The 115343-nt window shown below is 31.5% G+C and carries 111 protein-coding genes, 1 other RNA gene and 1 riboswitch (1 of these 113 running past the window's edge); of the genes, 50 read left to right on the forward strand and 62 right to left on the reverse strand.

What is annotated here, in order from left to right; all coding sequences use genetic code 11:
• Positions 1-247: 247 nt before the first annotated feature.
• The 4 genes from Q1B05_RS12900 to Q1B05_RS12915 all read right to left on the reverse strand — a co-directional run bounded on the left by Q1B05_RS12900 (position 248) and on the right by Q1B05_RS12915 (position 4409).
• Positions 248-937, reverse strand: a complete 690-nt coding sequence (locus tag Q1B05_RS12900; protein WP_299781318.1) for a 2,3-bisphosphoglycerate-dependent phosphoglycerate mutase — start codon at positions 935-937, stop codon at positions 248-250.
• A gap of 201 nt (positions 938-1138) precedes the next feature.
• On the reverse strand, positions 1139-1507 hold the full coding sequence (locus Q1B05_RS12905) for a DUF6567 family protein (protein WP_299781320.1): 369 nt from the start codon (positions 1505-1507) through the stop codon (positions 1139-1141).
• Positions 1508-1716: 209 nt separating this feature from the next.
• A complete protein-coding gene (locus Q1B05_RS12910) occupies positions 1717-3561 on the reverse strand; it encodes a hypothetical protein (RefSeq protein ID WP_299781322.1) in 1845 nt (614 codons plus the stop codon).
• A gap of 74 nt (positions 3562-3635) precedes the next feature.
• The gene (locus tag Q1B05_RS12915; protein WP_299781324.1) at positions 3636-4409 is read right to left on the reverse strand and encodes a hypothetical protein; all 774 of its coding nucleotides are present in this window, start codon (positions 4407-4409) and stop codon (positions 3636-3638) included.
• A 361-nt stretch (positions 4410-4770) separates the two neighbouring features.
• Here Q1B05_RS12915 and Q1B05_RS12920 point away from each other — a divergent pair, with 361 nt between their 5' ends.
• Positions 4771-4944 (forward strand): hypothetical protein, encoded by a 174-nt coding sequence (locus Q1B05_RS12920; RefSeq protein WP_299781326.1) that lies wholly within the window; start codon positions 4771-4773, stop codon positions 4942-4944.
• A 70-nt stretch (positions 4945-5014) separates the two neighbouring features.
• Here the strand turns inward: Q1B05_RS12920 and Q1B05_RS12925 are convergent, their stop codons facing one another.
• The 3 genes from Q1B05_RS12925 to Q1B05_RS12935 form a co-directional block, all read right to left on the reverse strand.
• The gene (locus Q1B05_RS12925; RefSeq protein WP_299781328.1) at positions 5015-5920 is read right to left on the reverse strand and encodes an endonuclease/exonuclease/phosphatase family protein; all 906 of its coding nucleotides are present in this window, start codon (positions 5918-5920) and stop codon (positions 5015-5017) included.
• 255 nt (positions 5921-6175) lie between these two features.
• Positions 6176-6970, reverse strand: coding sequence for a gluconate 5-dehydrogenase (locus Q1B05_RS12930; RefSeq protein WP_299781330.1), 795 nt, complete (start codon positions 6968-6970; stop codon positions 6176-6178).
• A gap of 238 nt (positions 6971-7208) precedes the next feature.
• The gene (locus Q1B05_RS12935) at positions 7209-7916 is read right to left on the reverse strand and encodes a hypothetical protein (protein WP_299781332.1); all 708 of its coding nucleotides are present in this window, start codon (positions 7914-7916) and stop codon (positions 7209-7211) included.
• Between the two features lie 256 nt (positions 7917-8172).
• Here Q1B05_RS12935 and Q1B05_RS12940 point away from each other — a divergent pair, with 256 nt between their 5' ends.
• Entirely contained in the window at positions 8173-8916 is a 744-nt protein-coding gene (locus tag Q1B05_RS12940; protein WP_299781334.1) for a porin family protein, read from the forward strand.
• A 63-nt stretch (positions 8917-8979) separates the two neighbouring features.
• On the opposite strand, the gene Q1B05_RS12945 is transcribed toward Q1B05_RS12940, so the two are convergent.
• Genes Q1B05_RS12945 through recF form a run of 3 tightly spaced genes read right to left on the reverse strand, consistent with a single transcriptional unit; the run spans position 8980 to position 10793 of the window.
• Entirely contained in the window at positions 8980-9276 is a 297-nt protein-coding gene (locus tag Q1B05_RS12945; RefSeq protein ID WP_299781336.1) for a DUF721 domain-containing protein, read from the reverse strand.
• 2 nt (positions 9277-9278) lie between these two features.
• A complete protein-coding gene (locus Q1B05_RS12950; protein WP_299781338.1) occupies positions 9279-9692 on the reverse strand; it encodes a lipocalin family protein in 414 nt (137 codons plus the stop codon).
• 15 nt (positions 9693-9707) lie between these two features.
• Positions 9708-10793, reverse strand: coding sequence for a DNA replication/repair protein RecF (gene recF, locus Q1B05_RS12955; protein ID WP_299781340.1), 1086 nt, complete (start codon positions 10791-10793; stop codon positions 9708-9710).
• A 129-nt stretch (positions 10794-10922) separates the two neighbouring features.
• On the opposite strand from recF, the gene Q1B05_RS12960 reads away from it, so the two are divergent.
• Both Q1B05_RS12960 and ribH read left to right on the forward strand, forming a co-directional pair.
• Positions 10923-11711 carry a tetratricopeptide repeat protein gene (locus tag Q1B05_RS12960; protein ID WP_299781342.1) on the forward strand — a complete coding sequence of 263 codons (789 nt, stop codon included), beginning with the start codon at positions 10923-10925 and terminating at the stop codon, positions 11709-11711.
• A 2-nt stretch (positions 11712-11713) separates the two neighbouring features.
• A complete protein-coding gene (gene ribH / locus Q1B05_RS12965; protein ID WP_299781344.1) occupies positions 11714-12199 on the forward strand; it encodes a 6,7-dimethyl-8-ribityllumazine synthase in 486 nt (161 codons plus the stop codon).
• A gap of 52 nt (positions 12200-12251) precedes the next feature.
• Here the strand turns inward: ribH and Q1B05_RS12970 are convergent, their stop codons facing one another.
• Positions 12252-13595, reverse strand: coding sequence for a serine hydrolase (locus tag Q1B05_RS12970; RefSeq protein WP_299781346.1), 1344 nt, complete (start codon positions 13593-13595; stop codon positions 12252-12254).
• Between the two features lie 194 nt (positions 13596-13789).
• On the opposite strand from Q1B05_RS12970, the gene Q1B05_RS12975 reads away from it, so the two are divergent.
• The 3 genes from Q1B05_RS12975 (at position 13790) to Q1B05_RS12985 (ending at position 15164) form a co-directional block, all read left to right on the forward strand.
• Entirely contained in the window at positions 13790-14344 is a 555-nt protein-coding gene (locus Q1B05_RS12975; RefSeq protein ID WP_299781348.1) for a YeeE/YedE thiosulfate transporter family protein, read from the forward strand.
• A gap of 3 nt (positions 14345-14347) precedes the next feature.
• Positions 14348-14761 carry a DUF6691 family protein gene (locus tag Q1B05_RS12980; RefSeq protein ID WP_299781350.1) on the forward strand — a complete coding sequence of 138 codons (414 nt, stop codon included), beginning with the start codon at positions 14348-14350 and terminating at the stop codon, positions 14759-14761.
• Positions 14762-14825: 64 nt separating this feature from the next.
• On the forward strand, positions 14826-15164 hold the full coding sequence (locus tag Q1B05_RS12985; RefSeq protein ID WP_299781352.1) for a DUF4870 domain-containing protein: 339 nt from the start codon (positions 14826-14828) through the stop codon (positions 15162-15164).
• Positions 15165-15234: 70 nt separating this feature from the next.
• On the opposite strand, the gene Q1B05_RS12990 is transcribed toward Q1B05_RS12985, so the two are convergent.
• A complete protein-coding gene (locus Q1B05_RS12990; RefSeq protein WP_299781354.1) occupies positions 15235-16368 on the reverse strand; it encodes a histidine decarboxylase in 1134 nt (377 codons plus the stop codon).
• Between the two features lie 153 nt (positions 16369-16521).
• On the opposite strand from Q1B05_RS12990, the gene Q1B05_RS12995 reads away from it, so the two are divergent.
• The gene (locus Q1B05_RS12995; RefSeq protein ID WP_299781356.1) at positions 16522-16980 is read left to right on the forward strand and encodes an Lrp/AsnC family transcriptional regulator; all 459 of its coding nucleotides are present in this window, start codon (positions 16522-16524) and stop codon (positions 16978-16980) included.
• Positions 16981-17031: 51 nt separating this feature from the next.
• Here Q1B05_RS12995 and dnaN read toward each other — a convergent pair whose 3' ends face one another.
• The 6 genes from dnaN to Q1B05_RS13025 form a co-directional block, all read right to left on the reverse strand.
• Entirely contained in the window at positions 17032-18150 is a 1119-nt protein-coding gene (gene dnaN / locus Q1B05_RS13000) for a DNA polymerase III subunit beta (RefSeq protein WP_299781359.1), read from the reverse strand.
• A 77-nt stretch (positions 18151-18227) separates the two neighbouring features.
• The gene (gene gldG, locus Q1B05_RS13005; protein WP_299781361.1) at positions 18228-19895 is read right to left on the reverse strand and encodes a gliding motility-associated ABC transporter substrate-binding protein GldG; all 1668 of its coding nucleotides are present in this window, start codon (positions 19893-19895) and stop codon (positions 18228-18230) included.
• Positions 19888-20376 (reverse strand): hypothetical protein, encoded by a 489-nt coding sequence (locus Q1B05_RS13010; protein ID WP_299781363.1) that lies wholly within the window; start codon positions 20374-20376, stop codon positions 19888-19890. The genes gldG and Q1B05_RS13010 overlap by 8 nt, the downstream gene beginning before the upstream one ends.
• Before the next feature lies 1 nt (position 20377).
• Positions 20378-21091 carry a gliding motility-associated ABC transporter permease subunit GldF gene (gene gldF, locus Q1B05_RS13015; RefSeq protein ID WP_299781365.1) on the reverse strand — a complete coding sequence of 238 codons (714 nt, stop codon included), beginning with the start codon at positions 21089-21091 and terminating at the stop codon, positions 20378-20380.
• Between the two features lie 38 nt (positions 21092-21129).
• Complete coding sequence (locus Q1B05_RS13020) at positions 21130-21426, reverse strand: antibiotic biosynthesis monooxygenase family protein (protein ID WP_299781367.1); 297 nt, start codon at positions 21424-21426, stop codon at positions 21130-21132.
• Positions 21427-21429: 3 nt separating this feature from the next.
• Positions 21430-22266: an SAM-dependent chlorinase/fluorinase gene (locus Q1B05_RS13025; protein ID WP_299781369.1), complete on the reverse strand. Its 837-nt coding sequence runs from the start codon at positions 22264-22266 to the stop codon at positions 21430-21432.
• 111 nt (positions 22267-22377) lie between these two features.
• On the opposite strand from Q1B05_RS13025, the gene Q1B05_RS13030 reads away from it, so the two are divergent.
• From Q1B05_RS13030 to Q1B05_RS13040, 3 genes are all read left to right on the forward strand, one after another.
• Complete coding sequence (locus Q1B05_RS13030) at positions 22378-23331, forward strand: PhoH family protein (RefSeq protein WP_299781371.1); 954 nt, start codon at positions 22378-22380, stop codon at positions 23329-23331.
• 304 nt (positions 23332-23635) lie between these two features.
• Positions 23636-24148, forward strand: coding sequence for a cytochrome c (locus tag Q1B05_RS13035; RefSeq protein WP_299781373.1), 513 nt, complete (start codon positions 23636-23638; stop codon positions 24146-24148).
• A gap of 169 nt (positions 24149-24317) precedes the next feature.
• Positions 24318-25265: a phosphoribosylaminoimidazolesuccinocarboxamide synthase gene (locus tag Q1B05_RS13040; RefSeq protein ID WP_299781375.1), complete on the forward strand. Its 948-nt coding sequence runs from the start codon at positions 24318-24320 to the stop codon at positions 25263-25265.
• Here the strand turns inward: Q1B05_RS13040 and Q1B05_RS13045 are convergent.
• Positions 25251-26372, reverse strand: coding sequence for a heparan-alpha-glucosaminide N-acetyltransferase domain-containing protein (locus Q1B05_RS13045; protein ID WP_299781377.1), 1122 nt, complete (start codon positions 26370-26372; stop codon positions 25251-25253). The two genes, Q1B05_RS13040 and Q1B05_RS13045, sit on opposite strands and share 15 nt — an antisense overlap.
• Positions 26373-26568: 196 nt before the next feature.
• On the opposite strand from Q1B05_RS13045, the gene Q1B05_RS13050 reads away from it, so the two are divergent.
• Positions 26569-27942 carry a sodium:alanine symporter family protein gene (locus Q1B05_RS13050; protein WP_299781379.1) on the forward strand — a complete coding sequence of 458 codons (1374 nt, stop codon included), beginning with the start codon at positions 26569-26571 and terminating at the stop codon, positions 27940-27942.
• Between the two features lie 50 nt (positions 27943-27992).
• Here the strand turns inward: Q1B05_RS13050 and Q1B05_RS13055 are convergent, their stop codons facing one another.
• Positions 27993-28457, reverse strand: a complete 465-nt coding sequence (locus Q1B05_RS13055; protein ID WP_299781381.1) for a hypothetical protein — start codon at positions 28455-28457, stop codon at positions 27993-27995.
• Positions 28458-28537: 80 nt separating this feature from the next.
• Positions 28538-29014, reverse strand: a complete 477-nt coding sequence (locus Q1B05_RS13060; protein ID WP_299781383.1) for an Hsp20/alpha crystallin family protein — start codon at positions 29012-29014, stop codon at positions 28538-28540.
• 401 nt (positions 29015-29415) lie between these two features.
• Between Q1B05_RS13060 and acs the strand changes: the two genes are divergently transcribed.
• Entirely contained in the window at positions 29416-31323 is a 1908-nt protein-coding gene (gene acs / locus Q1B05_RS13065) for an acetate--CoA ligase (RefSeq protein WP_299781385.1), read from the forward strand.
• 59 nt (positions 31324-31382) lie between these two features.
• Here acs and fahA read toward each other — a convergent pair whose 3' ends face one another.
• The gene (gene fahA / locus Q1B05_RS13070; RefSeq protein ID WP_299781387.1) at positions 31383-32672 is read right to left on the reverse strand and encodes a fumarylacetoacetase; all 1290 of its coding nucleotides are present in this window, start codon (positions 32670-32672) and stop codon (positions 31383-31385) included.
• Positions 32673-32783: 111 nt separating this feature from the next.
• On the opposite strand from fahA, the gene glyA reads away from it, so the two are divergent.
• Positions 32784-34058, forward strand: a complete 1275-nt coding sequence (glyA, locus tag Q1B05_RS13075) for a serine hydroxymethyltransferase (RefSeq protein ID WP_299781543.1) — start codon at positions 32784-32786, stop codon at positions 34056-34058.
• A 69-nt stretch (positions 34059-34127) separates the two neighbouring features.
• Here glyA and Q1B05_RS13080 read toward each other — a convergent pair whose 3' ends face one another.
• Complete coding sequence (locus tag Q1B05_RS13080) at positions 34128-35192, reverse strand: hypothetical protein (protein WP_299781389.1); 1065 nt, start codon at positions 35190-35192, stop codon at positions 34128-34130.
• Between the two features lie 10 nt (positions 35193-35202).
• Positions 35203-37035, reverse strand: a complete 1833-nt coding sequence (locus Q1B05_RS13085; RefSeq protein WP_299781391.1) for a TonB-dependent siderophore receptor — start codon at positions 37033-37035, stop codon at positions 35203-35205.
• A 29-nt stretch (positions 37036-37064) separates the two neighbouring features.
• Positions 37065-37278, reverse strand: a riboswitch (cobalamin riboswitch).
• A gap of 203 nt (positions 37279-37481) precedes the next feature.
• On the opposite strand from Q1B05_RS13085, the gene Q1B05_RS13090 reads away from it, so the two are divergent.
• The 4 genes from Q1B05_RS13090 to rmuC all read left to right on the forward strand — a co-directional run bounded on the left by Q1B05_RS13090 (position 37482) and on the right by rmuC (position 42182).
• Entirely contained in the window at positions 37482-38636 is a 1155-nt protein-coding gene (locus Q1B05_RS13090; RefSeq protein WP_299781393.1) for an ABC transporter substrate-binding protein, read from the forward strand.
• On the forward strand, positions 38637-39665 hold the full coding sequence (locus tag Q1B05_RS13095) for an iron ABC transporter permease (RefSeq protein WP_299781395.1): 1029 nt from the start codon (positions 38637-38639) through the stop codon (positions 39663-39665).
• Between the two features lies 1 nt (position 39666).
• Positions 39667-40461, forward strand: coding sequence for an ABC transporter ATP-binding protein (locus tag Q1B05_RS13100; RefSeq protein WP_299781397.1), 795 nt, complete (start codon positions 39667-39669; stop codon positions 40459-40461).
• A 329-nt stretch (positions 40462-40790) separates the two neighbouring features.
• Positions 40791-42182, forward strand: coding sequence for a DNA recombination protein RmuC (gene rmuC / locus Q1B05_RS13105; RefSeq protein WP_299781399.1), 1392 nt, complete (start codon positions 40791-40793; stop codon positions 42180-42182).
• Positions 42183-42237: 55 nt separating this feature from the next.
• Here rmuC and Q1B05_RS13110 read toward each other — a convergent pair whose 3' ends face one another.
• The 3 genes from Q1B05_RS13110 to Q1B05_RS13120 form a co-directional block, all read right to left on the reverse strand.
• On the reverse strand, positions 42238-42453 hold the full coding sequence (locus Q1B05_RS13110; RefSeq protein WP_299781401.1) for a hypothetical protein: 216 nt from the start codon (positions 42451-42453) through the stop codon (positions 42238-42240).
• Between the two features lie 13 nt (positions 42454-42466).
• Positions 42467-43810, reverse strand: coding sequence for an adenylosuccinate lyase (gene purB / locus Q1B05_RS13115; protein WP_299781403.1), 1344 nt, complete (start codon positions 43808-43810; stop codon positions 42467-42469).
• Positions 43811-43911: 101 nt separating this feature from the next.
• On the reverse strand, positions 43912-44493 hold the full coding sequence (locus Q1B05_RS13120; RefSeq protein ID WP_299781405.1) for an adenylosuccinate lyase: 582 nt from the start codon (positions 44491-44493) through the stop codon (positions 43912-43914).
• A 35-nt stretch (positions 44494-44528) separates the two neighbouring features.
• On the opposite strand from Q1B05_RS13120, the gene Q1B05_RS13125 reads away from it, so the two are divergent.
• The 3 genes from Q1B05_RS13125 to cls are packed head-to-tail and all read left to right on the forward strand — an operon-like array spanning position 44529 to position 47710.
• Positions 44529-45002, forward strand: coding sequence for a heme-binding domain-containing protein (locus Q1B05_RS13125; protein WP_299781406.1), 474 nt, complete (start codon positions 44529-44531; stop codon positions 45000-45002).
• A 3-nt stretch (positions 45003-45005) separates the two neighbouring features.
• Entirely contained in the window at positions 45006-46250 is a 1245-nt protein-coding gene (locus Q1B05_RS13130; protein ID WP_299781407.1) for a glycosyltransferase, read from the forward strand.
• Between the two features lie 2 nt (positions 46251-46252).
• The gene (cls, locus tag Q1B05_RS13135) at positions 46253-47710 is read left to right on the forward strand and encodes a cardiolipin synthase (protein ID WP_299781408.1); all 1458 of its coding nucleotides are present in this window, start codon (positions 46253-46255) and stop codon (positions 47708-47710) included.
• A gap of 10 nt (positions 47711-47720) precedes the next feature.
• Here cls and Q1B05_RS13140 read toward each other — a convergent pair whose 3' ends face one another.
• Together Q1B05_RS13140 and Q1B05_RS13145 are read right to left on the reverse strand one after the other, a co-directional pair.
• Positions 47721-48956 carry a M48 family metallopeptidase gene (locus Q1B05_RS13140; RefSeq protein ID WP_299781409.1) on the reverse strand — a complete coding sequence of 412 codons (1236 nt, stop codon included), beginning with the start codon at positions 48954-48956 and terminating at the stop codon, positions 47721-47723.
• 26 nt (positions 48957-48982) lie between these two features.
• Positions 48983-49777 carry an RNA methyltransferase gene (locus Q1B05_RS13145; protein ID WP_299781410.1) on the reverse strand — a complete coding sequence of 265 codons (795 nt, stop codon included), beginning with the start codon at positions 49775-49777 and terminating at the stop codon, positions 48983-48985.
• A gap of 84 nt (positions 49778-49861) precedes the next feature.
• Here Q1B05_RS13145 and Q1B05_RS13150 point away from each other — a divergent pair, with 84 nt between their 5' ends.
• Positions 49862-50665 (forward strand): DUF6503 family protein, encoded by an 804-nt coding sequence (locus Q1B05_RS13150; RefSeq protein ID WP_299781411.1) that lies wholly within the window; start codon positions 49862-49864, stop codon positions 50663-50665.
• A 107-nt stretch (positions 50666-50772) separates the two neighbouring features.
• Here Q1B05_RS13150 and Q1B05_RS13155 read toward each other — a convergent pair whose 3' ends face one another.
• Positions 50773-51831, reverse strand: a complete 1059-nt coding sequence (locus Q1B05_RS13155; RefSeq protein ID WP_299781412.1) for a DUF3810 domain-containing protein — start codon at positions 51829-51831, stop codon at positions 50773-50775.
• 75 nt (positions 51832-51906) lie between these two features.
• On the opposite strand from Q1B05_RS13155, the gene Q1B05_RS13160 reads away from it, so the two are divergent.
• Complete coding sequence (locus Q1B05_RS13160) at positions 51907-53367, forward strand: aminoacyl-histidine dipeptidase (RefSeq protein ID WP_299781413.1); 1461 nt, start codon at positions 51907-51909, stop codon at positions 53365-53367.
• Between the two features lie 72 nt (positions 53368-53439).
• Here the strand turns inward: Q1B05_RS13160 and Q1B05_RS13165 are convergent, their stop codons facing one another.
• Genes Q1B05_RS13165 through Q1B05_RS13175 form a run of 3 tightly spaced genes read right to left on the reverse strand, consistent with a single transcriptional unit; the run spans position 53440 to position 56131 of the window.
• Complete coding sequence (locus tag Q1B05_RS13165; protein ID WP_299781414.1) at positions 53440-54570, reverse strand: peptidylprolyl isomerase; 1131 nt, start codon at positions 54568-54570, stop codon at positions 53440-53442.
• A gap of 8 nt (positions 54571-54578) precedes the next feature.
• Positions 54579-55118, reverse strand: a complete 540-nt coding sequence (gene gldI / locus Q1B05_RS13170) for a gliding motility-associated peptidyl-prolyl isomerase GldI (RefSeq protein ID WP_299781415.1) — start codon at positions 55116-55118, stop codon at positions 54579-54581.
• Positions 55115-56131, reverse strand: coding sequence for a bifunctional oligoribonuclease/PAP phosphatase NrnA (locus Q1B05_RS13175; RefSeq protein ID WP_299781416.1), 1017 nt, complete (start codon positions 56129-56131; stop codon positions 55115-55117). Before Q1B05_RS13175 ends, gldI begins: the two co-directional genes overlap by 4 nt.
• 86 nt (positions 56132-56217) lie before the next feature.
• Here Q1B05_RS13175 and Q1B05_RS13180 point away from each other — a divergent pair, with 86 nt between their 5' ends.
• Positions 56218-56637 carry a nucleoside-diphosphate kinase gene (locus Q1B05_RS13180; RefSeq protein WP_299781417.1) on the forward strand — a complete coding sequence of 140 codons (420 nt, stop codon included), beginning with the start codon at positions 56218-56220 and terminating at the stop codon, positions 56635-56637.
• A 55-nt stretch (positions 56638-56692) separates the two neighbouring features.
• On the opposite strand, the gene Q1B05_RS13185 is transcribed toward Q1B05_RS13180, so the two are convergent.
• The 5 genes from Q1B05_RS13185 to Q1B05_RS13205 all read right to left on the reverse strand — a co-directional run bounded on the left by Q1B05_RS13185 (position 56693) and on the right by Q1B05_RS13205 (position 59951).
• Complete coding sequence (locus tag Q1B05_RS13185; protein ID WP_299781418.1) at positions 56693-57163, reverse strand: hypothetical protein; 471 nt, start codon at positions 57161-57163, stop codon at positions 56693-56695.
• Positions 57164-57442 (reverse strand): DUF202 domain-containing protein, encoded by a 279-nt coding sequence (locus Q1B05_RS13190; protein WP_299781419.1) that lies wholly within the window; start codon positions 57440-57442, stop codon positions 57164-57166.
• A gap of 133 nt (positions 57443-57575) precedes the next feature.
• Positions 57576-58421: a flagellar motor protein MotB gene (locus Q1B05_RS13195; RefSeq protein ID WP_299781420.1), complete on the reverse strand. Its 846-nt coding sequence runs from the start codon at positions 58419-58421 to the stop codon at positions 57576-57578.
• 87 nt (positions 58422-58508) lie between these two features.
• On the reverse strand, positions 58509-59498 hold the full coding sequence (locus tag Q1B05_RS13200) for a glycosyltransferase family 2 protein (RefSeq protein WP_299781421.1): 990 nt from the start codon (positions 59496-59498) through the stop codon (positions 58509-58511).
• Between the two features lie 6 nt (positions 59499-59504).
• Positions 59505-59951, reverse strand: coding sequence for a type I restriction enzyme HsdR N-terminal domain-containing protein (locus tag Q1B05_RS13205; protein WP_299781422.1), 447 nt, complete (start codon positions 59949-59951; stop codon positions 59505-59507).
• 93 nt (positions 59952-60044) lie between these two features.
• Here Q1B05_RS13205 and holA point away from each other — a divergent pair, with 93 nt between their 5' ends.
• A complete protein-coding gene (gene holA, locus Q1B05_RS13210; RefSeq protein ID WP_299781423.1) occupies positions 60045-61049 on the forward strand; it encodes a DNA polymerase III subunit delta in 1005 nt (334 codons plus the stop codon).
• Between the two features lie 31 nt (positions 61050-61080).
• Here the strand turns inward: holA and lnt are convergent, their stop codons facing one another.
• Both lnt and Q1B05_RS13220 read right to left on the reverse strand, forming a co-directional pair.
• On the reverse strand, positions 61081-62676 hold the full coding sequence (gene lnt, locus Q1B05_RS13215; protein WP_299781424.1) for an apolipoprotein N-acyltransferase: 1596 nt from the start codon (positions 62674-62676) through the stop codon (positions 61081-61083).
• A 42-nt stretch (positions 62677-62718) separates the two neighbouring features.
• Positions 62719-63792, reverse strand: a complete 1074-nt coding sequence (locus Q1B05_RS13220) for a PorV/PorQ family protein (protein WP_299781425.1) — start codon at positions 63790-63792, stop codon at positions 62719-62721.
• 217 nt (positions 63793-64009) lie between these two features.
• On the opposite strand from Q1B05_RS13220, the gene Q1B05_RS13225 reads away from it, so the two are divergent.
• Together Q1B05_RS13225 and Q1B05_RS13230 are read left to right on the forward strand one after the other, a co-directional pair.
• Complete coding sequence (locus tag Q1B05_RS13225) at positions 64010-64768, forward strand: CDP-alcohol phosphatidyltransferase family protein (protein ID WP_299781544.1); 759 nt, start codon at positions 64010-64012, stop codon at positions 64766-64768.
• 26 nt (positions 64769-64794) lie between these two features.
• Positions 64795-65343: a hypothetical protein gene (locus Q1B05_RS13230; RefSeq protein ID WP_299781426.1), complete on the forward strand. Its 549-nt coding sequence runs from the start codon at positions 64795-64797 to the stop codon at positions 65341-65343.
• Here Q1B05_RS13230 and lptB read toward each other — a convergent pair.
• The 4 genes from lptB to Q1B05_RS13250 all read right to left on the reverse strand — a co-directional run bounded on the left by lptB (position 65340) and on the right by Q1B05_RS13250 (position 68313).
• Entirely contained in the window at positions 65340-66080 is a 741-nt protein-coding gene (lptB, locus tag Q1B05_RS13235; RefSeq protein ID WP_299781427.1) for an LPS export ABC transporter ATP-binding protein, read from the reverse strand. The genes Q1B05_RS13230 and lptB overlap by 4 nt on opposite strands.
• An 88-nt stretch (positions 66081-66168) precedes the next feature.
• Entirely contained in the window at positions 66169-66519 is a 351-nt protein-coding gene (locus tag Q1B05_RS13240) for a carboxymuconolactone decarboxylase family protein (RefSeq protein WP_299781428.1), read from the reverse strand.
• On the reverse strand, positions 66509-67345 hold the full coding sequence (gene tatC, locus Q1B05_RS13245) for a twin-arginine translocase subunit TatC (protein WP_299781429.1): 837 nt from the start codon (positions 67343-67345) through the stop codon (positions 66509-66511). The genes Q1B05_RS13240 and tatC overlap by 11 nt, the downstream gene beginning before the upstream one ends.
• On the reverse strand, positions 67345-68313 hold the full coding sequence (locus tag Q1B05_RS13250; protein ID WP_299781430.1) for a KpsF/GutQ family sugar-phosphate isomerase: 969 nt from the start codon (positions 68311-68313) through the stop codon (positions 67345-67347). The genes tatC and Q1B05_RS13250 overlap by 1 nt, the downstream gene beginning before the upstream one ends.
• Positions 68314-68517: 204 nt before the next feature.
• Here Q1B05_RS13250 and Q1B05_RS13255 point away from each other — a divergent pair, with 204 nt between their 5' ends.
• Positions 68518-70719, forward strand: coding sequence for an ATP-dependent DNA helicase RecQ (locus Q1B05_RS13255; RefSeq protein WP_299781431.1), 2202 nt, complete (start codon positions 68518-68520; stop codon positions 70717-70719).
• Positions 70720-70942: 223 nt separating this feature from the next.
• On the opposite strand, the gene Q1B05_RS13260 is transcribed toward Q1B05_RS13255, so the two are convergent.
• Together Q1B05_RS13260 and pta are read right to left on the reverse strand one after the other, a co-directional pair.
• A complete protein-coding gene (locus Q1B05_RS13260) occupies positions 70943-72130 on the reverse strand; it encodes an acetate kinase (protein WP_299781432.1) in 1188 nt (395 codons plus the stop codon).
• 44 nt (positions 72131-72174) lie between these two features.
• Positions 72175-74268, reverse strand: a complete 2094-nt coding sequence (pta, locus tag Q1B05_RS13265; RefSeq protein WP_299781433.1) for a phosphate acetyltransferase — start codon at positions 74266-74268, stop codon at positions 72175-72177.
• 255 nt (positions 74269-74523) lie between these two features.
• On the opposite strand from pta, the gene Q1B05_RS13270 reads away from it, so the two are divergent.
• Both Q1B05_RS13270 and Q1B05_RS13275 read left to right on the forward strand, forming a co-directional pair.
• Positions 74524-75459 (forward strand): peptidylprolyl isomerase, encoded by a 936-nt coding sequence (locus Q1B05_RS13270; protein ID WP_299781434.1) that lies wholly within the window; start codon positions 74524-74526, stop codon positions 75457-75459.
• A 294-nt stretch (positions 75460-75753) separates the two neighbouring features.
• Positions 75754-76299 carry a YfiT family bacillithiol transferase gene (locus tag Q1B05_RS13275; protein WP_299781435.1) on the forward strand — a complete coding sequence of 182 codons (546 nt, stop codon included), beginning with the start codon at positions 75754-75756 and terminating at the stop codon, positions 76297-76299.
• Here the strand turns inward: Q1B05_RS13275 and Q1B05_RS13280 are convergent.
• Positions 76289-76849, reverse strand: a complete 561-nt coding sequence (locus Q1B05_RS13280) for a thioredoxin family protein (protein ID WP_299781436.1) — start codon at positions 76847-76849, stop codon at positions 76289-76291. The genes Q1B05_RS13275 and Q1B05_RS13280 overlap by 11 nt on opposite strands.
• Before the next feature lie 45 nt (positions 76850-76894).
• Between Q1B05_RS13280 and Q1B05_RS13285 the strand changes: the two genes are divergently transcribed.
• Positions 76895-77230 (forward strand): tRNA-binding protein, encoded by a 336-nt coding sequence (locus Q1B05_RS13285; protein WP_299781437.1) that lies wholly within the window; start codon positions 76895-76897, stop codon positions 77228-77230.
• A 97-nt stretch (positions 77231-77327) separates the two neighbouring features.
• Positions 77328-78365, forward strand: a complete 1038-nt coding sequence (locus Q1B05_RS13290) for a lysophospholipid acyltransferase family protein (RefSeq protein WP_299781438.1) — start codon at positions 77328-77330, stop codon at positions 78363-78365.
• A 66-nt stretch (positions 78366-78431) separates the two neighbouring features.
• Here the strand turns inward: Q1B05_RS13290 and Q1B05_RS13295 are convergent, their stop codons facing one another.
• Entirely contained in the window at positions 78432-78818 is a 387-nt protein-coding gene (locus Q1B05_RS13295) for a PUR family DNA/RNA-binding protein (RefSeq protein WP_299781545.1), read from the reverse strand.
• Between the two features lie 267 nt (positions 78819-79085).
• Positions 79086-80846 carry an ABC transporter ATP-binding protein gene (locus tag Q1B05_RS13300; protein WP_299781439.1) on the reverse strand — a complete coding sequence of 587 codons (1761 nt, stop codon included), beginning with the start codon at positions 80844-80846 and terminating at the stop codon, positions 79086-79088.
• Positions 80847-80985: 139 nt separating this feature from the next.
• Between Q1B05_RS13300 and Q1B05_RS13305 the strand changes: the two genes are divergently transcribed.
• From Q1B05_RS13305 to yajC, 4 genes are all read left to right on the forward strand, one after another.
• Complete coding sequence (locus tag Q1B05_RS13305) at positions 80986-82089, forward strand: Glu/Leu/Phe/Val dehydrogenase (RefSeq protein WP_299781440.1); 1104 nt, start codon at positions 80986-80988, stop codon at positions 82087-82089.
• Between the two features lie 127 nt (positions 82090-82216).
• Positions 82217-83161, forward strand: coding sequence for a transcription antitermination factor NusB (gene nusB, locus Q1B05_RS13310; RefSeq protein WP_299781441.1), 945 nt, complete (start codon positions 82217-82219; stop codon positions 83159-83161).
• 45 nt (positions 83162-83206) lie between these two features.
• Positions 83207-83701: a DUF1573 domain-containing protein gene (locus Q1B05_RS13315; RefSeq protein WP_299781442.1), complete on the forward strand. Its 495-nt coding sequence runs from the start codon at positions 83207-83209 to the stop codon at positions 83699-83701.
• A 4-nt stretch (positions 83702-83705) separates the two neighbouring features.
• A complete protein-coding gene (gene yajC, locus Q1B05_RS13320) occupies positions 83706-83999 on the forward strand; it encodes a preprotein translocase subunit YajC (RefSeq protein WP_299781443.1) in 294 nt (97 codons plus the stop codon).
• A 183-nt stretch (positions 84000-84182) separates the two neighbouring features.
• Here yajC and Q1B05_RS13325 read toward each other — a convergent pair whose 3' ends face one another.
• From Q1B05_RS13325 to Q1B05_RS13340, 4 genes are all read right to left on the reverse strand, one after another.
• Entirely contained in the window at positions 84183-84731 is a 549-nt protein-coding gene (locus Q1B05_RS13325; RefSeq protein ID WP_299781444.1) for a DUF4252 domain-containing protein, read from the reverse strand.
• A gap of 71 nt (positions 84732-84802) precedes the next feature.
• Positions 84803-85393 carry a DUF4252 domain-containing protein gene (locus Q1B05_RS13330; RefSeq protein WP_299781445.1) on the reverse strand — a complete coding sequence of 197 codons (591 nt, stop codon included), beginning with the start codon at positions 85391-85393 and terminating at the stop codon, positions 84803-84805.
• Positions 85394-85409: 16 nt separating this feature from the next.
• Positions 85410-85892: a hypothetical protein gene (locus Q1B05_RS13335; RefSeq protein WP_299781446.1), complete on the reverse strand. Its 483-nt coding sequence runs from the start codon at positions 85890-85892 to the stop codon at positions 85410-85412.
• Positions 85879-86388: an RNA polymerase sigma factor gene (locus Q1B05_RS13340; protein WP_299781447.1), complete on the reverse strand. Its 510-nt coding sequence runs from the start codon at positions 86386-86388 to the stop codon at positions 85879-85881. Before Q1B05_RS13340 ends, Q1B05_RS13335 begins: the two co-directional genes overlap by 14 nt.
• Before the next feature lie 129 nt (positions 86389-86517).
• Here Q1B05_RS13340 and Q1B05_RS13345 point away from each other — a divergent pair, with 129 nt between their 5' ends.
• Entirely contained in the window at positions 86518-87999 is a 1482-nt protein-coding gene (locus tag Q1B05_RS13345) for a S41 family peptidase (RefSeq protein WP_299781448.1), read from the forward strand.
• A 9-nt stretch (positions 88000-88008) separates the two neighbouring features.
• A complete protein-coding gene (locus tag Q1B05_RS13350; protein ID WP_299781449.1) occupies positions 88009-88707 on the forward strand; it encodes a diphthine--ammonia ligase in 699 nt (232 codons plus the stop codon).
• 8 nt (positions 88708-88715) lie between these two features.
• On the opposite strand, the gene Q1B05_RS13355 is transcribed toward Q1B05_RS13350, so the two are convergent.
• From Q1B05_RS13355 to Q1B05_RS13365, 3 genes are all read right to left on the reverse strand, one after another.
• The gene (locus tag Q1B05_RS13355; RefSeq protein ID WP_299781450.1) at positions 88716-90272 is read right to left on the reverse strand and encodes a hypothetical protein; all 1557 of its coding nucleotides are present in this window, start codon (positions 90270-90272) and stop codon (positions 88716-88718) included.
• A 175-nt stretch (positions 90273-90447) separates the two neighbouring features.
• Positions 90448-90837, reverse strand: a complete 390-nt coding sequence (locus Q1B05_RS13360; protein ID WP_299781451.1) for a thioesterase family protein — start codon at positions 90835-90837, stop codon at positions 90448-90450.
• A 3-nt stretch (positions 90838-90840) separates the two neighbouring features.
• Positions 90841-91878 (reverse strand): glutaminyl-peptide cyclotransferase, encoded by a 1038-nt coding sequence (locus tag Q1B05_RS13365; protein ID WP_299781452.1) that lies wholly within the window; start codon positions 91876-91878, stop codon positions 90841-90843.
• Positions 91879-91965: 87 nt separating this feature from the next.
• On the opposite strand from Q1B05_RS13365, the gene ffs reads away from it, so the two are divergent.
• From ffs to Q1B05_RS13385, 4 genes are all read left to right on the forward strand, one after another.
• Positions 91966-92064: signal recognition particle sRNA small type (gene ffs / locus Q1B05_RS13370), an RNA gene on the forward strand.
• An 86-nt stretch (positions 92065-92150) separates the two neighbouring features.
• A complete protein-coding gene (locus Q1B05_RS13375) occupies positions 92151-92954 on the forward strand; it encodes an SDR family oxidoreductase (protein ID WP_299781453.1) in 804 nt (267 codons plus the stop codon).
• A gap of 115 nt (positions 92955-93069) precedes the next feature.
• On the forward strand, positions 93070-93723 hold the full coding sequence (fsa, locus tag Q1B05_RS13380) for a fructose-6-phosphate aldolase (RefSeq protein ID WP_299781454.1): 654 nt from the start codon (positions 93070-93072) through the stop codon (positions 93721-93723).
• A 507-nt stretch (positions 93724-94230) separates the two neighbouring features.
• On the forward strand, positions 94231-95538 hold the full coding sequence (locus Q1B05_RS13385) for an alginate export family protein (protein ID WP_299781455.1): 1308 nt from the start codon (positions 94231-94233) through the stop codon (positions 95536-95538).
• A gap of 66 nt (positions 95539-95604) precedes the next feature.
• Here the strand turns inward: Q1B05_RS13385 and Q1B05_RS13390 are convergent, their stop codons facing one another.
• Entirely contained in the window at positions 95605-97023 is a 1419-nt protein-coding gene (locus Q1B05_RS13390; protein WP_299781456.1) for a thioredoxin-like domain-containing protein, read from the reverse strand.
• Positions 97024-97186: 163 nt separating this feature from the next.
• Here Q1B05_RS13390 and Q1B05_RS13395 point away from each other — a divergent pair, with 163 nt between their 5' ends.
• Positions 97187-98806 (forward strand): ABC-F family ATP-binding cassette domain-containing protein, encoded by a 1620-nt coding sequence (locus tag Q1B05_RS13395; RefSeq protein WP_299781457.1) that lies wholly within the window; start codon positions 97187-97189, stop codon positions 98804-98806.
• A gap of 51 nt (positions 98807-98857) precedes the next feature.
• Here the strand turns inward: Q1B05_RS13395 and Q1B05_RS13400 are convergent, their stop codons facing one another.
• Positions 98858-99094 (reverse strand): DUF2007 domain-containing protein, encoded by a 237-nt coding sequence (locus Q1B05_RS13400; RefSeq protein ID WP_299781458.1) that lies wholly within the window; start codon positions 99092-99094, stop codon positions 98858-98860.
• A gap of 166 nt (positions 99095-99260) precedes the next feature.
• Here Q1B05_RS13400 and Q1B05_RS13405 point away from each other — a divergent pair, with 166 nt between their 5' ends.
• The 3 genes from Q1B05_RS13405 (at position 99261) to Q1B05_RS13415 (ending at position 102236) form a co-directional block, all read left to right on the forward strand.
• Entirely contained in the window at positions 99261-99452 is a 192-nt protein-coding gene (locus Q1B05_RS13405) for a cold-shock protein (RefSeq protein WP_038528380.1), read from the forward strand.
• Between the two features lie 192 nt (positions 99453-99644).
• Positions 99645-99836 carry a cold-shock protein gene (locus tag Q1B05_RS13410; protein WP_159024346.1) on the forward strand — a complete coding sequence of 64 codons (192 nt, stop codon included), beginning with the start codon at positions 99645-99647 and terminating at the stop codon, positions 99834-99836.
• A gap of 252 nt (positions 99837-100088) precedes the next feature.
• Entirely contained in the window at positions 100089-102236 is a 2148-nt protein-coding gene (locus Q1B05_RS13415) for a S46 family peptidase (protein ID WP_299781459.1), read from the forward strand.
• Between the two features lie 190 nt (positions 102237-102426).
• Here the strand turns inward: Q1B05_RS13415 and pheT are convergent, their stop codons facing one another.
• Positions 102427-104853 (reverse strand): phenylalanine--tRNA ligase subunit beta, encoded by a 2427-nt coding sequence (gene pheT / locus Q1B05_RS13420; RefSeq protein ID WP_299781460.1) that lies wholly within the window; start codon positions 104851-104853, stop codon positions 102427-102429.
• Positions 104854-104973: 120 nt separating this feature from the next.
• Between pheT and Q1B05_RS13425 the strand changes: the two genes are divergently transcribed.
• Entirely contained in the window at positions 104974-106188 is a 1215-nt protein-coding gene (locus Q1B05_RS13425; RefSeq protein WP_299781461.1) for a peroxiredoxin, read from the forward strand.
• Here Q1B05_RS13425 and recG read toward each other — a convergent pair whose 3' ends face one another.
• Entirely contained in the window at positions 106189-108291 is a 2103-nt protein-coding gene (gene recG, locus Q1B05_RS13430) for an ATP-dependent DNA helicase RecG (RefSeq protein WP_299781462.1), read from the reverse strand.
• A gap of 82 nt (positions 108292-108373) precedes the next feature.
• Here recG and Q1B05_RS13435 point away from each other — a divergent pair, with 82 nt between their 5' ends.
• Together Q1B05_RS13435 and Q1B05_RS13440 are read left to right on the forward strand one after the other, a co-directional pair.
• Positions 108374-110389, forward strand: a complete 2016-nt coding sequence (locus Q1B05_RS13435; protein WP_299781463.1) for a M1 family metallopeptidase — start codon at positions 108374-108376, stop codon at positions 110387-110389.
• Positions 110386-111303 carry a patatin-like phospholipase family protein gene (locus Q1B05_RS13440; RefSeq protein ID WP_299781464.1) on the forward strand — a complete coding sequence of 306 codons (918 nt, stop codon included), beginning with the start codon at positions 110386-110388 and terminating at the stop codon, positions 111301-111303. Before Q1B05_RS13435 ends, Q1B05_RS13440 begins: the two co-directional genes overlap by 4 nt.
• 318 nt (positions 111304-111621) lie before the next feature.
• Here the strand turns inward: Q1B05_RS13440 and Q1B05_RS13445 are convergent, their stop codons facing one another.
• Both Q1B05_RS13445 and Q1B05_RS13450 read right to left on the reverse strand, forming a co-directional pair.
• Positions 111622-112143 carry a hypothetical protein gene (locus tag Q1B05_RS13445; RefSeq protein WP_299781465.1) on the reverse strand — a complete coding sequence of 174 codons (522 nt, stop codon included), beginning with the start codon at positions 112141-112143 and terminating at the stop codon, positions 111622-111624.
• 108 nt (positions 112144-112251) lie between these two features.
• Positions 112252-113790 carry an FMN-binding glutamate synthase family protein gene (locus Q1B05_RS13450; RefSeq protein ID WP_299781466.1) on the reverse strand — a complete coding sequence of 513 codons (1539 nt, stop codon included), beginning with the start codon at positions 113788-113790 and terminating at the stop codon, positions 112252-112254.
• A 123-nt stretch (positions 113791-113913) separates the two neighbouring features.
• Between Q1B05_RS13450 and Q1B05_RS13455 the strand changes: the two genes are divergently transcribed.
• Positions 113914-115343, forward strand: the 5' portion of a protein-coding gene (locus Q1B05_RS13455) for a hypothetical protein (protein ID WP_299781467.1). The gene runs 151 nt beyond the window's last position; only the first 1430 of its 1581 coding nucleotides appear in the window; it begins with the start codon at positions 113914-113916; its stop codon lies off the right edge, out of view.

Consider the following 115343-nt stretch of genomic DNA (forward strand, 5'->3'; position numbering starts at 1 on the left):
AATAAAGAAACCGCAGAGGTGTATCATCAATTAGGACTGTCTCATTACGCTGCTATGGAAGCCTTTGTAAGATGGCACTTTTAAAGATTTAAACAGTTTTATTATCACAAACTACGTTGTGAAAAAGAAAACAGTTTTAATTAACCTCTATAGATTTTAAACAAAAAAAGCTTTGCAAATACTGCAAAGCTTTTTTGTTGTAATACGATCTAAAAGATATATTTTACCAATAAATAGAAATCAATTCTTATTTTAATTGATAATGGTTGGTGACATTCAATTTGTCATCAAACTCATATAAATGAGGTACTCCAGTTTTAACTTCAACTTTATCAATATCTTCTATAGCGATGTGTTCTATATATTCTATTAATGCTCGAAGAGAATTACCATGTGCAGAAACAAGAACTGTTTTTCCTTTTGCTAATTCTGGAGCTATGGCTTCAAAGAAATAATTTATAACACGTTTAGAGGTGTCTTTTAAAGATTCACCTAAAGGCAAAAGAGATGGATTTATAAGTTTATAATCTGCATCAAATTTAGGATTTCGTTTGTCTTCTGGATTTAAACTTGGAGGCGGTGTATCATAACCTCGTCTTACTTTTAAAAATAAGTCTTCGCCAACGTCTTTAAGTACTTCGTCTTTGTTTTTACCTTGCCAGTCTCCGTAATGTCTTTCATTTAATTTCCAACTATAATGGCAGTCTGTATGCATCAAATCTGCAGTTTCTAAAATAAGCCATTGTGTACGAATAGCCCTTTTTAGATAAGATGAAAAACATACATCAATATCTAAATAATTGGATTTAATGAGTTCACCTGCTTTTTTAGCTTCTTCAATACCTTCAGGAGCTAAGTCTACATTTGTCCATCCTGTAAAAACATTTTTTACATTCCATAAACTTTTTCCGTGTCTTACTAATATCAATTTTCCCATTTTGGTCTTATATTTTAGTACTATCAAATTTACTTAAAAGGATATGGTTCTGTGCATAGTTTAACGTTAGTTTATAGTATAAAATGGGGGTGATATTTCGTGTAAAATTCGGAAGTTTTAATTAAGACATTTGGTTCTTTGTGTTATAAAAAAAATCAGAGAATATGAACTTACATATTCCCTGATTTATATTTATTTGTCTTATTCTGTGAATTCTACAATATAAGCAGATACAATTACTTTCACTTTAGTTACAAAAGGAAGTAAAGATTGTTTTACTTCTACAGTTTCGTTTATTACAGCTTTAGAACTTCCAATAATATTTGCGTTTTCTAACATATTAGATTTTGCTTCTGCTATTAATCCGTTTCTATTAAGACCTCCAAAACCTAAAACATATCGGGCTTCAGATTCTCCTTGTACTTTTTCAATAATTTTGTAGTTGTTTTTTGTTAGTACAACTTCTGTTGTATTGTTATTTAAATTAGAAGTTAATCCGTTATGTACAGCACAACTAGATAAAGAAGTCATACTTAATACAATAATTGCTACTTTAATAAATTTATTCATTTTACTTAATTTTAGTCTTGCCTTACCTTGTTTTATGGATTTGTCAGGTCGAATTTTTATCCAAGCAAAATTAAATTTAAGTAGAAGATTTTTATTACGGTATTCCGTACTTTGAGTAAAAAAAACTATAAAAGGAGAAAGTGTGATTTAGTAGAATTATTTGTTAGATATTAGTTTTTCAAGATAATAAGATAAGAATTACAATTTTATTATTTACTTAGAGCTTTTAAGATCCGTTCTTCATTAATTATAATATCTCTAAACAACACATGAGGAAATGCAGTATATTTTGAGGTTTTAAAAGATTCAAAAATATTAGATAATGTAGATGCTGTTATTAGCGAAAGATTCATCTCTATATCCATTTCGCAATCTGTTATAAAGTCGTCACTATATTCTGGAGCTATTAATAAAATTTTTACGATTCTTAAATTATTTTTAAGGGCTAAATTCTGATATGATTTTAATTGTCTAGAAACCGTACTAAATTTATTATAACCTCGTTCTTTACTGGTCTTACATTCAACAATAATAACTTCATCATTACCTAAGTTTATAAGAATATCTATCATATCTTTCTTTGTGTTTAATTCATTCTTAAACACATTGTCAACATTGAAACCTAATCCTTTAAAAATAACTTCGGTTAGTTCTTCAAACTTTAATCCCAATTCACTTTCTTTAATTGTAATTCCATTTTCTTTTAATAGATTAATATTTCTGTAAGCAACGTTTTCATAATTTTCTAAATATAAATTTTCAACATCTTTATAATGTTCTAGAATATTTAAAATATCATCGCCGCGTTGTTTTACACCATTGTCTTTAATAAACTTAGTTAGGTCTTCCTTTGTTATTAAATCTAAAACATCTCTTGGTTTAATATTATAATCGAGTAAGAAATCGGCTTTTAAAACAAATTCATCTTGTAATTCAAACTGGTCTTTTAGCTGTTTATTAAGCATAGGAAGAGATAAATTTAACTCGCTTAGTAATTTATCGTACCCATCTATTGAAATGCCAACTTTTTCATCTTTTTCAACATTTTCAAAATGTTCTATTAAGCTAGAGATTTTATCTTCTAGAATGCTTCCTTTAAGATTATTTAAGTTTAATCCTTTTTCGCAAAGCTCATTTAGCGTCTTTTTTTTATCGGTTAAAGTGCTACCAGGTTTATAAATATGATCTAAGAGTAAATTTGTAAATGGCACGCCTTCTTTTATAATTCCTTCAACTTTTTGTGAATACGTAAGTTTTCTGTCAATATTATGATCTCTACATATTTGATTTATTATAGGTTCTCGAAGTAATTTAAGAGTTCTTCTATAAAATTTTTCGGCAACTTCCTTTTCTCTTATTTTTCTTAATAATCTAACTATTTCATCTGCAACATAAATGGTGTTTTCTTTATTAGAATAAAAAATGACTCCAATGTTTTTTAACCCTTTTATAACTTCTAGTATGTCAAGTTTTTTGATGGGTAAGATGGAGTAATTAATTAGTTTAACTTCTTCTTGAGATAGACCAAGTTGTTTTTCTAATGTTAAAATTATAGATAACTCATCAGACGTTATTTTAGCGTCTCTATTATTACTTATGTCATTATTATAAGCAGTACTTAAGCAAGATTTGTAAATAGTATAATCACGTTTTCTAGAAGGACTTAATTCAGATTTTTCATTCACAAAATCTAAATTCAGCATTTTTATTCTGTTTTTTAGTTGTTTAATTTCGGTTTCGTATAATCTAGAAAACCAGTCTTGTTTCATTATACAGTTTCCATCTCTAATTATTATATCGATTAAAATATCTAATTGAGACGTGATTTCTTGAAATTCACCTTTTATGTAGTGTTTAAATTCGTCTTCTATTAAATTAAATATCTTGGATATATTTTGATTATCAACAGACTTTAATCCTTTTTCTGTAGAACTTAAAATTGTATCTATTTCCTTATTGTGCTTAGGTGTTTTAGATATAATATTATCGATTATTTTGATAAATGAGTTTTTTTCAATAGAACCTAATTTGTCTAATATCTTTTCTAATTTCATTTGGTGAGTTTATTATCGATTAATAGAATCGTTATGATTATAATCTAAAACTACCACCTATATCTATAATATTGTTACGGTTTGCCGTAAATGTCTGATTGTTTTATGTTTAATTGCTTTTTGCAAGCGTATTTATTAATCATATACTTGGTAATTGGATCTAATGTTTTTCCTGTTTCTGGATGCAATCCATACGAAGTGAAATACTCTAATTCTTTATTTAGATTTTTACCATACCAGATTTTTACTTTCCCATTTTTATTAAAAAATATGGTTTCACAATTTACTTCTACTTTACGAAAAGTATGGATTCTATCTTTATTGTATAATTTTAATTGTCCTAAGTTAAACCGTTCAGTATCAAATTCCGATTCTATATAGTGATCTCCTTGCCAAACCATCCAATGCTCTTTGTTTGTGATATGAAAAGAAATAAATCCAATACATAACATCGTAGCAATAAGGAAAGTCCACTTATGAGTTTTTAGAATATTAAGAGGCTTGTTTGTTTTAGGAGTTGTGTTTTTTATAATATTATCTTTCTTAGAATCTTCAACGAGAATTTCTTTTTCAATATTCAAATCATGTTTAGAAACATAGTCTTCATAGCTGTTGTAATGTAAATATTTAGAAATGGTATTTAATAACTCTGTATTTGGGTTGTTGGTAATAGATTCAGATCCCTCAATATACTTTTCAAAATATCTTACAAAAGTGATTTTATTCACTGGAAACTTTAAATCGTCTATAAAAATATTTTCAAGGTGACTAGATAACCCATGCTTAGTGTTTTTGCCAGATTGTTTTTCTGCTTTAGTAAATAAATCTTGAAATAACTTTTTTTTCATGTCTAGACCTTAGGTGTATAAATGTATTAAAACCATTAAAATATACAAACACAAAGCGAACATATAATAAACATAGTGCTCAAACATTTTTGATGCTAAGTTGTGTGCTTTGTGTGTGCTAGTTTTTATGGTTTAATCTGGTTATTTGCGACATAATTATTAATCATATTAATTGATTTATAAAGGAGTAGCAAAATAGAGTAGTGTAAAACATGGGAAGTAATTGCCCTGCTTTATTTCGTGATCTTCATACTTCCCGCAGGGGTTTATCTCCACATGTTTTGAGGTGTTTTTACACCATAAATAAGCATCCGAATATCTCGGACAGCCAAACTATTGTCAAATTTTAAAATCTATACACATGAAGAAATTACACTTTATTTTATTTTTAGCTTGTCTTAATTTATGCGCTTACTCATGTTCACCAGATGCAATTGTGTCTGATGAAAATACAAGTTCTGAAGTTCTTACTAACTGTTGCGGTGATGACGGGGAAATTGAAATTCCTTTGCCCGATGATAAAGATTCTGAATAAGTTTTAAGAATTTAATTACAAAAAAAGTCTCGTAAGTTTACTACGAGACTTTTTAAATATAGAGTATAAACTAGTTTAATGAATATTCTAAATAGACTGGTAAATGATCTGATAAACCTCTAGCGACTTCTAAATTTCTACAAGAGTTAACAAAGTTTATTACACCAGAATGTATTGGTATAATGTTTTTAGAATAATAGATATTATCAATAGTATGGTTTAAATAATTGCCGTTTTTGCATTTTGTTTTTAAAGTTGTTTTAGTGTTTTTTAAAGCCGATTTAAACCCCTTATTATATAAGTTGTCCCATACCTTATGAGTTTCGTTTAAATTAAAATCTCCAAGAATAAATACCGAATCCGATTTTAATCTATGAGAATAATCTTTAAAAAAAATAATTTCTTGTTCTGGATGTTCATCAAATTTTCTGGAGTGGAAGTTTATTACATAAAAAGGTGCTGTTCCCTGTTTTAACTGAAATTTTCCTATAAAAGGTTCTCTAAAACATTTCTCTTCCAATTCAGTATCTAGATAAGCACGACTACTTAGTTTTACTTTAGATGTTTTCCAAATAAAAGCATACCGCTCGCTAATATATACTGAAGGACTTTTTGTAGGATCACTTATACGATAATCCCATTTAGATCCCATTCTATTTAGTTCGTCAGCAATTTTAGCGATAGCTTTTGCTCCAGCAGGATCTTTTGCAACAACTTCTTGAATGGCTACAATGTCAAAATCTTTAATAATTCTAGCAATTTGAAGTATTTCATCATCATCTTTTGTGCGTCCAAGATCTCTAATATTCCATGAGGCAATTTTTAAGGTTTTAGATTTTATTTTAGCAAGTGAATCATTTATGTTTATTATATTTTGATTACTTTCTAACCGAGTTAAGTGCTCGCTTTTAGATGTAAAAGAAGCTGTTAATACAAATAAAAATAAGATTAAAATATTGACTGTATTCTTTTTCATTAAACCTCAGAAATAAATGTTTTTAATACTTGTAAAATACTTTTTTAGAGTTTGAATTGTCTAGTAAATTGTAATATTCTTCTTTCAATTTTATGCTAAATTAGACTAAAAGAAAGTCGTGGTTTTAAAGGTAATAGGAGTAGACTATTAGACAAGTTAGCCAAACTGAAGTTTATAAAAAAGTCTGGAAAAAGATACTATACCTGACCTTCTTTCAGACTTCTTAATTTTATTGATAATTAATCTTTTATAATTTTATCCTTCGTTAGCAGGTTTTCCAATTGTAGCTAAGATTCCTCCATCTACATATAGTACATGTCCGTTAACAAAATCACTAGCTCTTGAACTTAAAAAGATAGTTGCTCCTTGTAAATCTTCTGGGTTTCCCCATCTAGCAGCAGGCGTTCTACTAATAATAAAGTCATTAAAAGGATGTCCTTCTACACGAATGGGAGCCGTTTGAGACGTTGCAAAATAACCAGGGCCAATACCGTTAACCTGAACGTTATATTTAGCCCATTCTGTAGCCATGTTTTTGGTTAACATTTTTAAACCGCCTTTAGCTGCTGCGTATGCACCTACATTAGATCTTCCTAATTCACTCATCATAGAACAAATATTAATTACTTTTCCTTGTTCGCGTTTAATCATGTTTTTTACGACATGTTTAGAGACAATAAACGGACTTACTAAATCAATATCCACGACCGCTTTAAAGTCACTAACTTCCATATCTATAAGTGGTGTACGTTTAATAATACCGGCATTGTTAATTAAGATATCTATAGGGCCAACTTCTGCTTCTATTTTAGAAATGGCTTCCATAACTTCAGTTTCTTCAGTGACATTAAATTTATAGCCAAGAGCATTTATACCTTCTGCTTTACATTCAGAAACAGCTTTATTAATCTTGTCTTGCGAAGAATTTCCGTTTATAATAATAGTAGCGCCAGCAAGGCCTAAACCTTTTGCCATTGATAAGCCTAAACCATGTGTACTTCCTGTAATTAAGGCTATTTTGTCTTTTATATTAAATAAATCTAAACTCATTGGAAAATTATTTTTTAATTATTTCTTTTTAAGTGTTTTTGTAATTATTAAAGGTCTTTCGTAAAAAAAATTACTGAGTTATATGTAAGAATTTTAGTAAAAAAATAGACTTAGTAAACTTACAACGCCCTTTGTTAAAGTTTAAAAATAGCGATTTTTCATAAACTTTGTTAGCTAGTGTTTTTTTATTCAGGATTAAATTTAAGTATTATTTATTGCATAATCTTAATGGATGTGTTTATGATACCCAAAGTATATTTCTATCCATAATTTTCCATTTTCCACACTCTTTAATACAGAATATTATTTCTCCAGATCCACATAAATTTCCACATGTAAAATTCAAATAGAAAATAGCACTATCGTTTTTTTTGTTTATTTTAAAATCAGAAAACCTTATTGACGCAATATATCTGTATTCGGTACTATTCCAATATTCTTTATTTTGTTTTTCAAGTTGCGCTAAGTCCTTAATAATATACTTTCCTGTTTGTGTTAGTTTACTTAACTCTAATTTACCTGTATTAAATGAAATGCTATCAGTTAATTCGGTTAAGAGTTGGTCAAATTCTTTTAAATAAAGAGAGTCTGAATAATGTATTCTAAGGCATGATGATTGTTTAATATCCCAGTTTTTAAATTCTTTTTTCGGATTATTAAAATAGGAATCAATTCCCAATACCAATGCTGATTTATCTATTTTCGGGTTGTTAATAGCCTCATCAAATTTTTGCTTTTGAATTTGGTAGTTTATAGAATCGTGTTTGTTTTCGGCATATTCTAGAGGCATTGGCGGAATAGGAGGTTTCTTATAATAATATTCAGTTCCGATTATGTCTAGGAAAATGTCATTAAGTATTTCTATTTCAGAAATGGTATTATTGTGTTTAGGTAAACAACTTACCAAAACAGATAATAAACTTGTGTAGAGAATTACTCTTTTCATAATACCGTTAACTCTTGTAAACATATTATAAAATATTGAATTGGTTAATACTTATTAGCTTATAAATAAGCTTAAATATGCCTTTAACTTTTTGAAAGTGATTAAAAAAGCACATTGTGAAATAATTTAAGTGATTGTTTAATGGTATTTCAGGTATATTCTAAGTTTTATGCTTTTTTTTAACAGTTTGTTAAGATATCCTTTAATTGTATTATCTTTAAAGCGCTAAACAAATAATCAATAACTCACCAACCAAATGAAAAAACATTCACTTTTTGTATTTTATTTACTTTTTGCGATTCCCCAATTTACAAGTGCACAAGCTGCAATTGTAGCCATGATTTTTGGGGATAAAGTAGCTTCAGAAAAATTTAATTTAAGTATGGAGATTGGAGTGCCTTTTAATACTTTTTCTAATGTTAATGATTTAAAAACACAAAACGGTGTGAATTTTGGAATTGCGGGAAACCTTAAATTATCAGAGCATTGGTATGTAAGTCCAACGGTTTACTTTCTTTCTAAAAGAACGGTATTATTAAAGCATACAAATTTAATTTCTGAAGATGCCTATTTAAATGGATTGTACTCAGACACCTCTGCTAAAATGAGAGTGAATTATACAGATCTTCATGTTTTAGTGGCTTATCAGCTTAGTGATTCTAATTTTAGATTTGGATTAAGTCCTCAAGTTTCATTTTTAGGTAAATCCAAATCAACGTATTCTGGAACCGAAGGCGAACTAGAGCAGAATACAACTAAGTTTGTTAATAAAACAGATTATGGTTTAATAGCGAATGTAGGTTACTTTTTTAGATCTGCTCACGAAGGAAAAGGAGTTATTTTTAACCTAAGATACTATCAAGGATTTACAGATGTTTTAAAAGATAATTTTGCTAGTGGAACGAATAAAAGTAGTTATGTTGCTTTACATGTGAGTTTACCTTTTCTTACAGATGAATTAGCAGCTAAAAATAAAAAACAAGAGACACTTAAAGATTAATTAAATTAGACATGAGATTATATAAAATGGTGCTTTTTTATTGCCTTACTAGTAAAGTTTATTCTACCTTAAAACTATCTTTTTAATAAGATCTTTTCCAAGTTCTTCATTAAGCATGGTAATAATTTTAGATTTTCCGTAACTTAATTCTTCTCGTAATACACTAGAACTTAATTGTACAAAAAGTGTATCGCGTTCTAAACTTATGGCTGTAGTGTAATTGTTAACACCGTTTCCCATGAGTTTAGTCCAAGCATCTCGTACGTTTACTTTGTCTAAACCACGTTCTAATTTATTAGTTTCTACAAATTCTTTTAAGACGTCTGATATGCTTAAATTTTCATTGTTACGTTTCGCCATAATTATAAGTTTAAAGGAATATATCGTTTGTAAATATATACGTTTTGATGTTGATTTACGACTTTTAATCGGTTGTTATTTAATTCTAGAATAGTTTCTTTCCAGTCAGAAAAAGGAGTGTGGTAATGTACTTTTAAACTGTCGTTTTCTGTAATTACCTTAATATGTTCCTGCTCTGTAACAGGTGTGTAATTATTATCTGCATCCGTTTTCATTTTTTGTCGGTAGCCCGAAAGACTATCATTTACTTCAAAGAAATCTACGGTTTCATTTATTTTATAAACATGAGATGTGCCATCGGATTTTATAACTTCTTCAATTTCCCAATAACCATTTAAGTTTGAAATCTCAATATCTGAAGATTTTGAGCAGCTGCTTAAAATAATTAAGCTAAGAATTACAATTATATGTTTCATAATAATAATGAGGTTTTATGCGCCAATATTAAAAATCTGATAGGACTGGCGTACTTGTTTTATAGCATTCTCTGTCCGGTCTGCGTGAGTATCGCTTATAAATAACTGACCAAAATCGGAGTTGTCTACTAATTTAATAATTTGTCCCACACGTTGTTCGTCTAATTTATCAAAAATATCATCTAATAACAAAATAGGATTCACACCACTTTGTGCTTTTATAAAGTCGAATTGTGCTAATTTTAAAGCAATCAAGAATGATTTTTGTTGCCCTTGACTCCCGAATTTTTTAATCGGGTGTCCATCAATTTCAAATAATAAATCGTCTTTATGTATACCTGTCGAGGTGTATTGTACCGCTCGATCTTTGTTTAAACTTTGTTCTAACAGGTGTTTTAAATCGCCATCAAATAAATCGCTTTTGTAATTTAAATCTACAGGCTCCTGATTATTACTAATTACTTTATGTCTAGACTTAAAAATTGGAATAAAAACATCTAAAAAGGCTTTTCTTTTTTCAAAAATGTTTGCCCCAAAATCGTTTAATTGTTGGTTGTAAACATCTAGGGTGTCTCTGTTAAAAGTATGATTTAAAGCAAAATATTTTAATAGCGCATTACGCTGCGATATGGTTTTATTATAATTAATAAGGTCGTTTAAATAGGTTTTATCACTTTGCGATATTACACTATCCATAAATTTTCGGCGTGTTTCGCTACCCTCTATAATTAAATCACGATCGGCTGGAGAAATTATAACCAGCGGAATAAATCCAATATGGTCACTAAATTTATCGTAAGCTTTTGCATTCCGTTTAATTACTTTTTTCTGCCCATTTTTTAAACTCACTACAATTTTCTCTGGCGTATCATGTTTTATAAAGTCACCTTGAACCACAAAAAAGTCTTCATTATGCCTAATATTTTGAGAAGCAATAGGGTTAAAGTAGCTTTTTCCGAAGGATAAATGGTAAATAGCGTCTAAAATGTTCGTTTTTCCCACTCCATTTTGCCCAACAAAACAATTAATTTTATCGTCGAACTCAAAAGATTCACTTTCAAAATTTTTGTAATTTATTAGAGATAAGGATTTTAAGATCATAAAAAGAATTATATGCGTGTATTTGAAAGCAACGATTATAAAGTCTCGCAAATTATTGAAAAATAACAAATAAATAACCTTTTATTTCTGCGGAAATATTTTATTTTTGCCCCGAATAATATAGAATATATGGCAACTTATAAAAAGAGAGGTTACAAACCTACTGCGAAACCCGAAGTAGAAAACGATGTTGAAAATTTTGAGAACGTTGAAGAGAACTCAACAACGGCAGAAGTTTTTAATACGTTAGACGAAACCGCTTCTAAAACAGAAGACTGGGTAGCTAGTAATCAAAAATATATTTTTGTAATTATAGGAGTTGTTGCAGTACTAGTATTGGGGTATTTAGGTTACAATGAATTTGTAGCTCAGCCACAAGAAAATGAAGCAATGAACGATATGTCTCAAGCTAAAGTTTATTTTAACGAAGCTGTAAATGGGACAGAAAAAGATTCGCTTTATACTTTAGCATTAAATGGAGGTGAAGGTAAATATGGTATGTTAGATATCATTGAAAACCATAGTGGTACTCCTGCAGCAAATTTAGCCGAGTATTATGCTGGTATGGCTTACTTAAATTTGAAAGATTATAAAAATGCAATAGAATATTTAAGTGATTTTTCTAGCGAAGATGAAGCATTAGCACCTTTAGCAAAAGGGGCAATTGGAGATGCTTTTGTTCAGTTAAATCAATTAGATGATGCTTTAGATTATTATAAGCAAGCGGCAAAAATTAGAACTAATGAATTCACTACGCCAATGTACTTAAATAAATCTGGGTTAATTGCTTTAGAATTAGGTAAAGCTGATGAAGCTTTAGGTTATTTTGAAACTATTAAAAAAGATTATCCAACTTCTACCGAGGCAACAACTGTAGATGTATTTATTGGTAAGGCGCAAGTGTTAGCAAATAAATAAAGATGGCAACAGCTAATAAAAATTTATCCGATTACGATAAGACAACAATCCCAGACGCGAGTAATTTTCGGTTTGGGATTGTTGTTTCTGAATGGAATGATACCATTACAGAAGGGCTTTACAAAGGCGCTTACGATACTTTAATTGAAAATGGAGTAGATCCTTCTAACCTTAAACGTTGGAATGTTCCAGGAAGTTTTGAATTGATTTACGGTTGTAAAAAAATGCAAGAACAAATGGTAGATGCTGTAATTGCAATAGGAAGTGTAATTCAGGGGGAAACTAAACATTTCGATTTTGTTTGTGAAGGTGTTACTCAAGGTTTAAAAGACTTAAATGTAATTCACGATGTTCCTGTTATTTTTTGTGTCTTAACAGATAATAATATACAACAATCTATAGACCGTTCTGGTGGTGTTCATGGAAATAAAGGAACAGAAGCAGCTATAGCGGCTATAAAAATGGCAGAATTACGTAACAATTCCTAGTCTAATCAGACTTTAAAATATTTAAAACTCTCAACTTTAGTTGAGAGTTTTTTTAGTTTATAGCGGCAAGGATTTTAGAAAGAAAATCATTGTAACTAAATAACGGATCTTCTACTAGTCCAAATCTAACGATTACCACATCTTTTGAAGGAATAATACTAACTTGCTGACCTTGATAACCGTTGCAAGAAAATAAATCTTTAGGTACGTCAGGATAGCGTTTGCCGGCATTTAACCAAAATTGTGCGCCATAAATTCCGTCTGATGTTGGAGTAGGGCTTTTGCTATAATCTATCCAGTCTTTAGTTAGTATTTGCTCACCGTTCCACTGTCCGTTATGCAAGTATAAGAGTCCAAATTTACTCCAATCTCTTGCTGTTGCCCAACCGTAAGACGATCCTACAAAATGTCCTTTAAAATCGGTTTCTATAGTCATAGAATGCATGCCTATTTTATCAATTAATTCAGTATACCAAAAATCTAAATAATCTTGCTCTGTTTTAAATTGATTTCTAATAAATCCAGAAATTAAGTTTGTGGTTCCAGAAGAATAACTCCAACTCTTATTAGGTGTTCCTACAATTGGTTTTTCTCTAGGTATTTTAGGCATGTCTTCTTTTAAGAATAGCATTTTGGTCACGTCAGAAATGTTATTATAATCTTCTTCCCATTCTAAACCACTATTCATTTGCAAAAGGTTATTCAGTGTAATATGTGCGCGTTTGTCGTTTTCCCATTCTGTAAATAAATGTGACTGATTTTTGTTTACGCGCCCTTGTTTTTCTAATATTCCAACAATAGCACTCGTAATACTTTTAGTCATAGACCAACCTAAAATCTTAGTATCTTTATTAAATCCATCAGCATATTTTTCTGCAATAATTTGGTCTTTGTATACAACCAATACAGCTCTAGAACGTTTTAGTTTTTCATTATTAACATCAAATGCATTTTCTACAGCTTTGTTTAAAACGGTATAATCAATATTAGAGAATACGGTATCTTTTTGCTGTAAATCTCCATAAGGGAAAATTAGGTTTTTAGATGTTTTAGTTCGGTTTGGTTTTACTGTTAAAGTTGTGTGGTCGGAACCTTCAGGAATCAAAATACACCCTAAACCTTCTTTGTAAACAGCTGTTCTGGCTTTTAGACCAAATACTGTAGAGGTTACAGATTTGTTTTTTAAATCGACGGTATTTGTAGCTAAATTAATCGGAGAAAAATCGTTGTCCTGACTTTCTATAGATTCTAAAGTTCTGCCATCTAAAAAGGTACAAGAACATACGCTTTTTGATGCAAATCCGGTAATGAAATCTAATTTCGGATAGTTTACGTAGATAATAACGACTACACTTAGTATTATAAGTAAACCGCTAAGTTTTAAAACTTTTTTCATGTGAATTAATTTGAATACAAGTTAATAATTTTACAGAATTATAAGTTTTTTACTGTATAGGAATTTAGATTAATAAGATAGATATTAAAATGGTGTAACTTATGTTACATTTGAAACGGTATCTTCTCCTATATTTGCCTACTTGTAATCGGATAATTTTATCCGCGTTACTTATTAATTATTAAACAATATATATGGATTTTATTTTGCAGCCTTGGTCTTGGTTTGTTTCGGGGTTTTTAATAGCACTACTTATGTTTGTGCTTTTGCTTTTAGGAAAACGTTTTGGTATGTCTTCTAATTTACGTGCCTTTTGCAGTATTTGTGGCGGAGGAAAAGTGAATTCTTTTTTTAATTACAATTGGAAAAAAGATAGCTGGAATTTATTTATTGTAGTTGGTGCTATGTTGGGAGGCTTTATAGCATCTCATTTTCTGTCTAACGGAAGTATGCCAGACATTAGTGAATCTACTAAATTGGCCCTTCAAGATTTAAATATCTCAACTAATAATGGGTATTTGCCAAACGAATTATTTGCTATTGCAGCTTTATCTGAAGTTAAAACATGGTTGATTTTAATATCAGGCGGATTCTTAATAGGTTTTGGAGCTCGTTATGCAGGTGGATGTACTTCAGGTCATGCTATTTCTGGTTTAAGTAATTTACAATTACCATCTTTAATTGCTGTAATAGGTTTCTTTATTGGAGGTTTATTTATGGTTCATGTGTTATTCCCTTTTATATTTTAAATGATGAAAAAAGTATTATATATCGTATTAGGTTTAGTTTTTGGAGTAATTATGTATAAATCTGAAGCTGCCTCTTGGTTTCGTATTTATGAGATGTTTAGATTTGAATCTTTCCACATGTATGGCATTATAGGAACTGCTTTAGTGTTTGGGATTATATTTATTCAGCTTATAAAGCGTTTTAATATTAAGACGTTCGATGGAGAACCCATAGTTATTGAAGATAAAGAAAAGTCTATCGCTAGATATCTTATTGGCGGTATTATATTTGGATTAGGTTGGGCGCTTGCAGGTGCTTGTCCTGGGCCAATATTTGTACTTGTAGGCGCCGGATTTGTACCTATAATTATAGTATTAATTTCTGCTGTATTAGGAACTTTTGTTTACGGTTTATTAAAAGATAAGTTGCCTCATTAGTTTGTAGTTGTAACAAAATAGCGCATCTCTCGTCTTATTAATATCAATCAAATTAAAATCAATCATGAGAGAAGATAAACAACTTTTAATACTTACACATCTAAGCCAATTAACAACGCTTGCTTTAGGCTTTGGGAGTTTGTTAATTCCGTTAATTATATGGATTACACAAAAAGATAAAGTTATTGGCATGGACGCGGAAGGGAAGAAGGTCCTGAATTTTCAAATCAGTTTAGTAATTTACTGTATTATATGTGTGCCGTTAATTTTGCTTTTTGGATTAGGACTTTTAGGTTTTTTAGTATTAGGTATAATAAGTATAGTGTTTCCTATTATAAACGCAATAAAAGTTAGTAATGGCGAATCGCCTACATATCCTTTATCTTTCAATTTTATTAGTTAAAAATTTCAGAGATAAAACAAAAAACGCCCATTTTCATGGGCGTTTTTTTATGTTTTGAAGTGTGCTTAGATTAAGCGTGTAGTGCTTCTGATTTTGAAGATTTTTGGACTAATTCAATTTTTAAATCTTCAAGAAAAGCATCTACTTTGCTAAAGGTCACTCCAGGAACACATATAATGTGTGCAATGGTTTCTTCAGAAGCCATTTGGTATTTTCTACACAGGGCATCACTTGGTTTTTGAAAGACAACAGTTAAACCATCGTTATTTCTCCAAGCTTTCATGCCTAGTAAATTTAATTTATGTTCGGTATAAGCTGCAACTTCTTGAGAAGCTACAACGCGGTCTTTTAAACCTTGGTGATCATGTTTCTGAATGAAATCCCAAATAAACAAAGGTGTTAATCCATTTCTAGATCCTGTAATTGTAGTATCCATAGTTCCAACATAAGATACAGAATTTGCAATTCTATCTCTGTGTTTACGCTTTACTAAAACAGCACCGCATGGAATTGGACTGCCAATAAATTTGTGTCCAGAAATTGAAATACTGTCTATACCTTCAGCAAAATCAAATTTTGGTTTCGGGTCTATATAAGGAGCTATTGTTCCTAAAAATGCTGCATCACAATGGATGTAATAATCTTTAATTGCGTATTTTTTTATAATCTTTTTAATTTCATCTATTTTATCAATAGCTTCTGTCATTGTAGTACCAATATTCAAAAAGAAAATAGCCGGTTTATCACGACGGTATGAAATGGTTTGATCTAAATCTTCATAATCCATCTCTCCATTTTCTTGAGAACGAATTACGATATTAGAAATATTCAATAAATGTAAATTCTTTTTAACACTGTAATGTGTGCTTTCGCTATAGTAAACCATCGCGTTTGGGAAACTCTCTCTAGCCACGTATAAAGCGTATAAGTTACCTTCAGTGCCACCATTAGTAATATACCCCCAAACATCTTTAGTGGTGCTAGAAAGCATATCTGCAAAGAAGGCAATACATTTTTGTTCGATGTCTTTGGTGTCGATAGCAAATGTTGATGGATTTTCTGGGTCACCAACATTATTAATACAAATATCTAGGAAAGGAGCGTATTCACTATAAGAAAAATCTTTAGCAACTGGATAGCCTAAAAAAGATTCAGAATGTGCTTTAATTCTATCGTAAACGGCTTGTATTTCTGGGGTGTTCATATCTTAAATATTTCTTTAACAAAGATACTATTTAATTGAAATATGATGTTTGATATTAGTTTTTTGAAAAATTATACTATTAATGTGTGTTAATGTAGAAATTATTACTTTTGTAGTCGTAAATGTGATACCTTTTTAGAAATTCTTACCAATATGAAGTTAGATGCCATCGATTTTCAGCTTATAGAAGCCTTACAAAAAGACAGTAAACAGTCTATAAAACAACTAGCCGAGGGCGTGAATTTATCTATTACACCCGTACACGAACGTATAAAAAAATTAGAATCTTCCGGAATTATAAACGGATATACGGCAATTATAGATTATAGTAAATTAGGAAAAACGCTAATTGTGTATTGCCAAGTTACACTTACTACGCACCAAGATGAACCTTTTCGAAAATTTGAAGCCTATATAAATACATTAGAAGATGTTATTGAAGCAAATTACATTGCAGGGACTTACGATGTACTGCTAAAAATATTACTAAACGATATGAATGAATATCAAGAATTTATTTTGAAACGATTTTCTAAAATGACAATTGTGTCCCATATACAAAGTTCGTTTGTGATTAAGAATATAAAGGACGGAAAAAACAAAGTCATGTAAATATTAAATATCTACATGACTTTTTATAAGGTATAAATTAAATAGTAGGTGTTAGCTGTTTAGCATTACTGGCATAACAAGCATAGTTACTTGTTCTCCTTCGTCTAAGCCATCTATAGGAGTTAAAATTCCAGCACGATTTGGTAAACTCATTTCAAGTTGTACATCGTCAGAATTTAAGTTGTTAAGCATTTCTGTTAAAAAGCGAGAGTTAAATCCGATTTGCATATCGTCTCCTTGGTAATCACATGTTAAACGCTCTTCAGCTTTGTTACTATAGTCTATATCTTCTGCTGAAATGTTTAATTCTGCACCAGCTATTTTTAATCTAATTTGGTGAGTTGTTTTGTTTGAGAAAATACTAACACGTTTTACCGAGCTTAAAAACTGATTTCTAGCAATAGTTAATTTATTAGGATTCTCTTTAGGAATTACAGCATCGTAGTTTGGATATTTTCCGTCAATTAAACGACAAATTAATTCTACGTTATCAAACGTAAATTTAGCGTTCGAATCGTTGTAATCTACAATCACTTCATCTTCACTTCCTGCTAAAATTCCTTTTAATAAGTTTAAAGGTTTTTTAGGCATAATAAATTCTGCAACTTCAGAGGCGGCAACATCTTCTCTTGTATACTTTACAAGTTTATGAGCGTCTGTGGCAACAAAAGTTAAGCTTTCTGTAGTAAATTGAAAAAATACACCACTCATTACTGGGCGTAAATCATCGTTTCCTGCAGCAAAAATAGTTTTGCTAATTGCCGTTGCTAAAATGTCTCCTACTATTGTTGTTGTGCTTGGGTTGTCTAAAGATACAGCTTTAGGAAATTCATTCCCGTTAGCATAAGCAAGCGCATATTTACCATGATTAGAACTAATTTCAATAGTATTATTGTCTTCAATAATAAACGTTAAAGGTTGTTCTGGAAATGTCTTTAAAGTATCTAAAAGTAAACGTGCAGGAATAGCTACACTTCCTTCACTTTCGCTTTCTACTTCTAAAGTCGCAGACATAGTTGTTTCTAAATCACTAGCAGACACCGTAAGTTTAGAACTACTTAATTCAAAAAGAAAGTTGTCTAAAATAGGTAAAGTGTTTGAACTATTAATTACGCCTCCTAGAACTTGTAATTGCTTTAACAAATAGGTACTTGATACTATAAATTTCATCTGTATCTAATAAGATTATTTTAATAATTACAAATATATCTTTAATAGCCTTAATTAAGAAACAAACTTATTAACATTTAAGAGGTATACTTCTTTTTTCTTAAGTAATTAAAGATAAATCCAAACAGGCCTAATAATGCTATGGGAGCCAAGGTGTTAAGTAGTTGCCAGTTTAATTTAGATGCGGCTATTTTTTCATGATCTAAAAAAGCAACCTTAATTTCTTTAGAACGAATGTTTATAAGTCCATTATCCTCTAGCAGGTAATTTACTGAATTTAATAAGAATTCTTTATTTCCAAATAATTGCCCTGTCCAACGGTCGAACCCTAATTCTTGTGGAACCCCTTTAATAACATCGTTTTTAATAAGGTCTCCATCTGCAATAACAATCATTTTAGTTGGAGTACTAATATCTTTATTTGAAGCAGTTTTAAATGGTTTAATTCTATTCTTGTAAGCAGATGTGAAATCACCCTCTATTAAGACCGCTAATGGCTGACTTCCTTTGTTAAACTCTTGCGGATTGGGTTCTTGTGTTACAATATCTAAACTAATTTCTCTTGGCGTCCCTTCTAACTTAGTCAGTTTAGCACTTTCTAAAAGAATGGTTTTTTTTAGATTATTTTTTAAGGTATCTATTGGATTTGCAAAATCGAATTTTAAAATATTTACATTGTTTACAATTGGGTGTGTATTGGTTGTATTTACTAAAGGAGAATATGGCCAACGTACATTCTGAAATTGAGAATTACTGCCTTCTCCCATGGCCAATGTAATAGGAGCAGAGTATGGTGTTGCTACCAAATACGGATTTATACGTACACCATATTTAAAGAATAAATCAGTCATATTTAAGTCTCTTGCCAAAGCAATAGAGCGACCAGATTCGTTATATAAACTATCTTTTTCCATCGCTACCGCATCTATAAGCCAAAGACTTTTACCTCCGTTCATGGTGTATTGGTCTAATACTAATTTTTCTTCTTCAGTAAAGGCTTCTGTAGGTTTTGCAGCAATAATTAAATCGTAGGTTTGTAACTTTTTTAACGTGTTTTCAGGTTGGCTAGCTACGCTGTCTAATGTAAATGGAGCTATAAAATAGTAGTCTTTAATAGTTGTTAAAAAATCGGCTAAATATTGATCTTCTAATTCACCGTTTCCTTTTAAAATAGCGATTTTTTTACTTTTTCCGTGTACTAACTTGCCAATACCATCTGCAAAAGCATATTCTAAGTGTTGTACAGAATTAGTTACTAATTCTTGTTGTGTAGAACCCAACTTGTTTTTTACTAACGGAATTTTAACCGTAACATCGTTATAACTTGCCAAGGCCCAAGGAAAAATAATTTCCTGACTGCTTTTTCCATTTTCCTGAACGGTAAGCTGCATAGGCGTTAGTCCACGATTATTTAATTGCTGAATGATTTGATCGCGGTTAGCTTCATCTTCTAACGGGTTTATGAAATTGAATTTTATGTTACTATTTTGTGCATAAAACTCTTCTAAAAGTTGTTTAGTCTCGGTTTGAAGTCGTCTAAATTCTGAAGGAAAGCCTTCTCCTTCCAAAAACACATCAATAACAACAGGAGAGTTTACATCTGCAACTATATATTTTGTAGCCTGACTTAATGTATAACGGTGATCTTGGGTTAAATCGAAACGTTTGTATATTTTGTTTCCTATAATATTTAACGCTAAAATACCAAGTACTATTAGTGTAATATGTTTTAGATTCTTACTCATTAAATTTTAGTTCTAATTGATAGTGTTCTAAACTTTGTGCAATATTATCTTTGAAAGTAATCTTAAAGCATTCTTGATTTTTATTAAACGCACCAGGTTTAATTCCTAAACTATAATTCCAGAAATTAGAATCGTTTGCTTTAATAGCATCGTTCCAGCTAAACCATTCTGGCTCGCCTAATATAGCCGAGACTTCCGATTTACTTTTTCCTGTTATTGTATTTGATTGTTCTAAATCGTAAGCCATTTCGTAACGAAAGGCAGGTGACGATTTCCAAGCATCTGCATCAAAATATTTCTCATGATGGTAGTCACTAAATATATTTATTAGCGGATATAAAACATAGAAATATACTAAAGGAGTAAGAACCATACTAATTATAAAAGCAACCCAAATGCGTTTATCTATAGTTCTAGAAAAAATAAAAAGTACAATAAATAGGAGTACGAGTATAGTTATAAAAGGAACGGTATATATCATACTATTTTTTGTTAATGTTGAAACGTGTTAAGGCAATAAATAAAGCCGATATACTTAAAAAGTAGATAATATCTCTAGTGTCTAAAACACCGCGACTCATACTTTTAAAATGAAAACTCATACCTAAACTATCTATAAAATTGTTTGATAATGCATCTGCAATGCCTTCAAAACCGATGTAGAAGAAGAAGCACAAAAATACTGAAATTATAAAAGTAACAATTTGATTGTCTGATAATGTTGATCCAAAAATCCCCATGGCTGTGTATGCAGCTACTAAAAATAATAATCCGAAATACGATCCTAAGGTACTTCCTATGTCTAAATTCCCTTCTGGACTCCCCAATTTATAAACGGTATATACGTATAGTAAGGTAGGTAGCAATGCAATGAGGATTAAAATAAAAGCACCAAAATATTTCCCTAAAACAATTTGAAGTTTAGAAACGGGTTTTGTTAAAAGTAATTCTAGTGTACCTTGTTTTTTTTCGTCTGCAAAACTACGCATAGTTATTGCTGGAATAAGGAAAATTAGAATCCAAGGTGCTAATAAAAAGAAGGTCGATAAATCTGCAAAACCGTTATCTATAATATTAAAATCACCTTTAAAAAACCATAGAAACAATCCATTTAACAGTAAAAATAAAGCAATAACCAAATAACCAATTGGCGAGGCGAAAAACGAATTAATTTCTTTTTTTAATATGGCAAACATGTGTGTTTAATATAATTTGAAGTTAAAAAAGTGACGCTTTATGGTAAACTTACCAATTTATCTACACTCCAAGCTTCAGGTTTATTGTTAAATAATTGTTTTGTATCTGTCCAAACCGATGCAAATAAATCGGAATGTCTGTAATTATGCAAATCTTGTTCATCTGCCCAATAACTGTATGTAAAAAATATATTGTCGTGTTCTTTATCACGATATAATTCTAAAAACTCACAACCTTTAAAATTACGAATTTTTGATTTGTTTAAATTAAAGATATTTAAGAATTTATCTACTTTAGATGGCTCAAAACTTAATTTTACTATACGTACAAACATAACTTAATCCTTTAAAAAGTTAACGGTTATCGTATCCATTAATTTTAATCCCATTAATGTAGATGCACCTCCAACCGTAGAAGTGTTACTTTTATAAATAGCAATTTCTAAAAAATTTGAAGAGTTAAAAACGACCAAACCTTTGCCTTCAGATTGTCTGTCGGAAACAGGTTTCGTGAAATCTACAACTTCGCTATACTTATTATATATAGTAGAAAATCTGTGATTGCGAGCAGATATTGTATATGGACGTCCTTTTTGTGTGTTTTCAAAAAATTTGCGTTTAATATTAGAAATTACATTTCCATAATTGTCTACATATATTATACTCCCAATAATTTGCGTTTTGTCGTCGTTAACGTAAGGTCTTAAGTTCTGGATAGGTTTAATATCCTCTATACGTTTTCCAACGACATCTAAAGTTCCACCACGGGCAATATGGCAAGCTACTTTTACAAATACATCTAATACAGGAAAACTACTTACTATGTTTTCATGAATATTAATCTGTACAATGCGTTCTGGATTAATTTCTGTACAAATCATACTCATAATTCCATTATTTGCACAAATAAAATAATGTCCATCTAGCAGCACTGCAATGTGTTTGTTTTCTGGATTTAATTCGGCATCAATACCTATAATATGAATGGTTCCTTTAGGGAAACTAGTATACGCGTTTTGGATAATATAAGCTGCCTCAGAGATGCTAAAAGGTGATACAGAATGAGAGATATCAACAATTCTAACATCATTTAATTCACTATATATAGCGCCTTTAATCGCCCCAGCGAAGTGATCTTTTTCTCCAAAATCAGTTGTTAAAGTTATTATAGCCATACGAGAATTGTTGATATGTTTTTTACATATCTGAAGTAAAATTTATTAGATTTGTTAGAAGCACAAAACTAATAAAACTTAACTTATAAATTTAATTAAATCGACTAGCTTTTGAACGAAATAATTATTGAACTTGAAGAGATAACTCCAAAAGAGTTTTTTGGAGCGCAAAACGTAAATATTGAACTTCTTAAAAAATATTTTCCCAAATTAAAAATTGTTGCGCGCGGAAATAAAATCAAAGCTTTTGGAGATGAAGATCTTTTAGAAGAGTTTGATCGCCGTTTAACTATGTTGTTAAATCATTTTGCTAAGTACAATAAATTAGACGAAAACATTATAGAGCGTGTATTAACTAGTCAGAGTAGCGACGATTATAAAACCTCTAAACAAAGTGGGGAAGTTATTGTGCATGGGGCAAGCGGAAAATTAATTCGTGCCCAAACAGCAAATCAACGTAAGTTGGTAGAAAGTATGCGTAACAACGATATGGTTTTTGCCATTGGTCCTGCGGGAACAGGGAAGACATATACAGGAGTTGCTTTAGCTGTACAAGCCTTAAAAAACAAAGAAGTTAAACGTATTATTTTAACACGTCCTGCGGTAGAAGCAGGTGAAAATTTAGGATTTCTTCCTGGAGATTTAAAAGAAAAATTAGATCCGTATATGCAACCGCTTTACGATGCATTACGAGATATGATTGCTCCCGAAAAATTAAATATGTATATAGAAAATGGAACTATACAAATTGCTCCATTGGCTTTTATGCGTGGTCGTACATTAGATAATGCTTTTGTTATTTTAGATGAAGGACAAAATACAACACATGCCCAAATGAAGATGTTTTTAACACGTATGGGTAAAAATGCTAAGTTTCTGCTTACCGGAGATCCGGGGCAAGTCGATTTACCAAGGCGAACTACTTCCGGTTTAAAAGAAGCCTTATTGGTGCTTAAAAACGTGGAAGGTGTAGGCATGGTTTACCTCGATGAAAAAGATGTAATCCGACACAAATTAGTGAAGAAAGTTATTGAAGCATATAAAAGTATTGAAAATAGAGAGTAGGCGTTAGTCTACTCTTTTTTTTTGTTTTAAGTTTCTATTCATAATTCGCATCAAATCTTCTCAATTATTACTTTGTAAACCTCATACCAAGTATGTGGTCTAATGGCCTATATTAATTATAATTGGACTTAATTATAATTTATGTTTCAACTTTTTTAGCAGAAAGGGTTGTAGGTCGGAATTTTCTGTCTTATTGTCGGATAGTTACTTTTGTCTTCTCCAAGGGGGTGTGAAAACACTATCTTTATATTCATACATATATTAGATAAATGCTACCTTCTAGGTACAGTAAGATATAGATTTCATGAGAACTACACGTGTTTCATTTATAATAATAACGTTAATAACCGTGGTGTTATTTACAAGTTGTTTAGATGTTTTTAAGACGAAATCTAATATAGAATTTATTCATCCAAATTTACATATAGGACATATTGTAAAAAAGAAATCAAAAGGTGTTGGTCACGTTAAAGAAGTAAGTTTAATAGATTCAATTTCGGAAATTTTAGCTAAAAAAGGGACATTGATTTATGAGAAGAAATGTGTGTCTTGCCATAAATTAACAGATCAAAGAATTGTTGGTCCAGGTTGGGCTGGAATAACGAATAACAGACGTCCAGAATGGATTATGAATATGATTATTAATACCGACGAGATGTTAGATTATGATGAAGAAGCTATAATACAACTAGAAGACTGTTTAACACGTATGCCGCCCCAAGACTTGACTATTGAAGAAGCCCGATCTGTTTTAGAATTTATGCGTGTAAACGATTTAAAACAAGTACATCGTAAAGACGGTGCTATAAAATATTAATGAGTTACTCGGTGTTTAATATTTTACTCAAGAAGAAAAATATTTTTCATTTTAAAAAATCGAATAAAATTTTCATGAATTATTCCTTACTTTTACGTCTTTAAAATTTATCATTTATTATTAATATTTAAAGCTTCTAAAACGGAGTATAGATGCAATTTTACAGACCATGACAATAACAGATACTAATTTCAATTTTCCAGGACAGAAAAGTTTGTATAAAGGAAAAGTTAGGGCAGTTTACAATATTAATGACGATTTATTGGTAATGGTTGCTACCGATAGATTAAGTGCTTTTGATGTTGTAATGCCAAAAGGAATTCCTTTTAAAGGTCAGATTTTAAATCAGATTGCAACTAAATTTATGGCTCAGACCGAAGATTTAGTTCCAAACTGGTTGGTGGCTACACCAGATCCAAATGTTGCTGTAGGGCATTTATGCGAACCTTTTAAAGTAGAAATGGTTATACGTGGTTATATGTCTGGACATGCTGCTCGTGAATATAAAGCAGGTAAACGTTTACTTTGTGGTGTTGCAATGCCTGAAGGAATGACCGAAAATGATAAATTTCCAGAGCCTATAATAACACCTGCAACTAAAGCAGAAATGGGTGATCATGACGAAGATATTTCTAGAGAAGATATTATAAAAAGAGGTATTGTTTCAGAAGCAGATTATATTGTTTTAGAAGATTATACGCGTAAATTGTTTCAACGCGGAACAGAAATAGCAGCAGAACGTGGTTTGATTTTAGTAGATACTAAATATGAATTTGGTAAAACTAAAGATGGGAAAATTGTATTAATTGATGAAATTCATACACCAGATTCTTCTCGTTATTTTTATGCAGATGGTTACGAAACACGTCAAGAGAACGGAGAAGCACAAAAACAATTATCTAAAGAATTTGTACGTCAGTGGTTAATTTCTAATGGATTTCAAGGCTTAGAAGGTCAAGAATTACCTGAAATGAGCGACGATTATATAGAAAGTGTAAGTGAACGTTATATAGAGTTATATGAAAATATTATGGGAGAACCATTTGTAAAAGCAGATGTTACAAACATTCAAGAACGTATTAAAACTAATGTAGAAGCATATTTAGCGTCTGTTTAGTCTAATTCTACTTACTGTATTTAGTTTAATAAAAAGTAAAGCCTTTCTAATATTTACATTTAGGAAGGCTTTTATTTTGTCTTCCTGTAGTACAATAAAAGTAACTGCAACTACAAATGCTAAAGCTCCTATAGAAGCAATTATAGGCTCTAATGAATGATGAAAATAACGGTATAAACCAACGCCTGTAAAACTACCATATAGTATTATAAAATGTACCACATATATAGATAAGGTGTTGTTCCCTAGTTTAGAGATAAGCGGATGTTTTAAATAAGATTCTAAAGCATAGAAAATACCAAATGTTATAGCTACAGATCCTAATCTAGAAAATAAATAATTATATATAGAGGCATTATAAAAAAGTTTAATGTCTGTAATATAATATAATGCTTCCAAGGTCATAGAGCTTAAAAAACTTAAGGCGAATCCACCTATTAAAAAGCTTGAAATAGCTATGGATTTAAATTGTTCTTTATTCTGAAATTTCTGAAATATAATACCTAATACACTACCATAAGCCACATAACCAAACCAAGGGAAAAAAGTAAATACAGAACCATTTTCTTTTGTTATGTAATTAACTACTACATCAGGAATATGTGGTAGCGCTAGGTTACGATATAACGGTTCTGAAAGAAATATAAGAGTTCCAATTGTTGTTAACAGTAAAGAAAGGACTAGAGGTTTAGACTTCAGTAAAAAATATAATCCGTTTAATATAAGTAATGACACACCTATAATTTGAAGAACATCAATCACTAAAAAATAACTATTAAAATGTCCAGATAACCAATAGAAAACAGGAATTCTTAAGGCGTAACCAATTAAGATAAGAGATATACCTCGTTTTATACTTTTCTTGATTCTGAAATTTTCATTGTTCTTAGCTTCTGCTTTTTTTAGTAAAAACATAACGACTAAGCCTGTTATCGTGAAAAATAAAGGAGCTGTGTTTCCTCTTAAATCAGACCAAATACTAAAAATTATGTAGTCGTTTGATTTATAAATAGGATCTAAAAGGCCATCAATAAAATGCCCTTGAAGCATCATTAATATAGCAAAAGCCCTAACGGCATCTAAAAAGTATAATCGCTTGTCTTTCAATTGTCATAAAATAAAAACGGAGCAAAAGTACAATAATTTTAATTCTTTAGTATTATCAAAATTTTGTATTGATTATAATTTAATAATAGTCATAATAAAATTAGAATTAAAGCAAAAAGATGTGTTTTTTTTGAAATTTTACTCAAACTTGACTGTTTAAAAAAGATTATATTTAACAAAACATTGTTGTTATTTCATGGTCTTTTTAGATAATTTATTTTCAGAATTTGCTTCTTTAGTGTGGGGGTTACCTTTATTAATCCTTTTAACCGGTGGAGGATTATATTTGTTATTGTACTCACAATGTTTACCATTTCGTTTTATTGGTCATGCCATCCAAGTTTTAAGAGGTAAGTACGACGATCCAAACGATCCTGGAGAGATTTCTCATTTTCAAGCTCTCACAACGGCGTTGTCTGCCACCGTGGGTATGGGAAATATTGCTGGGGTAGCTGTAGCTATTGCTATTGGTGGTCCGGGAGCCGTGTTCTGGATGTGGGTAAGTGCTATTATTGGTATGGCAACTAAATTCTTTACATCGTCTTTAGCCGTAATGTATCGTGGAAAAGATAGTGAAGGCCAACTGCAAGGCGGACCAATGTATTTTATTGTAGAAGGTTTAGGAAAAAAATGGAAACCTTTAGCGGTTATGTTTAGTGTGTTTGGTTTAGTTGGTGCGTTACCCATGTTTAATGTTAACCAGTTAACTCAAGCGATTAACGATATTTTATTAGCACCAAATAATATTGAAGTCGGATTTATATCTAGCTTAATTATCGGGCTTATTTTGGTAGCAATAACGAGTGTAGTTATTTTAGGAGGAATAGATAGAATTAGTAAGACCGCTTCAAGATTGGTTCCGGCAATGGTTGCATTATATTTTGTATTGGTTTTAATTATTCTTGCTGTTAATATTCAGGATGTGCCTAAATATATTGGATTGATTTTTTCTAATGCTTTTACCGCTCAGAATTTTAAAGGGGATAACTTTTTAGGAGGAGCTTTAGGCGGATTAATACTTTTAGGAATTCGTAGAGCAGCATTTTCTAATGAAGCTGGAATTGGTACAGCGCCTATGGCTCATGGAGCAGCTAAAACCGCCGAACCAATTCGTGAAGGTTTAGTCGCAATGTTAGGACCAGCCATAGATACATTATTAGTGTGTACTTTAACAGCTTTAGCTATTTTAGTAACTGGTGTTTGGCAAACTTCGGATGCTAATGGGGTAAGTTTAACAGCCTCAGCTTTTGCACATGCTATTCCTGGTGTAGGTAAATATTTATTGTTACTATGTATTTTTGTTTTTAGTATTTCGTCTTTGTTTTCATATTCGTATTATGGTTCAAAATGTATGTCTTTTCTTTTCGGGGCAGATAAAAAACACTACTATAATTACATATATATATCGAGTATAATTTTAGGAGCAACTACATCTTTAAATATGATGATTAACCTAATTGATGGTTTTTTTGCGTTAATGGCAATCCCAACAATGTTGGCGACATTAATTATGGCTCCTCGTGTTTTAAAACGTGTTAAAGTATATGTTGCCACACTTAAAAAAACTTAGGTCGTTTTAAGTTACTCCTATAATTATGTGTTCAGAGTTTATGTAGAATATTAATTATCTTCTTCAGGTTTTATAATGCCTGATTCATATTTTTCCATAAGTCTCTTTTGTTCAGCAATCATTTGTTTTCTTAAATCATCAATATTTACAAAGTCTTTTTTAAAGTGACTTTCAAAAAAATCGTCGTTAAAAAAATGTTTGCTAAATAAAGAATCTTGAGTAAATATATCTTCAAATTCTTGATGATTTAAATCTGAAAAATCATTAAAGAATTTAGATCTAAAACGTTGCATTAAACGGTCTTGCTCTTTCAGAGATAAATTCTTAATAGTATCATGAGAAGACCAAGAGTAAATACTATCGTATTTAATTAAATTGCCATTATTATCAAATTCTTTATCTACTTTCCAAGTTCCTTTTGGAATTTTTGCTTCGTTATTTTCTGCTTTATCATTTTGTCCGTTACAGCTTATCGCTAATAATGCGACTAATGTTATTAATACATATTTTTTCATGATTTTATATTTATAATTAGATGAGGCTGAAATAATCAGCCTCATCATTAATAATAGATTAAAAAAAATAATGTGTAGAACTAAGAGATTTCAATAGTTCTTGCAGGTTTTTGTTTGGCTTCTTCTTTTTTAGGTAAAAGAATGTCTAAAATTCCATCATTATATTTAGCATTAATTTTATCTGCGTCTACACTTTCAGGTAAACTAAAGGATCTTTTAAATGAAGAATAACCAAATTCTCTACGAGTGTAATTGTCTTCTTTGTGTTCTTTTTCTTGTTCTGTTTTTGTAGAAATAGATAACATTTGATTGTTAAGGTCTATGTGAAAATCAGATTTTTTAAGACCAGGAACAGCCATTTCTACAATGAAAGCATCTGCAGTTTCTTTAATGTTTACTTTTGGTAAAGTTATTCCAGTATTAAAATTAGATGTAAATACTGAAGGTAGATCTCTGTTAAAAATGTCGTCTAACCAACTAGACAACGTAGGAACGTTTTCATTTGAATTGGTGTTTGCTAAATTTCCGTTTTTAGGAACACTAACTAAATTGCTCATAATACAAAATTTTAAATTAAACAATATTTCAAATTTGAAATCAATTAAGACTTCTGTAGCTTTATAAACAAATTAAATACCAAAGTACATCATATGTATATTAAGCTATTTTGTGATGTTATTTTGTCATAAATTATGAAAAATTGTCGTTTTTAAACCTTTGTAAAATGACAAGATTACATTTGAATTTCAAAAAAATATATGTTGAATTTATAACGTTGTAAATGCTATTAAAAAAGGTAGTGGTAAAAGGTATGTGTTTAGTATTTGTATGGATGTTTTAATTATTTGTAGTTAAAATTATGTTATCGGTAGAAAAAAGTTACATATTCTGTTAAATTTTTATAATTTAGAAGAGTGTTGTGAAACTATCAAATTAACTACTAAAACCATATCGTACAATGAGTAATTATCACATAAAGCATTTAGAAGAATATTATCAAGTATATAGAAAATCTGTTAGGGAGCCTGAGAATTTTTGGGCAGAAGTTGCAGAAGAACATTTTATGTGGAGAAAACGCTGGGATAACGTCTTAAGTTGGGATTTTAAAAAACCTGAAATAAAATGGTTTGAAGGCGCTCAATTAAACATTACTGAAAATTGTATCGATAGGCATTTAAGAACTAAAGGCGATCATACAGCTATTATTTTTGAACCGAATAATCCAGATGAAACAGCTGAACATATTACGTATCAGCAATTACACGATCGCGTTTGCCAAATGGCAAATGTAATGAAGGATAAAGGTGTTAAAAAAGGCGATCGTGTGTGTATTTATCTACCTATGATTCCAGAATTGGCAATTTCATTATTAGCATGTGCAAGAATAGGAGCAATTCATTCTGTAGTATTTGCGGGGTTTTCTTCTAAAGCCTTAGCGTCTCGTATAAACGATAGTGCATGTAAAATGGTAATTACTTCCGACGGTTCTTACCGTGGTTCTAAAACTATAGATTTAAAAAGTATTGTAGATGGCGGATTAGAATCTTGCCCTACTGTAGAAAATGTTTTGGTTGTAAACAGAATCAATTCTGATATTACTATGAAGGAAGGTCGCGACTTATGGTTGCAGCCGTTATTAGATGCTGCGTCTGCGGTTTGCGAACCAGAGATTATGAATGCTGAAGATCCTTTATTTATTTTATATACCTCAGGATCTACAGGTAAGCCTAAAGGGATGGTTCATACCACCGGAGGTTATATGGTGTATACTGCTTATACCTTTAAAAACGTATTTCAGTATAAAGATGGCGATGTGTACTGGTGTACTGCAGATATTGGTTGGATTACAGGACATAGTTATATTGTATATGGGCCATTAGCTAATGGAGCTACTACGGTAATGTTTGAAGGTGTACCTCAATATCCAGATTTTGGACGTTTCTGGCAAATTGTTGAAAAGCATAAAGTGAATCAGTTTTATACAGCACCAACAGCAATTCGTGCATTAGCTAAACAAAATATATCCTTTTTAGAAAATTACGACTTATCATCATTAAAAGTTCTGGGTTCTGTAGGAGAGCCAATAAATGAAGAAGCATGGCACTGGTATAATGATAACGTAGGAAAACATAAAAGCCCGATTGTAGATACGTGGTGGCAAACAGAAACAGGAGGCATCATGATTACTCCAATTCCGTATGTAACGCCAACAAAACCAACGTATGCAACTTTGCCCTTTCCAGGAATTCAACCCGCATTAATGGATGAAAGTGGAAATGTAATTAAAGGAAACCAAGTAGATGGACGTTTATGTATTAAATTTCCATGGCCATCTATAGCTCGAACCATTTGGGGAAATCATGAACGTTATAAAGAGACGTACTTCTCTGCTTACGAGAATATGTATTTTACGGGAGATGGTGCTTTAAGAGATGAGGTTGGATATTACAGAATTACTGGTCGTGTAGATGATGTTATTATTGTATCTGGACATAATTTAGGAACAGCACCTATTGAAGATGCTATTAATGAACACCCAGCAGTTGCAGAATCTGCTATTGTTGGATTTCCACATGACGTAAAAGGAAACGCGCTTTATGGTTATGTTATGTTAAAAGAAACAGGTGAATCCAGAGATCAGAATAATTTAAGAAACGAGATTAATCAATTAATAAAAGATAGAGTAGGAGCCATTGCCAAATTAGATAAAATTCAATTTACAGATGGTTTACCTAAAACACGTTCAGGTAAAATTATGCGTCGTATTTTAAGAAAAATTGCGAGTAAAGATTTTAGTAATTTAGGAGATACAAGTACATTGCTAAATCCAGAATGTGTTCAAGTTATTATAGATGAGAGTCTATAAATAAGTAGTGTTTAGAGCAAAAAAAATCCCGATATAAGATCGGGATTTTTTTATAACTTTTATTTTTTGTTAGGTTTAAATATTGGAAGTAATTCGTTTTTAACTTCTCCAAAACCAATTCTAGTTCCATCATTTTCACAATATCCACGCATAATAACAGTATCATTATCGTTTATATAGGTGCGTTCTGTACCATCTTTTAAAGTTAGTGTTTTGGAACCTCTCCAAGTTAATTCTAACATTGAACCTAAAGATTCTGGTGTAGGACCAGAAAGTGTTCCACTACCCATTAAATCGCCAGAGTTTACAGGACATCCGTTAATTGTATGGTGTGCTAATTGTTGAGACATATTCCAATACATATGTTTAAAATTAGAACGGCACACAATTGTTTCTTTTGCAGTTTTAGGCTGAATTGCTACTTCTAAATTAATATCGAAACTCTTTTTTCCTTTAGTTCTTAAATAAGGCATTTGCTCTTTAATAGGCTTAGGTCCTTGTACTCTAAAAGGCTCTAAAGCATCTAAAGTAACAATCCAAGGTGACATAGACGATGCAAAGTTTTTAGATAAAAATGGACCGAAAGGTACAAACTCCCAACTCTGAATATCTCTTGCGCTCCAATCGTTAAATAACACTAATCCAAAAATATACTCTTCAGCTTCATTTACAGGAATAGGTTCTCCAAAATCGTTAGCATCTGTAGTGATAAAAGCCATTTCTAGTTCAAAATCTACAAATTTAGAAGGTCCAAAAACAGGCTCCTCTACATCTGGAGGTAATGTTTGTCCTTGTGGTCTATGTATAGGGATTCCTGAAGGAATTATAGACGAGCTTCTTCCGTGGTAACCAATAGGAATATGTAACCAGTTTGGTAACAAGGCATGTTCTTCGTCTCTAAAAAGTGTTCCTACATTAGAAGCGTGTTCTATACTAGAGTAAAAATCGGTGTAATCTCCAATTTGTATAGGTAATTGCATTTCAATTTCATCTAAACGAAATAATACAATTTCCTTATGTTGTTTATTATTCTTTAAAGTATCGTTATCAGCATCAAAAATATCAGCAATTTTATTACGAACGGCACGCCAAGTTTTTCTACCATCAGCAATAAAATCGTTTAAAGTATCTTGAAGAAAGATATCATCTGTTAAAGGAATATCGCTGAAATAACCTAATTGATGCAAAGCACCAAGGTCGATCGCTGTATCTCCAATTCGAGTTCCTATGGTAATAATGTCGTCTCGGGTAAGAAATACACCGAAAGGAATATTTTGTATAGGGAAATCCGAATTTTTATCGACATGCAGCCATGTCTTACGATCTGGATTGTTGGCTGATATTTGCATAATATAATTGTTAATTGTTTGTTTAATAAATTCTATTCAAATATATGTTTTTTGATGTATTTAACTAATCTATTTGTTATTTTTGAGGAATTTTTAACGATAATTATAATGATGCAACGCGACGAACAAATTTTTGAATTAATAGAAGCAGAGAAACAACGCCAGTTACATGGTTTAGAGTTAATTGCTTCAGAAAACTTTGTCAGTGACCAAGTAATGGAAGCTGCAGGTTCTGTTTTAACTAATAAATATGCTGAAGGCTATCCTGGAAAACGCTACTACGGTGGTTGTGAGGTTGTTGATGAAGTAGAGCAAATCGCGATTGATCGTGCGAAAGCACTTTTTGGAGCGGCTTATGTAAATGTACAGCCACACTCTGGAAGTCAAGCGAACACAGCTGTTTTTGCAGCCTGTTTAAAACCTGGTGATAAAATCTTAGGTTTCGATTTATCTCACGGTGGACACTTAACTCATGGGTCTCCAGTAAACTTTTCAGGTAAATTATACAACCCTTCGTTTTATGGTGTAGACCAAGAAACAGGAGTTTTAAATTACGATAAAATTCAAGAGGTCGCTACTAAAGAGCAACCAAAATTAATTATTGCTGGTGCTTCAGCGTATTCACGTGATATCGATTTTAAACGTTTCCGTGTTATAGCAGATAGTGTTGGTGCAATTTTAATGGCAGATATTTCACACCCTGCAGGATTAATTGCTAAAGGAATTTTAAACGATCCAATTCCTCATTGTCATGTTGTAACAACAACTACACATAAAACATTAAGAGGTCCTAGAGGAGGAATGATTATGATGGGTGAAGATTTTGATAACCCATTTGGAATTACACTTAAAAATGGAAACAAAAGAAAAATGTCTTCTTTATTCGATTCTGCTGTATTCCCAGGAAACCAAGGAGGACCTTTAGAGCATATTATTGCCGCTAAAGCGATTGCTTTTGGTGAAGCGCTAACAGACGATTACCTTACTTATATGTTACAAGTAAAGAAAAATGCTTCGGCAATGGCTGATGCATTTGTAGCAAAGGGGTATAATATTATTTCTGGTGGAACAGATAACCATATGATGCTTATTGATTTAAGAAATAAAAATGTGTCAGGAAAACAAGCAGAAGAAGCTTTGGTTTTAGCAGAGATTACTGTAAATAAAAACATGGTACCTTTTGATGATAAATCTCCATTTGTAACCTCAGGTATCCGTATCGGTGCTGCTGCTGTTACTACAAGAGGTTTAAAAGAAAGTGACATGCAAACTATTGTAGACTTGGTTGATGAAGTAATTATGAACTTAGAAGATGAATCTGTTTTAAAAGCGGTTGCTACTAAAGTAAATGCACTTATGGCAGATAGACCATTGTTTGTATCTTAATAAAAATATATAGATAAAAATAAAAGGCTGCCAATTGGCAGCCTTTTATTTTTATGACCGATTTGGTAATTAATCATTAAAATAAAACCCGTTTGGAGCGATACCTACAGTATACGTGTTTAATAACGTTCCTGTTAAAGAATATTCGTAAGTTGTTCCTGCAGACGCAAAATCTCCAGCATCAGCAATGTAAATTGTGTCATCTTCTACAGCAAAACCATACATTGCACCGTAATCAGAAGTAGATGTGTAAGATAAGATTTCTGAAGGTGTTGTACCGTTAATGTCCATTGCATATACAGAAGTTGAATCTGTAAAATAGAAGGTGTCGTCTTCTATGTTTAATTGCTGCGGACTTGATACATAATCGGTTAATTCAATAGTATCTGTAATTGCATTTGAAGATGTACTAATTTCAAAAATGTAAGATGTACCATCGTAATTGGTTGTTAATACATAAAGTGCATCATCTTCTTCAACAATAGAGTTCGGAGTGTTTCCTGTACCTAGGTCAATTACTGTCGTTGCATTTGTAGTTGGGTTTAAAACAGTAACTTCGTTTCCGCTACCATAATATCCATTAGCAAAATAAATCATATCATCTTCTTCAATCACTTTGTTTGCGTTTTCCATTGCAAAAGTGCTTGTAGAATAATCAGATAAATCTATAATAGTGACAAAGTCATCTTCAGCTCCTAAAGTATATCCTGCAGAATTTGTTACATAGGCTTTTTCGTTAGCTATTGCACCATATCTTGGGTTGTCAAAATCTGTACTTATAGTGTTCTTATATTCAAAAGTATAACGGTCTACAACAGTAACTTGATTGGCAGAACCAGAAATAATGTAAGCATAATTGTCATCAAAAAAGATGTTTTGTAATGCATTTCCAATATCAGAAGCACCTGGGTTTATAGTTGAGTAAACATCATTTTCAATAATTTTATCTTCTCCAATAAAACTAATTCCTGCAGTACCTACATTTCCAAATTGTCCTTCGTTTAATACAAAGTATCCGTTATCATAATCTCCTTGCGGTATAATTGTAGTATTATCATCATCGTCGGTGCTACATGAACTAAAGAGTGCAGCACTCGCTAAAGCAATGGCAAAAAATTTGTTTATCTGTTTCATAGTGTAATAATTAAATATTAATGTTTAAGTAAATTGAATAATTTCTTCCTGGCATATATCTGTTAGAACCACTTTGGTAATTTCTGTTCCAAATATTGTTAATTTTTCCGCCTAAAGTAAAAGTATTATTAAAGGTATAATCTATTCCGATATTAGAGAGATGATAGGCGTCTCTCTCATATTTAGAAAGATTGTCTGTTGTGGTAAACACATTGCCAACATACATCCATTGGTAAAATGCCGATATATCTTTAAAGCTGTATCCTAAACTAGTTGTTACCTTATTATAAGGTACGTATGTAAGTTGTTTTTTTGTTTCCTGATTTTCAGAAATGGTATACGCATACGTGCCATTTAAAGTAAACGTATGGCTGTTAACCGTTCTTGCATAGTGCAATAAGCCTTCTAAACCATAGGTAATAACATGTTCTGTATTGGTTGGTTGCCAAATATCTCCGTTAGGTAACCAACGAATCATATCGGTAATGTCGTTATAGTAAGCCGTTACAGATAAGGTAGTGTGTTTTAATTTAAGATGATTTCCGATTTCTGCCTGATAGGATGTTTCTGGTTTTAAATCAGGGTTTCCGCTGTCTTCCCAATACAAATCATTAAAAGTTGGAATTCTAAAATTTTTTGAGCCGTTAACAGTAATAGAGTAGGGGTTACTGACTTGAAATTGGAATCCTAAACTATATAAAAACGGACTGTTATAATTATTTGTAATTTCTTGTCTTAATCCTAATTCGTATAAAAACCACGAATTGTATTGATGTTTAAATAATAGGTTTAAACTTCCTATATTTCTAGTTTCCTGTTCAATGCTAGACCCTTTTCCTTTATTTTGTGTGGCATCTGCAATAGCATTGATCGTGATGTTTTCTGAAGGATTATACGTAAAATCGTATTTAGCAATGATAGAATTTACCTGGCCATGACTGTATAAGTCGGATGCTATATTCGAGAAATATTTATATTCTTCGGTTAAGTAGGCTAGTTTTAATTTTGACGTGATTTTGTTATAAAAACCATCCCATTCAATTAAGTTTCTAGTATTAAAATCTCTGTATTTTGTAGGTGTTTCGTTAGAATTAGTTAGTGAAAAATGACGTTCGCCATCATAGACATAACTGTATAATTTAAAAACATTATTTTTATTTAATCTATAACTAACATTAGTGTTTAAACTGGTATTGTAAAAATCACCATTTTCGTTAAACTCATCAGAATCTACATAATCATAATCGTTATCAGAACTATTTCTACTTATTCCAATATTTGCACTTAAATTTTTAACAACAATATTGCCTTTATAATTTAATTGTAGTGTGTTATAGCTTCCTAAGCTACTATTTATCGTATTTTTAAATCCATTTGTATAATCGAACGTATTGTTTAAATGAATACTTCCGCCAATGGCACCGCTACCATAAATAACACTTCCTCCACCACTTCGTACGCTAATTGCATTAAAATCTGACGTATTTAAGGTGTTAAAATCGGTTTGTCCATTTAGCTGAGAATTAATGTTTATACCATTCCAAACTACCGCGGTTTGCTGTGCTGTAGTTCCTCTAAAAGCAGGCGAAGACACCATGCCTAATCCATTTTCTTTAAAAAAAATAGGCGTATTATAATTTAATAAAGACGTTAATGAAGGTTGGTTTATACGAATAATACTATCAGACAAGACTAAAACCGTTTGCGAATTACTAAAGGCTTTTAATTGCGCATCTGCTGTAATAAAAACTTCATCTAATTTCTGAATAGCATCTGTTTGCGCAGCTAGAATAGCAGGGAAACATGCAATAAATAAAAATTGTACAATTAGTTTTTCTTTCATATATCTTAAGACTCTTTGCCCGAAAGTCAATTAATTAAGCAGAATTTGGCAGGTCTCCTGACTTTCGTCTTGTTATTTACCTTCCCAGTTTTAAATTAAAACCAGTGGTGTATTGAAGTTTAATAACAAGCATTTTGCAAAGCAAAACTAAGATTACAGTTGCGGGAACAGTTTGAGGTTTTCACTCAATTCCCATTTAATCCATCACGTGATATGATATGAACCAAAATTCGGGGCAAAAATAAGGTTTTTATTATAATTGGAATGCAAAACCTTATGTTTTGTAATTTGGTTTGTCGTTTTTGATGTTATTATGAATTAAAAAAATCAACTATTTTATTTTGTCTGAATTTTATATGCTTACATTTGAAGTGTTTTTAGTGTTAAAATTTTAAGCTAAGCTTTTGTTTTAACACTATTTTGTATTCATTTTAAAATAACAGAAAATGAAATTTCTTCCATTTAAGTCATTATTCTTAGTGTTTTTTGTGTTGGTTTTTAGTTGTAAAGACAATACAAAAACAGTTAAAGTAGTTCAAGAACAGGGGGTCGATCTGCTTTTAAAACATGCGAAAGGATTTTCGGTTACATCGTATAAAAATTATAAAGTATTAGAGATTTATAGTCCGTGGCCAAAGGCCGATAAAACGTTTAAATTTGCCTTAATTAATAAAGAAAATAAAGATGAAGTGTCTTTAAATTCAGACGATTTTGAAGCTGTAATTCCGATTCCAATAGAACGTATCGTGGTTACATCTACCACACATTTACCCGGATTAGAATTATTAGGAGAGTCTCAGAAATTAGTTGGATTTCCAGGGACTAAATATGTGTCTTCAAAAAAAATAAGAGCACGAATCGATGCCGATGAGGTGCGAGAATTAGGTAAAAATGAAGGTGTTAATACAGAAGTTTTATTAGAATTACGTCCAGAAGTTGTGATTGCCTTTGGTATAGATGGCAATAACAATGCTATGGAGACCGTAAAAAAAGCAAATATTCCAGTTATTTATAATGGCGATTGGATTGAGGCATCTCCATTAGCAAAAGCCGAATGGATAAAATTATTTGGTGTACTTTTTAATAAAGAGTCCAAAGCAGAATCTGTTTACAATACTATTGAAACAGAATATTTAGAAGCTAAAAAACTAGCCGAAAATGTTGCCGAAAAACCAAGTGTATTTAGTGGTGCGATGTTTAAAGATGTTTGGTACATGCCAAATGGTACAAGTCCAGAAGCACAGCTTTTAAAGGATGCAAATGCAAATTATCTTTGGAAAAATACTCAAGGCGTAGGCAGTTTAGCTTTAAATTTTGAAACTGTTTTTAATAAAGCAAAAGCAGCAAATATTTGGATTAATCCGTCTATTTATTCTAGTTACGATGCTTTAAAATCTGCAAACAATCACTACACTAAATTTGAAGCTTTTAAACAGAAACAAATCTATAGTATGTCTAATACAAAAGGTGATACAGGAGGCGTATTGTATTACGAATTAGGTCAGTCTAGACCAGATTTAGTATTAAAAGATTTAATTAAAATTTGTCATCCAGAATTACTTCAAGATTACGATTTGTTCTTTTTTAAAAAATTAAATTAATTGCCAAATCAGCCTACATATAATAAAGCTTTTATAGCCCTTTTTGTGGTGTTGCTATGTTGTTTTTTTGTCAATATTAGTTTGGGGTCCGTATCAATACCTTTGCATGGTGTTTTTGAAAGTCTTTTCGGAACACCTTCAAACGAATCGTGGAGTTACATCATCCAAAATTACAGATTGCCAAAAGCTATTACTGCACTATTAGTGGGGTCTGGATTAGGAGTGTCTGGCTTGTTAATGCAAACCTTATTTCGTAATCCTTTAGCAGGACCATTTGTGTTAGGGATTAGCTCTGGTGCAAGCTTAGGTGTTGCTATTGTTATTTTAGGCTCTGGACTTTTTGGTGGCATGTTTGCTGTATTATTAACCTCGAAGTGGAGTGTCGTTATTGCTGCCAGTTTAGGGAGTTTTCTTGTATTGTTGTCTGTGTTAATAGTATCATCTAGAGTACGAGATACTATGGCTATTTTAATTATCGGACTCATGTTTGCAAGTATTACCGGAGCTATTGTTGGAGTACTATCTTATTTTAGTTCGGCAGAACAATTACAACGTTATGTGTTTTGGGGCTTTGGAAGTTTAGGAAATTTATCTTGGCAGGAAGTAGGTGTGTTTGCAATTATATATAGCGTCGGGCTACTCTTAAGTTTAGCATCTATAAAAGCGTTAAATACGTTATTGTTGGGCGATAATTATGCGAAAAGTTTAGGATTGAATTTAAAACAAAGCCGACTATTCATCATCTTAGCAACAAGTTTATTGGCAGGAACAATTACTGCTTTTGCTGGTCCGATAGCGTTTATAGGTTTAGCAATTCCGCATTTAACACGTTTGGTTTTTAATACGTCTAACCATAAAGTGTTATTACTAGCTGTAGTGTTATTAGGAGCTGTTATTATGCTTATATGCGATACCATTGCACAAATTCCAAATAGCGATTATACGTTACCTATTAATGCGATTACCTCTTTAGTTGGAGCTCCTATTGTAATTTGGTTGTTGGTGAGAAAAAGAAATTTGATGTTTTAAGATGAAGGGAAATAATAAACATATCATTTTAAAAACTAAAGATTTATCTATAGGTTACCGTTCTAAAAAGGATGTACATGTAATTTCTAAGCATATTAATATTTCTCTGGGTAAAGGTGAATTGATTGGTTTAGTTGGAGGAAACGGAATTGGAAAATCTACCATGTTGCGTACGCTTACCAATACACAACCAGCGTTAAGCGGACAGGTTTTTATAAACGATAAAGCGGTAAACTCTTACGATGCTTTAGAGTTGGCACAAGTATTAAGTATTGTATTTACTGAAAAATTGACGTCGAAAAACTTATCGGTGTTCGAGTTGGTCGCTTTGGGAAGACAGCCCTATACCAATTGGATAGGAACGTTATCCAATTTAGATTTAGAAAAAGTAAATCACGCTTTAGTACTTACAAATATTGAAACATTAAAAGATAAAAAATGTTTTGAACTAAGTGATGGACAACTTCAAAAAGTAATGATTGCACGTGCTTTAGCACAAGATACCGACTTAATTATTTTAGACGAGCCTACCACACATTTAGACATGTATCACAAAGCATATATTCTTAAATTACTTCAGAAATTAGCTAAGAAAACAGGGAAGACCATATTGTTTTCATCTCACGAAATCGATTTGGCAATTCAGCTTTGCGATAATATGATTGTTATGACACCTGAAAATGTGGTGTCAGATATGCCATGTAATTTAATTCAGCAAGGTGTGTTCACTACTTTATTTCCCGATGATTTGATTCAGTTTGACGCGTCTACGGGGAGTTTTCGTGTGAATAAATAAGGTACTGTCATTTAGAAGAAATTCGACTAACAAATCTATAATAATTGAAATTAAAAAGAGATTCTTCGCTGTATTTTGAATGATAAATTAACGATCTATTTGATCTTTATAGTCTTATTTATTAGGTTTAAATTTATAAGGAATTAATATTTAAATGATTGATAATCTTTAATTTTTTTTATTTAGGAATTGAATTTTAGGGTTAGTAAATCTAAAAATAAGCTAAACTTTATAGAGAAATGAAGGAAGTCGTGTAACGAAAACATTCTTAATTCAGAAATTATAATCTTTATAAAGTATTACTTTTACAATACTACATTCAAATTATTATGAACGACAATATTATTCTTATTCTAGCCATATTAATTGCATCTGTAATAGGTGCTTATTTAGGCATGCTATTTAATAAACTTAAAAGCAAAGGCGAAAAAAGTACCTTGGAAGAACGGAACACTAATTTACAACAACAACTTTCTGATTTAAAACAGTTTTCTGAAACTGAAATCGAAAAGCAGCAATATAATTTTGAAACCAAGTTAACTGAATTAAAAGAAACGATTTCAAAAATAGAAATGCAACGTGAAGAAATTAGACGAGAAAAAGATTTTTTAAACACTGAATTAACGCGTAGAAATTCTGAATTTGAAAATTTGAGACAACAAAATCTTCAGCGCGATAAAGATGTGGTGAAACAACAGGAACAACTGCGTAAAGATTTTGAATTGTTGGCAAATAAAATTCTAGAAGAAAAATCGGAGAAATTTACAATTCAGAATAAAGAAAATATTAAAAATATATTACATCCGCTTCAAGAAAAAATTCAAGGATTTGAGAAAAAAGTAGACGATTCTCAGAAAGAAAGTATCAGTATGCATTCGGCATTAAAAGAGCAATTGTTAGGCTTGAAAGATTTAAATCAGCAAATGACCAAGGAAACATCTAATTTAACTCGCGCCTTAAAAGGAGATAGTAAAATGCAAGGAAATTGGGGCGAATTGGTTTTAGAACGTGTGCTAGAAAAATCGGGTTTAGAGAAAGATAGAGAATATTTTGTACAACAAAATTTCACCCTTACAGACGGTTCTCGTGTACTGCCCGACGTGGTTTTGCATCTTCCAGATGGTAAGAAAATGATTATAGACTCTAAAGTCTCGTTAACAGATTACGAACGTTATGTGAATGCCAATGATGATGTTGATAAAGCGACCTTTATAAAAGCGCATGTAAATTCTATTCGTAGACATGTAGAGCAACTTTCGGCAAAGAATTATCAGGACCTTTACGATATAGAATCTCCAGATTTTGTACTCATGTTTATTCCCATAGAACCGGCATTTGCTATTGCTTTAAACGAAGACAATGCATTGTATAATAAGGCATTCGAAAAGAATATTGTAATTGTAACACCAACCACCTTATTGGCTACTTTACGGACTATAGATAGTATGTGGAATAATGAAAAACAGCAACGTAATGCTTTAGAAATAGCTAAACTTGCCGGTTCACTTTACGATAAATTTGAAGGTCTTATAAAGGATTTAACTAGTGTAGGAAAGAAAATAGACGATGCTAAGAAAGATTATTCTGCGGCAATGAACAAATTAGTAGATGGTCGAGGAAACTTAGTAACAAGTGTAGAAAAGCTAAAAAAAATGGGAGCAAAGGCAAAGAAATCTCTTCCGGAACCAATAATTAAGCGAGCTTTAGAGGAAGAAGAATAAAAAAAGCAGCTTAGAGATAAGCTGCTTTTTTGTTTGTATTATATATAAAACGACTTTAATCGATGTCGAAATCTTCTTCGGTATTAGTAGGCTTTTCGTATTCTTCAATTTGAATTTTCTCGTAAGTAAATAAATTAACAACAATTAAAAGAAACCCAAGTAATAAAAGAGTCACGATTACAAAGTTGTCTAAAATATTTAAAATGCCTGAAATAGAAAACCCGAAAGCAACTGCAACAGTTAATATAAATGACGTTTTATCGGAAAGCATAGTAATTTAAAATTTAGATTCCAGTATAATTACTTGGTGTAATGTCTTTTAATTCTGATTTAATTTCATCAGAAATTTCTAAGGTGTCAATAAAATTAGAAATCGATAATTGATTGATTTTTTCATTTGTACGAGTTAAACCTTTTAACGCTTCATATGGGTTAGGATACCCTTCTCGGCGTAATATGGTTTGAATGGCTTCGGCAACTACAGCCCAATTATTTTCTAAATCTAAAGCGAATTTATCTTTGTTTAAAAGTAATTTGTTTAACCCTTTTAAAGTCGATTCAAAACCAATTAATGTATGTCCAAAAGGAACACCTACATTTCTTAATACTGTACTATCTGTTAAATCGCGTTGTAGTCTAGATATTGGTAGTTTTCCAGAAAGATATTCAAATACAGCATTGGCCATACCTAAGTTTCCTTCACTATTTTCAAAATCTATAGGATTCACTTTATGTGGCATTGCAGAACTTCCTACTTCACCAGCTTTAATACGTTGTTTAAAATAATCCATAGAAACGTAAGTCCAGACATCACGATCTAAATCTATTATAATATTGTTTATACGTTTTATGTTATCAAACAAAGCTGCCATATGGTCGTAATGCTCAATTTGTGTAGTTGGGAACGAATGGTGTAAACCTAAAACATCTTGTACAAAACTATTTCCAAATTTTTTCCAATCAATGTGCTTGTACGCTACGTTATGTGCATTGTAGTTTCCTGTTGCTCCACCAAATTTAGCGGCATGCGGTACCGTTTGTAAAAATTTAAATTGTTCATTTAGTCTCACAACAAATACGTCAATTTCTTTTCCTAAACGTGTAGGAGATGCTGGCTGTCCGTGAGTTCTAGCTAACATAGGGACATCGCTCCATGCTTCAACTAAACTTTCTAGTTTTTCTTTTAAAGCTAAAAACTTAGGAATGTAAACGTCGTGTAATGCGTCTTTAATACTTAACGGAATTGCTGTGTTATTAATATCTTGAGATGTTAATCCGAAATGGATAAACTCTTTAAATTTTGAAATATTTAAAGCGTCAAATTTTTCTTTAATAAAATATTCAACCGCTTTAACATCGTGATTTGTAACACTTTCAATGTTCTTAATTGCTAGAGCATCTTCGGTAGAAAATGATTTGTAAATTTCGCGTAAATCCCCGAAAAGATTAGTGTTGAAATCTTTAAGTTGAGGTAATGGAATTTCGCAAAGTGCAATAAAGTATTCAATTTCTACTTGAACTCTATATTTTATTAAAGCTTCTTCAGAAAAATAAGGAGCTAGAGAGCTTGTTTTACTTCTGTAGCGACCATCTATAGGTGAGATAGCATTAAGTGTTGATATTGACATGTGTTGTGGTTTTTTTTAAAGGCGCTAATATAAGCATTTTGTTCCCTATTTTAGATGATATTTAGAAAGGATTTAATTAAATATTCAAGATGTGTATACCTTTATTGAATTGTCTTTTTTTTTGAGTTAATACGTTTTAAAATCTGTTTTGCACGTGCTTTAAAAGCGGGACTTTGCTTTTGAAAATCTCGCTCTAATATGATGACTAATTCTGGGTAAATCCACTCAAATTCTTTACCCAAAAGATAAAGTGTATTCATACTATAGGCTTTGGCTGCAACTTTTTCGTCATTAATCATATAGTCAAAACATACCGCTATAATACGTTCTTTGTATATAGGTTTTAGAGCTTTTCTTACTGTGGTGTTTGTTATATTATCGTTAGCCTTCGCTAAATATTCACATATTTTAGCAACGGGACGCACAGCTGGATCTAAATGTACAGTATGCATGCTAACTGTAAACGTGTCTAAGTGCGGAAGTAAGGCACTTAAATTTTCGCCACACATAAACTCTAAAATCCAAGCGGCTTTATAAGACAATTTATGGTCTGTTTTAAATAGAAGTTCTAGTACGCTAGGAATTAGTTTAGGTTGATTTAATAATAAATTTGCAAAATACAAACGCTTTTCTCGAGAGTGATTTACATTAGAAAATTGTTCGTAAAGTTGCGCTGTAGTCACTTAATTTTTATACTTTTAATTATAAATTTAAAGAAATGAAAAGTCTTAAAAAAATATTGTTGCTGGTTTTGGTCGCATTTATTATTTCACAATTTTTTGGACCAGAAAAAAACATGGGAGATTTAACGTCTATTGAACCTTTTCTTGCAGAGACAAATCCGCCAGAACATGTCGAGGCTATTTTAAAAGAAGCCTGTTACGATTGTCATAGCAGTTATACAAGATATCCTTGGTATAGCGATTTTACACCCGTTAATTACTGGATGGCAGATCATGTTAACGACGGTAAAAAACATTTAGACTTTAGTGCATGGGATAGTTACTCTGTTAAGAAAAAAGATCATAAATTTGAAGAATTAATTGAAATGGTAGAGGCTAAAGAAATGCCTTTAAAATCGTATACTATAACACATACAGATGCTAAATTATCTGATGCCGATATAGAATCTGTAAAAGAATGGGCAGAATATGTGCGTATTAAATTTACGTTATTACCCCAGCCAGAATAATTTATGAGAAACGTATTAATAATTGGTTTTGTATGGCCAGAGCCAAAATCTTCTGCAGCAGGGAGTAGAATGTTGCAACTTATTGAGGCGTTTCAATTCAAAAAATATCATATTACTTTTGCAAGTCCGAGTAGTAAAACAGAACAAGGGGCTGATCTAAAATCTTTAGGAATAGATGAAAAAAATATTGAATTAAATCATTCTAGTTTCGATACGTTTTTAACTCATTTACAGCCAGATATTGTTTTGTTCGATCGTTTTTTAATGGAAGAACAATTCGGTTGGCGAGTTACTGCACAGTGCCCGAATGCCCTAAAAATTTTAGATACCGAAGATTTACATTGTTTACGAAAAGGACGTCAGCAAGCATACAAAGATCAAGCCTGTTTTAATGATACCTATTTGTTTAACGATGTTGCAAAACGAGAAATAGCGAGTATTTATAGATGCGATATTAGTGTGATGATTTCTGAAGTTGAAATTGAAATGTTGATTCAGAAATTTAAAGTGCCTTCAAATCTATTACTCTATATACCGTTTATGTTAAACGGAATTTCTGAAGCAGATCAAAATAAATTGCCAAGTTTTAACGAGCGCCAGCATTTTGTAACTATTGGTAATTTTTTACACGAGCCTAATTATCAATCAGTTTTGTATTTAAAGCATACGCTTTGGCCGCTAATTAAAACACGATTACCCAAAGCCGAACTACATATTTATGGTGCTTATGCCTCTCAGAAAGTAAATCAATTACATCAGCCTAAAGATCGTTTTTTTATAAAAGGATTTGCAGACAATGTTAATGAGGTTATGAAACATGCCAAAATTTGTATTGCTCCTTTAGTTTTTGGTGCCGGCTTAAAAGGAAAACTGGCAGATGCTATGACAAACGGAACGCCTTGTGCAATGTCTTTAATCGCTGCCGAAGGTATGTTTGGAGCTTTAGAGCCTAATGGTTTTATTGCTGATGATGTAGACGTGTTTATAGAAAAAATTTCAGAATTATATATTAACGAATCTCTTTGGAAAGAAAAACAACATTTCGGATTTAAAAGTTTGAATTTGCGTTTTAATAAGTTGTACTTTCAACAGCAGTTTTTAGAGGGAGTAGAAACGGTTAAAAAAGATTTAGAATCACATCGCTTACATAATTTTACAGGAAGTATGTTACAACATCACAGCATGCAAAGCACGAAGTTTATGTCGCGGTGGATTGAAGAAAAAAACAAACACATTAGCACTACATAAATATGGGGTCATTATCAGTTTTTGAGGTTATCTATATTATAATAGTAGCCATTGTGTGTTTACGTGTTATTTATGATACCAATCATATAACCAAGACGTTGTCTTATTTATTGGTTGTGATTTTTATTCCTATTTTCGGAATTATATTTTATTTTTCTTTCGGTGTAAACTACAGAAATAGTAAGATTTATAGTAAAAAACTCTTTAGTAATATTCAATTTGAAAAAAAATTAGAACTTCAACTTCAACATTACGCCAAACAAATTATTAAAAATAGAGGCGAGCTTCTAGAGTCTAATAAAAAATTAATTCGTTTATTATTTAAAGATATTTCTAGTCCGCTAACAAATAAAAACGAAGTTGATTTATTAATTAATGGGGAAACAAAATTCCCAGAAGTTTTTAAAGCTATTGAAGCTGCTAAACATCATATTCATATAGAATATTATGTGTTTACAGAAGATATTGTTGGCCGAAAAATAGAAGCACTTTTAATTAAAAAAGCAAAAGAAGGCGTTACAATTAAATTTATGTACGACGATTATGGAAGCAGTTCTATACGTAAAAGTTTAGTATATCGCTTACGCGAAGCAGGTATAGAGGCGTATCCGTTTTATAAAATTAAATTGATTTATTTGGCCAACCGAATGAATTACCGAAATCACAGAAAAATTATTGTTATCGATGGGCGTGTAGGATTTGTAGGGGGGATAAATGTGAGCGATACATATACAAACGATATTAAAACAAAACCATTTCCTTTTTGGAGAGATACCCATTTAAAAATTCATGGACCTGCCGTTTGGTATCTTCAGTATCTGTTTTTATGCGATTGGAACTTTTGTGCCGATTGTGATATCGAACCTGAAGGTGATTTTTTTCCAGATTTAGATTCTTTTGAAACAACTAGCAACGTTGCTGTACAAATTGCAGCTAGCGGACCAGATTCAGAAACGCCAACTATTTTGTATTCTTTATTGCAAGCTATTAGCTTAGCAGAAGATGAAATACTAATTACAACACCTTATTTTGTGCCAAACGAAAGTATTATGGATGCATTATGTATTGCAGCTATGAGTGGTGTGAAAGTGAAATTGTTAGTACCAAGAACTTCAGATTCTAGAGTGGTTAATACCGCAGCGAGTTCATATTATGAAGAGTTACTAAAAGCAGGAGTGCAAATTTATCGCTATACTAAAGGGTTTGTACATGCAAAAACTATGGCTATAGATGATGAAATTGCTATTGTAGGTTCTGCAAACATGGATATGCGTAGTTTCGATTTAAATTTTGAAGTCAATGCCATTGTTTATGATAAGGGGATAAATAAAAAACTAAAAGATGCTTTTAATAATGATTTAAACGACGCTCAAGAAATTGATTTAGAACGCTGGTTAGACCGTGCTTGGTATCATGAATTGTTTGAAAAATTGGCCCGATTATTATCGCCTTTACTTTAAGTCTTACAATCTATTTTTGTTTTAAATTCTTGATTCTACTAAATAAAGTTGGGTGAGAATAGTGCATAAATACGTATGCCGGATGTGGTGTTAAATTACTTAAACTGGTTTTAGATAGTTTTTTTAATGACGTAATTAAGTCCTTTGCATTATAGGTGTTTTTTGCATAATCATCTGCTTGATATTCAAATTTACGAGAGAACACATTCATAATTAAACTCGTAATTTCACTTATAGGGCTGTACAATAATCCGAACGCAATTAAGCCTACATGAAAACTTGGAGTCTCTACACCAATAGCTTGAGATAACAACGGGTTAGATATAAATAATGAGAGGATGAAGAGCGTTAAACCTGTGAGTAAAATTGATGCGACTAAGTTAAAAACGATATGCTTCTTTTTATAATGTCCGACTTCGTGAGCCAATACTGCAACAATTTCATCTTCACTTAAATCGTTAATTAAAGTATCGAAAAGTGTTACACGTTTTTCGCTTCCAAATCCAGAGAAATAGGCGTTTGCTTTGGTGCTGCGTTTAGAGCCATCGATTACAAAAATATTATCTAATTTAAAACCAACCGTTTTCGCATAATCTGATATTTTTTCTCTTAAACTTCCGTTTTCTAAAGGCGTTTGTTTATTAAATAAAGGCACAATTAATTTGGCGTAAAACATATTTAAGAATAAGCTAAAAACAGCAATTAGTGCCCAAGCATATAACCAAAAAAAGTCTCCAGAAATATCGTAAAACCAAATAATTAATGCTAGAATTCCGCCACCAATTAAGGCTAACATTAACCAACCTTTTATTTTGTCAATTAAAAACGTAGTTTTCGTTGTTTTGTTAAATCCGAATTTTTCTTCAATAACAAATGTTTGATAGTAAGCAAAAGGCGTGGTTAAGATATCGCTTCCCATCATAATTATTCCAAAGAAGATAATAGCAATTACTATAGAATTGTTACTAAAACTTCTTGCAAAATTATCTACAAATTCAAAGCCATCTAATCCTAAAAAAGCTAAAGTTAAGAGTAACGAAAATCCAGATGTTATAAGTCCGAATTTATAATTTGTTGCTTTATAATGTTGCGATTTTTTATAGTCTTCATCATTGTAAACATCTTGTAATTCTGTTGGTAATGCATCATTAAAATGTTTTGCATTTAAGGCATCTAGAATTTTATCGACTATAAAATCGATAAGAATTAAGGCAATTATAATATAGAAAAGCGTAGTTGCTGTCATAAAAAGTAGATAATTGTTTGGGTAAATTAAGCGAATTGACGCTGACGTTTGGCTTCGAAAACTAAAATTCCTGCGGCTACAGATACGTTCATAGAATCTATTTCACCCTGCATTGGAATAATAATATTTTGTGTGGCATGATCTCGCCATTCGTTACTTAAACCTGTGGCTTCCGTTCCGACAACTAAAGCAGTTGCGGTTGTGAAATCCTGAGTATGATATGGTTTTGAAGCCTGTAATGCTGCGCAAAAAATATTAATGTCTTTAGATTTTAAAAATGAAATAATATCTGTCGTACTTCCAGAAGCTACCTGATTTGTAAAGACACACCCTACACTAGAACGAATAATATTAGGATTGTATAAATCGGTTTTTGGGTTTGCTATAATAAATGCATCTACATTAGCGGCATCTGCAGTACGTAAGAGTGCACCAATATTTCCTGGTTTTTCGGGAGCTTCAGCAATTAAAATTAACGGGTTGTGTTTATCGAAAATGAGGTCTGATAAGTTTAACGTTTTCGATTTTGCAATGGCTATAACGCCTTCAGTAGTATCACGATAAGCTAGTTTTTGATATACATCTTTAGAAATATTAATAACCTCGCTGTTAGACGACGTTAAAGTTTCAATTTGAATGTCTTCAATATAATCGTTACAATATAAAAGGGTGTCTATGGTATAGTCTCCTTTTAATGCAAGAGAAATTTCACGCTGACCTTCAATTAAAAACACTCCCGATTTCTTGCGGTCTCGAGATTTTTCTTTTAATTGAACCAACTGTTTAATGTAACTATTTTGAGTGCTTGTTATTTCTTTCATAAAGTAAAAAAAACAAAAGTAAATGTTTTAGTGTAATTAATACCTTTTGAATTCGTCAAAGACAGTAAAATCATTATAAACATTATGAAATACACCTTATTACTTTTATTAATTGTTGCTTTTGCTTCTTGTAAGCAATCTACCGAAAAGAAAACGACAGAACAGAAAACGACGGAGGAAGTCGTAACTCAAAAAAGTGAATTTAAAAGCTATCCAGAAAATATTGCAAAGGTGTTTGAAGCTCATGGCGGTATAGTCACTTGGAATGCAATGCAAACTTTAGCGTTTACCATGCAAAAACCAACGGGGAATGAAGTTACAACTACCGATTTAAAAAGTAGAAAAGCACATATTGATATGCCAAGTCATGTTTTAGGTTTTAATGGTAAAGATGTGTGGTTACAATCTAAAGACACTACGGTTTACAGAGGAAAACCGAAGTTTTACTATAATTTAATGTTTTATTTTTATACGATGCCTTTTGTATTATCGGATGATGGAATAACTTACAGTAAAGCAGCACCGTTACTTTTTGATGGTGTAGAATATCCTGGAATTCAAGTTTCTTATGGCGCTGGAGTAGGAGAGTCTCCAGAAGATGAATACATTTTATATTATGACCCTGAAACTTTCCAAATGACGTGGTTGGCCTATACTATGACTTATTTTGCTAAAGAGAAAAGCAAAAAATTTAATTACATAAAGTACGGAAATTGGCAAGATGTAAATGGTGTAAAATTGCCAAAAGCGATACAATGGTATAATGTGGTAGATGGCAAACCGATAGATATGAGAAATGAAGTGCTATTTTCTAATGTAAAACTATCTAAAGACAAACAAGATGCTTTGTTTTATGAAGCTCCTGAAAGTGCAGAAATTATAGATTAATTTAGTTAAAAGCCTCTAGAGTAGATTAGAGAATATATAAAATTATAGATTTAAAATGTTAACAGCGTGCTTAATTTAGCTCTGTTAACATTTTTTTATAGTGAATATTACTTGTTAAAATAATTCACCAAAAGGGCTACTACATAACTGTAGCTTTCCATGCCTTTTGCCTGGTTGTTGGCTTTTAAATAGGAGTTGTATGTGATTTTAAAAAGCGGTTCTAATGGGTTTTGGTAACTTTCCCAAAACATGCGTGTTTCTTCATAATTCTTCAATACTCCAATATTTACTTTCTTAATAATACTTTCGTACTGTTCTGGACTGCGTCGGTAAATTTCATTCAAACAATGGCGTAACCCAAAGGCGTAACCCGAATATTTCATATACACATCGTTGTTATTTATAGTCGCTAAACAACCAATAAAATTAGCTTCGTTTTCGGCTGCATAGCCTAATTGGTGGGCCATTTCGTGAGCAGATGTTGTAGGGAATTTATAGGTAGGAATTAAATAATCTACTTGAGCTTCATTGGTTAGAGGGTTCAAATACCCACTAAATCCCATATATGTTAGTGGGATGCTAAATAAAGATTTTTTAATACTTTGCGGATGATATTTTAAATGCGGATATTGAGCTTCTAGATTTTTATAACCAGCTTCAGAACGTTTCATAATTTCCGATTTACTATAAGGCATCTCAACTTTTAGAGTGTCATTTTTAGTAATGTTTAGTTGAAGAGTGTTTGTTTTTTCAATTAATAAATTGGTCACAATGAGCAATTGTTCTGTTGTATAATCAGCTTCTAAATTTAAATTTCTGTGTAATGGCAATCTGTAATAATTCATTCCCCAAAACAAGTGAAAGGCAAAATAAATTAATGTTACAGCAGATAATATATCGATAAGCCAAAACTGTGTGTCGGTTAAAAAACGTTTTCTATTAACAATAATCCATCTAATAATATAAATAACTCCAAAAGCATACACTAAGTCGCCAAATGAAAACGGAATCCAGCCTAAACCATAACGTAAAAATTTAGAAATTACGGGATAAACGCCATTACTGTAATACTGTTCTATAATTTCAGGATAATTTGATAAGAATTTCACTAAGAAATATACCGGAATTAACGAAAACGCTAGATAAGATTTTGGGTTTTTATACATGCTTCAAAAATAAGTAAATGTTTGTAATAGGTGAGCGCTAATATGTACCTTTGTGTAACATTATAAAACAAAATTATGAATTCAGAAATAAGAGCACTAGAGCCAAAGGTACTTTGGAACAAGTTTGCAGATCTAAATGCTGTCCCGAGGGCCTCGAAAAAAGAAGAGCAAGTAATTGCCTTTATGAAAGATTTTGGAACATCTTTAGGATTAGAAACTATTGAAGATGAAGTAGGAAATGTAATTATTAAAAAACCTGCTAGTGCTGGAATGGAAGGAAAAGCACCAATTGTAATGCAATCGCATTTAGATATGGTTCACCAGAAAAATAGCAGTACCGTTTTCGATTTTGCAACACAAGGCATAGATATGTATGTTGATGGCGATTGGGTACGTGCAAAAGGAACAACTCTTGGTGCAGACAATGGTTTAGGTGTGGCTACAATTATGGCTATTCTTGAAAGTAATGAAATTGCTCATCCTGCATTAGAAGCATTGTTTACTATTGATGAGGAAACAGGAATGACGGGTGCCCAAGGTTTAAAAGGTGGTGTTTTAGAAGGTAACATACTTTTAAATTTAGATACAGAAGAAGATAATGAAATAGGAGTTGGTTGTGCAGGTGGTATAGATGTATCTGCGACACGAACTTATAAAGAAGAAGAAACTCCTGAATTTAAATTAGGATATAAAATTACTGTAAATGGTTTACAAGGTGGGCATTCAGGAATGGAAATTCACTGTGGTTTTGGTAATTCGAATAAAATATTAAATCGTTTATTATTTGATGGTTTTGAAAACTTTGGATTGCGTATTTCTGAAATTGATGGAGGAAGTTTACGTAACGCTATTCCTCGTGAAAGTTTTGCTATTGTAGCTATTGATGCTGTACATCAGGAAGCTTTTGAATTAGAGATGAAACTTCAAACATCTACAATTCAAGAAGAATTAAAAACGATGGAACCCGATTTAAATGTAAGTGTTGAAGCTATTGAACTACCTGAAAAAATTATGGATTTAGGTGTTCAAGAAGGATTTACTCGTGCACTTTATGCTGCACATAATGGGGTGTTTCGTATGAGTGCAGATATTCCTGGATTGGTTGAAACATCTAATAATGTGGCTCGTGTTTTAGTAAAAGACGGACATATAAAAGTAGGTTGTTTAACGCGTTCCTCGGTAGAGAGCTCTAAGTGGGACTTAGCAAACGCATTAAGATCTACATTCGAGTTAACTGGTTGCGAAGTTGCATGTACTGGAGATTATCCTGGATGGGCTCCAAAAATGGATTCTTCTATATTAAAAGTGTTAGATGCTACTTACGAAAAAATGCACGGAGAGAAAGCTCACGTAGCTGCTTGCCATGCTGGATTAGAATGTGGTATTATTGGATCTAATTATCCAGAGATGGAAATGATTAGTTTTGGACCAACAATTAAGGGAGCGCATTCTCCTGACGAACGTGCTAGTATTTCTTCTGTTCAGAAATATTGGAAATTTGTTCTTGAAATTTTAAAAGAAATTCCTAATAAATAGGAAAGAATATAAAAGAAAAAGCCGCTATAATTAGCGGCTTTTTTTATGTGTAAATGTGACGTATTATTCTTTTTATTCAGCAATACCAACAATTTCTAAATCGAAAATTAAGTTTGAATTTGGTGCAATTACTGGAGGAGCACCTCTTTCACCATAAGCTAAAGCAGCAGGAATATATGCTCTAATTTTATCACCTATATTCATGTTTAACATCGCTTCTCTAAATCCAGGGATTAAACCAGCAGTTTCATTATAAATCATAGGGAAAGGTTGGTAACCACCTTGTTGGTCTCTTTGTGGATTATATACTCCAAATTCTTTAGCAACTTCTACATAATTAGAATCGAATAAAGTTCCATCTTCTAAATATCCAGCATAATTAATAAGTACACTATCTGTAGATTCTGGTTTCACACCATCGCCTTCAGAAATAACTGAAAGTCCTAAACCTGTAGGAAGTGTTTTCATAGATGCTTTTATAGCTTTATCTTTTTCTAAGAATGCTGCTTTAGCATCATTTATTTTTTTCTCAGCTTCCTCTTTTTTACGTTCAATTTCTGCAAAGCTATTTAAAAACACAGCATTTGCATCAAACTTTTTAGCAGCAGATCCTTTTCTTATAATGTTTATGGTTTCAATAACAACATCTTCTTCAGGTTTATCTCTTGCATCTTTTTTTACATTAGAAATTGAATCTTGAACATCAAGACCTAAAACTAATTCACCAAAAACAGTATGTCTGTTATCTAAGTTAGGTGTAGGTATTTCTGTAATAAAAAACTGACTACCATTAGAATTTGGTCCTGCATTTGCCATAGATAAAATACCTGGCTTATCATGTTTTAAAGAATCAACAAATTCATCTTGAAATTTATATCCTGGTCCGCCAGATCCTGTTCCTGTAGGATCTCCACCTTGGATCATAAATCCATCAATAACACGGTGAAAAAGAATGCCGTCGTAGAATTTTTTTCCTTTGTAAACACTATCTACCATTGTGTTTGTGCCTTCAGCAAGCGACACAAAGTTAGCCACAGTTACAGGGGTTTTTTCGAACTCAAGGTTTGCAACCATAGTTCCTTTGTTTGTAATAATTTCAGCATACATGCCGTCTTCTAGATCAGGATATTTTTCGTTGCACGCTGTAAAACTTACCATTAGCGTAAGTAATAAGAATTTAAAGGATTGTTTTAATAATGTCATTTGTGAAATTAATTTTCGATTATTGAATGAATTGTTACTTTACAGATTAAGGGTGTATTTGTACTAATTTTATTTTGATCTCCATAATAGCCATAAGCTTTAGTTGAAGGGAATAAGAATGTGGCTGTTTCTCCTGATTTCATTAACTTAAGGCCTTCTCGTAAACCAGTAAATAGTTCCTGTTTATCCATAATATAGGTGTCAGGTTTTGTTTCTGCGTTGGTGTAAATAACATCTCCGTTTATGTTTTTAACATCATAATCAAAATGTACAAGGTCTCCAAAAATAGGTTTGTGTAATGAATCGGATTCTATTTTAGTGTTATATGTATACCAAAAACCATTTTGAGATACTTCATATTTCTGATCTGGATTTGCATCCATAATCTCTTGAAATTGTGTCTTTTCGTATTCGTATAATTTAATATTACGAGCTACAGATTCATCTATATACGAACCACTTTTTACAGATATTGGTTGTCTGGCTTCTGGAGATTTACAGCTTATAATACTGAAAATAACCAAACAACATAAACCTAGTTTTTTCATGCAGTTAATTCCTTTTTATGGCTTGGTAATATACTAATAAATTTTTCAACGGTTTCATTTAAACTTAAATCACTTTTTCCGCCAGCAGCATTGGTATGTCCGCCTCCTTCAAAATATTGTCTAGAAAATTCGTTTACCGAAAAATTGCCTTTAGAACGCAACGATATTTTAATAATATTTTCCTGTTTATGCTCAATAAATATAGCTGCAAAAATAATATTGTTTAGAGATAAACCATAATTTACAAAACCTTCGGTATCACCTTTTTTAAAATCGAATTGATTTAATTCGTCTTGAGATAATGTAATAAACGCGGTTCGTAATTCTGGAATTACTTTTAAATTACTTAAAGCACAACCTAAAAGCTGAAGTTTTTCGTAACTATTAGTGTCGTAAATATTATTATGAATCTCGGCATTATTTGCGCCAGATTCAATTAGTTTTCCAATAATAAAATGTGTTTTACTTGTTGTAGAAGGGAATCTGAAAGAGCCTGTATCTGTCATGATTCCTGTATATAAACACGTTGCAATCTCTGACGAAATTTTGTCTTCGTTTCCTAACATTTCTATAAATCGATAAACCATTTCACAGGTAGAACTCATGCTTACGTCTGAAAACACATATTTAGCATAATCGTCTGGTTGCTGGTGGTGGTCTATCATGAGTTTAATAGCTTCACTTTCTTTAATCACATCACCCATCGCTCCAACACGGTGTAAAGCATTAAAATCTAGAGTAAAAATAAGGTCTGCTTCAAGCAATAAAGTATTGCATTGTTTGGTATTAGAATCGTGTTTTAAAACGGTATCATCTCCTGGTAACCATTTTAAAAAATGCGGATATTCATTTGGAGCTATTACTAAAACATTGTGATTGTACATTTTTAAATAATGATATAACGCTAGGGTAGAGCCCATAGCATCTCCATCAGGATTTTTATGAGGTACAATTACAATCTGTTTTGGTGAGCTTAAAAGTGCTTGTATTTGGGTAATTTCTGCTGTTGTCATAAGAGGCGAAGATACAATTTTTTAATGTGTGTTTATATTGTATTTACTAAGAAATGCATTACTTTTGAACTAAATTTAAAAAACAAATGGCAACAAATAGAACATTTACAATGCTTAAGCCAGATGCGGTTGAAAACGGACACATTGGCGCAATTTTAGAAAAAATCAACGCTTCAGGGTTTAGAATCGTTGCATTGAAATTAACGCAAATGACCATTGCTGATGCTCAAGCATTTTATGCAATACATAATGAGAGACCTTTCTTTAATGATTTAGTGGAATTTATGACACGTGGACCAATAGTTGCAGCAATTCTAGAAAAAGAAAATGCAGTTGAAGATTTTAGAACACTTATTGGTGCAACTAATCCTGCAGAAGCTGCTGAAGGAACAATACGTAAATTGTTTGCTACTTCAATAGGAGAGAATGCTGTTCATGGAAGTGATAGCGATGAAAATGCAGCAATAGAAGGCGCTTTTCATTTTTCAGGAAGAGAGATGTTTTAAATCTATAACTTTTCAATATATATATTAAAGCCTGTAAATTTTTTACAGGCTTTTTTTATAATCTATCGAGTTCTAATTGGTAATCGTATTGTAAATCTTCGTGAAGCGTAGCTATGCTTTTTTTTATACTATCTAAGGTTCTGTTATATAAATTAACTAGCGTAATGTTTTTTTGTATAGAAGGCTTAAAAGCTTTTAATTCTGAACAGAAAAATAATAACAATTCTACTTCGGTCTCTTTTTTACCAGAATATCTGGCGTAAGTTTTAATTTGTCTTAAAATTTTGCGGACACTTTTTTTTATATAATGAAAACTGTTGGTGTTTATGGTCTTAAACTGTTCGGACATTTCAATTTTTATTTGATTGATGTATTCAGACTCATTATAAGACTCGACTAACAAATAGGTAAGGAGTTCTTTATTTTCTTTTTTAAATTTAGATAAACGTAAACATATTTCTATTAATTCTGCCTGTGTTTGGTCTTGTAACTCTGTTTTAAGTTGTCGTACTGTAGCTGCTTTCATTTAAACGTTATAATGCTCTCGTATAATATTACGAACTCTTATTAATCTATAAATACCTATTGCTAAAATTATTGGAGCCATAATTAATAATACAATTCCAAACCATTCCATTTTTACAAACATGTGCATTTTTATAATGGTTAAACCTGTTCCTAAAAATACCATAAAAGTTCTAAAATAGGCTAAGAAGGTACGTTCGTTTGCTAGTTTAGTTCTTTCTATAGCTAACCAATCTCTAGTTATTAAAGTAGGGGGTATACTGGTTTCTTTTTTATCCATATTGTGGGTAGTTGTGTTTAGATTTGGAAATAAAGATAATAAAAGTGTACTCTCTAAGGTGATTTTTAAAAAAATAACATAAAAAAAGCCCAATCTTTCGATCGAGCTTTTTAATTTATGATATGAAGATCAATTATTTCTGATCTGCTTCAACTAAGTTTTTCATTTCTTTTTCAACCATTTCGTAGAATTGGTCAATTTTAGGAAGTACAACAATACGAGTACGTCTGTTTGTCGCTCTGTTTTCAGCAGTATCATTATCAACTAAAGGTACATAGTGACTTCTACCAGCTGCAATTAATTGTGCAGGATTAACATCTAAGTCTTGTAATACACGTACAACAGAAGTAGCACGTTTTACACTTAAGTCCCAGTTATCTTCTAAGATACCACCTTTTTTGTAAGGTACGTTATCTGTATGTCCTTCAACCATAGCTTCAAAATCAGGTTTACTGTTTACAACTTTAGCAACTTTAGCTAAAACGCTTCTAGCTTTATCTGTTACGATATAACTTCCACTTTTAAATAATAATTTGTCTGCTATAGAAATAAATACCACGCCTTTTTCAACATTTATTTCAATGTCTGGGTCGTTAATACCTACTTCACGTTTTAAACTAGTCACTACAGCTAAAGTAACACTATCTTTTCTAGTTAAAGCATCTTGTAATCTTGTAATTTTAAGATCTTTTTCTTTTAAGCTTTCTAAAGATTTTTCTAAGTTTTCAGCACCTTTTTGAGTAAGTGTTGTCAAGTTTCCTTTAGTGTCAATTAAATCTGTAATTTGATCTTTTAAAGCTTCAGCTCTTGCAGTTGCAGCGGCTTTTTCAGTTAAACAGCTATTTAATTTAACTGTTGCTGTATTTAATAAATCTTGGGTTTCTTGTTGTTTTGCTTCTAAAGCTGCGTAATCTTTTTTAGATACACATGATGATAAAAGGAGTAAAGCAGCAACACTGCTTAAAATTAGTTTCTTCATAATAATTTTTAAATTACATTTAAACATATCAAAAATATGAAAAAAAAGATGTTAAAATAGCGTTTAACAAAACTTTTACTAACTATTTTATATTTCTTTGAACTTTTGTTTCTTTTTCAGGAAATATTCCCACACAATAGATCTTGTTTTGTAATAATTAGCCGTTTTTACTAGTGTCTTCCTTTGTCTTACCAATCTTGATAGTTGACTATAAAAACTAAAATGAGCACGAATTATTGCATAGAAATGCTTAAATTTTAATTGCAATAAAAACTGAATTCCTGCCAAGCCATCTAAAACCATTCTGCTGAAGATAATAACCACTATATTCCCTCCTGCATTTTTTACTAAAGTGAATAAACTATTCCTGAAATTTAAATATGTTTTTTGTGAATTTGAGGCATTTAATGTTGCTCCTCCAACATGATAAACAACAGAATTTGGAATACATTTTATATTAAAGTCTAAATTTTTTGCACGCCAGCACAAATCAATTTCTTCCATATGTGCAAAAAAAGCATTGTCGAAACCGTTTAAGGTTTTAAACACGTTAGATCTTATAAATAAACAAGCGCCTGTGGCCCAGAAAATGTCTAAATCCGTATCGTATTGTCCATTATCTTTCTCTATGGTGTCAAAAATACGTCCGCGACAAAATGGATAGCCATATTTATCTATAAATCCGCCAGAAGCGCCCGCATATTCAAAATAATCTTTGTTTTTAAAATCTAATATTTTTGGCTGAATAATAGCTGTATTAAGATCTTGATTGAAAGCTAATTTGATAGGTGTAAGCCAGTTAGGAGAAACTTCAATATCACTATTAAGTAAACAAACTACATCTGCAGTAATATGTTGTAATCCGTCGTTATAACCTTTAGCGTACCCACCGTTTTCTGAATTTAGAATAATGTGTACTGAAGGAAATTCTTTTTTAAGGACGTTAACAGATTCATCTGTCGAAGCATTATCAATCACATAAATATCTGATTCTTCAGAGTTTATAATAACCGATGGCAGAAACTGTTTTAGTAACTTAGCTCCATTCCAATTTAATATGGCTATTGCAATTTTCATATACAGTTAGGCGTTGTAATTAGGAATATCTTGTAAGAAATTATATTGTTCGGCTTCAAAATCCATCTGGCAATAATAATGATTTAAACCGTTTGTTACCATTAAATAACTGGCATTAAGGGTTAAATTATATCGTGCAATTTGGTCGAATGTTGTTTGTGTAATATTTATTTTAGGCGCCTTACATTCTACTATAACATGAATACTTCCGTTTGGATTAAAAATTACGATATCGTAGCGCTTGCGTAATTTGTTTACAATTAATTCTTTCTCTACATTGATTAACGATTTTGGGTAGCCTTTAACTGCTATTAAATAGTGTACGCAATGTTGGCGTACCCATTCTTCGGGTTGAAGAATTACAAATTTTTTACGGATATCATCAAAAATAGAAATTTTATTTTCGCTATTTTTGAATCGAAATGAAAACTTCGGAAAGTTTAGTTCTTGCATTGTTAAGTCTTGAATTATTCAAAGGTAGATTTCAAAATTCAAAAACCAAATTCCGAGAGTGTATTTTTGGAATAATCCTAGATAGTTTACAGTTTGGACGAGATAAAACAATTAGTTGCCGATATTAAACAAAAGAAATTAAAGCCTATTTATCTTTTAATGGGAGAGGAAACCTATTATATAGACAAACTTTCTGATTATATTGAAGCTAATGTTTTAAGTGAAGAAGAAAAAGGGTTTAATCAAATGGTATTGTATGGTCGCGATGTCACTATTGAAGACATAGCTGGACATGCAAAACGTTATCCAATGATGGCAGAATATCAAGTGATAATTGTTAAAGAAGCTCAGGACTTATCGCGTACTATTGATAAATTAGTGGATTATGCTAAAAACCCGCAACCGTCTACTATACTTGTTTTAAATTATAAGTATAAAACGGTAGATAAACGTAAAGCTGTTTACAAAACAATAAAAAAAACAGGTGTTGTTTTTGAAAGTAAGAAGCTTTATGAAAACCAAGTAGCCGATTGGATTCGTCGTACTTTAGCTTCTAAATCGTATACCATTACTCCTAAAGCATCGCAAATGTTAGTAGAGTTTTTAGGAAATAACTTAAGTAAAATTAATAATGAGCTAGAGAAGCTTCAAATAATTTTACCAAAAGATAGTCAAATCACACCCGAACATATTGAAGAAAATATTGGTATAAGTAAAGACTATAATAATTTTGAGTTGCGAAAAGCCATTGGAGCAAAAGATGTTTTAAAAGCACAGCGTATTGTTAAATATTTTGCAGAAAATCCTAAGGATAATCCTATGGTAGTAACGGTGTCTTTAGTTTTTAGTTTCTTTTCTCAGTTATTGCAAATCCATGGTTTATCAGATAGAAACCCAAGAAATGTAGCTAAAGCCGTTGGGGTTAATCCTTATTTTGTGAACGAATATTTGACAGCTGTAGCAAATTACCCAATGAAAAAAGTTAGTGCTAATATTTCTATTCTTCGTGAATTTGATGTAAAAAGCAAAGGTGTTGGCTCTAATGCAGTGCCACAAGGAGATTTGCTAAAAGAACTTATGGTGCTTTTAATGTTTTAATTTCGTTTAGAATAATATTTTTAAATTGAATTTATTCTCGTGCTCTCCTAAAAAATGTAATAAGAAATAACCCCAGTGCAATAAACATACTTATTCTAGCAATATAATCGCCAGCGGTGACATAAAATGTAGTATTGGTATTTACTGGGATATTAGCTTTTAATGCCCCTTGTTTGTTATACTCTAAAGTTTGTAATAGTTCTCCTTTCGGACTTATAAATGCAGAAATACCTGTATTTGCACTTCTAGCAATAGAACGACGTGTTTCAATAGCGCGTAATCTTGCGTAGCTTAAATGTTGTTTATGGCCTTGCGTATTTCCCCACCATGCATCATTGGTCATAATAGCTAAAATATTAGCTCCGTTTCTTACATAACCGGTAACAAACTCACCGTAAACAGATTCGTAACAAATTACAGGAGCCACTTTATAATTAGTATTTTTTAGTATGAAAGCCGAGCGTTCTGTTTGTGTTGTTTTCATCGCTACGGTACCTCCAAGATCTAACATGGCGTCTCCAATTAGAGGTTTTAAAATACTTTGGTAAGGGAAATTTTCTACGCCAACAACCAGTTTGGATTTATGATAGATTAAAGGGGTTTTATCTGAATTTATTAAGGCTGCAGAGTTAAAGTAATCGACCCATAAATGATCGTTATATTGGTTTGAAGTCGGAAGAATATCTGCTTTATTGGTGTGCTTATCATAGAATTGTAAGCCCAATAAATAATTTAAATTCGGATAGTTGTAAATAAAAGCCTTCGCTTGAAAAAACTCAGGACTTTTATTGAAACTCGGTAGGTCTACTCCATAATTTTCGGCTAACACAGTTTCTGGTGTTACCAATAAATTGGTTTTAGCTGTAATGCTTTTTTCGGCTAGTTTTTGTAATAAATTGCCAACTTGCTTATTGGTAGCATTATATTTTTGACTGTAAGGATCGATGTTAGGTTGAAGTACAACGGCTTCAATAGTATTGTCTTCTGGAGTATATGTGTAATATCGTACAATAGATATTGCAATAGGAATACAAATTAACGCTGTAGTTTGCATTGCTGCACGTTTTAAAATTCTTTGTTCAGATGTTTTAAAGAAATTTAAAAGCGCTTTAAAAAGAATCACATTCACTAACCAAATCCAAAGTGTACCACCAAAAGTTCCGGTATACTCGTACCACTGAATCCATTTAGGATGTTCTGAAAATGCATTTCCTAAATTTAGCCACGGCCAAGAAAATTCCCAACCTAAATGTAATTTTTCAAAACAAATCCATAATGTTATTAGAAAGCAAAGCGATTTATTTATTGATGTACGTTTAGCAACGGCTTGATAGATTAAAATAATAGAAGCCATTAATAAACTATTAACTAAAATAGCAAAACATGCACCAAAAATATCGGCATATTGTAACCAATTGGTGGTGATATAATTCCAAATAAAGAAGGATAGATACGATAAGCCAAATAAACGCCAGCCTTTATATTTTAATGATTTATGCTCTTTTATATCATTAGCAACGTATAGTAAAGGAATAAACGCAACAAATAAAAGTACAGGAAAACCGAAAGTTGGCCAGCCAAGGGCTAATAATAATCCTGTTGCTAAGGCTAATAGGAAGTGTTTCACAGAGTAAAAACTTAATTTAAAAGGATTGTTTCATCCTATAGATTAGTGTCTAAAGATACTAAAATCCAATTTCAAAGAAAACACATTCGAATATAATGCGACACTTTGGTCACTAATATCTGTAAATGCGTAATCTACTTGAATACCATTGTATTTAAATCCGACTCCAAAACTAGGTTGAAAACTGACTTGTTCGGTATTATCAAGTTGTAATTCGTTTTGAAAATTTCCAACTCCGCCACGTAAATATACCATATTTAAATAGCCAAATTCAAAACCAAAAGAAGGATTTATACTTATAGAACTTGTTGAAATAATATCGTTATTTTCTTCGAAACGCATTTGTAAATCGATAGCGGTTTCTAAAGAATAATCGTAACTAAAGTTATATAATTTTGAAATACCTAATTGTAATTTAGGAATAGTAATCTCGGTTGTTTCTGGTAACTCTTGGTTTTGGTCGCCAATAGCGTCTTGAATGGTCTGAAATTTATCTTCGTCAATTTGCCATGCATTAAATGTGGTTGTAATATCTCTGGCCATTAATCCAAATTTCCAAGAATCTCTTTGGTATTGAATTCCTACATCTAAACCAAATCCCCAAGAATTAGCAAATTCACCTATAATTCGTCTAATAACTTTAGCATTCACACCATATGTAAGGCCTTCAGCAAAAGTAGGTCTTCTAGAGTAGGAAAACGTGACGCCATAATCTGCGGTAGAAAATAACTGAATTCTATCGTAGTTAATGTTACCATCGTCGTCTATTAATTGGGTGGTATCTAAAATATCATCAACTCCAAACCGTATTAACGATATTGCCATTGCACTTTGGTTGTCTATAGGCATAGCATAAGCTGCGTAATCGTAACTTGCAATATTAGCAAAGTAACTGGAATGCATTAATGCTAATTGATTATCTTCTAAATTCACCAAGCCAGCAGGATTCCAATAGCCGGAATTTACATCGGCAGATTGTGCAGTTACAGAATTACTCATTCCTAATGCAGCAGCATCGACACCAATATTCATGAATTCGTTAGAGTATTTTCGTACAGTCTGACTAGATACAGAAGCCGTTAGTAAAACGAAAAAAGTGGTGAATAATATCCTCAATGCTAATTTTTTTACAAATATGCAGATAATTTAATTGGGTTAAAAACTTTATTTATCGCATTATGTAGCGTTAATTCCCTTTTAAAAAACTGTTTCTCTATTCGGTAACTTAGTACTTAACTTAAAAAAGAGGAGCTTATTGTGTTATTTATACAAATGGTTTTGTTTAAGAACGTATTTCTTTAGTATTTTTACACAAATTAAATACATGATGTCGATTAAAAATTATGTGCCTAATGCGCTAACTTTATTAAACTTATTTTGTGGATGTATTGCCGTTGTTTTTGCAACTCACAATCATTTTGTAGCAGCAGCGGCTTTTGTTTTTGGAGGTGTGTTTTTTGACTTCTTCGACGGATTTGCTGCACGAAAACTTAAAGTATCCTCAGAACTTGGATTGCAATTAGATTCGCTTGCAGATATGGTTACTAGTGGTGTTGTACCAGGAATAGTGATGTATAAATTACTTAGTTTAAGTATAGATCGCCCTGAAATAGTTACAGATGGCGGTTCTTGGAATGCCTTTTTTAGCGGTGATGCTGTAATGCCTTCGTTTTTGCCTCTTATTGGTTTTTTTATCACTTTATCATCTGCATATCGTCTTGCAAAATTTAATTTAGATGAAGAACAACAAGATTATTTTAAAGGGTTACCAACACCTGCAAATACCCTATTAATTATTTCTTTGCCATTAATTATGGAGTTACAACATAACGATATGATGAACGCTATAATTATGAACCAAGGCTTTTTAATTGCTTTAACCATAACAAGTACTTTTTTATTAAATGCACCAATTGTATTATTTGCGCTGAAATTTAAAACATGGGATTTTAAACCCAATACAATTCGCTATGTGTTTTTAATAATATGTGTACTATTACTTGTGTTTTTACAGTTTGCAGCAATCCCTTTAATTATTCTAGTTTATGTTGCAATGTCTATGTTAGATGTTGTAATTAAAGGAGAATATTAGTTTGTTGTTGATTGCATTGATAATTCATGAAATCTATGAAAGATGAAAATATCATTTATAAAACCAAGCCATCATTTTTTAACCCTTATGCCATTCTTGTTTTAATTTTTATTGGTTTAAACGGAATTTTTATAGCAGACAATGTTACTTCTAAAGTGTTAATGGGAGGAACCATTTTGTTAGTATCTACAATATTTTTTATTAAAAAGTATAATGAAAATACTATTGAAATAAAAAAAGAAAACATTGAATTAATTAAACCTTATCCGTTCAAGAATACTAAAAAAGAGTGTCTTAATTTCTCTGAAATAGAATGTGTAAAATATAATAGAGGAGGTTATAAACAAGAAAGCGCTATTTATTTAAAGACGCATTTGAAATCTAATATAAAGGTCTTAATCCCTAATACATCATTCGAATTTGGTCACGTTTTAAAGTTTTTGAAAAGTAAAGGAATCGAAATTAATTTAGTGCATTCAGATCAAGAATTACGCATGTATATAGATGGTCAGATTGAAGATTTTCCGATGACTAATGATACTGAGGTTAAAGTTAAAAAAAAGCGTATAATTTAAAAATCTAATTTCTTTTTACGTAGCTCGAAGTTCTGTCCTAAATATACTTTACGTACCATTTCGTCTTCGGCAAGTTCTTCAGGTTTTCCAGCCTTTAAAATACCACCTTCAAACATTAAATAGGTGCGATCTGTAATGGCCAAGGTTTCTTGAACGTTGTGGTCTGTAATTAATATACCAATGTTCTTTTTAGTAAGTTGTGCAACTATACGCTGAATATCTTCTACAGCAACAGGATCTACACCTGCAAAAGGTTCATCTAATAAAATAAAATTAGGGTCGGTTGCTAAAGCACGAGCAATTTCTGTACGTCTACGTTCTCCACCAGACAATAAATCGCCACGGCTTTTACGAATATGCCCTAAACTAAACTCTTCAATAAGCGATTCCATTTTCATGAGCTGTTCTTTTTTACTTAACTTTGTAAGTTGTAAAACGCTTAAAATATTATCTTCAATACTCAGTTTTCTAAATACAGAAGCTTCTTGTGCCAAATATCCAATACCATTTTGTGCACGCTTATACATTGGGTATTTAGTAATTTCTTTATCGTCTAAAAAAATAGTTCCGCCGTTAGGTTTTATCAAGCCAACAATCATGTAAAAAGAGGTGGTTTTTCCAGCTCCATTAGGGCCAAGTAAACCCACAATTTCACCCTGATTAACCTCTAAAGAGACATCTTTTACAACTTTTCGTCCGTTATAGGACTTCATCAAATGTTCAGCTTTTAATTTCACGTTTTCGCTTTTTTTTATCTGATTTAGAAATACAGAAGTGCTAAAATAGTAAAATTAGCACTTCTGTTTTTTATTGTATTATTTTATATTATGCTTCTGAGGCTTCTAACTCATCCCAAAACTCGTATGCACGGCGTAAATGGGGAATTACAATGGTACCACCAACAAGAGTTGCTATGCTCAAGGCTTCAACAACTTCTGCTCGTGTTAATCCAGATTTGTGTGCTGTTTCTAAATGATATTTCACACAATCGTCGCAACGTAATACAGCCGAAGCTACAAGACCTAAAAGTTCTTTAGTCTTTACATCTAGAGCTCCTGCTTGATATGCGTTCGTGTCTAAATTAAAGATGCGTTTAATAATTTTATTATCATCACTCAAAATGCGGTCATTCATTTTGGCTCTGTATGCGTTAAATTCAGTTATATTATCTGACATTTTTTATAGCTTTAGATTTTGATCGTTCTTTTCTAGTTACAAATTTAGCAATAACAATACTCACTTCATATAGAATTAACACCGGAATAGCTACAATAACTTGACTCGCAATATCTGGAGGTGTAATTACAGCTGACACAATAAGTACGATAACAAGCGCAAATTTTCTGTATTTCTTTAAGAAATCAGGCGTTATAATTCCCACTTTAGCTAGAAAATATATAATAATAGGAAGTTCGAAAATAATACCACAAGCAATTACAGACGAACGAATTAAACTAATATAACTGCTTAAATCGAAATCGTTGTGTACAAGGCTACTAACTTGGTATGTCCCTAAGAAGTTAATAGATAACGGGCAAATAATATAATATCCAAATAATACTCCTAAAAAGAATAGTACAGAAGAAATCATGATAAAACCTCTCGAGTTTTTACGTTCGCTAGGATGCATTCCTGGGCTAATAAATCGCCATAATTCATAAAGAATGTAAGGGAAAGCAATAATGAAACCAGCTGTAATAGCTGTCCAAATGTGGGCAGAAAACTGTCCTGCCATTGTTCTACTTTGTATTTCAAAAGCAGCCTCATTAAAGCAAAAACTATCGTCTAATCCTAAATAGTTAGAAATTTTGCATAAAATATCGTAAGTAAAAAAACTTGGTTTTGTTGGACCAAAAATAAGGGTGTCAAAAATAAATCCTTTTGCTAAAAAAGCGACTACAGCAGCAATCATAACAGCTAAAGTTGCTCTAATTAAATGCCATCTTAAATCTTCAAGATGGTCTAAAAAAGACATCTCGTTAACATTTTTTTTACCTGCCATTATATAATGCCTTCTTTTATTAAATCGTGAATATGAACTACTCCTGCGTAAGAATTGTTGTTATTACAAACTATAAGTTGAGAGATGTCGTTAGTTTCCATAAGCTCTAAAGCTTTTATGGCCATTTCATTTTCATTTATAATTTTTGGAGAGACACCCATAATATCTTTAGCCGTTAAAGATATAAAGTTATCTGTTTTTGTAAGCATACGTCTTAAATCTCCGTCGGTAATAATTCCAACAATCTTGTCGTTTTCAATAACAGCTGTCACACCAAGCATGTTTTTAGAGATATTCATAATAACCTCTTTAATATTGGTATCGGGATGTACTTCTGGTTTATTGTTTTGACTAGAAATATCTATAACACGTAAATATAATTTTTTACCTAAAGCACCTCCTGGATGGTATTTTGCGAAATCACGACTAGAAAATCCGCGTATTTCTAAAAGACATACCGCTAAGGCGTCACCCATAGCTAATTGTGCAGTTGTACTTGTGGTTGGTGCTAGATTTAACGGACAAGCTTCTTTTTCAACAAAGGTGTTTAAAAAATAATCGCAATGTTGTCCTAAAAAAGAATCTTTATTTCCTGTAATGGCAATTAATGTATTATTAGTACTCTTTATTAAAGGGATAAGCACTTTTATTTCAGGAGTGTTTCCACTTTTAGAAATACAAATTACTATATCATCTTTTAAAATAAGTCCTAAATCTCCATGTATAGCTTCGGCAGCATGCATGAAAATTGCAGGTGTTCCTGTAGAGTTTAGTGTGGCAACTATCTTATTTCCAATGATTGCACTTTTACCTATACCTGTTATGATAACTCGCCCTTTTGATTTGTAAATAAGGTCTACAACATTAACAAAGTCGTCGTTTATATAGGTTTTTAAATTCAATATAGCTTGACCCTCTAACTCAAATACTTGATTTGCAGAGTTTATGATGGTTTGGTGTTTGCTCAAAATTTAATATTTTTTTAAGTTGATTCTTTTAAAGATTTTATTACCTTTAAAAATAAACGACCTTTACTAAAAATAAAATCGTTTAGTTTTGTTTGCAAAACTAACGAAAAAAAACATTGAAGGTTCTCTAAATACAACGAATTAACTAATAGCGTAAGTTTTTTTCGCTGTATTATAATGTGTAAACTAATATAAAAACAGTACATGTCTAAAGTAGAAATTGATTTGCATTCTGCACTTAAGAAACATTTTGGGTTTAACGTCTTTAAGGGGTTACAAGAATCGGTAGTAGAAAGCATTTTAAGTGGTAAAAATACATTTGTTATTATGCCAACAGGTGGGGGAAAATCTCTATGTTACCAACTCCCTGCATTAATGCAAGAAGGTACAGCGATTATTGTTTCTCCTTTAATCGCACTTATGAAAAATCAAGTAGATGCCATCCGTGGGATCTCTAACGAGGAAGGTATTGCACACGTTTTAAATTCTTCGCTTAACAAAACTGAAATTAAACGCGTAAAGCAAGATATTACAGATGGTGTGACTAAATTACTCTATGTCGCTCCAGAATCTTTAACAAAAGAAGAAAATGTAGAGTTTTTGCGTACCGTTAAAATTTCATTTATGGCCATAGATGAAGCCCATTGTATTAGTGAATGGGGACATGATTTTAGACCAGAATATCGAAATTTAAGAAATATTATACAACGTATAGGAGACAATATTCCTATTATCGGGTTAACTGCTACAGCAACTCCAAAGGTTCAAGAAGATATTTTAAAGAACTTAGGTATAAATGATGCAATGACTTTTAAAGCATCTTTTAATAGACCTAATTTATATTATGAAGTACGCCCAAAAACCAAACAAGTAGATAGCGATATTATTCGTTTTGTAAAACAAAATGAAGGAAAATCTGGTATTATTTACTGTTTAAGTAGAAAACGTGTAGAAGAGTTAGCCCAAGTACTTCAGGTTAATGGTGTAAAAGCTTTACCTTATCATGCCGGTTTAGATGCAAAAACCCGTGTAAAACATCAAGACATGTTTTTAATGGAAGATGTAGATGTTATTGTAGCTACCATAGCATTTGGTATGGGAATCGATAAACCCGATGTACGCTTTGTAATTCATCATGATATTCCTAAAAGTATAGAAAGCTATTATCAAGAAACAGGTAGGGCAGGTCGAGATGGTGGCGAAGGCCATTGTTTAGCATATTATGCTTATAAAGATATTGAGAAATTAGAAAAATTCATGTCTGGTAAACCTGTAGCCGAACAAGAAATTGGACACGCATTGTTACAAGAAGTTGTTGCATTTGCAGAAACATCAATGTCTAGACGTAAATTTATTTTACATTATTTTGGTGAAGAATTTGATAATGAAACAGGTGAAGGAGGAGATATGGACGATAATGTTCGCCATCCTAAAAAGCAAAAAGAAGCTAAAGATGATGCCGTTCTGCTTTTAGAAACAGTAAGTAAAACCAAAGAAAAATACAAATCTAAAGATTTAGTAAGTGTTATTGTTGGTAAAACAAATGCCTTAATTAAGTCGCATAAAACAGACGAACAACCATTTTTTGGATCTGGAAAAAATAAAGAAAGTAAATATTGGATGGCCTTATTACGTCAAGTTTTAGTGGCTGGATATTTAAAAAAGGATATTGAAACATACGGTGTTTTAAAATTAAACAAGGCTGGTAAAGATTTTATAGAATCGCCAACTTCGTTTATGATGACCGAAGATCACGTTTTTGCTAACGAAATAGAAGATGGAGCTGTTACTGCAGTTAAAACAGGAGGAGCAACTACAGATGCTACTTTAATGCGTATGCTAAAAGATTTACGTAAAGTAAATGCTAAAAAGTTAGGCGTGCCTCCATTTGTAATCTTTCAAGATCCGTCTTTAGAAGATATGGCTTTAAAATATCCTATGACGGTTGCAGAGCTTTCTAATGTTCATGGAGTAGGAGAAGGGAAAGCAAAAAAATATGGTAAAGATTTTGTGAGTTTAATTTCCAAATATGTTGATGAGCATGATATTGTTCGTCCAGACGATTTGGTTGTTAAATCTACAGGAACAAATTCAGCGTTAAAACTTTACATTATTCAAAATATTGACAGAAAATTGCCTTTAGACGATATTGCTACTGCTAAAGGCATGGAAATGAAAGATTTTATTAAAGAAATGGAAGCTATTGTCTTTTCTGGTACTAAATTAAATATTAGTTATTGGATTGATGATTTGTTAGATGAAGACCAACAAGAAGAAATCCATGATTATTTTATGGAATCTGAAACCGATAAAATAGACGTTGCTATTGAGGAGTTTGATGGCGATTACGACGATGAAGAATTACGTTTATGTCGTATAAAATTTATTAGTGAGGTTGCTAATTAAGTAAATATTTACGACAGTGCTATTAGCATTGTGACTCACAATTTAAAAAAAAAATATAAGTTAAATTCGATATAATTATAACAACTTTAAGTGATAAGATTTATTTAAAAGAATAATTATTACAATGGGTTTTATTGATTGAGTTGCCTTTATAATATATGTAAAAGAAAAGCCTCGTTTAGGTGTAAACGAGGCTTTTTTATTGAATAGAGAAGTCTATTAATTATGATTTAAAATTTTCGTAGCATTCTGTAGCTATTTCTAATTCTTCATTAGTAGGCACAATTAAAATTTTAGTTTTAGAACCTGCGACGTTAATATTTCTAATATTAGGTAAACGTTCTGCATTTAAAGCTTCATCTAAATGAATTCCGAAGTAATCCATTTGGTCACAAACCATTTTTCTTATAGTAGCACTGTTTTCTCCAATACCAGCTGTAAATACTATTGCATCTAATCCTTTTAAAGTAGCAGTATAAGCGCCAATAAATTTCTTAATACGGTATGCATTCATTTCTAAAGCAAGAATACAATTTGTATTACCTAACTCTGCCTGGGCTTCAATATCACGTAAATCACTATACCCGGTTAAGCCTAGCATACCACTTTCTTTAGATAAAATTGAAACAATTTCTTCTTTAGTATAGTTGTATTTATCCATTAAAAAAAAGATTACAGACTGGTCTATAGCTCCACTACGTGTTCCCATTATTAAACCGTCGTTAGGTCCGAAACCTAGAGTATGGTCTAAGCTTTGTCCGTTTTGTACCGCTGTCATACTACATCCATTTCCTAAGTGAATAGAAATTAATTTAGCATCTGGTTTACCTAAAAACTCAACAGCGCGATCTGTAACATATTTATGAGATAATCCATGGAAACCGTAAACACGAACATTGTCGTCTTCAAAAAACTTGTTAGCAATAGCATATCTATAAGCTACTGCAGGTAAAGATTGATGGAAAGCCGTGTCGAAAAGTGCGATTTGTTTAGATTTTGTAAAGATTTTTTCAGCAACTTCAATACCATCTAAATTTGGTGGATTGTGAAGTGGTGCTAATAAAATTAAGTCACGAATTATATCTTTAATTTCTTCAGTAACTTCTACGGGATCAGAGAATTTTTTTCCACCATGAACGACACGATGTCCAACTAGGTCTATTTCAGCGACGTCTTTAATGACCCCTGTTTTCTCATCCATTAACATTTTAGCAACTTCAGCTAAACCAGTAGCATGATTTGGTACAGGGATGTTTAAGGTTACTTTATCTGTTAGATGTTTATAATGAATAGCACCTTCTTCTAGGCCAATACGCTCTACCAATCCAGAAGCTATTACAGTTTCTGAAGGCATCTCGATTAGTTGAAACTTGATAGAAGAACTACCAGAATTAATAACAAGAATTTTCATGTGTTTGTTTTGTTTTGTTTTTTAGTTTAATTTTTTATTTCAGATTAAATACCTTGAGCTTGAATGGCTGTTAAAATCACTGTATTTAATATATCGTCTATGGTACAACCACGACTTAAATCATTTACCGGTTTGTTTAAACCTTGCAACATTGGTCCAATTGCTAAAGCACCTGTTTCTCTTTGTACGGCTTTATATGTATTGTTTCCTGTATTTAAGTCAGGGAAAATAAGTACTGTAGCTTGTCCAGCAACTTCTGAACCAGGCATTTTACTTTGGCCAACTTTTAAATCAACAGCAGCATCATATTGAATAGGTCCTTCAATTTTTAAATCTGGACATTGTGCTCTTACAATTTCTGTAGCTTCTCTTACTTTATCTACATCTTCACCTTTTCCAGATGTACCAGAAGAGTATGATAACATAGCAACGCGAGGTTCAATACCAAATGCAGCAGAACTTTTTGCTGAAGAGATTGCAATTTCTGCGAGTTGAGCAGCATTAGGATTTGGGTTGATTGCACAATCTCCAAAGACAGATACACGGTCGTCTAAGCACATAAAGAATACAGACGATACGATAGAGCATTCTGGTTTGGTTTTAATAAATTGTAAGGCAGGTAAAATGGTGTGACCTGTAGTATGTACAGCTCCAGAAACCATTCCGTCGGCATCATTTTTATAAATCATCATGGTTCCAAAATAAGATACATCGTTCATCATGTCTCTTGCCATGTCCATGTTTACATTTTTATGTTTACGCAATTCGTAGAATGTTTCAACGTAATCTTCAAAATTTTCGTAATCTGATGGGAAAATAATTTTGGTTTTATTGTAGTCTAAAGTTAAACCAAGTTCTGTTGCTTTATCTTTTATTTCTTTAGGATGTCCTAAAAGAACAATATCTACTAAATCTAAAACTTCTAAACGCGCCGCAGCAGTTAAGATTCTAGGATCTAAAGCTTCAGGTAATACAATACGTTTTTTAGATTTACGCGCTTTTTGTATTAAGTTATATTGGAACATACGTGGTGTAGTTACCTTATTTTCGAAAGCTGTAAGTTTTTCTAATATGTTTTTTACACGTACATGTTTCTGAAACATTTCTAAAGATGTTAAAATCTTAGTTTTGCTATCAGCATAAATATTAGATTTAATATTTCCAATTCTATAAGTTGTATTAAATGTTCCGTCATTAACAGAAAGAATAGGAACAACAGTTGTTAAACCATCAATTAACTGTAAAATAGATGGCTCAGGAAGTATACCTCCTGTTAAAATAATACCAGAAATATTAGGGTAGTTACTAGACGAGTGAGCTTGTAAAGAACCTAAAATTAAATCGGCACGGTCTCCTGGAGTAATCACTACAGAACCTTCACGTAAATGGGTTAAGAAATTACGTAATTGCATAGCACCTACAGCAAATTTTCCTGATAAATTTCCTAAATGTTCTTCTCCAAAAAGTACTTTTCCGTTTAAGTTTTCTTTAATCTCCTTCATTGTTGGAGATGCTAAAGATTTTACCATTGGTATGGTTGTAAATTCAACTTCTTCAGGTAAAAATGCACTCACAGCACTTTGTAACACGGTGATGTTTTCTGGTTGAATTTTATTTGCAACTAAAGCAATAACTTCAACATCGTGGCTTTTAAATGTTTTGTAAGCCATTTCTGCATTATTAGTAAAATCTTCTAAAGTTTTATCTTCACAAGTACTCACTATAATTGTAGGTAAGCCTAAGTTTTTTGCAATATTTACATTCCAGTCAAATTCAAAAACAGTTCCTTCTCCAAGGAAGTCGGTTCCTTCAACTAAAATAAAATCATACTTTTCTTCTAAAGCTTTATACTTTTTAATAATAAGATCTAAGGAATCTCCAATTTTACCTGCATTTCTATTTTGTACAATCTCATTTCTAGTCAATGCATAGGTTTCAGTATACGGGATATCTATATTAAAATGTGAAAGTACAGTATCTATATGATTATCACGTTTATCACTTTCTCGTTTATCTATAATTGGTCTGAAGTATGCTACCTTTGCGGTCTGGCCTAAAAGATTTTGCATTAATCCAAGTGAAATAATTGATTTTCCACTGTTTGGTTCTAAGGTGGCGATGTAAAGTCCTTTGCTCATCACTATTATTGTTTTGTTTTTTACGAATTTAATGATTTTTAGTATCTTTTTTAACAGAAACTAAAGCATAAAGTTCGTGTTTCTGAAAAAGTTTTAAAAATCTGTGCAAAGAACACCTTTTTCATGGAATTATGAACTGATTTTTATCATGTTTGAAAAATAAAATGTGCTAGTTTTTAACAAGATGATAATACTTGTCTGTTTTTTATTAGCGAATCATTTTTCTATATTTGCGCCTCATTAAAATAGAAACAGATGCAAGACGGATTATACGCAAAATTTAATACTACAAAAGGGGCTGTTTTAGTAGCCTTAGAATTTGAAAAGACGCCGGGGACGGTAGGTAATTTTGTTGCTTTAGCAGAAGGTAATTTAGAAAATTCGGTTAAATCACAAGGAAATCCATATTATGACGGATTAAAATTTCATCGTGTTATTCCAGATTTCATGGTTCAAGGTGGTTGCCCGCTAGGAACAGGAACTGGTGATGCAGGATATAAGTTTGATGACGAATTTCACCCAGATTTAAAGCATGATCGTCCAGGAATCCTTTCTATGGCTAATGCAGGTCCTGGTACTAACGGAAGTCAGTTTTTTATTACACACGTAGCAACTCCATGGTTGGATAATGCTCATACTGTTTTTGGACACGTTGTTGAAGGTCAGGATGTCGTAGATGCAATTGCTCAAGGTGATGCTATTGAAACTTTAGAAATTATTAGAGTAGGTGAAGCAGCAGAAGCTTTTAAAGCTGTAGAAGCATTTAGAACTTTTGAAGGATCTCGTGAAAAGCGTTTAGCAGAAGCTAAAGCAGAACAAGATGCAGCATTAGATAAAATTGCAGCCGGGTTTAATAAAACAGCTAGCGGATTACGTTACCAAGTTTTACAAGCTTCAAAAAGCGGAAAGAAAGCAACAAAAGGACAAACTGTTTCTGTACACTATAAAGGTCAGTTACAAGATGGTACTGTATTTGATTCTTCATACAAACGTAAAGAACCTATTGAATTTCCTGTTGGCGTAGGTCAAGTTATTGCAGGATGGGATGAAGGAATTCTTTTGTTAGAAGTAGGAGATAAAGCACGTTTAGTTATTCCTAGTGATTTAGGATACGGTTCTCGTGGTGCAGGAGGAGTTATTCCGCCAGATGCAACTTTAATTTTCGATGTAGAATTAATGGATGTAAAATAACAAATCTTTAAAAATATATTTAAAAAGCTATCGGATAACGGTGGCTTTTTTTATGTTTTCTAATTTTAGAAATCTATTTTATACATTAGTATTATTGCATTCTATTTATAAGTAGATTGTATACTAAATAAAGACTTTTGATTTAGGAATTAGATTATGGAGTAAAAGATTTAAATATTAATGGTTTATTTAATAATACCAACATAGATATTAATAAAAGTCATGATGCAATGCGTATAAGTTTCGGATTTATGTGTTATTTTTAGAAAAGAATTAATAAATAGCAATTTAATTATGGAATCTTTAGAATCTCAGAAATATCCTATAGGTCATTTTAAATGCCCTAATCCAATTACTTCTAAACATATCGAAAATTGGATTGATGTGTTAGATAAATTCCCTAAACGGTTAAATGGTATTGTACAACCTTTAACCGATTTTCAACTAGATACAGAATACCGCCCAGGGGGGTGGACAATTAGGCAATTGGTGCATCATATTGCAGATAGTCATCATCATAGTTATACACGTTTTAAGTGGAGTTTAACAGAAGATAATCCTGTAATTAAAGCCTATAATCAAGACGATTGGTCTAATCTGGAAGATGCAATAAAAGCTCCTGTAAGCATGTCTTTAATGCATATAGAGGCTATACATAAGCGTTTGGTATATCTTTTAAGATCATTAAATGAAGACGATTTAAATAAAAGTTTTGTGCATCCAGAAACCAATACAAAAGTATATGTAAAAGAAAATATTGGTAATTATGCTTGGCATAGTAGCCATCATTTTGCACATATTGTTAAAGCTTTAGAGCGTAAAGGTTGGATTAGGCTTTAAACCATTTTATATTACAACCAATACTCGGTTTTTGTGTATTTGTATTGTTTTTGTGTTGTAAGATGCAATCTAAAGCATGACGGATATCATTTCCTGTTACCGGAATGTTATTTCCTGGTCTAGAATCGTCTAGTTGTCCACGATATTTTAATGTTAAATCAGAATTGAATACATAAAAATCAGGTGTGCAAGCCGCGTTGTAAGCTTTAGCTACAGTTTGAGTTTCGTCAAATAAATAAGGGAAATTATAACCTTCTTTTTCTGCAATTAATTTCATTTTATCTGGAGAATCCTGCGGATAGTTTTCAACATCATTACTAGAAATAGCAATACAATTTACACCTTGGTTTTTGTAGTCTTTAGCTAATTGAACCAGTTGAGTATTTACATGTATAACAAACGGACAATGATTACATATAAAAAATATAACAGTTGCATTTTTTCCTTTTAAGTGATCTAAAGACAAATTTTTATCAGAAATTGTATCTCTTAAAGTAAAGTTTGGTGCTTTTGTTTCCAAAGGCATCATATTTGAAGGTGTATTAGCCATAATTCTATTTTTATCAAAGTTCGTAATAATTAGTATTTTTAAAAAATGAAACCAACCATAAATTTTGAAGATTTTAGCGCTGTCGATTTGCGTGTCGGAACGATTATAGAAGTTAATGATTTTCCTGAAGCAAGACAGCCAGCATATCAGCTTGTTATCGATTTTGGAGATTTAGGGATTAAAAAAACATCTGCTCAAATTACTACATTATATAGTAAATCAGATTTGTTACAGAAACAAGTTCTAGGTGTTGTTAACTTTCCTAAAAAGCAAATTGCTAAATTTATGAGTGAATGTTTAGTGGTTGGGGCTGTAAAAGAAAAAGATGTGATGTTATTACGTCCTGAACAACATGTTAAAAATGGCACGTCTGTGCTTTAATATTTAGCAAGATAATTTACTTACTTTTTAAAAGTATATGATAGATTATTTAAGGATTATTTTTAGATTTATATAGCTATTATCAATCATTATTTACATGACATTAAAACAGCTTAAGTTGCATGCCGTTAAGGCCTATATTTCGTTAGGATTATTTTTTTATTACAAAAAAATACATGTAAAAGGACAAGAATTTGTGCCTAAAACCAAACCAGTTTTAATATTATCTAATCACCAAAATGGTTTGTTAGATCCGTTATTAATAGCAACACAATCTCATCGTTTTTGTTATTATTTAACGCGTGCGGCTGTATTTCAGAAACCATTAATTTCAAAATTATTAAAAGGATTGAATATGCTTCCAGTGTATCGTGTTCGCGATGGTTGGCAAAATATTTCTAATAACAATGCCGTTTTTGAAATTTGTAGAGAGTTATTAAAAAATAAAGAAGCGCTTGTTATTTTTCCAGAAGGGAGTCATAATTTAAATAGAAAAGTACGTCCTTTAAGTAAAGGATTTACGCGCATTATTTTAGATACTCTAGAGACTTATCCTGATTTAGATTTTCAATTATTGCCTGTAGGTGTAAATTATAGAAATCCTAAAGCCTTTGCAGATAGTATGTTTTTAAATATAGGAAAACCTATACCTGCAAAACATTATAAATCGCTAAAAAAAGCAGAAGCGGTTAAAGCTTTGAAAGCAGATGTTCAAGATCAGATTCAGATACTGACAACCCATATTCAAGATGATTATAATAAAGTTGTTTCAAGCTTAGAACAAGAGCAAGCAGATTTTTTGAACCCTGAAGTTATTAACCATTATTTAAAAAAAGGAGAGAAGCGTCATGGTTTTAAAAAGCGTATATCTATTTTGCATCCATTAAAAATAATTTTTAATGTGTTGCTTAAAATTGTTTTATTACCCGTTTACGCGTTGTGGCGATTTATATTACAGCCTAAGATTAAAGAGGCAGAATTTACAGGAACATTTAAGTTTGCTATAGGGATAACCGTTGCTCCGCTCTGGATACTTCTCTTGTTTTTAATTATTGGTTTCAGTGTGGGGTGGCTATTGGCTTTTGGAACCCTTATAGGTGTTTTAATATTAGCCCTTTTAGCAGTAAAGTTATAGGCGAGTTTAATGCGTAAAAAAAAAACCGTTACAAAAGTAACGGTTTAATAGGTGTGTGAGTTTTAATTAAATATCATCAAAACTAATATCTGTAAATTTTTCAGCTGAGTTGTGAGCTGTTTCAATCACCTCTTCTTGATTATCATCATATTCTTTTTTGAAATCTTTTTGATGACGTTCACTAATAACTTCATCTCCTTTTTCATCAATAATATAATCAGTCATTTCGTTTAAAATATCTCTAAACTCAGAAAAATCTTCTTTGTATAAGTATATTTTATGTTTTTTATAATGATATGATCCATCATCATTTGTAAATTTTTTACTTTCAGTAATTGTTAAATAATAATCACCTGCTTTAGTCGCTCTAACATCAAAAAAATATGTTCGTCTCCCTGCTCTTAATACTTTAGAAAAAATCTCCTCTTTCTCCATCATGCCATTAGTGTCCATACTCATATTTTACTATTAATAAGATTTAAAATGTTTTATTTAAGTTGCTAATAATTTCTTGTTTAATCCGTTATTAAATACAAAATTAATAATCTTGAGTTTATTACAAGATTTAATGTATTACTCATCTTATGCAAGAGCTACGGAAAATAAGTTCTGTAAGTCTCTAGTAACTATTAAAGATGAAAAAACGGAAATTCAATGTATTTATAAATATAAAGTAATTTCCTTTCAAAAATCTAAAAAAAAGAAATACTAACCAACAAATTATGATATTTCTTTTTCACTAAGTTGCTTTAAATATAAGGTTTTGTAGTAACCTTCAATATTAATTAAAGAGTCATGAGAGCCTTGTTGAATAATTTTACCATCGTCTAAAACAATAATTTTATCTGCATTTTTAGCAGAAGACACTCTGTGACTTACAATTATGGTTGTTTTCCCTGAAGCGACTTTGTATAAATTTTTAAGGATTTTTTCTTCTGTTTCCGTATCTACCGCAGATAAACAATCGTCGAATAATAATATTTTAGGATCTTTAATTATGGCTCTAGCAATAGATACACGTTGTTTTTGTCCGCCAGATAATGTAATTCCACGTTCTCCTAAAACCGTGTCGTAACCTTTTGCAAATTTAGAAATGTTACCATGTACTTGAGCTAGTTTTGCTGCTTGAATGACATCTTGATCTGTAGCATCTTCTTTTCCAAATTTAATATTATTTTTTATCGAATCTGAAAACAAAAAGGCTTCTTGTGGTACATACCCAATACTGTCTCTTAAGCTATATAAATTAAGCTGATTTATAGCTGTGTTATCGATAAGCAAATCGCCACTGTTACAATCGTACAAACGCCCGATAAGATCTAAAATAGTCGATTTTCCTGATCCTGTTTTTCCTATTATAGCTAAAGTTTCTCCGTGATTAATAGAAAAACTAATGTCTTTTAAAGCTTGAATATTAGTGTCGTCGTAAGTAAAAGATACGTTTTTAAAGGCTATATTTCCATTAATTTTAGAAGGCGATTCTGTGTTATTTTTAATTTCAGGTTCAATTTCTAAAAATTCATTTATACGTTTTTGAGAAGCTTCAGCCTGCTGAATAATAGATGTTACCCAACCTACAGTGGCTACGGGCCATGTTAACATGTTAACGTAAATAATAAATTCGGCAATGGTACCTAAACTTTCAATTTTGCCATCTATATATTGTTTACCTCCAATATAAATTACAATTAAGTTACTAACTCCAATTAATAAAACCATCATTGGAAAAAACAAAGCTTGTACACGTACTAATGCTAATTGTTTCTCTTTACTACCTTGCGATAGAGTTTCGAAGTTTTCTGAGGTTTGTGCTTCAATTCCGTTAGCTTTTATCACAGAAATTCCGCTAAAAGTTTCTTGAGTAAAGGTTGATAGTTTAGATAAATACACTTGTACAATAGTACTACGTTTGTGTATTTCTTTACTTAATTGATATATGGCAAGCGATAAAAAGGGCAGGGGTAAGACCGTATATAAAGTAAGCGATGGTGCTTCGCTATACATATATAATAATGCAATTACAAAAAGTGTAATGGTATTAATTGTATACATAATTGCAGGGCCAGCATACATACGCACGCGACTTACATCTTCACTAATCCTATTCATTAAATCTCCGGTTCTATTTTTCTTGTAGAAATTTAAAGACAAGCGTTGATACTGTTGATAGATTTCATTTTTTAAATCGAATTCAATGTGCCGAGACATGTTTATAATGGTTTGGCGCATTAAAAAAGTGAAAAGTCCGGCAATTATAGCGGCACCAATAATGTAAGCAATGTCTAGTAAAAGTTCTGAGCGTACTACAGAAATCTCGGTTATTTTACCACTATTATAATCTTCTACTACTTTAAAGATTTCTCGAACAAAACGAGGGGTAAAGAGTATAAATATACGAGCTACGATTGTAATTACTATTCCGAATAGTAACTGATATTTGTATTTAAGAAAGTATTTGTTGAGGTGTTTGAGGGCTTTCATTAACCTTTTAAATTTTTTAATTTAAATTATTCGTAATTTAACATCTATTTGTTTGAAAATATTATAATTATAATATAAGTTTGCATCTTATTTTTATCAAAATATCAAATTCATCAAAAACAATTAATACATAATTAAAATGGTTTCAGAGGTTTTAAATGCAAATGAACTGTATAAAGTTGACCCTGTTTTTGGTCAACATTCTTTTAATAATCATGAGCAAATAGTTTTTTGCAATGACAAAGATACAGGTTTAAAAGCAATTATTGGTATACATAACACGGTATTAGGACCTGCTTTGGGAGGTACTAGAATGTGGAATTATAAAAATGAATGGGAGGCGTTAAACGATGTGTTGCGTTTATCTCGTGGAATGACTTATAAAGCTGCTGTAACCGGTTTAGATTTAGGTGGTGGTAAAGCCGTTATTATTGGAGATGCCAAAACACAAAAATCGCCAGAATTAATTAAAAAATTTGGTGAGTTTGTTAACTCTTTAAGCGGAAAATATATTACTGCAGAAGATGTTGGAACAGATACACCTGATATGGATTTAATTAGAGAAGTAACACCTTACGTAACGGGTATTTCTGAATCTTTAGGTGGTGCAGGAAATCCATCTCCAGTTACTGCTTATGGCGTGTATATGGGTATGAAAGCCGCTGCGAAATTTAAATTTGGAACCGATAAACTTGAAGGAAAATCTATTTTGGTTCAAGGTATTGGGCATGTTGGAGAAACGCTTGTAGACTATTTAACAAAAGAAGGCGCAGATGTTATTATTAGCGATATTAGTAAAGAGCGTTTAGAAATTGTGAGTAAAACCTACGGCGCTAAAATATATAAAGGTTCAGATTTATATAGTGAAGCTGTAGATATCTATGCACCATGTGCATTAGGAGCTACAATAAACGACGAGACTGTAAATAAAATTCAGGCACAAGTTATTGCAGGTGCAGCAAACAATCAGTTAGCTAACGAGCAAGTTCACGGTGCAATTTTACAAAATCGTGGAATTGTTTATGCACCAGACTTTTTAATTAATGCTGGAGGTATTATTAATGTATATGCAGAAATTGCACATTACGGTAAAGACGAGATTATGACTAGAACTCAGAACATCTATAATACGACTTTAGAAATACTTAATAATGCAGATGTTTATAAAATGACTACAAATCAAGCGGCTTTAAGCATTGCTACAGCGAGAATTGAAGCACGAAAAAAAGCGAATAATAAATAATGTTATTTGTTTAAAAAGCTTATTTTTGCAGCCGAAAGTTAATTTAACTTTCGGCTTTTTTTAATTTAAAGGCCATTAAGGCTATAATTCATGCTCCTTAAAAGGAGGTTAAAAGTTCTTTGTAACTATGCTTAATAGAAGACATATTCGCGTAAAAGTAATGCAAACCATCTATGCTTTTAAAGGTGGTGAAAGTGATGATTTTAAAAACGATCAAAAGTTTTTACTTAATAGTTTAGACGATATGTATCATTTGTATCTGTTACAATTATCATTATTGATTGAAGTTCAAAAACGAGTTGAAAATCATATCGATAAATCTCAATTAAAACATCTTGCGACTTCCGAAGATAAAGATCCTAACAAAAAACTGGTTAATAATGAAGTGCTTCAATTATTAAGATACAATCGTACATTAGGAGATACGATTAGAACTTATGGTGTAGACAACTGGGAATTAGATAATGAATATGTAGATGTTATTTACAAGGCAATCCTTGCAAGTGATATATATACAGAATATATGCAAACCCGTACTTCAGACTTTAAAACAGACAAGAATTTTATTGTCGATGTATTCAAAGAAATTATTGCACCAAACGAAAAACTTTACGATTATTTAGAGGATAAAAACTTAACGTGGTTAGACGATTTACCTACTGTAAATACAACTATTTTAAAGTTATTACGTAAATCTAAACCAGATGTAGAAGATGCATATTTTGTTCCTAAATTATATAAAGATTTAGACGATAAAGAATTTGCTGTAAGTTTATTTAAAAAAACGATTCTAAATCAGACTAAATTAAATGCAGATATCGATAGAAAAGCACAAAATTGGGAAGCCGATCGTATTGCTCAAATCGATTATATTTTAATGCAAATGGCTGTTTGCGAGCTTCAAAACTTTCCGTCTATTCCTGTTAAAGTAACAATAAACGAATATTTAGAAATAGCAAAAGAATATTCTACTCCAAAAAGTAGCATCTTTATAAATGGTATTTTAGATAAATTAGTTAAAGAATATCAGGAAAAAGGGACTTTAAATAAAGTAGGTCGAGGGTTGATGTAGTTCGAAATTATTAGTACTTTTATAACTTTAAAAAAAATATTTATTATGAAAAAAATGATTTTAGGATTAGGCGCTTTATGTTTAATTGCTTTTACATCATGTAAAGAGGATGCTTCTAAAAAAGTAAACGAAGAAAATGTTGCCGTGGCTGCAGAGCGTGATGCAAATGCTTCTAAATTTCCACAAATTACATTTACAGAATCAGAACATGATTTTGGAACAATAGAATCTAAAACTCCTGTTGAAACTGTATTTGAATATAAAAACACAGGAGAAGCTCCTTTAGTAATTACAAATATAGCTAGTTCTTGTGGTTGTACTGTGCCTCAAGATTGGAGTAAAGCACCTTTGGCGCCAGGAGAAGTTGGGAGATTTACTGTTAAATTTAACGGTTCTGGAGCGAACAATGTAACAAAAACAATTACAGTAACGTCTAATACAGAAAAAGGAAGAGACGTGGTTAAGATTAAAGCTTTTGTTAAGCCAGATCCTAATTCTGCTGTAAAATCTAATTTAGCAACACCTCAAATTCAGTCTTAATATAATGGGAGAAGGTATAAGTTCTGTTTTACCGTTTATTTTAATGTTTGTGGTCGTGTATTTCTTTATGATTGCACCACAAATGAAACGTCAGAAAAAAGAAAAGAAATTCGCCAGCGAATTAAAACGCGGTGATCGTGTAATCACTAAAAGTGGTATGCACGGAAAAGTAGTAGATTTAAACGATAAAGATAATACCTGTGTTATTGAAACGCTTGCAGGAAAAATTAAATTTGAACGCTCTTCTATTTCTATGGAAATGAGTTCAGCTTTAAATAAAACAGAAGTGACTAAATAATATTTAGTTTATAATATTTTAAACAGGCTATCCTATAAGGATAGCCTGTTTTTTTATGCTGTTTTAAAACGGTTTAAATTAGTAAGTACAGAAATGTGTTTTACAAAAAAAGGTGTAAATGAATAGAAAACTTCATTTACACCTTTTTTCTTGTACAGAAAACAGACAGACAATATTCTTAAATTATTCTTTAAAGAATCCGATAACATCTTTTATTTTAGACATATCTACATCTCCTTTTTCTAATACTTTAGCTAGAGACATAATTTGTGAAGGTTTCATGTTTTTACCAAGTACTCTTAAAATACCAAAACCTGCATCTTTAGAATTCCCATAAACAATAAGTTCGTTTATAGCTTCATCGTTATCTCCAAGATATTTTAGAGTGAATTTTCCTCCATGATTATTTATAACCATTAATTCGTTATAAGCCTCATTATTTAAAATAGTTTCTACTTTCGATTTTTCAGTTTGATATTCATCAGTCTTAGTCGTTTCTTTTTTATAGCCTAAAAAGTTTAATCGTTTAATAGAGTTGTAAGCCGTTTTTTGGTCTTCGTTTAGCTTTGATTCATCTAAATTTAAAACAGATAAAGGTAAGTCTACAGTCGTAAAATTAGGTGCCTCTTGGTGGTCTACAATATAGGTTTGTAACGTAGGCTCAGAATTACAACTTGTAAGTAATAAGCCCAAACAAAGCGTAATAGCAATTAAATAGTTATATGATTTCATGATGTTATAAGATTGTGAACCGAGTTCTAATATTTGTAAAAAAGAACTCGGTATTGTTTGTTTAGAATATATTATTTGTTTTTCAAGTGTTCACCACCTGGAATATTCATTTTACTTGTTAATTTAGAGATTTCATTCAAATCAATATCTCCAGTTAAAAGTGCAACAACCGTTTCAATTTGACGATTTTTTCCATTAATTTCAACGTTTGCGTCTTTTGTTAAATCACCTATTCCATTTACAAAAATTAGAAGTTCTTTTACATGGTCTGCATCACGCCCTTCTTTTACATAAAATTTCACTTCTCTACCTTCATCTTTCACTTCCATAAGTTCTTCTAATCCTCCTTTTTTAGAAGACATCCATTTAGAAATATCTGTAGCAATGGCTTTATCATCAGTAATTATAGTTTTAAAACTGGTAATGCTGTTTACCATGTTTAAATAGGCTTGAGATTCTGCATCGTCTGTGCTAATATCTAATTTGGCAAGCATCTGAAACATTTTAGGTTTAATGTTTACGTAGGTAACATCTGGGTTTTCACTGTATTTTTCAAAAATACTCTGTGCCATCATACTTGCTGGTAATAAAACCATTACAAGTGCAAATAATATTATTTTTTTAGTCATTGTTTTCGAATTTTTATTTATTGTAGTTTTCATAATTTTCTGTTTATTGTTATTTAAAAATAATGTTTGAGGAGTGTTCTAACTCACTAATATAACTCACTGTAGAGAGTCCTTTATTATAAGATTCTAGATATCCCATGGTTGCGGCGCCCTTGTTCATGGATTTAGAAATAAGTTCTAAAGATCTTACAACTTCGTTATAGGCCAATTGCGGATCTTGAATGGTACCCAAATCGTTGTCTATAGACGTTACCTTTTGAGTTGATTTAAAATAAAATCCTAGCATTAATATGGCTACAGCAGCAACAGTTAACCACGAATACATATTTGTTTTCTTAGTTTTTAGTGGAATGTCTTTGGTGTATCTTTCTTGCTTGTTGGCTTTAAAATAGGCGAATAAAGGTTTATAAACTTCTAAATGCGGAGCTATATCGTTTTGTGAAAAATAGTCTTTTAAACGTTGCTCTTCCTGTAAAGTAGTTTCGCCGTTTTCATATTTTTCTATTAATTGTTCTATGTTATTTAATACCATAATTATGTGTATTAGTTAATTGTTCTCGTATTGTTTTTCTTGCTCTTGATAAAGCCACTCTAACTGCTGTGTTTTTCATGTCGAGCATGTTACAAATTTCATCTAAATCAAATTGTTCTATATCTCTTAATTGAATAACAAGGCGTTGCTGTTCTGGCAATGTTTCTATTATTTTTTCAACCCAGCTTAAACTGTCTGTAGTTTCAACTTGTTTCTGAAGGCTTGTTTTTTTGTCTTCATAATTACTATGCACAATTTTTATGTTTTGTGCTTGTTTTGATTTTAATTTATCAAAACATAAATTTTTTGTCATCGTCATAGAAAACGCTTCTACGTTTTTATAAGATTCCATTTTCTTTTTATTCGACCATAATTTTAGTAATACCTCTTGAGTTGCATCTTCAGCTTCCTCATTAGAGATTAGTAAGCGTTTGGCTAAACGATATACTTTATCTTTAAAAGGCATTACTGTATTTAAAAATTCTGACTGCGTCATCTGTATTGGTCGGTTCTTAATCTATTTGTGGTTATTTACTATTACGACGAACCATTTAATAATTTGTTACTAAAAATTTTTAAGCTGATGTTAATTCAAGTAAATTTAACCATTATACTTAGATTAAATATGCAAGATTTTAAACCTTATTTTTACTTATGTGTGTTGTTATTATGCTTCACTAATTGTGCTAAAGACGAAGATGATTCTCCTGTAACTGTCTCAGACATAAATGATTTTGTTTGGAGAGGAATGAATACCTTTTATTTATATAAAGACGATGTGCCAAACTTATCTGATGATAGATTTGAGTCGACTGCAGCCTATGAAAGTTATTTAAATAATTTTTCTTCACCAGAAGATTTATTTTATAGTCTATTATATAATACAGATACAGAAGATCGGTTTAGTTGGATTACCGACGATTATATTGCGTTAGAACAATATTTTAATGGAGAATCGATAATTCACGGTATGGAATATGGATTGGTTAAATTAGGATCTGCCGATACGGTATTCGGATATGTACGTTATGTCTTGCCTGGAACAGATGCCGAATCTAAAGGTATAAAACGTGGAGATATTTTTAATAGTGTAGATGGTGTTACGTTATATTATAATTCTGCTTCAGATACTAATATAAATCTTTTAGAAGCCGATTCGTATAAAATAGGAATGGCAACATACAATAATCAAGGTACATTGACTACTACAGACGATGTTGTAACTAGTACTTCAGAAGAAATTGTATTAGTAAAATCTACCTATACAGAAAATCCAATCTACGATCAAGAGGTTTTTGAAATCAATGGAAATAAAATAGGATATTTAATGTATAACGGATTTACTGGTACAGATGCTTTCGATTCACAATTAAACACTGCTTTCGGAACATTTAAAAGTGAAGGCGTAACCAATTTGGTTTTAGATTTAAGGTATAATTCAGGAGGTTCTGTAAGTACAGCAACTTGGTTAGCTTCTATGATTACAGGACAATTTACAGGCGATGTTTTTGTGAAAGAAGAATGGAATAGCGATTGGCAATTGTATTTTGAAACAAATAGTCCAGAAGATTTGTTAAACCCATTTGTAGATGTTATGGAAAAAACAACTACGTCAAATTCTGTTACATTTAGCGAAACCATAAATCATTTAAACCTTAGTAAGGTTTATGTTATTACTTCGCAAAGTACGGCATCTGCGAGTGAACTTATTATAAATGGACTAACACCTTATATAGATGTGGTTCAGGTTGGAGATGTTACAGTTGGGAAATATCAAGCTTCTAGAACGCTTTACGATTCGCCAACATTTAGCAAATCTGAAGTGAATGCTACACACACCTATGCCATGCAACCTTTAATTTATAAATCGTTAAATGCTAATGGAAATACAGACTATTTTGATGGTTTAGATCCAGATATTTATTTAAAAGAAGATTATGGAAACCTTGGTGTTTTAGGAGATATAAGTGAACCTTTATTGGCTGCGGCATTAAGTGATATTGTAGGAACTGGTAGAAGACAAACTACGTATGAAAGTACAAATCAAAAAGAGGTAAGTAATAGTAAATCTATTCAACCGTTTTCAAATACTATGTATGTAGATTAATTTTTTTTAATGAATAAGACCTATTTTAATTGGAGTACAGGTAAAGATTCTGCTTTAGCATTGTATAAGTTATTGAAAGATGAAACCTATGTGGTTGAAAAATTAGTGACTACCATAAACACGCATTCCAATCGTGTGTCTATGCATGGTTTACGTATAGAATTGCTAAAAGCTCAAACAGCTGCTATTGGGATCCTCGTTCAATATATTGAATTGCCAGAGCAGCCTACCATGTATGATTATAATGCTATTATGACTACGGCTACTAATCAATTAAAAGCAGAAGACTATACGCATGCTGCATTTGGTGATATTTTTTTAGAAGATTTAAAATTTTATAGAGAAATGCAATTGCTTGAAGTGGGCATAAATGGCGTGTTCCCTTTGTGGAAACGTAATACTAAAAAATTAATTAATGAATTTTTAGATTTAGGTTTTAAAGCAATTGTAGTTTGTGCAGATGCAAAATATTTTAATGAAGATTTTGTAGGTACTATTCTAGATCATGACACAATTAATAACTTACCTGAAACAGTAGATCCGTGTGGAGAAAATGGAGAATTTCATACCTTTTGTTTCGACGGACCATTATTTAAAGCACCAATTCCGTTTACAATAGGAGAGAAGATGTATCGCGAATACCCTCTACCTAATGATAAATCTAAACGCGCTGGATTTTGGTATTGTGATTTGATTCATGAAGATTGAGACGTATACTATTCTTCTTCAAAAACAGTATGCTGATATGCTCCTAGGTCTGGAGTATTTGTTCTATTAGTATTTAATAAATCTACGGGTACTTGGTTTGCATATAGCGTATTCCCTTGGTTAATAGCATTAGAATCTTCACCAATAATTAATTCGTTATTTGAACTATTTTTAAAAGCAGGGTCTTCATTAAAAATCATGTTTTCGTAATGTGTTGCATCTTCAAAATCATAATTAACGCCGGTATAACCATTGCTAGATGACACCTGAAAACGAGCTAAACAGTTTGTGAATTTAAAGTTGAAAGCGACAGCATCATCTTCAATTTCGTCTAAAACAAATTCAGGATTATCATTTCCGTAAATAATGCAATTATTGAAATTAGCTTCAGATAAATCGGCTAAATATGTTGTGTCATCATCGTTTACTAAGTAATTGTTAATTAATAAAGCAGGATATTGTCTAAAACTGCTACTCCAATAATTTGCTATTGTTGAATGTGTCACATTATAACGCCCTCCTAAAGTTCCAGCAAAAGACGATTGTCCGCTGTTATTAATTACTAAATTTTCTGCTGTAATAGAGGTGTTTCTTCCTAATACGCCAAAATTACTGCTATTATAAATTTGAGTATTTTTAAGTATTAATTTAGTGTCGTTTGGGTTTCCTTCGCTTAAAATGGCTACTGTTGCATTTTTAATGGTGGCATAATTTATACTGTTATTTATACTTCCGTCATACAACCAAATTGTTCCCCATTGTCCAGGAGTATCTGAAAAACTAGGTTCTAAACGATCGCCTTCAAAAATAACTTCGTTTTCTAAGTTTTCACTATCATTACTATATGTTCCGTTTACTTGCAATGAAGCGCCTTGACTTACAAATAAACCAGAATCGGAATGAAAATGAAGTCGCGAACCAGCTTCGACAGTCATGGTTTTATTATTAGGAATAGCTGCATAGCCATAAATAACATATGGTTTTGTGTTGGTAAAGGTTAATTCGTCTTCGGTTAAAAAACGACCTTGAATAGTTGTTTCAACTTGTTGGCCGTTAATATCTAAAGTTAAGGTTTCTGCTATACCATCATCACCTTTACTAGGATAAATAAATACTGCATCTCTAACAAGCGTTACTAAATCTACTTTCTGTGCATTGGTACCAGAGTCAAATTCAATCTCATCGGTGTATAAATAAGTCGATTCAGAATTGGCAAAATTGTTATAATCTATAGTGGTTTCAATAAAAATATACATGCTGTCTTTTGCTAATATTTCTACATCTTCAAAGATTTTTCCTGACATGCCATCTACATTTAAACGGTATTCAGAATCTTCACCAAGAGCTAATTTAAGCGACGGAATAACAATATCATTATCACTATTATTATAAACTTTTAAGTTATATGTGCTTGATCCAATGTTTGAGAAAACGGTGTCTAGATATACGGTATCTTTAGAAAAGGTAAGAGTACCTGTACTTGGAGAAAAATCGAAATCTTTTCTGCAAGAACTCCAAAGCATTAAAAAAAGAAAACACGAAATAAAATAGAAAATACGTTTCATAATAGTAAACTGAATCTCTGTTTTTGAGATTTTATGTAAAAATATAACTTTTACTCAATAATTGATAGTTAATAGTTAGAGGTTTACTCTGAATATAAAAGATATTTTCTGTACGCTTCAAATAATTTATAATCTGAGAAGTTTAGAAATGTTAGATCTCTTATTATAAACTTAATTATTGAAATATATCCTTAACGTCTTGTGGTATTCTTGTCGGACGTTTGGTTTTAGTATGTATTAAACACCAATGTGTTTCTGCGCTTAGCATGAGCTTATCTGTTTCTGTATGATATAATTCGACCACACGAATAGATTTTACGCCCACAGCTTTTTTAATATAAGTTTTCAGTAATAACTCATCACCTAATAGGGCTTCGCCTTTATAATAAATATGATGCTCTATTACTACCCAAATGTATAATTCTTGCATGTCTGGAGTTGCTGTTTGTTGCCAGTGACCTTTAGCAACATCTTGAATCCATTGTACGTATCTTACATTATTTACGTGGTTTAAATCGTCTAAGTCGTCTTCGGTAACAGTAACCTTAAGTTCAAATTCTTTCATGAATTATTGCTTAGGTTTTACGGTAACTTCAAATAATTTGTCCCAACGTTTTCCGGTAACAAATAATGTTTTGGTTGTGGGATTAAAAGCCATTCCGTTTAAAACATCTAAACCTTGATGTTGTGTTACTTTCTTTTTAAGTGGTGTAAAATCGATAACGCCTTCTACAGCTCCGTTTTTAGGATTAATAATAGCGACACCATCTTTTTGGTAAATGTTAGCATAGATTTTTCCATTTATCCATTCTAATTCATTTACACGTCCAATTTTTCCTTTATTAGTGTACACTTGTATATAGCTTTTTTCTTCTAAAGTTTCTGGGTCTAGAATCCATATTTTTTCAGTTCCATCACTTTTATATAATACGTTACCATCGTTACAAAGTCCCCAACCTTCTTTACTATTATTGTATTTAAAGCTTGATTTTTTTTCAAGTGTATTGGCGTCATAAACAAACCCTGTTCCTTTTTGCCAAGTTAATTGATACAGTTTATGGTTTAAAACTGTTAATCCTTCTCCAAAATATTCGTCGGCTAAGTTTACATTTTTCATAACATTCCCCGTTTTATAATCTACTTTTCTAAGTTTAGACTCTTCATATTGTCCCGTACTTTCATATAAAGTATCATTATAAAATTCTAATCCTTGTGTGTATGATGTAATATCGTGAGGGTATGTGTTTAGTAATTCGAAAGTATAAACGGTAGGGTGTTTATCGTTTAAAATAAGGAGAGGGGAAGTGATGGTTTGTAATTCTCCGTTGGTATAAATAATTGCTTTTATGTTTTGCTTTCCTAGTTTTTGTAAACTTAAGTTTGAACTTGCTGAAATTTTATTGTCGTTAATAAAATATGCCACCGAGTCAATTTTAAGGTTTTTCGGATTGTTTATAGAGAGGTTTAAGTCCTTATGAAGTGAAATTCCGTTGCCAGGAGCATTAGTTTGTAAAGAAAAATCACTTTTTTTGTCGTTAGAGCTACTTCCGCAAGAAAATAATATAGCGCCTAAAAATATGATAGAGAGTATGTTGCTAGGTTTCATTTGTGAAATTTAATTTTAAGCAATTTATTTATTTAAAATCAGTTAAAAAAATCATTGCGTAAAAATAAAAAGAATGTATCTTTGCAGCGGCAAGTCCTACACAACCAGCTCCTGTTGAATCCTCCAGGGCGGGAACGCAGCAAAGGTAAATGGTCGTAGCGGTGTGATGTAGGTAGCTTGCCTTTTTTTATGCCTTATAGTTTCCTAAATTTCTCTTCATTTTTCCCCTTTTTAAATTGTATTTTTGTCAACATAAATAGAGTAATAGTTTTATGTCTAAAGTTGTATTAATTACAGGTGGTTCCTCTGGAATAGGAAAATCTATAGGAACGTTTTTATCAGAAAAAGGATTCAAAGTTTATGGCACAAGCCGATCTCCAGAGCGTTATACTTCAAGTAAATTTCCCATTTTAAAATTAGATGTAAAAGATGCATCTACAATTTCCAGTTGCGTACAGTCGCTTTTAGAAAAAGAAGATCATATAGATGTATTAATTAATAATGCTGGTGTCGGGATTACAGGGCCGATAGAAGAAATTCCGATAGAAGAAATGAAAAGTCATTTCGATACAAATTTCTTTGGTCCGTTACAGGTTATAAAGGCTGTGCTGCCACAAATGCGTAAGCAAAAAGAAGGATTAATTATTAACATAACTTCTATTGCTGGCTATATGGGCTTACCGTATCGTGGGATTTATAGTGCAAGTAAAGGGGCGTTAGAGTTAGTTACAGAAGCATATAGAATGGAGCTTAAGAGTTTTAATATTAAAATGACTAATGTTGCGCCAGGCGATTTTGCAACCAATATTGCTGCAGGCCGTTTTCATGCGCCAGTGAATGAGAATTCACCTTACAAAACCCCATACGGAAACACATTAGAACTTATGAATTCTCATGTCGATTCTGGTAAAGATCCTAAAATTATGGCTGAAGCTATTTTTAAAGTTATTTCTACCAAGGATCCTAAAATACATTATAAAGTAGGCGAATTTATTCAGAAAGTTTCAATTGTTTTAAAACGTATTTTGCCAGACAAGATGTATGAGAGAATGTTGCTAAATCATTATAAACTTTAGTTAGTAAACGTTTACGTAAATAATTGATGTTATTTTGTGCAAAAGCACAGAATATACATCCATATTATTGTAAATTAGCAAACAAGAATGTACAATTATAATTAAACACAGAATAATGAAATTTTTTATTGATACAGCAAATTTAGCTCAAATTAAAGAAGCACAAGAATTAGGTGTTCTTGATGGTGTTACAACTAACCCGTCTTTAATGGCAAAAGAAGGTATTACAGGACACGATAATATTTTAAAACATTACGTAGACATTTGTAATATTGTTGAAGGAGATGTAAGTGCCGAAGTTATTTCTACAGATTTTGAAGGAATGATTAAAGAAGGTGAAGCTTTAGCTGAATTACACGAGCAAATAGTTGTAAAATTACCAATGATTAAAGATGGTATTAAAGCATGTAAGTATTTTTCAGAAAAAGGAATTAGAACAAACGTTACTTTAGTATTTTCTCCAGGTCAAGCGTTGTTAGCAGCAAAAGCAGGTGCAACTTATGTGTCTCCTTTTATTGGGCGTTTAGATGATATTTCTACAGACGGTTTAAACCTTATTGCAGAAATTCGTCTTATTTACGATAATTATGGTTTCGAAACTCAAATCTTAGCAGCTTCTGTTCGTCACACAATGCATGTTATAGATTGTGCTAAATTAGGAGCAGATGTTATGACTGGACCTTTAAGTTCTATCGAAGGTTTATTAAAGCACCCACTTACAGATAGTGGTTTAGCTAAGTTTTTAGAAGATTATAAAAAAGGGAATTAATTCCTGATTTTAATACTATATAGAAATCCTTAACTGTAAATGTTAAGGATTTTTTTTGTACTTATTTTAACCCTTTTAATTTCTAATGCAATGTGTTCTAGCTTTAAAGTTTAGATTTTAATTAATTTATATGAAAGTTAATATATTTTAAAATAGAGACTTTAACGTTGTTAAATTGTTAGAATTCCTTTTCTTGTTTTAAGAATTAAGTGTTTGGTTTTTAAAATTAATACGAAAGTCGTAAAAATGAAGAATTAATATTAAAAACTAAGTATTATTACTTAATATTGTATTGAATACTTAATTTTTAGATGTTGTGTGTGTGGCTTCAGTTTTGTTAAAGCAATTGTTTTTCAGTGGGTTCTGTGATAATTATTTAGAAAATGTCATGACTAATTTAAAACTAAGTATTTATACTTAATGTTCTGGTGTTGTTGTAATAGTAAACAGAGCATGATATCCATTTAGTTATAAAAATAAATAATTAACCAACCAAAAAAATAAAAAATGAAGAAGCAATTAATAGTTTTAGCCTTTTTTTTAGGGAGTTTACAGGTCCTTCAAGCTCAATTTACTTTAGACGGAGAGTTTAGACCACGTGCAGAATATCGTCATGGATTTGGAAGTTTATTTCCAGAAAGTGCCGAACCAGGATTTTCTATTAATACTAGAGCGCGTTTAAATGCGGGTTACAAAACTGAAACGTATACGTTTTATTTGAGTATGCAGGATGTGTTAACTTGGGGGGAGAATAGACAGATTAATTCTGTAGATACGAATAATTCGTTTGCTATTTTTCAGGCTTGGGCAGATATTAAATTAGGATCAGGATTCACAACAAAAATTGGCCGACAAGTTTTGTCATACGACGATCAGCGTATATTAGGAGGTCTCGATTGGGCGCAAATGGGACGTAATCATGATGCCGCTTTAATTCGTTATAAAAAAGGAAGTTTAATGTTTGATGTTGGTTTAGCTTTTAATCAAGATTTCGATAGTAATACTAGTGATATTAGTGGTTATGTAAGTACAGGAAATGAATATACCGAAGATCCCAATTTCTTTACATATAAAGCCATGCAATATGGATATTTAAAAAAGGAATGGAGTACGTTTTCTGCAAGTTTATTAGTTATGAATAATACTTTTCAAAATTATGAATTGATAGATGGGGTAAGAACTTACGGTGGTTTTGGAGTGAGTAGTTTAGAGACTATTGGAACACATTTAAAGTATAATTCTGGTGCTTTTGTGTTGGAAGGTAATGCCTATTTGCAGGCAGGAGAACGTGTTAATGATTTAAGTGTAAAAAGTGCATTTTTATTAGGATTAGAGGCTAGTTATAAATTAACTAGTAAGGTTGGGTTAGGAGCAGGAATAGAGGTTGTAAGCGGTAATGATGAAGATGCAGGTGAGACTGGAGCATTTTTCCCGTTGTATGGAACTAATCATAAATTTAATGGCTTTATGGATTATTTTTATGTAGGAAATCATGCCAATTCTGTTGGTTTAGTTGATGTGCATGTAAGTGCTAATTTTACTTTAAATGAGACTTCTAGTTTATTGGTTAAAGTCTTGAATTTTAGTGGAGAACAAGAATTAGTAAGTGGCGAAAAATCTTTAGGTACAGAAATAGATTTAGTGTATTCTAAAAAGTTTAATGGTTTTGATTTAAAATTAGGTTATTCTCAAATGTTTGCTTCAGATGGAATGTACGAACTAAAAGGTATACTTAAGGATGATGCTACAGACATGCAAAATTGGGCTTGGGCAATGTTAGTATTAAAACCAAAGTTTTTAAACGGTACGAAATAAAAGTAGAATTAGTTAATTAAGTAAGAAAAACCTCAATGTAAAAGTTGAGGTTTTTTTTTGTTTAATTTATTGATTAATTAGTCCTAATAATTGCACTTCAAAGTGTTTAGAAAACATATTTGCATTACTATTTACAATCGTACTATTTTTTTTAATTAGCATCACTCTGTTAATCGAATTTAAAGCTAAAATTTGTTTAGACACCTCTGGATACATAAAGTGAAATTCGTTCTCAATAGGGTAACGGTGCGACTCTAAATAGTTTATCCAATTTTCTTCCTCTTTATCAATGTTTATTGCAACAAAATTAATTTCAGGATATTTTTTTCTTAATTCTTTAATCTTGTTATGGCTTTCTATAAAATGATTTTTTAGGTTAAAAGACCAAAAATAAATCGCTGTAGGTCCTGTTATAATATCGTTTGTGTAAATTTCTTTACCCTCGTTATCTGTTACTAAAGTATTGGGTAATGTGTTTCCCGGCTTAAGCTTTATTAAAGATTCTATAAGTGTCTGTATTTGCTCGTTATTTTTTTTAGATGTACTTTTTTTAAGAAAAGAATTCAGAAAAGGCGTGTAGTCTTCTATATTACTAGATGAATTAATATATCTAAAAGCAGCAAATTTTAAAAGCGGATTTTTAATTGAATCATTAGAAACTAAACTATCTATAAGCTGAATTTTATCTAAGTTATAATCCAGAGATCTATTATTGAAAACACTGTCTTTAGAATGATAAAAATGTTTTTGAAGCGCAATATTGTTGAAATGATATTTTAAAAAATTGTAATACGGAAAGTAATTTTTTAATTTTTCGTTATTGTAATCTATTTTAGATCTATAATCATAAAATCCTTTTGGTAATGCTTCAAAGTTTTTTAATTCAGTATTTCCATAACACGTAAAAGGGTAAAGTTCTTTCTGAGCATAAAAATTATAATCTATATTCGCTTGTGCGATCTCATTAAATAGAGACGAGGTGTTATATTTAGATTCGAATTCATTTAAATTTTTTTGAAAAATTGTTTTAATAGAGTCTAAGTGATGTTCAAATTTTTCAGGCACCATCTGGCTCATTTTTAAAATTTTATGATTTACCTCTTCATTTTGCAAAAATAAATTAATTAAATAATTATTTTCTTTAGCACCACGACCTGTAAAAACTAGAGATTCGTCGAAATCTAAATTATTAAGTCTAAAAATAATACTGTCTTGTGGTTCAAGAAAAATCATCTGAATTTCTCCTCCATGAGAAAATGTATATAAACCGGGGTCTACAGAATTTATTTTAAATAAAAAACGATTGTTTTTGTCTAAACTAACAGTATCTAAAACATTATTTTCTTTAGAAATAACGACGTATCTATTGCTAGGATTTATAATTTCTCCTCCTAAAAATGCAGAAGAATCCTGGTCTTGATTAGATTCTTTTTTGCAGGCAGTAAAACAAATTGAAAATAAAATAATGAGGTAAAGGTGCTTCATAGATATGTACTATCTTAATTTTAATATTAAGAATGTTACTAACAAAAATATACGATGTGGTCTACTTCGGCTGTTAATAGGGTGTTAAATCTTATTAAGATGTTATTTCGTTCGTGTAATGAGTGTAATTTTTTTACTTTTGCGGCAAATTAAAATTACATATATGTTATCAGTTTCAAATCTTTCCGTACAATTTGGAAAGCGTGTCCTTTTTGATGAAGTAAGCACAGTTTTTAATCAAGGGAATTGCTACGGAATTATTGGTGCTAATGGCGCTGGAAAATCTACTTTTCTTAATATTATAGCGGGTAAGCAAGAGCCAACCTCGGGACGTGTTCACTTAGAGGCAGGTAAGCGTATGTCGGTTTTAGAACAAAACCACAACTTATACGACGAGCATACTGTTTTAGAAACCGTAATAATAGGGAATAAGCCACTATTTAAAATTAAAACAGAGATTGATGCTCTTTATGCCGATTATACAGACGAGAATGCTGAAAAAATAGGCGAGCTTCAAGTTAAGTTTGAAGAAATGAATGGTTGGAATGCAGATAGCGACGCAGCAGCATTATTATCTAACTTAGGGATTAATGAAGACTATCATTATACCTTAATGAAAGATTTAGATGGTAAGCAAAAAGTACGTGTATTATTAGCACAAGCCCTTTTTGGAAATCCTGATGTTTTAATCATGGATGAACCTACCAACGACTTGGATTACGAAACCATTACGTGGTTAGAGCATTTTATAGCTAATTTTGACAATTGTGTGATTGTAGTATCTCACGACCGTCACTTTTTAGATGCCGTTTGTACTCACATTTCAGATATCGATTTTGCAAAAATAAATCATTACTCAGGAAACTATACGTTCTGGTACGAGTCTTCTCAATTAGCAGCAAGACAACATGCACAGCAAAATAAAAAAGCTGAAGAAAAGAAGAAAGAATTAGAAGAATTTATCCGTCGTTTTTCTGCCAACGTTGCAAAAAGTAAACAAGCAACAAGTAGAAAGAAAATGATTGATAAATTAAATATAGAAGATATTAGACGTACTAGTAGACGTTATCCTGCTATTATTTTTGAGCGCGATAGAGAAGCTGGAGATCAAATTTTAAATATTGAAAATTTATCGGCTTCAATAGATGGAGAACTTTTATTTAAAAACATAAATTTAAATTTAAATAAAGGAGATAAAGTGGTTGTATATTCTAAAGATTCTAGAGCAACAACTGCCTTTTACCAAATATTAAATAATAAACAACAACCAGATTCAGGTTCGTTTGATTGGGGAGTTACAACATCTCAATCCTATTTACCATTAGATAACAGTGCGTTCTTTAATAACAATTTAACTTTGGTAGATTGGTTGCGCCAATGGGCAACAACAGAAGAAGAACGTGAAGAAGTATATGTTCGTGGTTTTTTAGGAAAAATGATTTTTAGTGGGGAAGAAGCTTTAAAAACATCGAATGTATTATCTGGAGGAGAAAAAGTGCGTTGTATGCTAAGCCGTATGATGATGGTTAGAGCTAATGTACTAATGTTAGATGAGCCAACAAACCATTTGGACTTAGAGAGTATTACGGCCTTTAATAATTCGTTAACGAACTTTAAAGGAACTGTATTGTTTTCTACACATGATCATGAATTTGCACAAACTGTAGCAAATCGTGTTATAGAATTAACTCCAAGCGGTATAATAGATCGTTATACAACGTTTGATGAGTATATGCAAGACCCTAAAACAAAAGAACAGCGTAACAAAATGTACGCTGTTTAAAATATAAGTTTAAAAATTCAAGTATTAAAACCCTGATTCGTCAGGGTTTTTTTATGCCTCTAAATCAGAAGATACGGCTTCAATAATCTGTAAAGTAGCTTCTTCCTCTTCTTTATTTACATATAAGTCCTGTTGGCCTTGTATTGAAGCCCCAAAACCTGCAAGTCTGCCAGACTCGCTTTCGTCTTTTACAATAGCATTAATACCTACAGCTTCAAGTTTATCTACAATAAGTTGGGTAATAATAAAACTCCCCGTAAACACTTTTATATAATTTGAATCTTCCATAATTTTAAATTTAGTTACTATTAAAGATACGACTTTTTTTAATCATATTTAAAATGTCAGTCATAGCGGGGGTTTTTAATTTATTTTAAAATAAAAGTAAAAAAGTAGTCGGTTATCTCATTAATAACCTTACATTTGTATCAATATAATTATTTAATATTTTACAATGAACAAAGGAACAGTAAAATTCTTTAACGACTCTAAAGGATTTGGATTCATTATTGAAGACGACACAAACAAAGAACATTTCGTACACATCTCTGGATTAATTGATGAAATTCGCGAAGGTGATGCAGTAGAATTCGATTTACAAGAAGGTAAAAAAGGATTAAACGCAGTAAATGTAAAAGTAATCTAATACTTTCTTAAGTATATATACTTTTTATGATCTTAAACCTGTCAATTTATTGATGGGTTTTTTTATGCTCTAAACTTAAAATTTTCAAGTATAACATATTCGTTTTTAGTAGAAAATAAACTTGACGATTTGCTTTGTCAAGCTGTAGATAATCTTAAATTTGTTATAACTATTAATATTATCTTATATACAGTGAAAAACGGAACAGTAAAATTCTTCAACGAATCTAAAGGATTTGGATTTGTAACAGAAGAGGGTTCAAGTAACGAATATTTCGTTCACGTTTCTGGCTTAATTGACAGAATCGAAGAAGGAGATACAGTTGAATTTGAATTAAAAGAAGGAAAAAAAGGATTAAACGCAATAAACGTAAAAGTAATTTAAATTTATTCTTTAATTTTTGACAAATGAGGTCGTCTAAAACGTGTTTTAGACGATTTTTTTTTGTTTATAACTATGCCTAATAGTATTTAATTTATAGTAGCAATTTTATTTTAAGAATGGCGTATGTAGCATCTGTTTTAGGCGAGTATTTATTCACTGAGATTCATTCTTAATCATGGTTTTAATGTGCTGTCGATTATAATCTGAACTTAAATTTCATTATTTTTATAGCCTTATTCAAAACAGAACAACATGAAGAAATTTGGACTTTTAATTATTGCATTTGTTATAGCATTACCATCGGTAATGGCAAATGAAGGGATGTGGTTTTTAATGCATATAGAGCGCTTAAATTATCGCGATATGCAAAAAATGGGGTTGCAATTAACTCCAGAAGAAATTTATAGTATAAACAATCAGAGTTTAAAAGATGCTATTGTACAGTTTAATGGAGGGTGTACAGCGAGTATCGTTTCTAATAGTGGTTTGGTATTAACAAATCATCATTGTGGATATAGTGCCATCGCAGAATTATCTACAGCAGAACAAAATCATTTAAAAAACGGGTATTGGGCAGCTTCCTTAGAAGAGGAGATGAAACCTGAAAGTTTATATGTACGTTTCTTTGTACGTATGGACGATGTTTCTAAACGTATTCTATCATTAGTTAATGATGATATGACTGAAAAAGAACGTGAAGCTATAATCAATAAAGAAATAGCTAAAATTGAAGCAGAAAATAACGAAGGAGGAAAATACACAGTTTCTGTGCGTTCTTTTTACCAAGGTAATGAGTATTATTACTTTGTTTACGAAGATTATAACGACGTTCGTCTTGTAGGAACACCTCCAGAAAGTGTTGGTAAATTTGGTGGGGATACAGACAATTGGGAATGGCCAAGACATACAGGTGATTTTTCATTATTTAGAGTGTATGCTAATGAAAAAGGTGAGCCTGCAGAATATTCTAAAGCGAATGTACCTTTAAAAGCAAAATACCACTTACCTGTAAATATAGACGGTGTTAAAGAAAACGACTTTGCAATGATTCTTGGTTATCCAGGGAGAACAAACCGTTGGATGCCTGCTTCTGGTGTAGAACAAAATGTAAAGTATGCGTATCCTGCATGGGTAGAAAGTTCTAAATTAGGGATGGATGTGTTTAAGAAATATATGGACCAAAGTGAAGAGGTGAATTTAATGTATGCTTCAAAATATGCGGGAGTTGCTAATTATTGGAAGAATCGTCAAGGTATGATTGATGCTTTAACGGCTCATAAAACAGTAGAAACAAAACGTAAAACAGAGAAGAAATTTGATAAATGGGCTAATAAAAAGAAAAATAAATCTAAATATGGAGATGTTATAGAAAACATTAATACGTATTACGATTTAACAAACGAAAAAGCTAAGCAAGGTAATTATTTGGTTGGGCTATTGCGTACAAGTAAATTTTCGGCTTTACCATATAGTTTAGGGAAGAACTTAGAGTATTATGCATCTCAAAATGAAGCAAAACGTCAGGAATTATTGCCTAAACTTCAAGCTTTAATCAATAATTCCTATAAAGATTTCTATTTGCCGTTAGAAAAAGAAGTTTTTGCTAAACAATTAGGTTTATATGCTACAAAATCGAATTATCCTCTTCCTAAAATTGTTTCAGAAGTAGGAGCTAAGACTAATAATGATTTTACAGCCTATATTAATTCTAGTTTCGATAAGAGTATGTTTTCTTCAAAAGATAAAGTAGAGGCGTTTTTAAAGACTCCAGATGAAGCGCAGTTAAATAGCGATCCGCTTTATATTTTATCTGGTGAGTTATTGAGTAAGTATAGAGAAAAACCAGAAAATTTAGTACAACCAGAAAACAATTTTGAAGCTTCTTTTAGATTATTAGTAAAAGGTTTACGAGAATCTGGTTTAAGTGAAATACAATATCCAGATGCAAACTCTACATTACGTTTGTCTTACGGAAAGGTGAGAGCTTTACCTGCAGATCCAAGAAACGATGCTAATGAAAATAATTATACCACGTTTAAAGGTATGATTAATAAGTATAAGCCAAATGATCCTGAATTTGATCTAGATCAGAGCATGCTTGATAGTTACGAAAAGAAAGATTTTGGGCGTTATGCCAACGAATATGGACAACTTCCAGTAAATTTTTTAACAGATAACGATATTACTGGAGGAAATTCAGGTTCGCCTGTGGTTAATGGAAATGGAGAGTTAATTGGTTTAGCTTTCGATGGCAATATTGAAGCTATGGCAGGAGATGTTATATTCGATTCTGATTTACAACGTACAATTAATGTAGATATTAGATACGTATTATGGTTAATTGATAAATACTCTAATGCAAAACATATTGTAGATGAGTTAACTATTATTAATAAATAAAAGGCCTATTTAACGGCTGTTAATAGGTGTTTATTTTACATTTACAACAATACATTTTCAATACTCAGACTATTTATTAGTCTGAGTATTTTTTACTTATAATGGGTTGGATTGTTTATATATGGTAAATTAAAAGTATAAAAAAAGCCTGCATATGCGGGCTTTTTTATGTTGTATATTTTGGTATATCTTATCTTAACTCTGCACCTAATTTGCTTTCAAAATTAGATTGTAGCTTAGACATGATTTTATCAATCTGCTTATCGGTTAATGTTTTTTTCTCATCTTGTAAAATAAAGCTCACAGCATAACTTTTTTTACCTTGAGGTAAGTTTTTGCCTTGATACACATCAAATAGGTTTACATCCTTTAAAAGTTGTTTTTCAGACTGTTTTGCAATAGTAAAGATTTCTTCAAAAGTTACTTGCTCGTCTAAAAGTAGCGCAAAATCGCGACGTACTTCAGGATGCTTAGCTATTTCAGAATATTTAGTCTTATTGTGTTTTGCAAAATCAATAATGGCATCCCAATTAAAATCTGCAAATAATACTTCTTGAGAAATATCAAAATGTTTTAATATGCTAGATTTTACTATACCAAACTCAACCAGTTTTGTTTTTCCCAGTCCAAATTGTAATCCTTCACTAAAAATATCATTAGCAATAGGAGAGGTTCTGTATTTAGATAAGCCAAGACGCTCTAAAACGGTATTAATAATCCCTTTCATGTAAAAGAAATCACTTTTCTGTGGGGTTGTATTCCAAGTTTCAGAAGCTTTATTTCCTGTAACGAAAAGTGATAAGTGTTTAAACTCTTCTCTGTTTTCGTTAAATTGATGGTATGTTTTTCCAAATTCAAAAAACTTTAAATGTGGACGTCTTCTGTTTATGTTATGAGATACAGCTTCTAAACCAGAAAATAATAACGATTGTCTTAAAGCAGATAAATCGTTACTTAAAGGGTTTAGCATGCTTATGTTGTGTTCTGTTTGTAATTGTTCGCTTAATGCAATATAGTCTGGAGAAGTTAATGAGTTGGCCATGATTTCAAAAAATCCTTGAGCAGCTAATTGAGTTCCGATTATATTTTGAAGTTTATGATCTTCAAAACGCGAAGAATTAGAAATAGAAGCATGTAATTTTTCTGAGATCGTTACATTATTATATCCATAAACACGTAAAATCTCTTCAATAACATCTGCTTCACGTTGTACATCGTTTCTGTAAGCAGGAATGGTTAAACCTAAGCCTGTTTCTGTCACGTTGTTTATCTTAATGTCTAGAGACATTAAAATACGTTTAATAATATCTTTAGGAATTTCTTCACCTATAAGACGCTTTGCATTATCAAAACTTAAACGGACCTGAAAATCTTCAATTTTATTGCTGTAAGAATCAATAATATCACTAGAGATTTCTCCTCCAGCCAATTCAATAATCAATAAGGCTGCACGTTTTAATGCATATTCACATAAATTAGGATCTATACCTCTTTCAAATCTAAAAGAAGCATCTGTATTTAATCCGTAACGTTTTGCCGTTTTTCTAACACTAACAGGATTAAAATAAGCACTTTCTAAGAATACATTAGAAGTGTTTTCTGTAACTCCAGATTGTTCGCCTCCAAAAACACCAGCAATACACATGGGTTTATCTGCATCACAAATCATTAAATCATCTTCATGTAAAGTACGTTCAATACCATCTAGAGTCGTGAATTTAGTTCCAGCTTCGGCAGTTTTAACAATTATTTTCTGACCAGAAATTTTATTATAATCAAAAGCATGGAGCGGTTGCCCTAAATCATGAAGTACATAATTTGTAGCATCAACAACATTATTTTTAGGTGTTAACCCAATAGCTTTAAGTCGGTTTTGCAACCATTTTGGAGATTCTCCAACCTTTATTCCAGAGATACTAACTCCACAATAACGTGGTGCTAATTCTTTATTTTGTACATCGACATCTACACGAAATGATCTGTTATTTACATGAAAAGCGCTTACAGAAGGGGTAATTAATTCGGCATGGATATCTTTTTGAAGTAATCCTGCTCTTAAATCACGAGCGGTTCCATAATGACTCATGGCATCTGCTCTGTTGGGGGTTAATCCGATTTCGAAAACCAAATCGTTTTCAACATCAAAAATTTCAGCAGCAGGTGTTCCTACTTTTAATTCGGAATCTAAAACCATAATACCATCGTGAGATTGCCCTAAACCAAGTTCGTCTTCGGCACAAATCATTCCAAAACTTTCTTCGCCTCTAATCTTACCTTTTTTAATTGTCCAAGCCTCACCAGTTTCGGTGTATAATGTTGTTCCAATAGTCGCTACAGGTACTTTTTGCCCAGCATCTACATTTGGAGCTCCACAAACAATTTGTACAGGTTGCTCTTTACCAATATTTACTGTGGTTATCTTTAATCTGTCTGCGTTAGGATGTTGTATGCATGTTAGTACTTCTCCTACAACAATGCCTTCTAAACCGCCTTTTACAGATTGAAAAGGATCTATGCCTTCAACCTCTAAGCCAAGGTCTGTTAAAAGCTCACCGGTTTGCTCTGCAGACCAGTCGGTTTTAATAAATTGTTTTAACCAATTATATGAAATCTTCATGTAAAGCGTGTTTTCTTAAAAGGGCAAAGATAGTAATACTTCAACGTCTATAAAATTGTAAAATGTTTTTTATTGTAAGGAATTTTATGTTTCTTCGATTACTATTAAAAATTTTATTTTATGCGCTATTTTTTATTGTTATGTTTTTCTTTAAGTCTATTTAATTGTGAACAATCTCATCCTGAAAAATTAAAGAAAGGTATGTGGCGGGCAATATTAGAAACTCAAGATAATGAGGTGTTACCGTTTAATTTTGAAGTGATAAATGATACGTTATTAACTGTTTTTAATGCAGAAGAACAGATAAAGGTTGATGAAATTATTTTTTATAACGATAGTATAACGATTAAGCCTCCAGTGTTTGAGGGCTATATAAAAGCTAAATTAATTGATGCTGAAACAATTGAAGGTCTTTTTATTATTGAAGAATTAGATCGTTCTGTACCATTTAAAGCCGTATTTGGTAATTCTAGTCGTTTTGAGACTTCTAAAGATGCCAACATTAATGTTCAAGGGAATTGGGAAACGACATTTAGCCCTGATAGCCTAGAAGATTTATACAAATCTAAAGGCGTATTTAAACAGGAAGGAAACACTGTTACAGGAACATTTAGAACCACAACTGGTGATTATCGTTTTTTAGAAGGTGTTATAGAAGGTAATACAATGAAGCTGTCTGCTTTTGATGGCGCTCATGCTTTTTTATTTACCGCCCAAGTAACCGATAGTACAATGTCTGGAACGTTTTATTCTGGAAATCATTATAAGGAGCCTTTTATTGCTAAACGTAATGCTAAATTTGAATTAGCAAATGCAGATTCTTTAACTTTTTTAAAACCAGGTTTCGATGCTTTAGCGTTCTCATTTCCGGATCATAAAGGGAATATGGTGTCTTTGTCTGACAAGCAATTTAAAGATAAAGTTGTGGTTGTTCAGTTAATGGGAACTTGGTGTCCAAATTGTTTAGATGAAAGTAAATACTTTGTTGAATATTTAAAATCTCATAAATCTGAAGATATTACTTTTATTGGATTAGCTTTCGAATATTCTAAAACAGAAGACAAAGCTTTTCAAAATATTGAACGTTTAAAAACAAGATTAGGAATTCCTTATCCTATTTTATTAGCACAATATGGGTCTACAGATAAAGAAGCTGCTCAAGAAAAATTACCAATGTTAAATCATGTTTTATCTTACCCAACAGCAATTTATGTAGATAAGAAAGGAAAGGTAAGAAAAATACATACAGGATTTAACGGACCAGCAACAGGAGCTTCTTATGATGAATATAAAACTGAATTTGAATCGTTTATTTCAGAATTACTAAACGAATAGTTAACTAATGTAATTCCAGATATTTTTGTATTTGGCTAATTGTTGGTATGTAAACAATATAGGACGATGTTGGTCTTTTATAAGTCTAGGGTCGTCTTTTAATATCTTTATAGCATGGAAACGTGCTAATTTTAAAATGTCGTTATCTTTTATAATATCGGCAATTTTTAAGTTTAAAATACCACTTTGTTGTGTGCCCATAATATCTCCAGGGCCACGTAAACGTAAATCGACTTCGGCAATTTCAAAACCATCGCTAGTTCTTACCATAGTTTCTAGGCGTGTTTTACTATCGTTACTTAGTTTATGGCTAGTCATTAAAATACAAAAACTTTGTTCTGCACCACGCCCTACACGACCACGTAATTGGTGAAGTTGAGATAATCCAAAACGTTCGGCGCTTTCAATAATCATTACAGAAGCATTGGGTACGTTTACACCAACTTCAATAACGGTTGTGGCAACCATAATTTGTGTTTCTCCTTTTATGAAGCGTTGCATTTCAAATTCTTTATCGGCAGGTTTCATTTTTCCGTGCACAATAGAAATCTGATATTTCGGAGCAGGGAAATCACGAGAAATACTTTCGTAACCATCCATTAAATCTTTGTAATCCATATTTTCACTTTCTTGAATTAATGGATAGACAATATAAATTTGACGTCCTTTATCTATTTCATCTCGAATAAATCGCAGCACTTTTAAACGGTTAGAATCAAATCTATGAACCGTTTTTATAGGGCGTCTTCCAGGGGGTAATTCATCGATTATAGAGATGTCTAAATCTCCGTAAACAGACATCGCTAATGTTCTAGGAATAGGTGTTGCCGTCATCACTAAAATGTGTGGAGGTACAAGGTTTTTATGCCATAATTTACTTCTTTGCGCAACTCCAAATCGGTGTTGTTCATCGATAATAGCGAGGCCTAAATTTTTAAATTTAACCTTGTCTTCTAGTAAGGCATGTGTTCCTATTAAGATGTCTAATTCGCCATTTTCTAAAGCTTCATGAATTATTTTTCTATCTGAAGTTTTAGTTGACCCTGTTAGTAGTTTTATACTGATGTTTAGTTCTTTACACAAGTCGCTTAATCCATTATAATGCTGGACTGACAAAATTTCAGTAGGCGCCATTAAACAAGCTTGAAAACCGTTGTCAAGTGCTATTAACATTGACATGAGTGCAACTATGGTCTTTCCTGAACCTACATCTCCTTGCAATAAGCGATTCATTTGAGCATTACTTCCTAAGTCTGCTCGAATTTCTTTAATTACGCGTTTTTGCGCGTTGGTTAAATTGAAAGGCAAATGGTGTTTAAAAAAGGTGTTAAAATGTGTGCCAACCTGATCGAAAGGGAATCCTTTTATTTTTGATTTATGGATTAAATTTTTCAGAATTAATTGCAGTTGAATGTAAAATAATTCTTCGAATTTTAATCGAAATTGAGACCGTGATAATAGCTCTAAATTTTTAGGAAAATGAACATTAAACAAGGCTTCAGATTTAGAGACCAATTTTAATTCAGACAATAAATCTTGAGATAACGTTTCTTCAAATTTACCATGAGTTTCAATAAATAATTGCTGCATGATTTTACTCATCACACGATTTGTTATTCCTTTATTTGATAATTTTTCGGTAGAAGGATAAACGGGTTGCATAGCAGAACGTAGATTTTTTTCATGTTCTTCTAGTAATTCCATTTCAGGATGTGGCATGCTAAAGGTATTTCCAAAGGCATTGGTTTTTCCGAAAATCACATAATCTGTATTCAATTTTATGCTTTCTTTTAACCATTTAAATCCGCGAAACCAGACCAATTCCATTGCGCCACTATCATCTTTAAACGATGCGACTAAACGTTTGCCTTTTCCTTGTGCAACTTCTTTAAGTCCTACAATGCGTCCAATAATTTGTACATCGGCATTGTTACGTTGTAATTGGGCAATTTTATAGTATTGCGTGCGATCTAAATACCGATTTGGAAATAAATTAATTAAATCTTGATACGTGTGTATACCAAGTTCTTTTCTCAGTAAATCGGCACGATTTGGGCCAACACCTTTTAAGTAATCTATCGGAGTCTGAAGCTTGGAATTCATAAAAACGAAGATAATTCTTATACTTGAAACATAAAACCTTAAATATTATCAATTTTACTAAAACCTTTACTATATTTAAAATATGAAGCATTTTTTATACGTTTATCTGGGGGTCTTTAGTAGTCTGTTATGGGGGCAACAAATTGATGATGTTGATTTTAAGTCTATTATCGCAAATGTGACTATCAATCCAATTCAGAAAGAAATTTCTGGAGATGTAACATACATTTTCGATGTTTTAAATCCAACGGATTCCGTTTTTATTGATGCTAAACAGATGGAAATTTCTAAAATGATGCTAAATAAACGCGAAATTTCATTTACCAACGACCGAAAAAAGCTCAGATTACAAGTTTCTTTTAAAAGAAGTGACAATAATACCTTAACGTTAACTTACAGAACAAACCCTAAAAAAGCAATGTACTTTGTAGGATGGGAATACAATGGAAGAGCTCAGGTTTGGACACAAGGACAAGGTAAAAATACTAGTCATTGGTTACCGAGTTTTGATGATATGAATGAAAAAACCAGTCTGGATCTTATTGTAAACTTTCCTAAAAATTATACCGTTGTAGCAAACGGTGAGTTGATAAAACAGACTAAAACAGATTCGTTAACCGCTTGGCATTATGTTTCAAACAAACCTATGAGTAATTATTTGTTTGCCATAGCTGCCGGTAAATACGATAAAAAATTACTGTGCTCTGCTACAGGAGTGACACAAGAGTTGTATTATTATCCTGAAGATTCTCTTAAAGTAGAATCGACATACAGGTATAGTGAGCAGATTTTTAATTTTCTAGAATCAGAAATAGGAGTACAATATCCATGGGAGAATTACAAACAAATTCCTGTTGCAGATTTTCTTTATGCTGGAATGGAAAATACCAGTGCCACCATTTTTTCAGATGCTTATGTAGTAGATAATATTGGTTTTATAGATCGCAATTATGTGAATGTAAATGCACACGAATTGGCACATCAATGGTTTGGAGATTTGGTTACAGAAACATCAGGAACGCACCATTGGTTACAGGAAGGTTTTGCAACCTATTATGCTTTGTTGGCAGAACGTGATGTTTTTGGAAGTGATTATTACAAAATGCGATTATATGAATATGCTAACGAACTACAAGCTCAAGATAAAAACAGACAAAGTACTGCATTATTAAATCCAAAATCGAGTAGCACTACGTTTTATAAAAAAGGAGCTTGGTTGCTTCATGCTTTACGTGTAAAAATAGGTGATAAAGCATTTAAATTAGCCGTAAAACGGTATTTGGAAGCTCATGCATTTAAGAATGTAGAAAGTGAAGATTTTATAAAGGAAGCAGAAGCTGTTAGTGGACAAAATTTAGATGCTTTCTTTGATTTGTGGCTAAATACTGTAGCGTTTCCTATAGAATCTATTCTGAATAATCCTAAAGACGAGATGAGCTTTTATATTAAACAACTACAGTATTTGGATTGTTTGGCTGAGCATGATGCTAATTTTTTTGTAGATTCTTCTAGGTTTTATTTTGAAAAACAAGAACTTTTAAAGAAACATCCAGAGTTAATAACAGAAGCTTTAATACTCCAAAATGGAGTAGAAGTAAGGCAAACTGTAGCACAAATGCTAACTATAATTCCTTTAGAATTACAATCTACTTACGAGACGTTTTTAGATGATAAATCATACCAAACACAAGAAATAGCTTTGTATAATTTATGGGTAAATTTCCCCGAACAGCGTTCAAAATATTTAGAACACACAAAAAAATATATGGGGTTTAAATCTAAAAATATTAGACAATTATGGTTAGTTTTGGCACTTTCTACGCCTGAATTTAAATCAGAGAATAATCAGCGATATTTGAATGAATTAATAAGTTATACAGGTCCGGAATATGATTTTGAAGTCAGAGAGTTAGCTTTTAGTTACATTGATGCACTCCAGTTGTATACCGAAGAATCTATTTCAAATATTATACAAGCCACACATCATCATAATTGGCGATTAAGTAAAACAGCAAAACATATGTTATCAGCTTTAGAGCAAAATCCAGAGTACACATCTATTTTAAATAAACTTCAGGAAGAACAACCAAAATTATGAGAGCATTAGTCATTTCTGGAGGAGGTAGCAAAGGTGCTTTTGCTGGCGGTGTCGCCCAATATTTAATAGAACAAAAAAAACGTGAATACGATATTTATTTAGGCACATCTACGGGGAGTTTACTTATTCCGCACTTAGCAACCGGAGATTTAGATAAATTGTACGATATTTATACAAATGTGTCTCAGGGAGATATTTTTAGTGTGAGTCCATTTGTTCAGCATAAAAAAGGTGATCGCGAATATGTATCTATTAATTATGTGAATTCGTTGCTTCAATTTATTAAGCGTAAACGTACGTTTGGAGAGAGTAAATCGTTAAAACGTAACATTAGAAACAATTTTACACTTGAAGAATTTTATAAGATTAGAGAAACAAAATCTGATGTTGTTGTAACTGTTACTAATCTTTCTAAAGGGAAAGTTGAATATAAATCTATTCAGGAATGTAGCTACGAAGAATTCTGTGAATGGATTTGGATTTCGTGTAATTATATTCCGTTTATGTCTATAGCAACTGTAAATGGGCACGAATATGCTGATGGTGGTTATTCTTGCGTGGTACCTATTCAAGAAGCTATAAATAGAGGAGCGACAGAAGTAGATGCTGTGATTTTAGAATCGGAACAAATGCAAGAAAATAAAGTGTTAGGACAGAATCCGTTTTCATTAATGATGAATTTATTCGGGCATGTAATAGATCAATTAGAATATCATGATATTGTAATAGGGAAGCTTGCTGCGATTCAGAAAAATGTGAAACTTAACCTGTATTATACACCTACACAATTAACCGAAAATTCTTTAATTTTTAGTAAACCTTTAATGGAAAAATGGTGGAAACAGGGTTTCGATTATGCTGAAAAGAAACAGTTTAATGGATCTTCATCTGTTTCAGAACATGTCACACGTTAATCTCTAAAGACCAATATTAAAATACTTATAAAATCTATTTAATAGATGTCGTTCGATTATTAAATTATAGATAATGGCTTGGTTATTTTTTATTAATAGTTTTCGAGCGCACGCTCCCAAACCACTTTTGTTGTTTGTTGTAATTCTCCTTTAAACATTACAGGTTGTTCTGTGGTTAAGATTAAGGTTTTATTATGTATTTGTTTTGCATTAAGGTGTTAGCCTAATGCTATTATTGTAAGCCAATCCAATTTATAGTAGTTTGGCTGAATTTGGATTTTTTTTTAGCACTAATTTTCGAATACCGCAACTCATGTTTTACCACATGTCGCTTACTTCTTCTTTAATAAAAGATAAGGCAGCATCACTAGGCGCACGTTTTTCCATCATTTCAGAAAGTACAACTTCCCGTAGCTTGTCGGCAGAATCTGTTTTTTCAGACATTGAAGCCCGTCTTACCATTTGCATGGTTGCGTTCTTTGCAGCTGTTATAATGCTCCAACATTCATCACTAATATAGATTTGTTGTGATAAATTATGTTCGAATTCTTGTTCAATATTCTTGATTAATAATAATTCGTAATCTTCTTTATCTGCCGTCATAGGTTGTACACGAATTAATAATTTAGAAGGCGTTATACGCTCTAAAAATAAAGCCATACGTTCGTAAGCTTGTAAACGTAAAGGCAAAGAATTTACTTGCATTTCTTTTTTTAATAAAAAGCGTCTGCGACCATCTTCATTTTTAGTATGTTCTTTAAAGAAATAAAAAGCAATCATACCTGTTACTAAAGCAGGTATAGTGTATAAAAATAGATTAATTAGAGCGTCAAGATTCATGGGTGTAATATTTAAAACAAAATTAATAGGTTTTTCTGTTTTTTACAAAACAATAAAAACTTTTGTGATTAGTAAAAATTGAAATTTATAGTTGTACTGTTTTTCCTCCTATTTTCCTCCTAAGTATTTACAATTTTTTAGTTCTTGCATACTTTTAAAGGGAACAGGAGTTTTTTCGTATTTATACGTTTTATCTAGTTTAGATGTTAAGTTTTTATCGTCTACATTAATATTAACGTCATGCATTGTAAATTGGCAAGGATGTTCGTAACCTGCTGCATGTGTAATTTCAATAAACTCTTTGCTAAATGTTTTAAAGTATTGAGCTAATCGTTCAGATTTTAAAGTTGGATCTATTCCTCTTTGTAACCATTTATTCTGAGTAGCAACACCGCTAGGACAGCGGTTGGTGTGGCATACTTGTGCTTGAATACAACCAATACTCATCATGGCTTCACGAGCAACATTTATGCAATCGGCACCCATAGCAAAGGCCATAGCTGCTTTGGCAGGAAAACCTAATCTACCACTTGCTACAAATACAATACGGTCTGTTAATTTGCGTTTCAAGAATACTTTGTATAAATCGCTAAATCCATAAACCCAAGGAAGCGAAACGTGATCTGCAAAACTAGGAGGCGCGGCTCCAGTTCCTCCTTCACCACCATCTACAGTAATAAAATCTGGGCCTTTACCGGTAGCAACCATTATATCGGCAAGTTCTTCCCATTGCTCTAATTTTCCTATGGCTGCTTTAACACCAACGGGTAATCCTGTAATGTCTGCGATTTTTTCAACAAATTCTATAAGTCCAGGAATATCTTTAAAAGCAGAATGATTTGGAGGAGATATAACATCTCTACCTATTGGAACGTGTCTAATATTAGAAATCTCTTTGGTGATTTTTGCAGCAGGTAAAACACCTCCTTTGCCAGGTTTAGCACCTTGCGAAAGTTTAATTTCTATGGCTTTAATAAACGGATTTGCTTCAACTAAAGCGACTAATTTTTCTAAAGAAAAATTTCCGTCATCATCACGAATTCCAAAATATCCTGTTCCAATCTGGAACACTACATCTCCGCCGTTACTATGGTATGGAGATAAACCACCTTCTCCTGTGTTGTGGTAGGCACCTGCAATTTTAACTCCTTTATTTAAAGATTCCATAGCTCTGGCCGATAAAGAACCAAAACTCATTGCAGATACATTTATAACAGAAGCAGGTCTAAATGGTTTTCTCCTATTATTATGAGCGCCCATAATTTTAGCGCATGGTAAAAATGTTTTGTCAATAATATTAGGATGATTGCCTTCGGGTTTAAAAGGTAGCATTGCATTATTAATAAACATATGCTGAATGTCATAAATATTGCGATCTGTACCGAAACCTTCGTAATTATTTTCTTTCTTGGCAGAAGCATAAATCCAACCACGTTCTATACGGTTAAATGGTAATTCTTCACGATTATTAGCTACAAAATATTGACGCATTTCTGGACCGATACTTTCTAATAAGTATCGTAAATGCCCTACGATAGGAAAGTTATGACTTATTGTATGTGATTTCTGAATAAAAATGTCTCGAATTGCGATAATAAAAAGGATAAGAAGAAGCCAGATCCACCAACTTACGTCGCTTAAAGTCATAATTCACTATTTTTTAAATGTTAATGAGGTAAATATATTATAAATAAAGCAAAAACATAACGGAAGATTTCCTTAACATTATATCGTTCTAATAAATTTAATCATTTAAATCCAGCACTATCAATGTCAAAAATCATTAAGAAAAGTATAATTGTCCTATTGTTAGTTGTTTGTGTGTTAGGTTTTGTAGTGTTGTTTTTTGCGAATGCTATTGTAGAACGTAAGCTTAAATCATCTTTAGAAAATTTGCCAGAAACGGTACTTTTTAATTATTCAGAGTTACATGTAAATGTATTTCAGGGAGAGCTTTATGTAGAAAATCCAGAATTAGAACTCATGGGAAATGATGATAGCGTTGCAAATTTAAAAGTAAAGCTTGAAGAATTTAAATTGGAGCAGGTGAGTTATTGGCGATATATTTTTAATGGTTCTATACATTTAGATCGGGTTTTGTTTCAAGATGCAGAGATTTTGTACATTAAAGAAAATCGAAAAAAAGAGTCGGTTTCTGAAAAAATGGATAAGACATCAGGATCTAAATCCTTAAAAGGGTTTAATAAGACTGTAAAAATTGATAATGTAGATTTTAGTCATGCTACATTAACTGTGTTTAAAGCGGCATCGGATTCTGTGTTTTTAAAATCAGAAAATATCAATATTTCATTTAATGATATCCGTATTGATGAGACATCTTCTAAAAAAAATATCCCTTTTAACTATTCTAATTATCGTGTATTAACCGATTCTTTAAAATTTAATGTAGGCCGTTTTGAAACCTTAAGTTTACAAGAATTAGAGTTAACAAAAGAAAAATGGATTGTTCGAAATTTTAAATTTAAGACAAAGTATACTAAGGCAGCCTTTTCTAAAAGGTTAAAAAAAGAGCGCGATTATTTTAATGTAGAGGTAGACTCTTTTTATATTAAATCACCTAAGTTTGGTTATTTAGATAATCGTTTTTACTTTAAAGCAGATACGATACTAATTGAACAACCAGATGTTGAGATTTATAGAAATAAATTGGTGCCAGATGATTATACTATAAAACCATTATATAGTAAAATGTTACGTGATTTAAAGTTCGATTTAACTTTGCCAATTGTAATTTTAAGTCATGGTAATATTGTGTACGAGGAAAAGGTTAAGACTGGAGTTAGAGCAGGAAGTATATTATTTAAGGATTTTAATGCCTCTATAAAAAACATTAGTAATACATATGTGTTTCCAATTAAAACCGAATTAGACATAGATACCAAGTTTTTTGGAACAGCGCCTTTACATGCAAATTGGATGTTTGATGTAAATAATAAGAATGATGATTTTACTTTTAAAGCCCAAATTGGTCGCTTACCAGTTTCAAGACTAAATAGGTTTACAGAGCATAATTTAAATATAAAATTAGAGGGACAGTTTGATGAGATTTATGCTAGAATAGATGGAAATGTAGATCGTTCGTCTGTCAATTTTAATGTGAAGTATGAAGATGTAAAGGTTCATGTTTTAAATAAAAAGAAGAAGAAAAATAAATTTTTGTCTTCAATAGCAAATATTTT

The sequence above is a fragment of the uncultured Formosa sp. genome, from assembly GCF_947500765.1.
GTDB lineage: Bacteria > Bacteroidota > Bacteroidia > Flavobacteriales > Flavobacteriaceae > Formosa.

What these genes read in the sequence shown, in the direction of transcription:
- Q1B05_RS13010 (WP_299781363.1), bottom strand. Translation starts at nt 20,376, where the DNA reads ATGATATATACCGTTCCTTTTATAACTATACTCGTACTCCTATTTATT.
- Q1B05_RS13255 (WP_299781431.1), top strand. Translation starts at nt 68,518, where the DNA reads ATGTCTAAAGTAGAAATTGATTTGCATTCTGCACTTAAGAAACATTTT.
- Q1B05_RS12980 (WP_299781350.1), top strand. Translation starts at nt 14,348, where the DNA reads ATGAAAAAAGTATTATATATCGTATTAGGTTTAGTTTTTGGAGTAATT.
- Q1B05_RS13375 (WP_299781453.1), top strand. Translation starts at nt 92,151, where the DNA reads ATGTCTAAAGTTGTATTAATTACAGGTGGTTCCTCTGGAATAGGAAAA.
- Q1B05_RS13190 (WP_299781419.1), bottom strand. Translation starts at nt 57,442, where the DNA reads ATGGATAAAAAAGAAACCAGTATACCCCCTACTTTAATAACTAGAGAT.
- Q1B05_RS13345 (WP_299781448.1), top strand. Translation starts at nt 86,518, where the DNA reads ATGCAAGATTTTAAACCTTATTTTTACTTATGTGTGTTGTTATTATGC.
- Q1B05_RS13230 (WP_299781426.1), top strand. Translation starts at nt 64,795, where the DNA reads ATGAAATCTATGAAAGATGAAAATATCATTTATAAAACCAAGCCATCA.
- Q1B05_RS13275 (WP_299781435.1), top strand. Translation starts at nt 75,754, where the DNA reads ATGGAATCTTTAGAATCTCAGAAATATCCTATAGGTCATTTTAAATGC.
- pta (WP_299781433.1), bottom strand. Translation starts at nt 74,268, where the DNA reads ATGAGCAAAGGACTTTACATCGCCACCTTAGAACCAAACAGTGGAAAA.
- Q1B05_RS13125 (WP_299781406.1), top strand. Translation starts at nt 44,529, where the DNA reads ATGAAAAGTCTTAAAAAAATATTGTTGCTGGTTTTGGTCGCATTTATT.
- ribH (WP_299781344.1), top strand. Translation starts at nt 11,714, where the DNA reads ATGGCAACAGCTAATAAAAATTTATCCGATTACGATAAGACAACAATC.
- Q1B05_RS13205 (WP_299781422.1), bottom strand. Translation starts at nt 59,951, where the DNA reads ATGCAAGAACTAAACTTTCCGAAGTTTTCATTTCGATTCAAAAATAGC.
- Q1B05_RS13110 (WP_299781401.1), bottom strand. Translation starts at nt 42,453, where the DNA reads ATGCTTTCCGATAAAACGTCATTTATATTAACTGTTGCAGTTGCTTTC.
- nusB (WP_299781441.1), top strand. Translation starts at nt 82,217, where the DNA reads ATGCTTAATAGAAGACATATTCGCGTAAAAGTAATGCAAACCATCTAT.
- Q1B05_RS13425 (WP_299781461.1), top strand. Translation starts at nt 104,974, where the DNA reads ATGCGCTATTTTTTATTGTTATGTTTTTCTTTAAGTCTATTTAATTGT.
- tatC (WP_299781429.1), bottom strand. Translation starts at nt 67,345, where the DNA reads ATGGCAGGTAAAAAAAATGTTAACGAGATGTCTTTTTTAGACCATCTT.
- Q1B05_RS13050 (WP_299781379.1), top strand. Translation starts at nt 26,569, where the DNA reads ATGGTCTTTTTAGATAATTTATTTTCAGAATTTGCTTCTTTAGTGTGG.
- recG (WP_299781462.1), bottom strand. Translation starts at nt 108,291, where the DNA reads ATGAATTCCAAGCTTCAGACTCCGATAGATTACTTAAAAGGTGTTGGC.
- Q1B05_RS12945 (WP_299781336.1), bottom strand. Translation starts at nt 9,276, where the DNA reads ATGGCGAAACGTAACAATGAAAATTTAAGCATATCAGACGTCTTAAAA.
- Q1B05_RS13360 (WP_299781451.1), bottom strand. Translation starts at nt 90,837, where the DNA reads ATGAAAGAATTTGAACTTAAGGTTACTGTTACCGAAGACGACTTAGAC.
- yajC (WP_299781443.1), top strand. Translation starts at nt 83,706, where the DNA reads ATGGGAGAAGGTATAAGTTCTGTTTTACCGTTTATTTTAATGTTTGTG.
- Q1B05_RS12910 (WP_299781322.1), bottom strand. Translation starts at nt 3,561, where the DNA reads ATGAAATTAGAAAAGATATTAGACAAATTAGGTTCTATTGAAAAAAAC.
- Q1B05_RS12950 (WP_299781338.1), bottom strand. Translation starts at nt 9,692, where the DNA reads ATGAAACATATAATTGTAATTCTTAGCTTAATTATTTTAAGCAGCTGC.
- Q1B05_RS13165 (WP_299781414.1), bottom strand. Translation starts at nt 54,570, where the DNA reads ATGACATTATTAAAACAATCCTTTAAATTCTTATTACTTACGCTAATG.
- rmuC (WP_299781399.1), top strand. Translation starts at nt 40,791, where the DNA reads ATGAACGACAATATTATTCTTATTCTAGCCATATTAATTGCATCTGTA.
- Q1B05_RS13090 (WP_299781393.1), top strand. Translation starts at nt 37,482, where the DNA reads ATGAAATTTCTTCCATTTAAGTCATTATTCTTAGTGTTTTTTGTGTTG.
- Q1B05_RS13415 (WP_299781459.1), top strand. Translation starts at nt 100,089, where the DNA reads ATGAAGAAATTTGGACTTTTAATTATTGCATTTGTTATAGCATTACCA.
- Q1B05_RS13400 (WP_299781458.1), bottom strand. Translation starts at nt 99,094, where the DNA reads ATGGAAGATTCAAATTATATAAAAGTGTTTACGGGGAGTTTTATTATT.
- Q1B05_RS13435 (WP_299781463.1), top strand. Translation starts at nt 108,374, where the DNA reads ATGAAGCATTTTTTATACGTTTATCTGGGGGTCTTTAGTAGTCTGTTA.
- Q1B05_RS13260 (WP_299781432.1), bottom strand. Translation starts at nt 72,130, where the DNA reads ATGAAAATTCTTGTTATTAATTCTGGTAGTTCTTCTATCAAGTTTCAA.
- Q1B05_RS13350 (WP_299781449.1), top strand. Translation starts at nt 88,009, where the DNA reads ATGAATAAGACCTATTTTAATTGGAGTACAGGTAAAGATTCTGCTTTA.
- Q1B05_RS13130 (WP_299781407.1), top strand. Translation starts at nt 45,006, where the DNA reads ATGAGAAACGTATTAATAATTGGTTTTGTATGGCCAGAGCCAAAATCT.
- Q1B05_RS13330 (WP_299781445.1), bottom strand. Translation starts at nt 85,393, where the DNA reads ATGAAAACTACAATAAATAAAAATTCGAAAACAATGACTAAAAAAATA.
- pheT (WP_299781460.1), bottom strand. Translation starts at nt 104,853, where the DNA reads ATGAAGATTTCATATAATTGGTTAAAACAATTTATTAAAACCGACTGG.
- Q1B05_RS12935 (WP_299781332.1), bottom strand. Translation starts at nt 7,916, where the DNA reads ATGAAAAGAGTAATTCTCTACACAAGTTTATTATCTGTTTTGGTAAGT.
- Q1B05_RS13025 (WP_299781369.1), bottom strand. Translation starts at nt 22,266, where the DNA reads ATGGCTATAATAACTTTAACAACTGATTTTGGAGAAAAAGATCACTTC.
- Q1B05_RS12930 (WP_299781330.1), bottom strand. Translation starts at nt 6,970, where the DNA reads ATGAGTTTAGATTTATTTAATATAAAAGACAAAATAGCCTTAATTACA.
- Q1B05_RS13405 (WP_038528380.1), top strand. Translation starts at nt 99,261, where the DNA reads ATGAACAAAGGAACAGTAAAATTCTTTAACGACTCTAAAGGATTTGGA.
- Q1B05_RS12990 (WP_299781354.1), bottom strand. Translation starts at nt 16,368, where the DNA reads ATGAACACCCCAGAAATACAAGCCGTTTACGATAGAATTAAAGCACAT.
- Q1B05_RS13315 (WP_299781442.1), top strand. Translation starts at nt 83,207, where the DNA reads ATGAAAAAAATGATTTTAGGATTAGGCGCTTTATGTTTAATTGCTTTT.
- Q1B05_RS13335 (WP_299781446.1), bottom strand. Translation starts at nt 85,892, where the DNA reads ATGGTATTAAATAACATAGAACAATTAATAGAAAAATATGAAAACGGC.
- Q1B05_RS13020 (WP_299781367.1), bottom strand. Translation starts at nt 21,426, where the DNA reads ATGTTTGTACGTATAGTAAAATTAAGTTTTGAGCCATCTAAAGTAGAT.
- Q1B05_RS13240 (WP_299781428.1), bottom strand. Translation starts at nt 66,519, where the DNA reads ATGTCAGATAATATAACTGAATTTAACGCATACAGAGCCAAAATGAAT.
- Q1B05_RS13080 (WP_299781389.1), bottom strand. Translation starts at nt 35,192, where the DNA reads ATGAAACAGATAAACAAATTTTTTGCCATTGCTTTAGCGAGTGCTGCA.
- Q1B05_RS13290 (WP_299781438.1), top strand. Translation starts at nt 77,328, where the DNA reads ATGACATTAAAACAGCTTAAGTTGCATGCCGTTAAGGCCTATATTTCG.
- acs (WP_299781385.1), top strand. Translation starts at nt 29,416, where the DNA reads ATGAGTAATTATCACATAAAGCATTTAGAAGAATATTATCAAGTATAT.
- Q1B05_RS13450 (WP_299781466.1), bottom strand. Translation starts at nt 113,790, where the DNA reads ATGACTTTAAGCGACGTAAGTTGGTGGATCTGGCTTCTTCTTATCCTT.
- Q1B05_RS13040 (WP_299781375.1), top strand. Translation starts at nt 24,318, where the DNA reads ATGACAATAACAGATACTAATTTCAATTTTCCAGGACAGAAAAGTTTG.
- Q1B05_RS13150 (WP_299781411.1), top strand. Translation starts at nt 49,862, where the DNA reads ATGAAATACACCTTATTACTTTTATTAATTGTTGCTTTTGCTTCTTGT.
- Q1B05_RS12900 (WP_299781318.1), bottom strand. Translation starts at nt 937, where the DNA reads ATGGGAAAATTGATATTAGTAAGACACGGAAAAAGTTTATGGAATGTA.
- Q1B05_RS12960 (WP_299781342.1), top strand. Translation starts at nt 10,923, where the DNA reads ATGGCAACTTATAAAAAGAGAGGTTACAAACCTACTGCGAAACCCGAA.
- glyA (WP_299781543.1), top strand. Translation starts at nt 32,784, where the DNA reads ATGCAACGCGACGAACAAATTTTTGAATTAATAGAAGCAGAGAAACAA.
- Q1B05_RS13100 (WP_299781397.1), top strand. Translation starts at nt 39,667, where the DNA reads ATGAAGGGAAATAATAAACATATCATTTTAAAAACTAAAGATTTATCT.
- Q1B05_RS13395 (WP_299781457.1), top strand. Translation starts at nt 97,187, where the DNA reads ATGTTATCAGTTTCAAATCTTTCCGTACAATTTGGAAAGCGTGTCCTT.
- Q1B05_RS12915 (WP_299781324.1), bottom strand. Translation starts at nt 4,409, where the DNA reads ATGAAAAAAAAGTTATTTCAAGATTTATTTACTAAAGCAGAAAAACAA.
- Q1B05_RS12970 (WP_299781346.1), bottom strand. Translation starts at nt 13,595, where the DNA reads ATGAAAAAAGTTTTAAAACTTAGCGGTTTACTTATAATACTAAGTGTA.
- Q1B05_RS13035 (WP_299781373.1), top strand. Translation starts at nt 23,636, where the DNA reads ATGAGAACTACACGTGTTTCATTTATAATAATAACGTTAATAACCGTG.
- Q1B05_RS13285 (WP_299781437.1), top strand. Translation starts at nt 76,895, where the DNA reads ATGAAACCAACCATAAATTTTGAAGATTTTAGCGCTGTCGATTTGCGT.
- Q1B05_RS12985 (WP_299781352.1), top strand. Translation starts at nt 14,826, where the DNA reads ATGAGAGAAGATAAACAACTTTTAATACTTACACATCTAAGCCAATTA.
- Q1B05_RS13445 (WP_299781465.1), bottom strand. Translation starts at nt 112,143, where the DNA reads ATGAATCTTGACGCTCTAATTAATCTATTTTTATACACTATACCTGCT.
- Q1B05_RS13385 (WP_299781455.1), top strand. Translation starts at nt 94,231, where the DNA reads ATGAAGAAGCAATTAATAGTTTTAGCCTTTTTTTTAGGGAGTTTACAG.
- gldI (WP_299781415.1), bottom strand. Translation starts at nt 55,118, where the DNA reads ATGAAAAAACTAGGTTTATGTTGTTTGGTTATTTTCAGTATTATAAGC.
- dnaN (WP_299781359.1), bottom strand. Translation starts at nt 18,150, where the DNA reads ATGAAATTTATAGTATCAAGTACCTATTTGTTAAAGCAATTACAAGTT.
- Q1B05_RS13055 (WP_299781381.1), bottom strand. Translation starts at nt 28,457, where the DNA reads ATGAAAAAATATGTATTAATAACATTAGTCGCATTATTAGCGATAAGC.
- fahA (WP_299781387.1), bottom strand. Translation starts at nt 32,672, where the DNA reads ATGCAAATATCAGCCAACAATCCAGATCGTAAGACATGGCTGCATGTC.
- Q1B05_RS12940 (WP_299781334.1), top strand. Translation starts at nt 8,173, where the DNA reads ATGAAAAAACATTCACTTTTTGTATTTTATTTACTTTTTGCGATTCCC.
- purB (WP_299781403.1), bottom strand. Translation starts at nt 43,810, where the DNA reads ATGTCAATATCAACACTTAATGCTATCTCACCTATAGATGGTCGCTAC.
- Q1B05_RS13060 (WP_299781383.1), bottom strand. Translation starts at nt 29,014, where the DNA reads ATGAGCAATTTAGTTAGTGTTCCTAAAAACGGAAATTTAGCAAACACC.
- Q1B05_RS12975 (WP_299781348.1), top strand. Translation starts at nt 13,790, where the DNA reads ATGGATTTTATTTTGCAGCCTTGGTCTTGGTTTGTTTCGGGGTTTTTA.
- Q1B05_RS13180 (WP_299781417.1), top strand. Translation starts at nt 56,218, where the DNA reads ATGGCAACAAATAGAACATTTACAATGCTTAAGCCAGATGCGGTTGAA.
- Q1B05_RS13140 (WP_299781409.1), bottom strand. Translation starts at nt 48,956, where the DNA reads ATGACAGCAACTACGCTTTTCTATATTATAATTGCCTTAATTCTTATC.
- Q1B05_RS13195 (WP_299781420.1), bottom strand. Translation starts at nt 58,421, where the DNA reads ATGAAGAAACTAATTTTAAGCAGTGTTGCTGCTTTACTCCTTTTATCA.
- Q1B05_RS13365 (WP_299781452.1), bottom strand. Translation starts at nt 91,878, where the DNA reads ATGAAACCTAGCAACATACTCTCTATCATATTTTTAGGCGCTATATTA.
- Q1B05_RS12995 (WP_299781356.1), top strand. Translation starts at nt 16,522, where the DNA reads ATGAAGTTAGATGCCATCGATTTTCAGCTTATAGAAGCCTTACAAAAA.
- recF (WP_299781340.1), bottom strand. Translation starts at nt 10,793, where the DNA reads ATGATCTTAAAATCCTTATCTCTAATAAATTACAAAAATTTTGAAAGT.
- Q1B05_RS13280 (WP_299781436.1), bottom strand. Translation starts at nt 76,849, where the DNA reads ATGGCTAATACACCTTCAAATATGATGCCTTTGGAAACAAAAGCACCA.
- Q1B05_RS13440 (WP_299781464.1), top strand. Translation starts at nt 110,386, where the DNA reads ATGAGAGCATTAGTCATTTCTGGAGGAGGTAGCAAAGGTGCTTTTGCT.
- Q1B05_RS13200 (WP_299781421.1), bottom strand. Translation starts at nt 59,498, where the DNA reads ATGAAAATTGCAATAGCCATATTAAATTGGAATGGAGCTAAGTTACTA.
- Q1B05_RS13295 (WP_299781545.1), bottom strand. Translation starts at nt 78,818, where the DNA reads ATGGACACTAATGGCATGATGGAGAAAGAGGAGATTTTTTCTAAAGTA.
- fsa (WP_299781454.1), top strand. Translation starts at nt 93,070, where the DNA reads ATGAAATTTTTTATTGATACAGCAAATTTAGCTCAAATTAAAGAAGCA.
- Q1B05_RS12920 (WP_299781326.1), top strand. Translation starts at nt 4,771, where the DNA reads ATGAAGAAATTACACTTTATTTTATTTTTAGCTTGTCTTAATTTATGC.
- Q1B05_RS13390 (WP_299781456.1), bottom strand. Translation starts at nt 97,023, where the DNA reads ATGAAGCACCTTTACCTCATTATTTTATTTTCAATTTGTTTTACTGCC.
- gldG (WP_299781361.1), bottom strand. Translation starts at nt 19,895, where the DNA reads ATGAGTAAGAATCTAAAACATATTACACTAATAGTACTTGGTATTTTA.
- Q1B05_RS13300 (WP_299781439.1), bottom strand. Translation starts at nt 80,846, where the DNA reads ATGAAAGCCCTCAAACACCTCAACAAATACTTTCTTAAATACAAATAT.
- Q1B05_RS13145 (WP_299781410.1), bottom strand. Translation starts at nt 49,777, where the DNA reads ATGAAAGAAATAACAAGCACTCAAAATAGTTACATTAAACAGTTGGTT.
- Q1B05_RS12925 (WP_299781328.1), bottom strand. Translation starts at nt 5,920, where the DNA reads ATGAAAAAGAATACAGTCAATATTTTAATCTTATTTTTATTTGTATTA.
- Q1B05_RS13355 (WP_299781450.1), bottom strand. Translation starts at nt 90,272, where the DNA reads ATGAAACGTATTTTCTATTTTATTTCGTGTTTTCTTTTTTTAATGCTT.
- Q1B05_RS13085 (WP_299781391.1), bottom strand. Translation starts at nt 37,035, where the DNA reads ATGAAAGAAAAACTAATTGTACAATTTTTATTTATTGCATGTTTCCCT.
- Q1B05_RS13325 (WP_299781444.1), bottom strand. Translation starts at nt 84,731, where the DNA reads ATGAAATCATATAACTATTTAATTGCTATTACGCTTTGTTTGGGCTTA.
- cls (WP_299781408.1), top strand. Translation starts at nt 46,253, where the DNA reads ATGGGGTCATTATCAGTTTTTGAGGTTATCTATATTATAATAGTAGCC.
- Q1B05_RS13155 (WP_299781412.1), bottom strand. Translation starts at nt 51,831, where the DNA reads ATGTATAAAAACCCAAAATCTTATCTAGCGTTTTCGTTAATTCCGGTA.
- Q1B05_RS13340 (WP_299781447.1), bottom strand. Translation starts at nt 86,388, where the DNA reads ATGACGCAGTCAGAATTTTTAAATACAGTAATGCCTTTTAAAGATAAA.
- Q1B05_RS12905 (WP_299781320.1), bottom strand. Translation starts at nt 1,507, where the DNA reads ATGAATAAATTTATTAAAGTAGCAATTATTGTATTAAGTATGACTTCT.
- gldF (WP_299781365.1), bottom strand. Translation starts at nt 21,091, where the DNA reads ATGTTTGCCATATTAAAAAAAGAAATTAATTCGTTTTTCGCCTCGCCA.
- Q1B05_RS13175 (WP_299781416.1), bottom strand. Translation starts at nt 56,131, where the DNA reads ATGACAACAGCAGAAATTACCCAAATACAAGCACTTTTAAGCTCACCA.
- Q1B05_RS13305 (WP_299781440.1), top strand. Translation starts at nt 80,986, where the DNA reads ATGGTTTCAGAGGTTTTAAATGCAAATGAACTGTATAAAGTTGACCCT.
- Q1B05_RS13185 (WP_299781418.1), bottom strand. Translation starts at nt 57,163, where the DNA reads ATGAAAGCAGCTACAGTACGACAACTTAAAACAGAGTTACAAGACCAA.
- Q1B05_RS13160 (WP_299781413.1), top strand. Translation starts at nt 51,907, where the DNA reads ATGAATTCAGAAATAAGAGCACTAGAGCCAAAGGTACTTTGGAACAAG.
- Q1B05_RS13270 (WP_299781434.1), top strand. Translation starts at nt 74,524, where the DNA reads ATGCAAGACGGATTATACGCAAAATTTAATACTACAAAAGGGGCTGTT.